Genomic DNA, 115,343 nt, shown 5'->3' on the forward strand with positions numbered 1-115,343 from the left:
GAATGGTTTGATTTCTATATTTATGCAGTTTTTGCCATGTATTTTCAGCATGCCCTTACTGCACCAGATATGAATTCCACCGCACAAGGCATTTACGTGTGGGGCGTGTTCGCAGCAAGTTTCTTTATGCGCCCAATTGGTAGCTGGTTATTTGGTCGAATTGCAGATAAACATGGTCGTAAACAATCTATGGTCATTTCGATTGCTTTAATGGCAATCAGTTCATTTCTGTTTGCATTACTTCCAACTTATGATCAAGTCGGCATGATTGCGCCGTTCTTACTATTATTAGTTCGACTGCTACAAGGTCTATCTGTCGGTGGTGAATACGGCGCTGTGGCAACCTACATGAGTGAAATTGCGCTTAAAGGGCATCGCGGTTTCTATGCTTCTTTTCAATATGTAACGCTTTCAGGAGGTCAATTACTTGCCAGTCTGGTTGGAGTGATATTGCTTGCATTCATGTCTGAACAACAACTGATGGATGGTGGCTGGCGAATTCCATTTGTGATTGGGGGTATTGCAGCGATTGTTTCCTTACTGGCTCGAAGCAAACTGGAAGAAACGCTTTCACACGAAGACAGTGAAAAGAAAGAATCTGGTTCTTTGCGTGAGCTATTTAAACATCACTGGAAAACTTTTCTACTGGTAGTAGGTTATACCTCAGCAGGTTCACTGACATTCTATGTTTTAACGGTTTATTCAAAAACTTACATTACCAGTTTAGGTATTGAAGGTAAGACCGTTGGCTACATGATGACCTGTGCTCTATTTGTTTATATGATTGCACAGCCTTTATTCGGTGCAATTTCCGACCGAATTGGTCGCCGTGCTTCCATGTTGGCATTTAGTGCTGGTAGTGCCATTTTAATCTATCCAGTGATGGTAATCGCTATGCGTCATTTTAGCTATTCACCTATTATTATCACACTGTTGCTTATCTTCCTCATGATGTTCCTGAGTTTTTACACCTCAATCAGTGGTTTGATTAAAGCAGAAATGTTTCCACCGCATGTTCGTGCATTAGGCGTAGGTTTTTCTTATGCTGTTGCAAATGCTATTTTTGGTGGTTCAGCTCCTGCAGTTGCTTTACAATTTAAACAAGCCGGTGTGGAAAATGAATTCTTTATTTATGTTATTATCATGCTAATTATCTGTTTCTTTTGTAGTTTTAAATTACCTAAAGAACCTGAATATTTACATCATGACAAATAATTGATTGAGTCCTTTGAAATATCCGCCCAATATGGCGGATATTTTTTGCCTACATTCTCACTTGAATATTCTCTCACTTGGTTTATACCTTTATATAGTGCAATTCAATATAAATAAGGATTGAGACCATATGAAAAAACTGGTGGTGTTCTCAGGTGCTGGTATGAGTGCAGAAAGTGGCATTCGCACTTTTCGGGACAGTGATGGGCTATGGGAAAATTATCGGATTGAGGACGTTGCTACGCCCGAAGCATGGCAACGCAACCCCGAACTGGTTCAACGCTTTTACAATGAACGACGCAAAAATATTTTAACTGCTGAGCCCAATCTTGCACATCAATACATTGCAAGACTAGAGCCCTTTTTTGATGTTCAAGTCATTACACAGAATATAGATGATTTGCATGAACGTGCAGGATCTAGTCATGTATTGCATTTACATGGCAATATTCGTTTAGCTAAAAGTTCTGGGCCAAACGCACAATTTACACAGGAGTTTTATCCGATTGAGGGTTGGGAACTCGACTTGAAACATGACCAATGCCCTCAAGGTTATCCGCTTCGTCCACATGTGGTCTGGTTTGGAGAAGCAGTGCCCGCTTATGAAGATGCAATTGATCTTATACAAGATGCAGATATTTTCATTGTCATTGGTTCAAGTTTAGCTGTTTATCCCGTGGCAGGTCTCATTCATGAAATTCCAGCACACTGCCAAGCTTTTTATATAGACCCGAAAGCCGATTACTCACGCGTACCGACTCAATACCAGCTCATTAAAAAAACAGCATCTGAGGGTATGGCACAACTTTTTCAGCAATTTACATAAGGCAACTCTTTATATAATTATATAAGGCAGCTTTTTACATTGTGATAACGTGAAATTTTAAAAGTACATAAGCAAAATTTCTTTTTTGATGCGTTCAAATTTTTATTTGTCTAATTTTAAAGCAACACAAATTAACATGATCGGCTACATCTTGAGCATTTTGCTGCATATTTAAACTTTTCTTGTTCATTTGATCAGCTTTTTTAAACACCCAATTAAGATAAAACTCCTAATCAATTGAAAAATATAAGATATTAAATAAATTTTTTACACAAGATATTTTTACACAAATTTACATTAAATATACGTAAAATTAACAGTTATTATTTTGGCATCCGTGTTTGAATCAACGCCTTATTTTTAGGCAACCAAATTTTTTGTTTGGACTGGTTGATTACTCGCGTAAATGCACATAAGGATAGGTCCCACACATGAATTCTATCAACCCAACCGTTATCACGTTTGTGTTCTATATCGTGGCAATGGTCTGTATTGGTCTCTACGCTTACCGAGCAACAAGAGACTTTTCAGATTATATTTTAGGTGGACGAAGCCTCGGTAGTTTCGTTACTGCGTTATCTGCTGGTGCATCGGACATGAGTGGCTGGTTGCTCATGGGTTTACCTGGCGCAATTTATTTGTCTGGGCTTTCAGAAGCCTGGATTGCAATTGGTCTGATTATCGGGGCATGGCTGAACTGGTTATTCGTTGCTGGCCGCTTACGTGTACATACCGAAGTTCAGTCAAACTCGTTGACCCTTCCAGATTATTTTACCAATCGTTTCAATGACACCAAAAAATTATTACGTGTCTCCTCTGCGCTGATCATATTGATTTTCTTCTCGATTTACTGTGCATCAGGCATGGTTGCGGGTGCGCGCTTATTCGAAACCATTTTTGGCATGGACTATCATACCGCGTTATGGGTAAGTGCAATTGCAACGATCAGCTACGTGTGTATTGGGGGTTTCCTCGCAATTAGCTGGACAGATACTTTTCAGGCAGGGATGATGTTTTTTGCCTTGATGCTGACTCCGATTTTCGCATATCTCGCCATTGGTGATGGTCAGCAACATGTGACTCAACTCATTCAGGAAGCACGTCCACATGCAATGAATATGCTGTCTGGAGTGAGTTTTATCGCGATTATTTCCGCAACTGCATGGGGCTTAGGCTATTTTGGTCAGCCGCATATTTTAGTGCGTTTTATGGCTGCGGACTCAGTAAAATCAATTCCAGCGGCTCGTCGCATCGGCATGTCTTGGATGATTCTATGCCTAGGTGGTGCTGTGGGCGCGGGTTTCTTCGGTATCGCATTTTTCCAGTTGCACCCTGAACTGGCAGGCAACGTCAGTAAAAACTCTGAACTCGTATTTATGGAATTGGCACAGATTCTATTTAATCCTTGGGTAGCAGGTATTATCATGGCTGGTATTTTATCGGCGGTGATGAGTACCCTAAGCTGTCAGTTACTGGTCTGTTCAAGTACACTCACTGAAGATTTTTACAAATCTTTTCTGCGTAAAAATGCCTCGCAAAAAGAATTGGTCTGGGTTGGTCGTTTGATGGTACTTGCCATTTCAGTGTTTGCGATTTGGTTAGCAAGTAATCCTGAAAGTAAGGTTCTGGGTCTAGTAGCGTATGCATGGGCAGGTTTTGGTGCGGCTTTTGGTCCATTAATTATTCTGTCCCTGTTCTGGAAACGCATGACCTTAAACGGCGCGTTGGCAGGTATGATCGTTGGTGCAGTCGTGGTCATTGGCTGGAAAAACCTGTTTGCTTCTACTGGTCTATATGAAATTGTTCCGGGCTTCGTTCTTGCAATGATCACCATCATTGTGGTGAGTTTATTAGGTAAACAACCGGGCAAAGAAGTCACTGAACGCTTTGAAGAAGCCGATCGCTTGTATCATGAAACAAAATAATCCATTAAAATTTAGTTTTTAAAATAAGGGACTTTAAGAAGTCCCTTTTTTTATCGTTCGCTTTGGTAATTTAATCTTGGAGGTATCTTTCACAACCTGCATGACAGGATAACTACGTGTTTCTTTGACGCCGGGAAGTTGCCATAACGTTTCACCTGCAAACTTGCGGTATTCTTCCATATTGGCACTACGGACTTTCATGAGAAAATCAAAGCCACCACTGGTCATGTGGCATTCTACAATCTCAGGATATTCCATCACAGCTTCGATAAATTCATTCAATCCATTTGAAGTGGTTTTATCCAGTAACACCTCCACAAAGACCAAAAAACTGGCATTGAGCTTTTCTGGGTTTAATTTTGCTTCATAACCAATGATAAATTCTTCTTTGGTCAGCTTTTGTACCCGTGCCATTACAGCCGTTGCAGAAAGATTCACTTCTTCAGCCAATTTTGTATTCGAAATTTTCCCATCTTCTTGAAGAATATCAAGAATTTTTAAATCTACACGATCTAATGCCATAAACACCCCTCAAAACAAAATATTTCACTAAAAAATACCCATATTATAGTGAGTTATTCGGTAATTATTTTGCAATGATAAATTATCTAAACCTATCTCACAATATTAGAGTGAGATCGTCACTGGAATTTGACATGAATATGATGGATACCGACCCAAAGATGGACACAGCGAAACCTCATTTCGGATATATCACTGAATTTAAAGAAAAAAGTGAACTGGAAGAGCGTATTAATACTGCATGGCGTCGTCCAGAACCTGAATCTGTAGAAACCCTACTTGAAGCCGCTGCAATTTCAGATGAACTTGACCATAAAATTTATGAATTAGCCTTTGATCTTGCCAATGGGTTACGTGAACGTAAGACTTCTTCGGGCAAAGCAGGCATTGTCCAAGGTTTATTACAAGAGTTTTCGCTTTCATCTCAGGAAGGTATTGCCCTCATGTGCCTTGCTGAGGCTTTACTACGCATTCCTGATGCAGCCACTCGTGATTTATTGATTCGTGACAAAATCAATCAGGGCAACTGGAAAGACCATTTAGGTCAAAGTAGTTTAATGTTTGTCAATGCAGCAGCATGGGGTTTGATGCTCACTGGCAAACTGATGGAAACACCAAAGCAAGGTAGTTTGTCTGGCTTACTGACTTCGATTTTGGCACGTAGTGGCCGCGGTATTATTCGTAAAGCCGTCGATGTTGCCATGCGTATGATGGGTGAGCAATTTGTCACAGGTGAAACGATTCAAGAAGCCTTGGACAATGCGAAATCACTAGAGGACAAAGGTTTTCGTTATTCATACGATATGCTAGGTGAAGCCGCACTGACCGATCATGATGCCGAGCGTTATTTTAATGATTATACACAAGCGATTCATGCGATTGGTCAAGCATCCAATGGTAAAGGCGTATATGACGGTCCGGGCATTTCGATCAAGCTCTCTGCCCTACATCCACGTTACCAGCGTTCGCAAATTGCCCGTGTCCACAACGAACTGTATGGTAAAGTCTTTGAACTGGCACAACTTGCCAAGAAATATGACATCGGCTTAAATATCGATGCTGAAGAAGCAGATCGTCTGGAAATTTCACTTGAATTACTAGAACGCCTTTGCTTTGAGCCTGAACTTGCAGGCTGGAAAGGGATTGGTTTTGTCATTCAAGCCTATCAAAAACGCTGCTTCTATGTAGTCGATTATGTCGTTGATCTGGCGAAACGTAGTCAAAAACGCCTAATGATTCGTTTGGTGAAAGGCGCATATTGGGACAGTGAAATTAAAAAAGCCCAAATTGATGGAATGGATGACTACCCTGTCTTTACCCGAAAAGTTCACACTGATTTGTCTTATATTGCCTGTGCGAAAAAGCTATTGGCAGCCCCTGAGCAGATCTATCCACAGTTTGCGACGCATAACGCGCAATCACTAGCCACCATTTACCAGTTGGCCGATCCAAGCAAATATTATGCAGGACAGTACGAATTTCAATGCTTGCATGGTATGGGTGAACCACTGTATGAACAAGTGGTTGGCGCGCGCAGTGATCATAAACTTGGCGTTCCATGTCGTATTTATGCCCCAGTCGGCAACCATGAAACGTTACTGGCGTATCTGGTGCGCCGTTTGCTTGAAAATGGAGCAAATACTTCATTTGTGAACCGTATTGCCGATCAAAATTTAAAAATTGAAGATCTGATTCAGTCACCGTTTAAAGAGATACACAGCATTGCCACACGTGAAGGTAAAGCGGGTTTAAAACATCCGGGGATTCGCCTTCCAATCGATTTGTATGGCACCTTGCGTCAAAATTCCAAAGGCTTTGATCTTGCCAATGATGCAACATTGGCTGAATTAAATGAAACAGCACAACAGCTTGAAAATAAAGTCTGGGAAAGTAAAGCCCTTGTTGCCCAAGCTGTTGATCAGATTGAAGTGAGTCCACAGGCCTTGCTCAATCCTGCAATTCATTCAGACATCGTCGGTTATGTTCAGGAAGCAACACTTGAACATGTTGAAGTTGCCTTGCATTCGGCTATTCAAGCACAACACACTTGGACAAATACTGCAAAACATCAACGTGCAGCTGCATTAAAACAAGCAGCTAACTTGATGGAATCACGCATGCAGGAGCTCATGATTTTATTGTGCCGTGAAGCAGGTAAAACCTATGCCAATGCGATTGCTGAAGTGCGTGAGGCAGTAGATTTTTTACGCTATTACGCGACTCAAATTGAAAGCCTGAATCCTACTATCCAAATTCAGTCTTTGGGTACCGTGTTGTGTATTAGTCCGTGGAATTTTCCGTTGGCCATTTTTACTGGTCAAATTGCAGCAGCTTTAGTGGCTGGAAACTGTGTGATTGCCAAACCTGCGGAGCAGACGCCATTGATTGCTGCACAAGCCGTGCAAATTTTGCATGAAGCTGGTATTCCTACTGATGTGCTACAACTGTTGCCGGGGCGCGGTGAAACTGTCGGTGCAAAACTCAGTGCTGATGATCGTATTCAGGGTATTATGTTTACGGGTTCAACTGAAGTTGCCAAGATTTTACAAAAAACCGTTGCTCAACGTGTTTCACCTACAGGACAGCCGATTCCACTGATTGCAGAAACTGGCGGTCAAAATGCCATGATTGTCGACTCATCTGCGTTGACTGAGCAAGTGGTCATTGATGTGGTGAATTCTGCTTTTGATAGTGCAGGTCAACGTTGCTCTGCACTGCGCATTTTATGTGTACAGGAAGACAATGCAAAAACGCTTGTGACCATGCTTAAGGGTGCCATGCAGCAATTGATCATGGGTAATCCATTTATCTTAAAAACAGATATTGGTCCAGTGATTGATTTAGAGGCAAAACAGACCATTGACCAGCATATTCAAAAAATGCGTAGCAAAGGCTACCCTGTTCATCAATTCATTTTAAACAATGACAGCTCAGATCAAACTGAATTCAAGCAAGGTACATTTGTTGCACCAACACTGATTGAACTTCCAAACCTTGATGATCTTGAGCGTGAAGTCTTTGGCCCAGTTTTGCATGTCATTACTTATAAACACGGCGAAGTAAAACAACTGCTTGAGCGTATTAATGCCAAAGGTTATGGCTTAACCATGGGCTTGCATACACGCATTGATGAAACCATCAATACCGTCGTGGAACATGCTGAAGTTGGAAACTTGTATATTAACCGAAATATCGTGGGTGCTGTGGTCGGTGTGCAACCTTTTGGTGGCGAAGGCTTATCTGGTACAGGACCAAAAGCAGGTGGCCCACTCTATCTTTACCGTCTCATGGCAGATTGTTCTGAAAAAGCCTTACAGGTTCCATTTGGAGTAAAAATAGAGAAAGTTTCTGAGCCATTACCACAACTCGCCTTATTCCGTGAATTTTTTGCATGGGTAAAACAGCACTACCCTGAGCATAAGTTTCCGAACGTGGTGCCAATGAATGTCGGTCATGCTTTTGAATTACAAGGGCCAACAGGTGAAAATAACGGTTATATGATGTTACCGCGCAAACGTGTCTTGGCTCTTGCGCAAAATGAACTGGATTTGATCCATCAAATGTTAGCAATTTTTGCAGTCAACAGTCAGGTTGCCTTACTTGAAGGTCATGCATTCTTGCAAAAGTTTGCACAGCAGCTTCCTAAAGCCGTTCGTCAATCAATCATTGAAGTTGGTCATGTCGAACATGGTGATTTTGATGCAGTGCTTCATCACGGTTCGATTGATGAATTGCACATATTACAAACTCAAATTGCCAATCGTAAAGGTGCAATTGTGGGCATTACCCATATGCAAAATTCAGAACAGGTTATTCCACTAGAACGTCTTGTGATTGAACATGCAATCAGTGTTAATACTGCTGCCGCAGGAGGTAATGCCAGTTTGATGACCATGTCTGAGTAAAAGTATGCCTCAGTAACTATGTCTACATCAATCAAATCTGTATAACGATATAAACGCCCTAGATGTTTAACATTTGGGGCGTTTTTAATTTCATTGAATCTATAAATTTACATGTACTGAATAAACTTCACATTCAGCTTCCACCTAAGTTTTCTCCCTCTCAATCTGTTTTTTTGCTACTATTTGCGCTTTGATTAGTCTTGTTATTTTTCCTCTTTATGTCTCAAACCTATCAGCAACAGCTTCAAGTTAAGATTGAACGAATCACACAACAATTTGCCGAATTTAATGCACCAGAACTTGAGGTGTTTGAATCTCCTGAGCAATATTACCGTATGCGCGCAGAATTTCGTCTTTGGCATACTGATGATGATTTGTTTTATGCCATGTTTGAACGTGCTGAAGATGGTAAACAAAAAGAAGTTGTTCGTGTGGATGAGTTTCCTATTGCAGATAAAAGCATTAATCAACTCATGCCACGCTTATTAGAAGAACTCAAAGCTCATCCAATTTTATCGCAGCGAATTTTTGAAGCGGATTTTTTAGCCACTTTAAGCGGTGAAATGCTGGTGACCCTCATTTACCATCGAAAACTGGATACTGAATGGGAAAATGCGGCTAAGGCTTTGGCTGAAAAACTCAATATTAAAATTATGGGTCGTAGTCGCGGTCAAAAAGTCATTATTGGCGAAGACTATGTGGTTGAACAACTCGATGTGCATGGTCGTACGTTTAAATACAAACAAATTGAAAGTAGCTTTACTCAGCCGAATGCACAAGTCTGCCAAAAAATGCTGACATGGGCATGCGATGTCATTCAAGATTCAGATCAGGACTTACTTGAGCTGTATTGTGGCAATGGTAACTTTACGCTGCCATTGTCTTTGCATTTTCGCCGTGTGCTTGCTACCGAGTTGGCAAAAAGTTCAGTCTATGCTGCGCAGTGGAATATTGAACAAAATCAGATTGATAATATCCAGATTGCACGACTTTCTGCCGAAGAGTTTACTCAGGCATATCAAGGTGAACGTGAATTTAGACGCTTACAAGAAGCCAATATTGACCTTCAAAGCTACGACTTCGATACCATTTTTGTAGATCCTCCCCGCGCAGGCATTGACGATGAAACGCTGAAACTTCTGGCTGGTTTTAAGCGTATTCTCTATATTTCCTGTAACCCAGATACGCTGTATGACAACCTAAAAACTTTAAGCCAGACGCACCGTATTCGCCGCTTTGCACTGTTTGATCAATTCCCATTTACTCATCATGTTGAATCTGGAGTATTGCTCGAATTAATTTAAACAAATTATTGCAATGTAACTTTTAGAATAGAGGGTTTTGAGATAACCCTTTATTCTTTATAAATATTTTAATATAAAAAGATGATATAAATCAAAGATCAAGCCCCTTAGACTGTCATAATTTCGTTAAATCCGAGTGTTATCATCGGAAAATTTAGAGTTCAATTGTTGCTTTTATCACTTTAGTTGACTTGTATTTTATTTTATTTTGGCTATATTTCGAGCTATGTTAGGTTGAATGTGAAGGCTCTATGAGTTTTTGGCAAAAGCTGTTTTCAGCAGATGAAATCAACAACGAGCATAAGAATCAAATTGCTTGTGTTGAAAATGATTGTTCTTGTAAGACAAATGAGCAGTTAGTCTCTGCTTTAGCAAAAGCAACTGACGAAGATATGATTAAAGGTATTAAGAAAGTACTAGTATCTCGTGGCTATAGTCGTAAAGAGTTGAATGAAATAAATCATCATCCTGTGCAGTAAAAAGAGCCGCCATTTTGGCGGTTTTTTTATGGTTTAATACATGTTTGTTGAGTCACCACAGCCAACATGGGTCCAAGTTTGTAACGCCGATCTCGCCGATTAATCTCTGGAAAATATAAACTTGAGATTGAACCATCTAAATACAATGCATTTTCTATATTCAAATCTGTTTTAAAGAAATCTGCAAACTGGTAAAAATTAACAGGATTGCGACTTATTGCAAAATATAACTTATTCTCTTTTATCCCTACGCCATTTCTAATTTTTAAAGAATTTGAGTTGGGTAGAAAGTGAGGATTAATTTGTCCATCAAATACTAACATCGGACCAGATTGAGTTGCATACTCTGCATTAAAATGCAGATTTTTATAGTTTTGAGTGCTCTTTATAACAGCTTGTTGAGAATTCCAAGCCAGAACACCATTCGGTTGCATAAAGAAGTTCCCAAAGCCCTGTTGTTGATTGACTGTGTTTAACTCTTTACCATTTTCAATATATAAACCGACGGGGGCATAATCTGGATGATACATGCCTGCATTCATGGCAAACATTAACGTTTCACAGCTTGTGAGCTGCTGTGTAATCTTCTCAAACTTCAAGAAAGGATGCCCTGTTTCATCCTGCCAAAATAATTTAAGTTTTGATAAATCTTTGATCTGAAACACATCTACTTTCGCCCCTGAAGCCATTTGTCTTGCCTGATAGCTGATAGTTTCATCTGCATACGATGAACACGCCACAAAACTCGATAGAACTGGAAAAATGAAGGCAATACTTATAAGGTTGTTGAACTTAAACATGCTTTAGATCGACCAATTTTATTCCTCATCATGAATGAGACTCAAACCACTAACAATGAACCTGAACTGATTATTGCACTTGATTGAAGCACTTTTATTAAATAATCGTTATAATCTGGTCATGATCATGCTAATACAATACAGTTGTGTAGATTGTTGGATCGGGTGAATATGCAACATTCAGTTAAACGATTTCCACTTGGTTCTCATCTTGTCGTGAAGCATATGGGCTATAGTCACCATGGGATTTATGCAGGTCGTGGACGGGTCATCCATTATTCTGGTTTTGCCCATCTTTTCAAAAAGAAACCCATTGAAATAACGTCCGTAGAAAAGTTTTCACATGGCAAACAAGTCCATGTTCGCTATTATCACCAGCCGAAATATAAAGGACGAGTCGTGGTCAGACGTATTCGCTCACGTATGCATGAAAATAACTATCACTTAATTATGAATAACTGCGAACATTTGTGTAGTTGGGCCATTACTGGCATCGAAAGTAGCCCGCAAGTGGTCAAAATGATGAATCGCCTCACTACATTAGGCTATATCAGCTCACTGATGAGTTATATGAATAGTTTTTATCTGACCATTGCTACGACATGTTTTGCCTTAGTCTTCTATATTAAGAAAAAATTACGAGACAAAGCCAAGATGAAAATGCCGACCTATTTATTGTATAAACAGCGGCATAAAGAATAGCTCGGAGGTAGATTTTAGATTTTTATTGCCACTGATATTCGACTTATAAAGTAGAAAACCAACTGCACCATAATCGCCATTAAAACACCAACCACAACCACAGACCAAAAATCAAAAGAGTTCCATCCAGTTGCCAGAGCAATAAAAAAAGTAGTTAATGAATATAAGCCTCTGACTGTTCCATGATACAACATGGCTACCGCTTCACTGCCCTGCATAATATGGGTGAAAATGGCCATGACAGAACCAATAATAGGAAATACGGCAAGTAATCCGCTCCATTGACTATTTAATACATACGCCAACGTGGTGACTGTAAGTGTAAATATTCCACCCGTCAGCATTCTTAGTGCTAAGTCATTAAATTGACGCGTTGGTAGGCTAATCGTGGATAATTTTGGCAAAATCAATGGTGTCAGTATTAAACCCAATATTGCGACAACACTCACCACATACAAATTTTGAGGTACAAAAGTAAGTAAAACTGATGTCACCATCCACACCAGAATTCCACCCAGAAATGACAGACTCCAGTGACAAGATCGACTGAGCCAGCAATATGTAATCCCAAAACTAAGTAATGACACAACACCGGAAATCCCTGCTGTCGCTGCATGTAAACCAAACTCAACACCTTGTTCACAGGCCATCAACACCACAATAGGACCCGCAACCACAGGCATACCACTTAAGATACCTGCGACTTTATTGCCCCAGCGTCGACCAGCCAGACTCACCAGAAGAATAAAAAAAGGAACAATCAATAATTTAGCAATAAGCATGTGATAACCATGAAAAAGCCTCTACAGATAGAGGCTAAATTGAACTTTAAAAAGAGATTTTCCGAAAAAACAAGGTATTGCGCTTATTACCCTGCGGGACCTTACGAAAAAATAAGGCGTTGCCTTATTTTTTCTCAAGTTTGAAGCTGTCTTTCAAATCCAAAATGCGGTTAAACACAGGTTTTTCAGGACGATGATCATATCGATCTGCAACAAAATAACCTTCACGTTCAAACTGGAAACGATCTTCTGGTTGAGCTTCGGCCAATGCCGGTTCAATATAAGCCTGAACCACTTTTAATGATTCAGGATTCAAATTTGCCAAGAAATCATCATCTGCATCTGGCGCAGCCTCAGTAAATAACCGTTCATAAATACGAACTTCCGCAGGAACACCTTTGCTTGCAGACACCCAATGAATCACGCCTTTTACTTTACGACCTTCTGGATTTTTACCCAAAGTTTCAGGATCAATTGAACATTTCAGTTCAATCACTTCACCATTGGCATCCTTAATCACTTCATCACACTTGATAACATAGGCATGGCGTAAACGCACTTCACCGTCAGGAACCAAACGTTTAAAGCCTTTTGGCGGTACTTCCTCAAAATCTTTACGGTCAATATAGATTTCACGGGTTAATGGAATCACACGTTCACCCATATCTACATTTGGATGACGGGCATGTTTCAAGTCCAATTCTTCTGGCAAATTGGTCAAGGTGACTTTAAGTGGATTGAGTACAGCCATACCACGTGCAGCGGTATTTTCCAAAGACTGTCGAATACAAAATTCGAGCATCGCTACATCGACAATACCATCGGTTTTAGACACGCCAACACGACGACTAAAATCACGCAAACCTTCAGGTGTGAAACCGCGACGGCGCATACCTACAACGGTTGGCATACGCGGATCATCCCAGCCATTGACATAGCCACCTTCAACCAAACGACGTAATTTTCGCTTAGAGGTAATGGTGTAATCAATATTTAAACGCGAAGATTCGTATTGGCGTGGCACATCTGGTGAATGTACTTTTTCAATGACCCAGTCATAAAACGGACGGTGATCCTGAAACTCCAATGTACAAAGTGAATGCGTTACCCCTTCTATCGCATCTGACAATGGATGTGCATAGTCGTACATTGGGTACATTTTCCATTTATCACCCGTTTGGTGATGCTCAGAATGTAAGACACGATACAAAATTGGGTCGCGCATGTGAACATTGTTACTGCTCATATCAATCTTGGCGCGCAGCACTGCTTCACCTTCTTTAAACTCACCATTACGCATTTTCTCAAAACGCTCGAGGTTTTCAGCAATGCTTGTATCACGATACGGTGAATTTTTACCTGGTTCTACAAAGTTACCGCGGTTAAGCTTAATTTCTTCAGGACTTTGCAAGTCCACATAAGCATCACCCTGTTCAATCAGTTGAACCGCCCATGCATAAAGTTGATCGAAATAACCTGATGCATAACGTGGCTCACCTTGCCATTCAAAGCCCAGCCACTTCACATCATTTTCGATACCATCAACATATTCTTGTTCTTCGGCATCTGGATTGGTATCGTCAAAACGCAGGTTACAATAGCCATCAAATTCTTCTGCAACACCAAAATTTAAGCAAATCGCTTTGACATGACCAATATGCAAATAACCATTCGGCTCAGGTGGAAAACGGGTCACGACGGTTTTGGTTTTACCACTGGCTAAATCATCAGTAATGACCTGACGCACAAAATCTAAGCCGGCCTGTTGTTCTTGCTGCGCAGAATCGACAGATGCATGAGTATTCGATGTCGGAGAATTGGGCACAGTTGAAACAACATCATTTGGCTTCATATAAATATTTCACTTCTTTACAGTTAAAATTTGACTGAATGAAACGTAATCTTCATTTTTTATCAAAGAAATTTACGTTTTTTACTTGCTATGTAGTTTACAGTTTGCTTATGCTTCTCTCAACCAAAAAACCCATGGCTTTCATGTCCATGATTAGGAGATTATGTAATGAGTTTTCCTCAAGTCGAATTAAACACCAACAAAGGTCGTATTGTTCTTGAGCTTAACACTGAAAAAGCGCCTAAAACAGTTGCTAACTTCTTGGAATATGTTCGTGATGGTTTCTATGATGGTGTTATTTTCCATCGTGTGATTGATGGTTTTATGATCCAAGGCGGCGGCATGGACGAAAACTTCAAAGAAAAAGCCACTCGTGATTCAATTGAAAACGAAGCAGACAATGGTCTAAGCAATGACGAAGGCACTATTGCAATGGCGCGTACTCAAGCACCGCATTCTGCATCTGCTCAATTTTTCATTAACGTAAAAAACAACTCTTTCCTGAACCATACAGGTAAAACTGCTCAAGGTTGGGGTTATGCCGTATTTGGTAAAGTTGTTGACGGTATGGATGTTGTAAGCGAAATTAAAAATGTTCGCACAGGCAACCGTGGTTATCACGCCGACGTTCCTTTAGAAAATGTTGTGATTGAATCTGCTAAAATTATTTCTGAATAATTTAAACGGAATCATTTGTGACTTATCTGTTTATCTCCGATTTACATTTGTCACCTGAACACCCTCGACTCATTCGGGGGTTTTTAGATTTATTGCAACATTATCAGCATAAAAACACTCACCTCTATATATTAGGCGATTGGTTTAACGCATGGATTGGTGACGACTATACCGCACCTTGGTTAGATGAAATTGTTGAGGCTTTAAAAAAATTTGATGCCGCAGGTAACCGCATCTATTTCCAAGTGGGAAATCGTGATTTTGCTTTAGGTCAAGATTTTTTAGAGCAGTTTCATGGAATTTTACTTCCAGAGATTTATACCATGGAAATTGCAGGTCGACATTATCGACTTGAACATGGCGATGCTTTATGTACCGACGATATTGCTTATCAACGATTTAAAAAGATTATTCGTAACCCTTATCTTGTTGCATTTTTAAAGAAAACTCCACTGAGTTTTAGACAAAAACTTGCCAATGGTTTTCGCAAAAAAAGCCGTGAAGACAAACATCAAAAATCTTATGAGATCATGGATGTGAATCATCAGGCTGTTATCAAAGCTTTAGAACATATGGATTATCTGATTCATGGACACACACATCGTCCTGCCATTCATCATGAACAAAATAAACTCAGAATTGTATTAGGTGACTGGCGCGAACAAAGCAGTGAAGCCATGATTTTAGAAGTAGATGAACACGGACAACAACAATTTATCAAATGGCAAATTGCTTAAATTGAGCCAATTGGATGAGATTTTTTTCATTCGCCCTTTTTATTTCTTCTTTAACGAGAAAAATAAAGACGTTGCAAACGCTAATAAGACAAATTTAATGAGTTCAGTTGATTTTTATTTAAAAATATTTCATCTCTTTTCAATACCCTTTATGATCATCAGCTATGTTGATAGCTTACACATCAGGTGAATGATCATGAACTTATTAGATACCGCAAAAAGTCGTTATACCACCAAAGCTTATGATCCAGCAAAAAAAATACCAAACGAACAATTTGAGCGTTTATTGGAAGTACTACGCTTAACGCCCTCTTCAGTCAACATTCAGCCTTGGCACTTTTTAATTGCTAAAAGTGATGAAGCCAAACAACGTATTGCTAAAGCCATGACTGGACGTTATGCCTACAATGCGCCAAAAGTCTTAGAGTCATCACACACGATTGTATTTTGCACTCGTATCGACGCAACGCCAGAACATCTTGAACAACTACTTGAGCAAGATGACTTAAATGGTCGTTTTAAAGATGAAAAAGCCAAACAAGGACAACGTGAAACTCGCGCAGGCTACGTCGATTTTTACCGTAATGAACAAAAAAACCTGTTTGGCTGGATGGAAAATCAAACCTTTATCGCGCTTGGTCAGTTACTCCTTGCAGCAGGATTAGAAGGCATCGATGCCACCCCTATGGGCGGTTTTGATGAAGATGTTCTAAATGAAGAATTTGCTTTAACCGAAAAAGGTTTTCGCGCCTCTGTCGTTGTTGCCTTAGGTTATCGAAGTGAAACCGATTTTAATGCTAAATTACCAAAATCACGTTTAAGTGATGACGTGATTTTTACTCAACTTTAATTTGAGTGAGTCATCATTAGACTTGGTGAAGCTTCATGATGACTCATTATTATTCAATACATGCACAATTAATTTAAATATTTTGTCAGCTTTTACATGGCTTGTGCCAAACACATAACACCTGCCACACCTAATACCAATCCTAGTAAGGTCATCCAGTTGGTTTTTTCTCTAAATAAAATCAATCCACTGAAAATTCCAAAGACTACAACTAAAATATTCATCCCTGCAAAAACGATTGCAGGCGAATCTTTCAGCAACATATGAGCCTTAACGTAGAGCGCAATATTCGTAAAATTTAAAACACCTAAAAGCAAACCCGCCATCATATTTTTGGTTAGCCATGCTTGTTTTAAAATAAAGCCCACATAAATAAATGAAAAAATAAATGACGCGATAAAGATCAAATTCAGAGTAACTGAAAACTGTAAACCTAAGCTACTGGTATATTTAAGTAAAATATCGACCAAAGCATAACCAAACCATACGCTGATTAAAGCCATGATTGATTTATAATATTGACTGGAATTTTGGGTTTTGCCTTTTGCCAAAACAATACTGAGAATTGCGGCTAAGCCTAAACCTATACCCACCATTTTAAGCGTATTAAAATTTTCATGAAAAATAAAATATGCAGCCAATAAAGACAGGATCACAGATAAACGCTGCGCAAGTTCTGTTTTTATAATCCCTGCAAATTGAAGTGATTTTGCTAAACACAAAAAAATACTGGGTAAAATCAGACCTAATATAAGAATTAACCACCACGGCGTATGCTGTAATGACAAATGAGCAAGATCAGGTTTAAACCAGAAAAAACACAGTAAACTGGCACTGACATAATTCCAGATAATCATCTGGACCGGCTCAAAACCTTTTTCTTTTAGCCATTTCAGTAAAATTGAAACAGAGACACTACATAATGCTGCAAAGATAATGAGTTGCATATTTTTCTCGCAGTTGCTTTTGTTTTTATGGATAAAAGAAAAGCCCAATGTATGGGCTTTTCCAAAATCTTATAAATAATGGATCAATTATTTATAACGATCGACCATCACTTCTAAAGAGATTGGACGAATTTTGTCAGCATTACCCGCTGTACCAAACGCTTCATAACGGTCAATACAAATTTGCTTCATTGCATCAACGGTTTTAGCAAAGTATTTACGTGGGTCAAACTCGGCTGGATTTTCCGCCATAAAGCGACGAATTGCACCTGTAGAAGCCAAACGTAAATCGGTATCAATATTGATCTTACGCACACCATGTTTAATTGCTTCAACCAACTGATCAACAGGTACGCCGTAAGTTTCGCCAATATTACCACCGTATTCATTAATGATTTTTAACCATTCCTGAGGTACAGAGCTTGAACCATGCATCACCAGATGTGTATTTGGCAATGCTGCATGAATTTCTTTAATACGGTCGATTGCTAAAATGTCACCTGTCGGTGGACGAGTAAACTTGTACGCACCGTGTGAAGTACCCACTGCAATTGCTAGAGCATCGACATTGGTGTCTGCAACGAATTGTTGAGCTTCTTCAACTGAAGTTAAAAGCTGAGAATGATCAAGTACACCTTCTGCACCGACACCATCTTCTTCGCCAGCCAAGCCAGTTTCAAGACTACCCAAACAGCCAATTTCACCTTCTACAGATACACCACACGCATGTGCCATTTGCACCACGCGACGAGTGACATCGACGTTGTAGTCGTAATCCATTGGTGTTTTACCATCTGAACCCAATGAACCGTCCATCATCACTGAGCTAAAGCCCAACTGAATTGAACGTTGGCAAACATCTGGGCTAGTCCCATGATCTTGATGCATCACCACGGGAATATGTGGCCATTCTTCAACCGCCGCTAAAATGAGATGGCGCAAGAAAGGTGCACCTGCATATTTACGAGCACCAGCCGAAGCCTGCACAATCACAGGTGAATTGGTGGCATCTGCGGCCAACATAATTGCGCGCATTTGTTCTAAGTTGTTTACGTTAAACGCTGGTACGCCATAGTTGTGTTCTGCGGCGTGATCCAAGAGCTGGCGCAGTGAAATAAGTGCCATAATATCCTCCCAGGTAGTGCGCATATTCTACCTTGTCATTTGTTTCAAATCAGCAACAAATCACAGGATTTCAAAAAAAATCCCTGCATCAGCAGGGACTTTTAACAAAAGCCTACATAACTCACTCTATAAGCTCGAATACGTTGTCTTATTTCTGTTCAACTGCAGTAGTTTCTTGCTCAGTTGCAGGTGTTGCTGCATCAGCTGGCGCATTGGCAACAGCATCAGGAATATCGGTATTTTTTTCATCCATCACTGGCTTGTCGAGCGCATCAATTGCAGCTTGCTGTTCTGGTGTCACTTTTTCTTCAACGGGTGCAGTTTGCCCCTCATGAGAAGCGGGTGCATCATTTTTTTTAGCACAGGCAGTGAAGGTTAAAGGAATCATGACCAATGCAGCCAAAGCAAGTTTTAATTTCATCACGTTTATCCTACAGTTTTACTGGATTTAGGCTAGTTTATTTCAACTTTGTGACATTTATGTGAATCTAAAATGAAAAAATAGGCCGATATGAATCGACCTATTTCAAATATATGACAGTAAATCTACGCGTGGTTAAGCACGTTCAAGTAATACTGCAACTGCCGGCAAAGTTTTGCCTTCAACAAACTCAAGGAAAGCCCCACCACCCGTTGAGATATAACCAATTTTGTCAGCCACTTCATATTTATCAATTGCCGCTAAAGTATCACCGCCACCTGCAATAGAGAATCCTTCAGATTCAGCAATCGCCAATGACAGTGTTTTAGTGCCTTCGCCAAACTGATCCACTTCAAATACACCCACTGGACCATTCCAAAGTATCGTTTTAGCTGTTTTTAAGATCTCAGCAAACGCTTTTGCAGTTTCAGGACCAACATCTAAAATCATGTCATTGTCAGCAATATCTTCAACTTTCTTGACCAGTGCTTTTGCTGTTGCTAATGAGCCCAAGAAATCAGCAAAGTCGATTTCTGCCGCATCTGCAACTACAACATCGGTTGGAAGTGGAACAGAAACTTTCGCTGCAATTGCTTTAGCCGTATCAATTAAATCATTTTCACACAGTGATTTGCCAACATTGAAACCCGCAGCAGCCAAGAATGTATTCGCAATCCCACCACCGACGATCAATTGACCGCAAATATCAGAAAGCGAAGTTAAAACATCCAGTTTCGTTGAAACCTTGGAACCTGCAACAATCGCGACCATTGGTTTTTCAGGAGTTTTTAGTGCACGACCTAAAGCATCTAACTCAGCCGCAAGCAATGGCCCTGCTGCTGCAACTTTGGCATAACGTGCTGCACCTTCAGTAGAGGCTTCTGCACGGTGTGCTGTACCAAATGCATCCATCACGAAAACATCGCAAAGTGCGGCATATTTTTGTGCCAATTCAGCGTTATTTTTCTTTTCGCCGTGATTAAAACGTACATTTTCAAGTAAAACTACTTGACCCGCTTCAACTTCAACACCATCCAGATAGTCTGTATATAGTTTTACTTCTTGACCCAATGCTTTGCTTAAGTAAGCTGCGACAGGTGCAAGTGATTGTTCTGGTTTTGGTTCACCTTCTACCGGACGACCTAAGTGAGAGAACACCATGACCGCAGCACCTTTTTCCAAAGCCGCCTGAATCGTCGGTAATGCAGCACGTAAACGTGCATCACTGGTTATTTCCCCATTTTTGACAGGCACGTTTAAATCTTCACGAATAAGGACACGTTTGCCTGCTAAATCTAGGTCAGTCATGCGCTGAAAATTCATGTATTGCTCTCTTTATTGATTTTAAAAACGCACCAATTTTAAATGATTACACTAAAAAAAGTTAGTTTTTTTGCAGAAAAGCTGTAGAAAGATAAACTTTTGATTATGATAGTTTCAGCAGTTTTACGATTAAGGCCTATGTCTATTCATCCCGATCCAAAAATTAATCGCCTGAACGTGTTGGGCGAGCCACTTGCAAGCTGTTGTTTTGATCCGATTACAGGTTATTTTCGTAATGGATTTTGCCATACCGCAGTGAATGATCTTGGTCAACATACAGTATGCGCTGAAATGACTTCGGAATTTTTAAGTTATTCACAAAAAGTCGGTAACGATCTGACGACACCACTTCCAGAAGTCGGCTTTCCCGGCGTGAAACCGGGTGATTATTGGTGTATTTGTGTGACGCGCTGGGTTGAAGCCTATCAGGCAGGTTTTGCACCGCCCATTAAGTTACAGGCATGCCATCAATCTGTTTTAAGCTATGTGCCTTTGGATGTCTTAATGGAATATGCCGTTTGATGAATCATTCTGAGATTATTTTGGCATCTAGCAGCCAAACACGTAAAGCATTGATGGATCGCTTAGGTCTGGCTTATCGTTGTATTTCCCCAGATATTGACGAATCGCCCAAAGCTGAAACCCATGCAGATGACCTCGCGCATCGTCTGTCTTTTGAAAAAGCTAAAGTGATTGCAGAACAGTATCCAGATGCAATTGTGATTGGCTCTGATCAAGTCGCTTGGCGACTCAATACACCGCATGATTTTATTGGTAAGCCATTAACCACTGAAAACGCCATCACACAATTGATGCAAAATTCAGCTCAAACACTATATTTTAGTACGGGGCTGAGTATTCAACATATGCAAAGTGGTTTTGAGCGCACCTTGGTTGAACATTATCAGGTTAAATTTCGCGAGCTATCTCTTGATGAAATTCAGCGTTATGTTGCCAAAGAACAGCCTCTACAATGTGCTGGAAGTTTTCGCTGCGAAGGGTTGGGCATTAGTTTATTCGAATCGATGTCTGGAAATGATCAGACCACACTGATGGGACTTCCTTTAATTCAGTTATGTTATGCTTTAAGGCAATTAAATATTGTGATTCCATAACATTAACTCACTGGAATGAATCATGAAAAAAATATTGTTAACCGCATCGTTTGCTGATGTTTCATCACACTTAGATCATTTTTTAAATGAATCATTTCATGATAAAGCAGTTGCGTTTATTCCCACTGCATCTTTAGTTGAAGACTATCGTGGCTACGTAGACAATGACAGGCTTGCATTTGAACAATTAGGTTTATCTATTAATGAGTTAGACGTTAGTACTTTAACTTTTCAATCAATTGCAACAATATTATCGAAAAGTGATTACTTATTTATCTCAGGTGGTAATACGTTTTATTTATTGCAAGAACTTAAACGTACAGGAACTGATCAGCTGATTTCTGAGTGGATTCATCAAGGTAAACCCTATATAGGAAGCTCAGCAGGCAGTATTGTTTTAGCACCCGATATTGCGTATATCCAGTTGATGGATGATGCAAAAAAAGCCCCACAGCTTGACAATACTCAAGGCTTGAATTTAATCGACTTTTATCCTTTACCTCATTTCAACAATGAGCCTTTTAGAGACATCGCTCATCAGATTTTTGCGAATTATCATTCACAATTAAACTTAAAACCAATCGACAATGATCAATTCATTCTCATAAGTGATCAATAAAGACATTAAAAATTTAATTGGTTTGCTGACTCAATCTGACATCGGCTTGTAACTTGATAACGATTATTGAACAATATGCAAAATATTATGGTTATTGTGTTATGTCTAAATCTCTTGATGTCTTAGGTGGAATTACCGCAGAGCAATTCTTAACGGAATATTGGCAGAAGAAACCGCTTCTGGTTCGGGCTGCCATGCCAGAAATTATCAATATTCTTGAACCCGACGATGTCAAAGAACTGGCTTTAGAAGAAACCGTTTCTGCACGTCTACTCAAACAAAAAGATAAAGATCCGAATCAATGGAGCGTTAAATCTTCACCCCTCACCAAAGGTGATTTCCAGAAGATGCCAAAACTCTGGACCTTACTGGTTCAGGCTGTTGATCATTATTCTCTTGATTTGGCAGAACTGTGGAAAAAGTTTCCTTTTATTCCGCAGTGGCGACGTGATGACATCATGGTGTCTTATGCACCTAAAGGTGGCTCTGTTGGTAAACATTTTGACTTTTATGATGTTTTTCTGGTGCAAGGCTATGGTCATCGCCGTTGGCAACTGGGTCAAATATGTGATGCATCCACTGAATTTGTGCCGAATCAGCCATTAAAACTTCTTCCAGAGATGGAAATTGAGTTCGATGAAGTCTTAGCGCCAGGCGATTTACTTTATGTTCCGCCGGGTTTGTCACATTACGGTGTTGCTGAAGATGATTGCCTAACCTTTTCCTTTGGCTTTCGTATGCCCAATATTGCCACCATGATGGATCGTGTTAGCGATAAATTTGCAGATAATAGTCTATTAAAAAACCCATTATTGGATATTGTTCGAGATCAAAGTTCTGCGATTGGAGAAATTACATCGAACGAACTGGCTTATCTCAAAACCAAAGTGCTTGATCAATTACAGCACTCTAGTGACTTTGAACATGCCCTCATGTCACTGATGTCTGAACCGAAATATCCGGACAATATTCCTGAAGCAGATGAACTTGAAGCAGACGACTTGATCGAGATTCTGGATACAGGATATGAATTGCGCTTAGAACCAGCATCGCGTCTGCTTTACACCGAACATGATGGTCAATTATTGTTTTGGGCCAATGGCGAAGAATGTTGTATTTCTGAAATCTTTGAAAAAATGCTGAAACAGCTTGCTGATGGTGAAAGATTGAATTTCGACCAAGCTTTTAATTCAGCAGATATCCTTGAAGATGTTGCGCAACTGCTCAATGATTCGGTTTTGATGCTACTTCCTCCTGAAGAAGAAACCGAATAAGTCATTTTTTGAGCTGGGAATTTAGAATAATTCTCAGCTCTAACAATTCACTACTTGAGCTAAAGTGGGCTTGTTGGCTAATTTAGATCACAATAAAAACAGGAATATTGTTTTAATGGCTAACATCACCCAAAGTATCCGACACAAATTTCTCAATACCTTTTTTTCGCGGCATTCCGTCTGGTTTTTGTGCATTATTATCGCAATCAGTATTACTTGGTTCCGCCTCTCTTATGCGCCTCATTATATTTATTACTTTATATCGGATACAGTCCTGAATGGACTCTGGTTAATTACAGTATTGCTCAGTCTGGTGGGGCTTTATGATGTTTTACAAAGTAAACACTCTATTCTAAGAAACTACCCAATCATGGGACATTTTCGGTTTTTCTTTGAAGATTTTCGCCCTGAAATCCGTCAGTACTTTATTGAATCTGATCAGGATGCCCTACCTTTCTCACGGATGCAGCGCAGTCTGGTCTATCAACGTGCCAAAAATGAAAATGCGGATAAACCTTTCGGTTCGCTGATTAATGTCTATCAAGATGATTATCGTTTTATGGTGCATTCGATTACACCATGCGAACCTGCCGACCCCAAAACTTTTCGGATCGAAATTGGTAATCAGCAATGCAGCCAGCCTTATAGTGCTTCGATCATGAATATTTCAGCCATGAGCTTTGGGAGTTTGAGTGCTAATGCCATTCGTGCACTGAATAAAGGCGCAAAAATGGGTCATTTTTATCATGACACGGGCGAAGGGAGTTTAAGTCCTTATCATCTGGAAAATGGCGGTGATATTGTCTGGGAAATTGCCAGTGGTTATTTTGGTTGTCGTACATTAGACGGAAAATTTGATCCTGAAAAATTTAAAAAACAAGCTGCACTTCCCCAGATCAAAATGATCGAAATCAAACTGTCTCAAGGAGCCAAACCGGGTCACGGCGGGATCTTACCGAAAAATAAAATTACCGAAGAAATTGCAGAAATTCGTGGTGTACCCCGTGACCGTGATTGTGTTTCGCCGCCTAAGCATTCTGCCTTTAACACCCCGATTGAAATGATGCATTTTATTCAGCAACTCCGTGAACTTTCAGGCGGTAAACCTGTGGGTTTTAAACTGTGTATTGGTCAACCGTGGCAATTTATGGGCATTGTTAAAGCCATGCTTGCAACCAAAATCATTCCAGATTTTATCGTTGTAGATGGCTCTGAAGGCGGTACAGGTGCGGCTCCCGTTGAATTTAGTGATTTTATTGGAACACCGCTACGCGAAGGCTTGCAATTTGTACATAACACCTTAATTGGCGCAGGTTTACGTGATCAAATTAAATTAGGAGCGAGCGGTAAAATTATCAGTGCTTTTGATATTGCCAGTACCTTTGCACTAGGTGCAGATTGGGTCAATTCTGCACGTGGATTTATGTTCGCTGTCGGGTGTATTCAAGCGCAAAGCTGCCATACCAATCAATGTCCTGTTGGGGTTGCGACGCAAGATAAAGACCGACAAAAAGCCATTGATGTCCCGACCAAAGCCGACCGAGTGTTTAATTTCCAAAAAAATACCTTACATGCGCTGTCAGAAATGATTGCAGCAGCAGGTTTACAGCATCCATCGGAAATTAAGGCGCATCATTTGGCACAACGCTTGAATGACCGTGAAATTAAAAACTATGCACAACTACACTTTTTCTTTAAAGGCGGTGAGCTTTTGAATTGCCATGAAAAAGATGAGGAAAACTTTTATTATCGGATGTGGAACATGGCCATGGCCGAACGATTTTAATGTTTAACTCATTAAATATTAGACTTCTTTCACAAGTCCCTTTTATGCCTCTCCCTATGGGAGAAAAATAAAAAGGGTTTAAACAATGATGAAAGAAGTCTATTTAATGATCCTAATTAACAACCCCAATTAAAAACCTAAGTCAATGAATCACTTGGGTTTTATTTTTCCGACCAGAAAATCACTTATTCATCACCGAGATCATCCAGAAAATCAACTGTGGGTACAAAGAATAAAGTTCCAGTCTGGGCTGTACTAAAGTCCAGTAACCGATCTAAATGACCTTCGGCATTGCCTTGGAACATATGCTCTAACATCTGACGTGTGGTACTAAACTTATTGGCATAACCAATAAAATAAGTACCATATTCACCCTTACTCGGATTTGAAAACGGCATATTGGCACGCATAATTTTTAATTCATTGCCGTCATCATCATAAGCTTTGCTGACATTATTATGTGCTGTACCGGGTTTTACATCATCTCCCAATTCAACATCATTAAATTTTTTGCGCCCAATGACTTTTTCCTGTTCTTCATCACTGAGGCTGCGCCATTTATCCATGTCATGGATATATTTTTGTACAAAAGCATAACTTCCCCCTGTAAATAGTGGGTCTTCTGTGCCAACAAGCGCATATTCAGCCGCAATCTCAGGTTCAGGATTTTCTGTACCATCGACAAAACCAATAATCGCACGACCATCAAAATAACGAAAACCGTGTACTTCATCGACAGGATGAGTTAAATCTTTCAGTTGTTCATGAATAATACTGGCAAGCTCATAACATAAAGCCTGTCGATCAGCACGAATATGAAAAAACAAATCTCCGGGCGTGGAAACAGCGGTATATTTTGGTCCTTTAATTTCTTTAAACGTGGTTAATTCGTGTGGTTTAGGCTGACCAACGAACAACATATCCCATGCATTGGAACTAAACCCCAACACTGGATTAAAATTATCATCGGGATATCGCGCTCTTAAACTACGCGTTAATGCTGAAAAATTCGCTGCAAAATCAATTACTTTTTCTTTTACACCATCTGTTAAAGAAAGCCCCAATACAATAAATAAAGCATTTTCACCGGGACGACTGGTAACAGGCTGAACTCGAGTCAATGTCATAAATCTTTGCCTTGTCTGAACATCTTATTCTGTTACTAATTTAACACATTGTATCTAAAAGTAACAAAGGCGAGTTTACATTTCCTGTTTTCAATCAACTTGTTGCATAAAATGTAGACAAAAAACGTACAATGCCTGCAACATTGTACGCTTAGTAAATATGATCACTTTATATAGGGTAATTATGGATGCGCATATTGTTTTTTGAGGTATTTTACAATTTTAGCCGATTCAAACAATTTAAGCCCAGTATTAGGATCGACTAAATAAGGAACCTGCATTCTTCCCTGCATGTCAGGCAGCATTTTTTCACGCTTTCCCCCTGCTAAGGGTACATATTTGCCCGGTTTCAAACGCAGTATGGCAGGTCCCTGATCTTGCCAGCGTTCTTTAGCGACATTGTGCAATACATAAGGGAGTTCTAACTCAGTCAAAACGCCGCGTACAAGGCGTGAATAAGGACTTGCCTCGAAACTCCATAATTCAAGTAACTGTTCTGGCGCAGCACGATGAATCACTTTTTTATTAATCCAGACACCGCGCGCCATATTCAGTAATGTTCCTGCAAATTCGGGCAAAGGCAATTTGGCATAATGACTATATTTGGCAGGCGTTTTTCCAGTTGATCCATAATATTTAAACAGATGATGAATAATTTGCTGAGACTCAAACAACTGATCTCCAGTATTTTCATCAATCAGAAAAGGAAACTGTAGTTTCCCTCCCTTCTCTTTGACAATTTGACGGTACTTCTGTCCACCTTTGGGACATGGATATATTTCAACATCAAGATTCAGTAAAGTTAATACTTCACGAACACGACGACAAAATGGTGATCCTTCAAACTCATACAATTTAAGTGGTTTTGCAGGCTGGATTGGAAATGCTGTACCACTGACACCACGCCCCGCTTCCGCAATACTTGAAGCCACTGATTGCAATACTTTTATTTGATGAATCACCATACCGCTATCCTACTGTTATTATAAATTTACGAGTTGTTCTTTCGCGACCACGATGCCGTTATTATCGGCATAAATAAAATCGCCAGACTGGAATGCCACACCACCAAAGTACAGATTTACATCCACTTCGCCTATGCCTTTACGATTACTTTTTTGTGGAATTGCAGCCAATGCATGTACACCCAGATCAAGTTCAGCAATTGCATCCACATCACGCACACAGCCATAAATCACCACACCATTCCAGTGATTTTGTACAGCCGACTCTGCAATCATATCGCCCATCAAGGCACAACGCATGGATGCACCGCCGTCTACGACCAGCACTTTGCCTGTTCCATCCGTTGCCAATAGCTCTTTAACTCGTGAATTATCTTCAAAACATTTTACAGTCACGATTTGACCGCCAAAGGTTTTACGTGCCCCATAACTTTTAAAAAAACGCCCATCCAGTGAAGGTGTCACCACCTGAATGTCTTTATCAGGGTTATCATCAAGTAAATCACAGGTTACGAAAGGCACTGTTGTCATATTTGTCTCCATCTAAGGCGTCGTTTGTATCTCTAAGTTATCATAAACTTTAAAATTTTCCATTTGTGTATTTGCAGCCACAATCATGCTATGTGCCACTTGCTCGGCGGTGACAGGTTTATACAAAAATGGTTTTTTAATGGTATCTTTAAGCAATAAAAATATTTTTTGTGCCGCAGCTTCAAGTGTTCGTTGCTCCTCACGCTCACCAATGAGCAACGAAGGATGAAAAATAGAAAGTTTGCTTAATGTCAGTGTTTTTAAATAATCTTCCAGTTGTCCTTTCACTCGATTGTAAAAAACAATAGAAGAAGAATTTGCCCCCAAAGCACTCACCAATAAAAGATGTGCGCCTTTATCCTGAAGTAAATCAGCAAAATGGGCATTAATTTCATAGTCAATTGCGTAAAAATTTTGTTTAGAACCCGCTTTTTTTATGGTTGAGCCCAAACAACTAAAGGCATGGCTGTAACCATTCACATCCTGATCATTGAGTAACAAAAAATCATCCAGTACAAATTGATTTACTTTAGAAAACTGATCGAATTCATCAACTTGGTGACGTACAATGACCGTCACAGCATCGAACTCAGGCGCTGCTTGTAATTGTTTTACCAAGGCCTTACCGACCAATCCAGTTGCACCAATGACAAGTGCCTTATGCTGTAGATTTTCCATATTTTAATTGCTCATGCTATTTTTGTTTTTAATTTAACGTGTTCTTTGCAATTTATCAGCATCAAAACCGTTGCAAAAACGTCTCAAGACTTGACTTCATCGCGTTGATTCATCAAAATATGCCACTTGTTTACGGGCTGGTGATAGTTTTAACTATAACCGGTGAAACTTCAGCCCGCCCAGACCAATCAAATTTCAAGGAGTGCAAGAGTGGCTAACTCTGCTCAGGCAAAAAAACGTGCGCGTCAAAACGTTAAAGCGCGTAAACACAACGCAAGCTTGCGTTCTATGGTTCGTACTTACATCAAACGTACTGTAAGTGCAATCGCATCTGGTGATTATGCTGTTGCTACAGAAGCTTATAAAAAAGCTGTTCCTGTTATCGACCGTATGGCTGATAAAGGCATCATCCACAAAAACAAAGCTGCTCGTCATAAGAGCCGTTTAAATGCTCAAGTTAAAGCACTTGCTTCTAACTAAGCAATAAATAAAAAAAGCCCTACTGGGCTTTTTTTATTGTCTTAAAATAATAATTCCTACACTCCATTTCTTTTTCGCTATGCGTGATAGCAGTCTGGATAAAGCCAAGGGTTTACTGATCTTTCTGGTGGTATTTGGTCATGTGCTTGAAAGGTTCATTGGCTGGACAACATCAAGTAGTGCATTACTTACATTTATTTATAGCTTTCACATGCCTGCATTTATCTTTATTTCAGGCTTACTGTTTAAAAATAAAAATCTTTTCGAAAAAGCTGTATTTTTTACCGTACTCGCAGTTGTCTTTCAATTCTTCTATTTTTGCTTTGAATCAGTATGGACAATCCATCAATACTGGCTCGGCTGGATCATCAAACCGTATTGGATACTCTGGTATTTATGGGGAATGGTGGCATGGAGTTTACTCACACCTTTACTCATGAAAACACATTATCCCTTATTGATCGCTGTTTGCTCCAGTTTAGCGATCGGATTATCGCCTTGGAATAATTATCTATTTTCCATGGGACGGATCTTTGTATTTTTACCTTTTTTTGTGGCTGGCGCATGCTATGGCAAATCCTTATTTGGCTACTTTCAAACGATACGCTATCCGTTATGTATAACCCTTATTAGTTTGATGGTAGTGCTTGCATTATTGGCTTGGTTACAACCCCATCATTATTGGCTTTATGGGAGTTTGTCATATCAACAACTACAGATTGACCCTGTTAAGGGGATGTTGCTGCGCCTACTCTTACTCTGCATAGCCAGTTGCGGCATTATTGCTTTAGTTAGTTATGCATCCAGACTACCCAATATTTTTCGTGGTTTAGGCGAAAATACGTTAGCCATTTATTTACTTCATGGTTTCTTGATTATTCTGTTAGCAAAACTGAGCATGTTACCGACACAAAATCCGATGCTGAGTGTCGCTTGGTGTTTATTCATCAGCACCCTACTATGTGCTATTTTAAAGGCGAAAGTTTTATCCAAAATCATTCAAGACACAGCAATGTACATCACTCAGTTATTAATTAAAGCTGGTCATTATTTCTATAAAAGTTTTCTATAGCCGCTGATTAGGCTGAATAAAATCACTGACATTTAACTGATGCACTCCACCACGCCAAATCCATTTCAGTTGGCTATTCATAAAGTCATCACCTTCAAACCAGACAAATAAGCCTTCCATCATCGCAGGCCAGTCTTCTTTATTAATCTGACTACGACCTGAAATCACCGCAACAATCGCTGCAATAATCGTGTCATGACTCACCGCCAGACTCAAGCCATTTTCAGCCTTTGGATGTGTGTTATAAATCAGTTCTAACACATCAAAAACGCCCGTAATTGGATGTTTCATTCCCGGCAAGGCGTTATTGACAAAACTATTGATAAACCCTAGCGCGCCTTGTTCACGAAAATAAGGTGCCGCCTGTTTGATATCCAATACAAAACTACCCGGCTCGACCAATAAGCCTTGCTCTACAATTTCAATTGTATGGGTATTACCACTAGGAGTAACCCGATCTGCTCCTTCAATCATTAAAGCCGCAGTATCAATACAGCGTTGAATTGGGCTTGAAATACAATGTTGAATCATTCGACCTGTATTTTCAATTAAGCAAGCTCCCCATTCCTGAGCCAATACACGACCTGGTTCGGTCAGTTGTAAATCATAACCTGCCAATCCTTGACCATTAACAATTTCACGGATTGAATGGCGTGTAAACAATGTCACAGGAACGTTGTCATCAGGCAATAAATCCATGGCCTGTAACATGCTGGGAGGTAATAGCTTAAGTGCCATATATCATCTTATATTGTCATTTTCATTACTTGCCCACTATAACATGCAGGTTAAAACTCTCAATCTGTAATCTGCGATTGCTTTAGCGCATTTAATGCTAAATCTTTTATTTGAGGTGTGGTAAACGCCAAAAAACCGGCGTTTAAGACCGTATCACGCTTATTATATTCAAAAGGCCGTCCGTTCAGAGTAATCAGCCCCCCACCGATGCTTTCCAGCAAACCCTGACCTGCACTGGTGTCCCATTCTGAAGTTGGATGAAATCTTGGATAAAGGTCAATCTCACCTTCAAGCATCATACAAAACTTGTAAGCACTACCCGCTTCGCGCCGAGTCACCACATAATTTTGCTGCTGAATACACTCGATGAATTGTTGGTACTTCGGATTTTTACTGTGATGACTTAAACCAATTTGCAACTCGTGAATGACTGGGCTTTGCATGGCTTGGTATCGCCACCATTGCCCATCATTAAACTGATATTTATAAGGCAGCTCGTTCACATAACCCAAATACACTTGCTGTTCACAAGGCACAACAATGACTGAAAACATGGTTTTACCATGTTCGATAAAACTTAAATTAATGGTAAATTCATCGCGTTCATGAATAAATTCTTTGGTTCCATCCAATGGATCAAGCATCCAGCAGCTTGACCATTGATGCCGACCAGCATTATCACTTTCTTCAGATAACACAGGAAATATAGGCTGAATTTGTGCTAAAGCTTTCATTAAAAAATGATTTACTTTTAAATCAGCCTGTGTAACAGGAGATTGATCACTTTTCTGATGAATATTAAATTCGCTTCCTGCGGTATAACTTTGGTATTCTTCAAAAAGAATTTGACTCGCTTGCTGCAACACAGGCAATAATTGTGTAATCAATGCATCCTGTGGCGCATGAGTTTTAATAAACATAGATTATCCTGTTATGCCAAATTGTAATACTTCAACTTTACCCATTGTCCTGTTTGATATGGACGGCACGCTACTCGACTTAAGTTTTGATGACTTTATCTGGAATCAGTGTTTGCCTGAACGCCATGCCAAAGTTCATCAATGCAGCTTGCAACAAAGCCACGAGACATTATCTGAGTTTTACCAACAGCACAAGCATACCTTATCTTGGTACTCATCGGACTACTGGACTGCAAAAGTCGGGGTTGATGTCTTAAAGTTACAGCAAGAATTTCAGCACAAAATTCAACCCAGACCGGGTTGCTTTGAACTTTTAGAACAACTTCAAGAACAAGGTTATCGGTGCTGGTTAGTGACCAATGCCGACCAACCAAGCCTAAAACTTAAACTTGAAAATGTTGCGCTTCGCCCTTATTTTGAAGTCATCGTCAGTAGCCAGCAATTAGGCTTTGCCAAAGAAGATATTGGCTTTTGGCAAGCCTTGCAGCAATTGCATGGATTTAATCCGACACAAGTCATTTTGGTCGATGACACTGCACAGGTACTTGAAGGTGCCAAACGGTTTGGAATTGAACAACTCATCACAATTACCCAGCCTTCGAGTTTAAAACCTGAGCGTGATCCATCTACACTAAACTACCCTGCAATTGCTAATTTAATCGAATTGCTTTCTTTTTTAGCTCAATTTTATGTTAAGGATGTTGATGTCAAAACAGCTTGAACACAATACCAATGACTCGATGCGCGTTGATAAATGGCTCTGGGCTGCACGTTTTTTTAAAACCCGCTCGATTGCCAAAGCAGCCATTGAAGGTGGTAAAGTCCATCATGACAATGAACGCGTTAAAGTCTCTAAAGAAATCCGTGTCGGGATGGAACTGACCATTATGCAAGGTTTTGAGAAAAAAACCGTGGTCATTAAAGCCCTTTCATCAACCCGTGGCCCTGCCCCTGTCGCCCAATTATTGTATGAAGAAACTGAGGTCAGTTTAGCGCGTAGGGAGTTGATTGCAGCTCAAAGAAAATTGCATAATCTAGCCCGACCTGATCATCGTCCCTCTAAAAAAGATCGTCGACAAATCAGTAAGTTTAAACAAGAAAATGATCAACAGTTTGACCAGTCATGGTCTTATCATGATGATTGATTGAATGGCTTTTTATACACGTCAGATCATGTCGTATTGACATCATCTTGACATGGAATATTAAAAATAAATCTGTCACTATACACAGGTGGAACGAGGTTAAAATTCGATACATCCACTTTGAATGATAGTGATATGACACAGTTTTGAGGTTGTGAGATGGATGATAATAAAAGTAAGGCATTAAACGCGGCCTTGAGTCAGATTGAAAAACAATTTGGTAAAAATACAGTGATGCGCTTAGGTGATAACACTGTGCAAGCAGTAGAAGCCGTGTCTACAGGTTCTCTAACACTGGATATCGCACTCGGTATTGGTGGTTTACCGAAAGGTCGTATCGTTGAAATTTATGGTCCTGAATCATCTGGTAAAACCACGATGACCCTACAAGCGATTGCTCAATGCCAAAAAGCCGGTGGAACCTGTGCGTTTATCGATGCTGAACATGCACTCGATCCACAGTATGCCCGTAAATTAGGCGTCGATATTGATAATCTGTTGGTATCACAACCCGACAATGGTGAACAGGCACTTGAGATTGCCGATATGCTGGTTCGTTCAGGTGCAATTGACCTGATTGTTGTCGACTCTGTTGCTGCATTAACGCCTCGTGCTGAAATTGAAGGTGAAATGGGCGACTCACACATGGGCTTGCAAGCACGTTTAATGAGTCAGGCACTGCGTAAAATTACAGGTAATGCCAAACGTTCAAACTGTATGGTGATCTTCATTAACCAGATTCGTATGAAGATTGGTGTGATGTTTGGTAGCCCAGAAACCACAACTGGCGGTAATGCACTCAAGTTCTATGCATCTGTGCGTCTGGATATTCGTCGTGTCGGTCAGGTCAAAGAAGGCGATGAAATTGTTGGTTCTGAAACCAAAGTCAAAGTTGTCAAAAACAAAATGGCACCTCCATTTAAAGAAGCACTTTTCCAGATTATGTATGGCAAAGGTACGAATCAATTGGGTGAAGTGGTCGATTTAGCAGTACAACAGGAAATCGTACAAAAAGCGGGTGCTTGGTACTCTTATCAAGGCAATAAAATCGGTCAGGGTAAAAATAACGTCATTCGTTATTTTGAAGAAAACCCTCAGATTGCTCAGGAAATTGAAAAACAGATTCGTGAACAATTACTCACCAGCACTCCAGTTGCCAACAGCACTGAAGATGATGAGGAAGAGCAACCAGACTTTTTAGAAAGCTAATTAAGCCGATCTCAAACGCCCTACGGGGCGTTTTTCATTTGGAATAAACTTATGTATTCACATTCAGATGATCTACCGAATAAAACACAGCTAACAGGCACACGTTTACGCTCTTATGCTTTTGCACTCCTGACACGTAAAGAATATGCAAAGGCAGAACTCATCGAAAAATTAAGCTTGTATGCACAAGATCATAATGAAGTTTTGGCACTGGTAGAGGAATTATCAGAACGCCAATATCAAAGTGATCAACGTGTAGCAGAAATGGTTTTATCAAGCCAAATACGTAAAGGAAAAGGCCCTAATCGAATTAAACAGGCACTTAAACACAAACAAGTCGATAGTAATCTAATTTCAGAAGATATTCAGGAAGTTGACTGGCTAGAACAGGCTTATCAGTTAAAACTTAAAAAATTTGGCAGTCAAATTGAAAAAGATCCAAAACAAAAAGCCAAACAGATTCGTTTTTTACAGTACCGTGGTTTTGACATGAATATTATTATGAAAGCGATTAGTCGAACGACTAAAGAAGAATGATGGGTGGCAACCCTACTAGCAAAACTCCGGCACATCGTAGATCTGCTACCGTTGCTACCTTCCGGTCCTGGCGGGGTTCACAGAGTACAATTGCGAAGCCACCAGCAGGGCTACCATTGCAAGAACAGAGTATAGAGATTTTTAGATGTGTTGCAAGTCCAAACGCATTTTTTCCTCCAGTTTTCGTTTCAATTGACTAAATCATCAACAAATTTAAAGATTTGAAAAATTTCTCATCGCTAAATTTTCAAGTTAAGCTTATTCATGAGTTCATTTATCGATGAAAAACTGGAGATATACAACCGAAGCTTGCTCAATCTATAAAAACCGAAATGCTAAAATATTGTAATTACTTATTGCAATTCTATGGCAGGGTGTTTTTAATGGCATTTGCTTTGAATTTGTTTTTTATGTTTGAATGAATAAAAAACAATGGCTTGACGTTATATTTAAAATTATGGATTGTGGCTTATGCTAAAAAAGCATTCTTTATTCGCGATTACCCTGCTCTGTGGCTCCTCTATTTATGCCAATGTACCTATTGAATCTCGTGGCTTAAGCCAATCCAATGCTGGATCACCAGCAACTGTAGATGATCAACCTGTCGCGACCAATCTCAACTGGCAATTGATGCAAAAAAACCAACAGCTTGAAAATGATATACGTGTGCTTCGTGGTCAATTAGAAGAGCAAGCTTATGCGATTGATCAACTAAAAAAAGATTTAGCCAACCGTTATACAGATTTAGATCAACGTCTGGAGCTACTCAATCAAAAAGTTGATCCTGATAGTGCAGCAACAGATGAAAATGCTTCTAGCGATACAAGTACAGCAACGCCAGCCATCAGCAACAATACACAGGCACCAGCCAATACCGAAACTCAACAAACCAGCACGACCACACCTGCGGTGGCTCAAACAACAAGTGCGCAGCCTGTGGTAAACTCAGCCCCTAATACCAATACAGCCCCAGCATCAACACAAAATAAAGATTCAGCAGAACTTGATAAAGCCGCTTATACCGTTGCGCTTGATGCGTATAAACAAGGCGGTGCTAAAAAAGCCATTGCACCCATGGAAAACTTTATAAAAAATCACCCCAATAGTATTTATACCCCTAATGCTTACTTTTGGTTAGCTGAATTTCATTTGGCTACAGATCCTGTCAATTATGTTGAAGCAAAAAAGAATTATCAGATCGTCGCAGATAAATATCCAACATCGAGTAAAGCACCGCGTTCTTTATATCAGCTGTACAGCATTGCAAAAGATGTAGATCACAAATCTACAGTAGCCACTCAATATAAAAATAAACTACTTACCAGCTACCCTCAATCTGAGGAAGCAGGTTTTGTTAAGAAATAAAATGTCAAAAACAAAAAAGACACATCTGAAATGTGTCTTTTTTATTTCATGAACACATAGAACTAACGAATAATTCCACGTTTTGAAGAGGCTACAGAATCAATCAATAATTGAACTTCTGCTACTTCAGGTAAAATTTCAGCGCGAATTTGATCTAATGCTTGTTCAGTCGTTAAACCTGATTTATAGATAATTTTAAAAGACTCGCGTAAGCCATTGATCACATTTTTTGACCAGCCTTTACGACGCATCCCTTCTACATTCATCCCAAATGCATGCGCTGGATTACCAGAAACCATGACATAAGCAGGAACATCTTTTAAAATTAAAGATGCGCCACCAATCATACTAAACGAATCAATTTTACAGAATTGGTGAATTCCTGAATTCCCTCCCACCACAACATAATCCCCAATATGAACATGCCCTGCGACACCCACATTATTGGCAAAAATATTGTTGTCACCTACCACACAGTCATGTGCAATATGCGTATTGACCATGAGTAAGTTATGACTGCCAATTTTAGTCAGACTTTGATCCTGAATAGTACCGCGATGTAAACTGCAATGCTCACGAATACGGTTATGATCGCCTATTTCAAGCCAGGTTTCCTCACCATTATATTTTAGGTCCTGACAAATTTCTCCAACACTGGCAAACTGAAAAATTTCATTATGTTCACCAATCCGTGTGAAGCCTCCAATCACAACATGTGAATGGAGTTGAGTCCCTGCACCAATGCTTACATTGGGTCCAATCACACAATAAGGTCCAATTTTAACATCGGAAGCAATGACTGCGGATGAGTCAATAATAGCGGTTGGATGAATGAAGTCGTTATTACTCATGCCTGCTCTGTTATCTGGTGCGAAATCATAATTTCTGCGGTCGTTGCTACAATGCCATCTACGGTAGCCGTACAATTATATTTGTAAATGCCACGTTTTTGCATCACTAACTCTGATTTTAAGACGAGTTGATCACCTGCAACAACTTGTTTTTTAAAACGTACTTTCTCTGCACCTGCAAAAAGGAACAAAGAACCTGCTTTCGGTTTTTCATTGTTCATGATAAAACCCAAAATACCTGAAACTTGTGCCAAGGCTTCTACAATTAGCACACCTGGCATAATCGGATATTCAGGAAAATGTCCTTGTAAAAACTCCTCGTTGATTGAAACATTTTTATAACCAACAATGGAGTTTTCAGTAACTTCAACCACACGGTCAACCAGTAAAAATGGATAACGATGTGGCAGATATTCACGGATCGTTTGAATATGCATTGGCAATTCAGGGATCGTAAACGCGGGAGTTTTTGACTCAGTCATCATATTTCTATTTACGCAATTTAAAGGTTGATTCAAGAGACTCAATTTGAGTCTGCATATGATCGAGTCGTTTGAGTAGTTGGGTCAATGGCACATCTGCTAATTGTCTAAAGCGAACAATCGTTCGTTTCCATTGATTATTTTCAAAAAGTCCAGTTCCTGAAGAATAGGTTCCTGCTTCAAAAATACTTTTTGTGACCATTGACATTCCTGTCAGGGTTACATTATCAGCAATATTAAGGTGACCTGCAATGCCACAAGCTCCACCAATGATACAGTTTTTGCCAATGCTCGCGCTACCCGCAATCCCTGTTTTGGCAGCAATTGCAGTATGTGCACCAATACGAACGTTATGCGCGATTTGCACAAGGTTATCAATAATGACGCCTTCTTCTAAAATTGTGTCATCCAGAGCGCCACGATCAATACTACAATTCGAGCCAATTCTGACATCATTGCCAATGTGGACTGACCCTAGTTGTGCAATGCGATGCCATTTCCCTTGATAAGGTGCAAAGCCAAAACCCTCACCACCCACAACGGTATTGGCGTGAATTCGAACCCGATTTTTGACTTTGGTTTCACCAGTTAAAGTTACATGGGATTCGATAAAGCAATCCTGACCAATCTCGACAAAATCACCTAAAATCGCATGCGCCAATATGACTGTATGATCACCCACTACGCAGTTTTCACCAATGACCACATAATGCCCAATATAAGCGGTATCAGAAATAATCGCGGATGGATGAATTTGTGCAGTACTTTCAATACCTGTTTCTTGCACTTTTTTTTCAAAGACATGGGTCAATTGAGCAAAAGCCAAATAAGGATTTTGCACGACGATAAAATTTTGATGCTGTGTCAATTGATCTTTTAATTCAGCAGAAACGATTAAGGCACCCGCCTGCGAATTTTGCGCAGCTTCAAGATATTTATCGCCATTCACGAATGAAATTTGGTTTGAGTTCGCTTGTTCGAGACTTGCAAGCCCAGTAAGAGAAAGGTTTTGGTCACCCAAAGGCTCACCCTGAACAAGGCGAGCCAGATCTTCTAAACGATAACTGCGTGCTTTCATTGATTATTTAATTGCATTAACCTTTTGAATCATTTTATCAGTTAAATCGTTCTTAGCGTCATAGGCAACTGCGGCATTTTTATTCAAAATGAAGTCTAAATTATTTTCTTGACGCAATTGTTCCGCAGCTTGTTTGACACGCGTCTCAAAAGTGTTATTCATGGTTTGCAATGTACCTTGCACACGTGTTTGCAAACCCTGTTGAGTCGAGTTAAATTCGCTCAGTTTTGTCTGATATTGCTGATTAAGTTTTTGTACATCAGCCTCTTTCATATTGCGACCTTCAGTTTCCGCTTTTTGACGCAAACTATCCAGCTCTTTACCCAACTGTTCGAGTTTGGTCGTGGTTGGTTTTACCGACTGATTTAAACTTGCATTTTGTTGCTTTAAATAGGTACTACTATCTACAACTTTTGCCAAATCAACAAAACCGACACCCGCTGCTTGAGTTAAGCCTGAAACCGATAAACCAATTCCTAATGTTATTGCTGCAAATTTATTCATTTTCTCTTCCTTATCCTGATATTTTCTAACAATTAGATAAAGACCGCACTAGAAAGTACGGCCAATTTCAAATTGAATTTCCTTGGTTTCATCACCATCTTTATCATTCAATGGGAATGCATAACTAAGTGACAGAGGACCAATCATGGTAATCCATGTAAAGCCAACACCCACACTATAACGAAGATTACTTAAATCAAAATTATAGTTATCTTTACAGTATTGTTTTGCATCTACAGGTGTTTTAGATCCATCTAAGTATAGGTTACCAGAGGCTGTTTTACATTGAGTATCAAATACTTGACCGCCTTCAGCAAATAATACTGGACGCACTTGACGTGTCCAATCACCTTTAAATGGCAATGGTAATGCAAGTTCAGCACCAAATTGTACAAGCGCATTACCACCCACTTCTTCTGGATCCCAGTCACGGGTTTTGCTCTCGTTATACGTTACACCCGGATATTTTGGTCCCAGTGTATTAACGTCATAACCACGCACTGAGCCATAACCACCTGCAAAGAAGTTTTTATAGAATGGTAAATCATTACCATAACCCAACTTACCGTAGCCGCGTAATATAAAGTCATGCCCAATTGGGAAATAGGCTTGTGCATCATAGGTTGCTTTTTGGTAATCGACATCACCACCCGGCAGACCTACTTCAAGATTTAAACGATGATAAGTACCAGAAGTAGGGAAAATTGGACGGTTAAGTGTATTATATGACCATCCTAGATTCAGGTTATAAGTAAAGAACTCACCTTCGAATGCATTATCAAAAGGTTTCATGGTGCCTTTACATTCGTATTCACCTGTCTCTGAATTTAGCTCGTAATCGCCATCACAGTATTGTCCCTGACCTGTTACCTTACCACCATTTTTAAGTAAGTAATCCCGTACATAGGTCGATACATAAGGACCTGTAGTCACTTTGGTATTATCTACACCAATAGACGCACTTATGTTTTGGTTTTCATCGATTGGATAACCAAAACTTAGACTACCACCAATACTGTCTGTAACATAGTTACTCACGTTATAGTCATCGTTCAGTTTGGTTTTACGATAGTACACGTTGTAACCACGGCTGACACCATCAATGGTAAAGTACGGGTCAGTTACACTCAGGTTATAGTAATCTTGCGTTTCAGAGCGTGATAAATCAATCGCAACACGGTTGCCCGTACCCAAGAAGTTGGTTTGGCTTAAACCTGCCTGAAAGGTGACACCACCACTTTGCGAATAACCTACTGCCAATGTGGTCGTACCAGAGTGTTGTTCTTCAACATTCACATTCAGGTCAACTTGATCTGGTGAGTTTGGTACACGCACCGGTTTTACATCGACAGTTTTAAAGAAACCTGTACGTTCTAAACGAACTTTAGATAAATCAATTTTTTCATTACTCGCCAATGCGCCTTCCATCTGACGCATTTCACGACGTAATACTTCATCTTCAGTTTTACTATTTCCAGAGAAATTAATGCGACGTACCGTTACTTGTTGCCCCGGATTGATATAGTAATTCATATCAACAGTACGGGTTTCATTATTAATTTGCGGCACAACATTGACATCCGCAAAGTAATAACCGGCATTTCCATATTTGCGTAGTAATAATTGCTTGACAGCATTTACTTTTTCTTGCGAATACGTATCGCCATCTTTATAAATTTTCAACGCCTGCAATTCTTCAGGTTTATAGAGTGCATCACCTAAAAACTTGCTTTCACCAAATTTAAATTGCTCACCTTCATCCACAGAAACTTCAATAAAGATATGCTTTTTATCTTCACTAATGTTGAGCTGTGAGTTATTGATGTTGAAGTTGATATAACCTTTGTTTAAATATAACGCTCGTAAAGCTTCCAGACTGGCTGCCATTTTTTCGCGTGCATAGCGGTCATTACGTGTAACAACCGATGCCCATCCAGATTCTTTCACTGCAAAAACTTGTTTAATATCGTCATCACTGAACACAGTGTTGCCAATAATATTAATATCAAAAACTTTTGCAGGCTTACCTTCGTAAAATTCGATATTCAAGTCAACACGGTTATTTGGACGTGCCGTAGTCGTAACTTTAATATCAGCATCGTAACGACCTTGCTGAGTATATTGTTGTTCAAGCTCAGTTTCTAAAGTCTGTAAAGACGATTTTTTTAACACTTCGCCCTCAGCAACGCCCATCTTCTTTAAGCCATCTTGCAAGGCTTCTTTCGGAATGAGTTTATTGCCTTTAAATTCAATTTTTGAAATAACAGGACGTTCTACAACTTTAAACACCAAAACATCATTTTGTTTATAAGTTTGAATATCATCAAAAAGACCAGTCGCATAAAGTGTACGAATGGCATCAGCAATGGTTGGATCGTCGACACGATCACCACTGTTTATCGGCAACATGGTATAAACATTTGCAGGAGTTAGGCGAACTAAACCTTCGACTTTAATATCTCGTGCAATGAAGTCATTCGCTGCATATGCTTGTTGTACTGCCGCCATAGCACTAACAAGTGCCAAAGGCATTAATAAATGTGTGTGCCGCATGCCAGATTTTTCCAGTAAGTTAATTTTTCCATCTAAACGTCATAAACGCATAAAATCATTAAAGAGAGCCAAGAGCATCATACTGCCGAGCAGTACCATACCAATTTTTAAGCCCATCATTTGTATTTGTTCGGAAACAGGTTTACCGCGAATTGCTTCAACAAAATAATAAACCAAATGTCCACCATCCAACATAGGGATAGGCAATAAATTTAAAATTCCAAGACTTACACTCATCAGTGCCATAAATGAGATAAAGGTTTGCCATCCCATCTCAGCACTTTGCCCTGCAACTTTTGCAATGGTAATAGGACCTGAAAGATTGTCCAGCCCAATCAAACCACGAAACATTTTTACAATCGAATTTAAAATCATGCCAGAAATTTGCGTGGTTTTATCCACCGCCATAACGAGCGCTTCGGCAGGATTATATTGAATAGTTTGTTTATATTCGGCAGGAATGTTGACTTTACCCGGGTTGCTTTGCACACCCAACATTCCAGTCGTATTCCCCATATTGTCACGTTTGCCTTGTGGCATAACCTGCAAATGAACCATTTGTCCATCACGAAGCACATCTATCTTGAGTAACTTTTCTGGTGACTTTTGCACTACATCCACGACATCAAACCAGTCTTTCATCTTGATGCCATTAATTGCCATGATTTGATCGCCAACTTTCATACCTTGGCGAACGGCTGCACCATCTTCACTTAACTGATGAATAACCGCAGGCATTTCAGGACGATACGGCAAGAAACCCAGTACGTCTAATGCAGACTGTGATTGATCTTTTAAAAAACTGTGAATTGGAAGATTCACAGTTTTTTCTGAACCATCTCGATCTACCAACATCTGAATCTGGCCTGTTTCACCCGCGCGGTCAACCAGAGCAAAATTAAGTTTTTCCCAAGTAGCAGTCTCACGACCATCAACTGCCAGAATTTTATCGCCAACTTTTAAATCGACCTGTGCAGCAGGCGTATTCGGTAAAACCTTACCAATACGTGTGTTTAATTGTTCTTGAGAAGGAATAAATAAAATCCAGAACAAAACCACCGCGAACAACAGATTGATCAATGGACCAGCCGCAACAATGGCGATTCTTTTCCATGGAGACTGACGATTAAAAGCATAAGGCAAATCAGCTTCAGCAACATTGCCCTCACGCTCATCCAGCATTTTTACATAACCACCCAGCGGTAAGGCAGATAGCTGATATTGAATGCCTGATTTTTTTGAAGTCCATTTGAGTAAAGTAGGACCAAAACCGATTGAATAAACCTGAACCTTTACACCCAACTTCCGTGCGACCCAATAATGACCAAACTCATGAATGGCAATCAACGGCCCAAGCAACAGAATTGCTGCAACAATGATAAAAAGAATATTCATGTTCAGCCTCCTGCGTTAGCCACAAACTGATGTGCTACATCACGAGCGAATCGGTCCGTATCTAAAATGGTTTCTATACTCTGTGCGCAACCATTTTGCACGTGATTGAGCGTATGCTCAACCACTTCCGGGATCATGGTAAATTTTATTTTCAAATTTAAAAATGCCTCGACCGCAACTTCATTGGCCGCATTTAAAATGGTCGGTGCAAGTCCACCATCCCGCATTGCCTGTCGTGCCAGACTTAGCGCTGGAAACTTCACAACATCTGGTTGCTGGAAATGAAGATTTGAATGCGTGAACAAATCAAGTGCTGGGACATGCGTCTCTAATCGCTCTGGCCATGCCAGCGCATGAGCAATTGGAGTACACATATCTGGATTTCCCATCTGTGCCAAAGTAGAACCATCAATATATTGAACCATGGAATGAATAATACTTTGTGGATGAATTACGACTGTAACAAAATGTTCAGATATTGAAAACAAATGGCAGGCTTCGATCAGCTCTAAGCCTTTATTCATTAAAGTAGCAGAATCAACCGAAATTTTTTGGCCCATGGACCAATTGGGATGCTTACAGGCCTGCTGTGGTGTCACAGCATGTAATTGTTCGAGTGAATGATTCAGAAATGGACCGCCAGAGGCAGTAAGTAAAATTTGCGAAACCCCTAGTTGCGGCTGACCATTACGTTCGATATTTAAATAATTTTGCGGTAGGCACTGGAAAATTGCATTATGTTCAGAGTCGACTGGAAGTAGCAACGCATTGTGATCACGTGCAGCCTGCATCATAATCTCACCAGACATGACCAATGCTTCTTTGTTGGCAAGTAAGACCCTCTTACCTGCTTTAATGGCAGCCAGTGTAGGTAAAAGTCCTGCTGCACCCACAATGGCAGCCATAACTACATCCACCTGTGGGCTTTGTGCCACTGAAATTAAACCGTGTTCACCAGCCAATATTTCAACATCATCTACAGTTAATGCATTTAATTCAGCTTGCAGTTCGTCAACTTTGGATTCAGGTACAACGGCAATTTTAGGCTGAAACTGTTTACATATTTGAGCAAGTTCTTTAATACGGCTATGCGCAGTTACTGCGAAAAGCGTATATAGATCAGGGTGACGTTCCAGTATTTTTAAAGTACTTTGCCCAATAGAACCTGTTACACCAAATACACAAACAGATTGAGTCATTTATAAGTCTACGCCAATAAGCTTTAATAAATACATACCTGCTGCAAAGATAGGAGCAGCGGCAAGTAATGAATCAATACGATCTAATACACCACCATGACCGGGCAAAATTCGACCAGAATCCTTAATCCCTGCGCGGCGTTTAATCATAGACTCAAACAAGTCTCCCAACACAGAAGCAAAGACTGTCAAGACGGAAAGAATGAGAAACATCATATGCTGTGCGAGTGTTAGATTCAGATAGTTCACTTGCACAACAACAATAATAATAATGGCCAATACCACGCCACCAATCAGACCTTCAACTGACTTATTTGGACTAACTGTCGGTGCAAGTTTATTTTGACCAAATTTACGCCCGACAAAGTAAGCACCTGAGTCTGCCCCCCATACCAACAGGAACAAATACATCAACCACCACGGAGAACTTTTCCAGACTTCAAAAATGGCCGTCACAGCCGCTGCCACCAATATTAAACCAATAATATATAGGGTTGCATTATACCATCCATCATAATCAGGATAAGCTTTCACCCAGAAGCTACTGACTAACCATGTCAAAATAGAGGCACACCAAAGTAAAATCGCGATTTCACTATAACAAAGTGCCAAAGCAGACAGTACCGCTACGGCTAAGCCATATGCCCATGCTTTAGGTTTAAATACAGCCGTCTCTCGCGGCATTAATTTAAACCATTCATAGCCAGCAACTCCAGCTGCTACAATCATTAGCCCAAACATTGGATAATATGAACTGGTTGCAAACATACAGGTCAGTACCACTGCGACCAGTACCAATGCGGTAATTATCCGCTCTAACATTTATTAATTCTCAATTTTCTCTTGGTGAATTTGTTCCGAGGTTTTACCAAAACGGCGTTCACGTCCTGCAAACACCTCTAATGCATGGTCAAACTCTGCAACAGAAAACTCTGGCCAAAGTGTTTCGGTAAAATAAAATTCGGCATAAGCAGCCTGCCAAAGCAGGAAATTAGACAAGCGATAATCACCACCTGTACGAATAAGCAAATCTACAGCAGGTAAATTGTTCAGACTAATCCGCTGATTAAACAACTGTGTATCAATCTGTTCAGCATTGAGTATTCCTGCTTGCACGTCTTTTGCAATTTGTTTTGCAGTATGTGCAATATCCCACATTCCACCATAACTAATTGCAATGGTCAGCGTCATGCTGTCAAAACTAGCAGTCTGCTGTTCGGCATGCAACATTAATTGTTGTAGCTGAGGAGATAAACGTGCTCTATCACCAATAAACTGAAGTGCGATATTGAATTTTTCCATGCGTGGAAGTTGCTCATGAATAGTCTCTTCGAGCAATTTCATTAACAAATCGACTTCATATTGGGGACGATTCCAGTTTTCGCTAGAAAATGCAAATACTGTTAGCGCCTGAACACCTTTATTGCGACAATGCTCCACAATAGGATCTAGACTATTTTTTCCTTCACGATGCCCATCTCCTTTTTGCATTTGATTTTTTTTAGCAAAACGGTTGTTGCCATCCATAATGATAGCAACATGTTTTGGAAGATGAAGCTCTTCAGAAGCAGTCATCAGGTTTAGACCTTCATCAATTCAGCTTCTTTAGCTGCCAGACGTTTATCGACTTCAGCCACATATTTGTCGGTAATTTTTTGAATATCATCACCTGCACGACGCTCATCATCTTCAGAAATTTCTTTATCTTTCAATAATGATTTAATATCACCTAATACATCACGGCGAATATTACGAATCGCAACTTTGGCATTTTCAGCTTCTGAACGTGCTACTTTTTGCATATCACGACGTGTTTCTTCGGTCAGTGCTGGTAAAGGTACACGAATTGCGTCAGCGGTAATTGGGTTTAAACCCAAATCACTTTCACGAATCGCTTTATCAATTGCAGACACCATTGTACGTTCAAACGGCTGTACAATTAGGGTACGTGAGTCTTCAACACCAACGTTTGCCACTTGATTTAAAGGCACATCAGAACCGTAGTAAGGAACCATGACACCATTTAAAATTGATGGATGAGCACGGCCTGTACGAACTTTGGCAAAACCTTGATCAAGAGATTCAAGGGTTTTTTGCATGCGTTGTTCGCTGTCTTGTTTGAGATCGTTAATCATATGATCTTCCTTACTTATTCATTCAAGGTGTAATTACTAAATTTAGTCGAGTAGTATAAAGAGCTTTCTAGGTTACGTACATTATTTCGTAACGTGAGTTCCTTCTTTTTCACCCATCACAACGGATAATAAAGCACCCGGCTTGTTCATATCAAAAACCTGTAGAGGCACGTTATGATCACGACATAGGCAAATAGCAGTCAAATCCATTACCCCTAACTTTTCATCCAATACTTGATCAAAAGTTAAATGATCATATTTTACTGCATCATCGTATTTGCTTGGATCTTTGTTGTACACACCATCGACTTTGGTGGCTTTCAAAATCAAATTCGCTTCAATTTCAATGCCACGCAAGCAAGCTGCTGTATCGGTGGTAAAAAATGGGTTACCTGTACCTGCAACAAAGACACACACTTCGCCTTGGCTCAGGTAACGAATCGCATCGCGGCTTGAATACGGATCCACCACTGTGCCAATCGACAGAGCTGACATTAAACGGGTTTTGATATTACGACGGACTAAAGCATCGCGCATTGCAAGACCATTCATCACCGTAGCCAACATGCCCATCTGGTCACCGGTTACACGCCCAACCAAACCATCTTTTTGTAATTGACTACCACGGTATAGGTTTCCACCACCCACCACGATGCCCACCTGAACACCTAAACCCACAAGATGAGCAATAGATAATGACATTTGATCAAGCACTTGTGCATCAATCCCCATCTCTTTATTGCCCGATAATGCCTCACCAGAAAGCTTAAGTAGAATGCGTGAGTAACGGGGGCTGTTAGAATCCGCCATGCTAAACTCCAAAATACAATGTGTTAAAAATAAATTTTGTTGGTTGCAACACAAATCATTTCGCTGATTTAATTTTAATCAACTTTGCAAATAAATCGTATTCGTCTGCATCTGTAATTTCGACTTCAAGTAAGTCACCCGCCTGAATTTTAGACTTATCAATGTCTTCTACAAAGACATTGCCATCAATTTCAGGTGCATCTGCATAAGAACGCGCCACAGCAACTGGATATTCATCTTCCAGACTGTCGACTAAAACCGTCATAGTCTGTCCAATACGCTGTTGTAATTTTGCCGCAGAAATGGCTTGTTGAACTTGCATAAAACGTTCATAACGCTCTTGCTTAATCTCTTCAGGCACATGATCTGGCAAGTCATTTGCTGTGGCACCTTCAACCGGCGAATAAGTAAAGCAACCCACTCGATCAAGCTGCGCTTCTTGCAACCAGTCTAAAAGAATTTGAAAGTCTTCTTCGGTTTCACCCGGGAAGCCAACCACGAAAGTTGAACGAATGACCAAATCAGGACATTTTTCACGCCAAGTTTTTAAGCGTTCAAGGGTATTTTCACTATGGGCTGGTCGCTTCATCAATTTTAAGATGCGCGGACTGGCGTGTTGAAAAGGAATATCTAAATAAGGCAGGATTTTACCTTGAGCCATCAAATCAATGACAGCATCGACATGCGGATATGGATAAACATAATGTAGACGCACCCAGATTCCCAATTGACCCAGTGCTTCACACATATCGTAAAACTTGGTTTTAACTGGCTGACCATTCCAGAAATCCAGTTTGTACTTGGTATCTACACCATACGCAGAGGTATCCTGAGAGATCACCAATACTTCTTTAACCCCTGCGCGCTTCAGCGCAGCCGCTTCTTCAAGCACTGATCCCACTGGACGTGAAACCAGATCACCACGCATGCTTGGAATAATGCAGAAAGTACAACGGTGGTTACAGCCTTCAGATATTTTTAGATAAGCATAATGTTTTGGTGTGAGACGAATGCCCTGCTCAGGAACTAAATCGACAAAAGGATTGTGTTTTGGCGGTGGCGGTACATATTCATGTACAGCTTCCATTACATCCTGATACGCTGCTGCACCAGTCACTTTTAAAACGTTCGGATGCATTTGACGAATTTTATCTTCGTCCTTACCTAAACACCCAGTCACAATAACGCGACCATTTTCATTCATGGCTTCGCCAATGGCATCTAGGGATTCTTGTACCGCAGATTCAATAAAACCGCAGGTATTGACTACAACCAGATCGGCACCGTCATAATCCGATGCAACCTGATAACCTTCAGTACGTAACTGAGTTAAAATTCGTTCAGAATCTACCAATGCCTTAGGACAACCTAAAGAGACAAAACCGACTTTGGGGGACTTCATGAATCTGCGCTCCACTTGAATCCGCGTATTGTATGACGTTTCTCGCAATAAAAACAGGTGGAATATGAACAGTTCGTTTAATGCACCAAAATACAACCAATATTTCTTACAAAAATCATAGTTGCACCATTATGATTCAATTTAAGCAAACAAAATGCATACTTTGTTTTTAAATCGATCAAATTTAATCATTTTTGCTCGTTTTTAATACAAGCGATGTATTAAGTTCATTTTCACATAAAGTTGGCGTACATCTTGCTTATGTTATGTCCCATTACAGGGAAAAACTGGATTAAATGTAAATGTCATTGCGCTATTATAAGACAGGAAACATTTTCTAATGGATCAAAGACCGACCATTGACTACCGACTACTGGTTGATAATTTAACCACAGCCATATTGTTGGTCGATAGCGACTTGAATATTTTTTATCTCAATTCTTCTTGCGAAGCGTTGTTTGATATTAGTTTGCTACGTGCATCAGGTTTGCCGGTGCTCAATCTATTACATTCGCCAAATGACAGTTTCAATACCCATGAAGCATTATTGAATACATTGAATTCTGGACAACACTACACACGGCGTGAAGCTGTGATTAGTGTCAACTTTAAAGAAATTCATGTCGATTATTCTGTTTCTGCTTTAAATACGGGTAAAAACTATCATCCACTGCTTTTAATAGAGCTTAATCCGATTGATCGGATGCTAAAAATTTCTAAAGAAGAAAATTTGATTCAGCAGCACCAAGTTGCGCGTCAGCTCATTCGCGGTGTTGCACATGAAGTCAAAAATCCTTTAGGCGGAATTCGTGGTGCTACACAACTATTAGCACGTAGTTTAAATGACCCCAAATACACAGAATTTACCGATATCATTATTAATGAAGTGGATCGTTTAAGAAATCTGGCAGATACCATGCTGGGCTCACGCCAACTGCCAAGTTATGAAGATGTCAATATTCATGAGCCTCTGGAGCGCGTACGTTCTCTTATCGTCAACCAAACCAAGAAAAAGATTAAAATTACACGGGACTATGATCTGTCATTGCCTGATGTAAAAGCTGACCGTGATCAACTGATTCAGGTCATGCTGAATATTAGTGTCAATGCGATTCAAGCCATGACCGAAAACAAAGAATTTTTTGTTGACCATGATCCAGAACTCATTTTAAGAACACGTATTCAGCGTCTGGTCACCATCAATGGTTTATTAAATAAATCGGCGGTTCGTATCGATATTGAAGATAACGGCCCCGGTGTACCACAAGACATTTTAGAGTCCGTTTTTTATCCGCTTGTGACAGGACGAGCTAAAGGAACAGGACTTGGCTTAAGTATTGCACAGAATATCATGCATCAACACAACGGAATGATTGAATGTCAATCCGTCGCGGGAAAAACCACATTTAGCTTATATTTACCTTGGGAGTCAGACCGTGTCGCGAAATAAAATATGGGTAATTGATGATGATCGCGCCATGCGATGGGTACTGGAAAAAACCTTCAAAGAAGAAGGTTTGGATGTGACCAGTTTTGAAGAAGCACAAACTGCACTGGATCAATTGGCTGAAGATGCGCCAGATGTCATTCTTACCGACATTCGTATGCCAGGAATTGACGGTCTGACCTTTTTGGGTAAAGTTAAAAATAACTATCCCGATTTGCCTGTAATTATTATGACAGCACATTCAGATCTGGAATCTGCTGTTTCAAGCTATCAAACTGGTGCTTTTGAATATTTACCAAAACCTTTTGATATTGATGAAGCTTTAGCTCTTGTTCATCGTGCAATTTTACATGTGAATAAGTTACAGCAACAAGAAGCAGCAAAAACCACTTCACCGGTTCAATCGACTGAAATTATTGGCGAATCACCTGCCATGCAGGAAGTATTTCGTGCAATTGGTCGACTTTCACAGTCACATATTACTGTACTGATTAATGGTGAGTCTGGTACAGGTAAAGAACTGGTTGCCCACGCCTTACACAAACATTCTCCACGCAGCAGTAAACCTTTTATTGCCTTAAATATGGCTGCCATTCCAAAAGATTTGATTGAAACAGAACTTTTTGGACATGAAAAAGGTGCGTTTACAGGTGCTAACACCCAGCGTCAGGGTCGTTTTGAGCAAGCCAACGGCGGTACGTTATTTTTAGATGAAATTGGTGACATGCCATTTGAAACTCAAACCCGCTTACTTCGTGTATTGGCTGATGGTGAGTTTTATCGTGTTGGTGGACACATCCCTGTAAAAGTCGATGTCCGCATTGTCGCGGCAACACATCAAGACTTGGAAAAATTGGTGAATGAAGGACGTTTCCGCGAAGACTTATATCATCGTTTAAATGTCATTCGTATTCACATTCCAAAACTTGCACATCGCAGCGAAGACATTCCAATGCTTGCGCAACACTTTTTGGCACGTGCAGGTAAAGAACTTGGCGTGAGCCCAAAAATTCTTCGACCTGAAACAACCGACTATATGCAACAATTGCCTTGGCCGGGGAATGTGCGCCAACTGGAAAATACTTGCCGCTGGCTCACCGTGATGATCACAGGACGGGATGTTTATCCAGAAGACTTACCTTCTGAATTAAAACAGATTCCAATTCAAAAATCAGGCGAGCAGGCAACCACACCAATGGGCGTCGATCGTATTTCTCTGCATCATTGGGACGAATTACTTGGTCAATGGGCCATTCAAAAACTAAAAAATGGCGAAATGAAGATTCTTGATATCGCCACTCCAATGTTTGAACGCACTCTGATTAATGCAGCCTTACAACAAACCCGTGGTCGCAAACGCCACGCAGCTGAACTTTTAGGTTGGGGTCGCAACACGCTTACCCGTAAATTAAAAGAACTTGGTATTGCTGCTGAAGATGATGCTGAAGAAGAAGCCGAAATCTAGGGTTGATGATTAAGTATAAACATTAAAGGGCAGTCACATTGACTGCCCTCTAATGTTGATCTAAACATTTAGGCAACTTGAGGATAGTGAATTGACTTACCTGCAACCAGCTCATTCACTGCATTGCTATTAAAATCAAGCTCTAAAATATGGTTTTCCGCAGAAATGCGATATTTTGAAATCAGGGGCTGCGCGCCATAGGCGGTTTCAATCACATATTCATCTGCAATATTTAAAATTCCTTCAAGATTCGTACTTGTAGAAGCGAAATCGTGATTAAACAAATCATAGATTTCTTGAAGATTATAAGTTTCACGTAGATGCTCAGGGTGTTTTCTCACCTCACCTTCAAGAAACAAAACGAGCTTATGCGCAAAAAAATAATAATTTGGTTTATGGCTATACTCGAGATTCATCTTGATCTACTCCTAAAAGGTTTATCATTCATTTTTATGTCACCATTTATTTTTAAAAATTTTAGCTTAATTTTTTCTTAAAGAATGCTATTGATCATACAAATTCTCACAATATGAAAAATCAATAAAATAAAACCAACTATTTAAGTTGGTTTTATTCCATGTAAAAACAAGAAGATATTTTTGCTTTTACATATTTTTAATAGGTTAGTTGCTCAATACTGGTTACAATTTCTTACTTATACATCTAACAGCTTATTTCAAATCATGAAAAATAATTTTAACAATATGGTGGTGTTAGGGAGTGCCAATGTCGATCACATTTTAAATGTTGATGATTTCCCTGCTTCAGGACAAACCGTTTCAGGAAAAAATTATAAAGTTGCGTTTGGTGGAAAAGGCGCAAATCAAGCAGTGGCTGCTGCGCGAAGTGGTGCAAATATTAGCTTCATTGGCTGCGTCGGAGATGATGATGCTGGTCATCATCTGAAAGTTCAGCTTGAAAAAGATGGTGTCCATATTCAGGCTGTTCAATCCATTAAAGATCAGAATACAGGGGTTGCTTTAATTTTTGTTAATCATCAGGCAGATAATTTTATTGGTATTCATGCGGGTGCAAATGCTGCCTTGAGTGTTGAATATGTGCAACAACATGCAAGCTTAATTCAAAGTGCTCAACTTTTATTGTTGCAACTTGAAACGCCCATAGACAGCATACTTACCGCAGCTCACCTTGCCCACAATGCAGGTGTAAAAATTATTTTAAATCCTGCACCCGCCCAAGCTTTGACATCAGAGCTTTTACAAAACGTTGATATCATTACCCCGAATAAAACTGAAGCAGAAATTTTAACAGGGCTAAAGATTAATCATCTGGATGATGTCCAACAAGCTGCACATGTTCTTCACAATTACGGTATTGAAACGGTTGTCATTACTTTGGGTGCACAAGGTGTCTGGCTGAGTGAGTCGGGTCAAGGACAATTGATCCCTGCCTTTAAGGTAGATGCAGTTGATACGATTGCCGCAGGTGATACATTTAACGGAGCATTTGCAACAGCATTACTGGAAGGTCAATCCAATCAAGAAGCAGCCCAGTTTGCCAATGCTGCGGCGGCAATTGCCGTGACCCGATACGGCGCTCAACCATCCATTCCTTATCGTGCTGAAATTAATGCTCTATTCAAAGAAAATTTAAACCTTTAAAACCTAGAAAACGCAGAATATTCTGCGTTTTTCCCTGTGACTTTAGTCATTTACCGCATCAGAAACTTCCTTGACCATTGCTTTCATGCCACCCAAACCATTGTTCATCAGATACCAGTTACTCGAATCCAGATACACAATATGACCGTTTTGTGCCGCTTTGGTTTTATTGACAATTGCATTATTTAAAACCTGTTGAGCACCATCTTTTTTCTCAGTAATAGCCGCTCCCCGATCAATTACAAAAATATAGTCAGGATTTTTTTGCGCAATAAACTCATGAGAAATTGCCATACCATGCAAACCCACTTTAATGGATGGATCGACTGGGGTAAAACCATATAAATCATGAATATTACCAAAGCGTGAGCCTGCGCCATAGGCTGCAATTTTACTATTATTCACCATAATGATCAGCGCTGTTTTACCTTGGGTCTTTTGCTTTAACGCTGCAATATCAGACTCTAATGTTTTGAGTTCATTCTCAGCCTCAGCTTTTTTTCCGACCATTTCCGCTACATTTAAAGTTTGCTGTTTAAAGGAATTAAATTGATCGTTGTAATCCACATCTACAAAATAAGTCGGTGCAATGGTTTTAAGTTCATTCACTACATTTTCCATACGTCCACTCATGAGAATCAACTCAGGCTGACTGGCTGCAACACGCTCCAGATTTGGGTCTTTAACTGTCCCTACATCCCTATATTTCGCATCATTAAAAGTCCGCAAAACTTGGGGCAATGGTGTGCCTTTTGGCAAAGCAACCACTTTGTCATCCGCACCCAGCTCATGAATGGTATTTAACGCATTGGTATCTAGAACTGCAATCCGCGAAATATTTGCTGGTATACTAATATCACCTGCTTTGCTTGTAAATTTTAAGGTTTCACTATTTGCATTTGTGGTGATATTTGCCTGATCTGTTTGTGCAGGTGTATTAGAATTACTGCAACCTATTAGTGCGAGGGTACACAAGGTTGTAATCAGCGTTTTTTTAAGCAGCATAGCCATCTCCTAACTAATAAAATAAAGACCTAATTTGTGTTGATTCACCTCTTGAATCGGAATACGAAAATCGAAGATTTCCTGCAAAATTTGTTCATTCATGATCTGCTGTGGCGAACCGACATAAGCAAGTTGTCCATCTTTCATGGCAATAATTTGATCGGCATATACCGAAGCAAAATTGATATCGTGAATCACCACAATGATGGATTTTCCATGATGCGTCGCCAAATCTTTTAAAACACGCATGATTTGTGCAGAGTGCTTCATGTCCAGATTATTCAGAGGTTCATCCAGCAAGATATAATCTGTGTCCTGCGCTAAAACCATTGCAATGTAAGCGCGTTGCCGTTGACCGCCCGAAAGCTCACTCAACTGACGATGACGCAACTCGTCCAGATCCATATAACGAATGGATTGATCAATCATGTGATGATCTTCAGCATTGAGTCGTCCTTGCGAATAAGGAAAACGCCCAAAAGCCACCAGATCTTCAATACTTAAACGCAGTTCGGTGTGATTAGACTGTTTTAAGATCGCCATTTTCTTGGCAATTTCATTACTTTTCATGGCATGTATATCTTGCCCATCCAGAAAAATCTGCCCAGCATCAGGCTGAGTTAAGCGACTCATCATGCCAAGCACTGTACTTTTTCCAGCACCATTCGGCCCAATAAATGCCGTAAATTGACCTTTGGTAATATTTAAGGACACATCACCAACCACTTCTTGACCGTGATAACTTTTAGATAAACCTTTTAGCTCAATTGCCACTTTTTATTTTCCTTCAACAAAATCCAGAAGAAATAAATTCCGCCAACAAAATTAATGATGACACTCAGCGTAGTTTTGTTATTCAGCACATGCAGCACGACAAACTGACCGATCATGAGTGATAAAATACTGACCAAAATAACGCCGACTAACAACATAGCGTGACGATGCGTTTTAAATAATTCCAGCGTAATATTGAGAACCAATAACCCCAAGAACATCATTGGACCCGCCAAAGCAGTTGCTGATGCCAATGCAATCACCACTAAAATTAAAAGTGTGCGACTGGTCTTGTCATAGTCCAAACCCAGATTAAGCGCATGTTCACGCCCCAAAGCCATCACATCCAACCGATGATGATTTTTAAAGGTATAGATCAGGATCGGAACAATCGTAATTAAAGCCAAAATAACAATTTCGATTTTGACAATATTGAAGCTTGCAAAACCTGCATAGGCAGCAATTTGGAATTCATCAGGATCCAACAAAACCTGAAAAAAAGTGGTCATACTGTCAAATAAAGTGGCGCAGATGAGTCCGACCAATAACAAAAAATAGATATTTTGCTCGGCGACTTTTTTAAAAATAAAGCGATACAACAGCAGCGCAAAACCCAACATGAGTGCCAAACTCACCACATAATCCATAATGAAATTCATGGAAAGTAGAGCGCTCGCACCAAAGAAATAAATAATCAGTGTTTTGGAAAGTTCATATAATTTATCTAGACCCAAAGCCTGCGGTGTGACCACTCGATTATTAACAATGCAATGGAAAATCAGTGTTGAAACCCCAACTGCAACTCCAGCAACCACAATGGCAGCAACGGTTTTTAACCGTAAATTGAGCGCAAACTGCCAGCCCGCACCTAAGCCCCAAGTCAAATACAATGCAATCGAGAAAAACGTAAGTATCAATAGTAAACATAGTTTAGTGCGATTATGCATAGCGATATCTCCGTAGCAAAAGCCACAAGAAAATTACGCTACCCAACACACCCATGATCAGGCTGACAGATACTTCATAAGGGAAAATCACCACGCGACCAAACACATCACAGAGCAATACTAAAATCGCGCCGAGCATCGCAGTATGTGACAAAGTTTTACGGATATTATCTCCTAGATACATACTCACCAGATTAGGGACGATTAAGCCCAAAAATGGAATAGCCCCCACTGTCACTATGACCACGCCTGTGATGACTGAGACAAGAGCCAAACCTGCAAACATGGTTTGTTTATAATTGAGTCCCAGATTTGTGGCAAAGTCCTCGCCCAAACCTGCCAGCACGAAACGATTTGCAAATAAATAAATGAGAACCAAGACAGGCACACTCAGATAAATAAGTTCATATTGACCATTTAAAATCGTGGAAAAATCACCTTGCAACCAACCCGCTAAACTTTGCAGCAAATCCATTTGCAATGCGATAAATGTGGTGAATGCCGAAATAATACTGCCAAAAATCATTCCCACTAAAGGCACAAATACTGTATCTCGATGTTTTAAAGTTGCCAGAATACTCATAAAGATCATGGCACCGATTAAAGTCACCACGATCGCAAAGCCTGTCTTCATAAAGATAGAAGCGCTTGGCAATAAAATAATGGAAACCAGCACCCCCAGCCTTGCGCAATCATAAAGACCGGCTGTCGTCGGCGAAACAAAGCGATTGCGACTTAGAGACTGCATAATTAGGCCGCAGACACTTAGGCCTGCACCTGCCACAACTATTGCCATTAAACGTGGTAAACGACTTGTCCAGAATAATTGCCAATCATGCGCATGACCTGCTAAAAAGCCAGATAAGGTCATATCACCCACCCCTACAAAGAGTGAAATAAATGCCAATGGAATTAACAGGAGAAAAAGATAGCGTCGCTTAACCATGTCGACCAAATAAAAAATTCATATCAAACTTAAATAAAACTTAAAACATGAAAATTAAACTATCACAGATGAGAAAAATTATCATTAACACAAACATTAATTATAAAAACACAATTCAAATTAATTATTATTTTTCAAATATTTATAATAATTTTATTAAAATTTTGTTTTGTTTAGGTTTGTAAATAAAAATGCAACGAGCATATTTAAAGTCACCCTTACTTTAAAAATACTCGTTGCACGATCAAAGTCATCACCCTAATGCCTTTAATTTATAAAATGATTTTATCTCGGATACGGAAGAAATATTTACTCCATTTTTTCCAATTTTCTTTATTTTAGGAATAATTTTTCTCTGTATTCAATTTTTATAAAATATTTTCCTGAATTTCAGGATTTTAGTAATAGAGAATAGATTTTATAAGTGTCTTTATCGAAAATTCTACCCGTTTTTAAAACATAGAAATTTAACGATTACCCATCTGAAAATAAGTCAATTTTAGGTGATTTTCTTAATTTATTGATTTAATGAAAATTGAATAGCTTAGAGATATTTACTGCAAATCAAACAAAGTTGTGGTTTAATACATTCAGTTTGAGATGAGCCTCATACAGTATATGACTTGATTCATATACGACTAGCCCCGCAATGCGGGGCTTTTTATTATTTAATGTTTAATAAATCTTTTTCCAAAATTATTTTAAACTATTTATATCTTATCTTTATAGAAAAAGGGCCGATTACCCGACCCTTATCTTTACTCATTTAAACTTAATAATCAATCAATTAAGTCAACTGAGCCGCAGCAATTTTCTTGGTATCTACAGTGTTTGCAGCATCGGTATATTCACCCATCTTATCGAAGTTCAAATATTTATAGATGTCAGCAGACATGCTGTCGATTTGAGCAGCATACTGTTGATATTCTTCTGGGCTTGGAAGTTTACCCAATACAGCAGCAACAGAAGCAAGCTCAGCAGAAGCTAAGTAAACATTTGCACCCTGACCTAAACGGTTCGGGAAGTTACGCGTAGAAGTCGATACACAAGTGGTATTCGGTGCTACACGTGCTTGGTTACCCATGCAAAGTGAACAACCCGGCATTTCTGTACGTGCGCCAGCTTTACCATAGATGTTATATAGACCTTCTTCCATCAACTGGTGTTCATCCATACGTGTTGGAGGAGCCAACCATAGACGAGTTGAAAGTGAACCACCCGGCACTTTGTCTAGAAGCTGACCCGCTGCACGGAAGTGACCAATGTTAGTCATACAAGAACCAATGAATACTTCATCAATCTTGTCGCCTTGAACTTCAGAAAGAAGTTTTGCATCATCTGGATCATTCGGGCAGCAAAGAACAGGTTCTTTGATGTCAGCAAGATCAATTTCATAGACTTTGGTGTATTCAGCATCAGCATCAGCTTGAAGAAGTGATGGATTAGCCAACCATTTTTCCATGTTTTCGATACGGCGCGCCATAGTACGTGCATCGCCATAACCTTGTGAAATCATCCATTTCAACATGGTAATGTTAGAACGCAAGTATTCAGCAACTTTCTCTTCAGAAAGTGTGATCGCACAGCCCGCAGCAGAACGCTCAGCAGATGCATCAGACAATTCAAATGCTTGCTCAACAGTGAGGTCAGTTTCCATTTCAGTCAAGTCGATCTCTAGGATACGACCAGAGAAAATGTTTTTCTTCCCTTTTTTCTCTACAGTAAGATCGCCTTCCTTAATTGCATAGTAAGGAATCGCATGGACTAGGTCACGTAAAGTGATACCAGGCTGCATTTTACCTTTGAACTTCACAAGGACAGATTCAGGCATATCGAGTGGCATTACACCTGTTGCAGCAGCAAACGCAACAAGACCAGAACCCGCTGGGAATGAAATACCAATTGGGAAACGAGTATGCGAGTCACCACCAGTACCAACAGTATCAGGCAACAACATACGGTTTAACCAAGAGTGAATAATACCATCACCTGGACGAAGCGACACACCACCACGGTTCATAATGAAGTCTGGTAGTGAGTGTTGCATTTGTACGTCGACTGGCTTTGGATAAGCCGCTGTGTGACAGAATGACTGCATTACAAGATCAGCTGAGAAGCCTAAGCATGCCAAGTCTTTCAACTCATCACGTGTCATTGGGCCAGTGGTATCTTGAGAACCGACAGTTGTCATTTTTGGTTCGCAATAAGTACCCGGACGAATACCTTGACCTTCTGCTAGACCACAAGCACGACCTACCATTTTTTGAGCTAGAGTAAAACCTTTACCCGTGTCAGCAGGTTGTACTGGTGTACGGAACAATTCAGAAGCTGGAAGACCTAAAGCTTCACGCGCTTTAGTGGTCAAACCACGACCAATGATCAGGTTAATACGACCACCTGCACGTACTTCATCAAGAAGAACTGGCGTTTTAAGTTCAGATTCAGCGATTTGCTCACCGTTTTTGAACGCGGTTACTTTAGCAGCAGCATGATCAATTTTCAGTGTGATTTCGTCGCCCATGTTCATATCAGAAACATCGATTTCAACAGGAAGTGCGCCTGCATCTTCCATGGTGTTGAAGAAAATTGGCGCAATTTTTGAACCTAAGCAGTAACCACCGTCTTTTTTGTTCGGAATGTGCGCAATTTCGTCACCAAAGAACCAAAGCACAGAGTTCGTTGCCGACTTACGAGAAGAACCTGTACCCACAACGTCACCGACATAAGCAACTTGGTTGCCTTTTGCGATAAGGTCTTTAATTTGATTAAGTGGCCCAACTTCACCCGGTTTTTCTGGGTTAATACCATCACGCTCGTTTTTCAACATTGCATTGGCATGTAATGGAATGTCTGGACGGCTCCAAGCGTCTTGTGCTGGAGACAAGTCATCAGTGTTGGTTTCACCTGTTACTTTGAACACGGTTAACTTGATTTCTTCAGGAACGTCTTTACGGCTAGTGAACCATTCAGCGTCTGCCCAAGATTGTAAAACAGCTTTTGCATTGGCATTGCCCGCTTTTGCTTTATCAGCAACGTCATGGAACGCATCAAATACAAGAAGTGTTTTTTTCAATGCTTCAGCAGCCAAACCACCAAGTTCAGCACTATCAAGCAAATCAACTAAAGGAGCGACGTTATAACCACCAAGCATGGTGCCAAGTAAGTAAACTGCACGTTCTTTAGAAACTAATGGAGATGTCGCTTCACCTTTTGCAACAGCTGACAAGAAAGCAGCTTTTACATAAGCAGCTTGGTCAACACCCGCTGGAACGCGGTTTTCAAGCAAGTCCACAAGAAATGCTTCTTCGCCTGCTGGTGGATTTTTTAGCAATTCAACCAGATCAGCAGTTTGCGCATCATCAAGTGGCTTCGGTGGGACTCCGAGTGCGGCACGTTCTTCAACGTGTTGGCGGTAAGCTTCTAGCACAGTGTTATTCCTCTTTTTTAAAAAATTATTTACAAATTCCTGCTTAGCAAAGCTTTGTAAATAATATGGACAGTAAAATTTTACTAAATATCAAGTTAAAAGTTAATGCAAGTACCGTATTTCTTCGTGATTCTCATTATTTTATAGCGAAATAGTACTTGACACTTACAGCTGTAAAATCATTGAAAATACTGCGTTAAGCTCAAAATTTGTCTTGCCTGTATGAGAACCAATAAAAAAGGCAACCCATGTTGCCTGATATTATGGATAAAACATATAGCACCTTAGTGGACGGTGCTACTTTGTAAATATTGATTGAGTGCTTCTTGACTTCCTTCGAACTTGATTTGAACTTCATCCTCATGCAACATCGCATGGTCTGCACTGGCAAATGAAATACTGACTTCATAAAGTCGGGCTTTTTCATCAATCACTTCATTGATATAGACTTTATCACCCACACTCAAAACGTAGCGACTACCACCAATGACTGCTACACCTTTAGTATCTTCGAGCAACAAATCTGCATTATGCAAATATGCAACAACTTTCATGTCTGCGCTCCCATCGTATAATTATTAGTCAAATCATTATTGATTAATTTTTTAATTTTAGCTATATATGACCTTCAAAATACTTTAAGAGTTTGTAACTTAGGTGGTGCTCTGAAAAATTACTTGAATAAGAACAATAATGTGATGATGTATAATTATTTTTAGAGCTAAATGATGTAAAGTCGTTTGAAGTAAAATTAAAGGTTAAAATTGAAACTCAAGAGAAGCTGAACTTAATCCATTTCGATTGTTTTTGATTTACCAAACTCAATATTTCTAAAATCTGCGTATTGTCCACTATTAATAAGAAAGAAAGTAAATAAAGATGTAGTAAGCATAATTACAACTTCCATAGAGGGAATCATAAGTAACAATGAACCATAAAAAATGAAGAATAAAAATAAACAATATTTTAAATCTTTAAAATAGAGTGTAATAAAGCCACCAAAAATCAATGAAGTGATCAAAATATTAGCTATTTTATTGATTCCAAAATGATTTAATACAATTAAGCTTAAACAAAGACTCACTAGGGATAATAAAAATACGAAGATATTTTTTAAGCTGAACATGCTTTGGATTCCTAGTAGGTAAAATAATTATCTCTCCTCTGCCCCCCAGAGGAGAGATATTCACACATCAATTGATAGTTTGAGATTCTTTTCTATTATTCAGACGATTTATATTAATCAAGATATCTTTATTATTATTTCAAGATCTCTTATTTAATATTCAGCTTTCTATTTAATAGTGAAGAGGCCTTTTTGATGTGCTGAGAGGAGTATAGGTTGAATAACTTTCAAAAGAATACGCTTTTGGCTTACACGTTTGTGAGAAATAGCTTACATTTGATCATTTATTAAACAATATTAACAATACATTAATTTATTATTCCATATATTTATCAAGTAATTAGCATAGATGATGATTAAATTTCAAACTGATCTACGTAACAAAAGACAACATGCCATTAACATTAAATTCTTAGTATTATCATTATTTTAAATTAGTGCTTTAACACTAAAAGCTCTAAATATGCTCCAGACAAAACTGTCAATTTTTTAATTTTTAACCACTCACGATCGTTTTTATTGACTTCACTAGCCTGCTGACGTAGAACTGATCCCATCTTTTTTTGCATCGATCCCACCATGGCAAAACGTAAATATAGTAAAGAACTTTTTAATGTTAGGCGTATTCATCGACAATGGTGGGTAGTCCGTTCAACTTCAGATTTGACTCAGATCGAAAAAGTTGAAGCAACCAGTACTCGTAGTCAAGCGAATCAGTATGCAGATGATTACACTGAAAAACACTATGTTGATCTTTATTTAAAACAACAGCTTGAAAGTAAAAACTCATTTGAATGACGTTTTCATGAGTTGGAAAAAGCTGGTTTAATCCTTAACGTTTTAATTTTCAGCGATTAGAACATGCCCTATTTCTAAATTATCAGATAGTTTATTTGAATAACTTAAACAAGATAGAGTTGTATTCAACAATCGATGTCTGATTTATTAAAAATAGGATTTGTTTTAAGATAAGTCCAGATTTTAATGTCTGGCAATATGACGCATGTGAATTGCATCTTATTAGAACATTTTTTAAAAATTCATTGACTAAATTATTAGCATCACCAGATTCATGAGTAAAAAGCATGGAACATATTGAAGCCTTTAAGGCTCTTTTCTTAGGTCTTATTGAAGGTCTAACTGAATTTCTCCCTATTTCTAGTACTGGCCATCTGATCCTTTTCGGACACATAATTGACTTCCATTCTGACAGTGGACGTGTTTTTGAAGTCGTTATTCAATTAGGTGCTATTTTAGCGGTATGCTGGTTATATCGACAAAAAATTGTGGATCTCATCAAAGGTTTTTTTAGTGGTGATGCCGAAGCTCGCCACTTCTGTATTAGTGTACTCATCGCTTTTTTCCCTGCGGTGATTATTGGTGTGTTGGCAGTCGATTTTATTAAGTCTGTTTTATTTAGCCCGCTTGTAGTTGCCATTGCCTTAATTATTGGGGGCTTAATTATTTTCTGGGTTGAGTCAATCAAATTTGAACATAAAACCACTGAAGCCACTCAAATTACTTATAAACAAGCATTGCTGGTAGGACTAGCACAATGTGTTGCAATGATTCCCGGCACGTCACGCTCTGGTGCAACTATTGTCGGTGGCATGTTTGCAGGACTTTCACGTAAGGCTGCGACAGAATTTTCTTTTTTTCTGGCGATGCCAACCATGTTAGGCGCTGCAACTTTTGATTTAGTTCGTAATGCAAGCATTCTGACAGCAGATAACATGACGAATATTGCATTGGGTTTTATCACTGCATTCATCGCTGCGCTGGTGGTCGTCAAAGCATTGGTTCGTTTTGTAGAAAAACATACTTTACGTGTGTTTGCTTGGTATCGAATTATTTTAGGTATTATTATCATTTTTGTTATGCTTTAAGCAGCAGAGTGAAAAAAGCTCAGTTATCCATGAATAACTGAGCTTTTTTTTATTTTGCAGGATGATCCTGTCTAAATAGTTGCCATTCTTCAATTACACGACCATCTGGCAATATACAATTACTGTAGCTATTACCATTTGCATCTTTTTTCATGTCCAGTTTGCCGCCTTGTTGAATACAATATTCACTTGCTGGATTTGGCATACCAATCTTTTTAGGTGGCTGTTGGGTGGTACTACATGCCAATAACAGCAGCATCATTGCACCACCACCTAAAATTAAAAATATTTTTTTCTTCATCATGACATCCTGTTAGAGCACTTTTAACAATATTATTATCTGAAATAAATAGCATCAACACTGTTAAGTTTTAGTTAATTCATTACAATCATTTTCACTACAATATGCTGTGATTCATCATTTTCATCAAAAGTTTGCTTACGAATAAGCTCCTTATATTTCACCCTAAAATCTCGCCCATTCAATGTTACGACAGATGGAATGTGATCAAAATAAGTGCTACCTGCTTCCAAACTTTCTTCATGGAGTGCTGTACCCAACTGATAATCATCACCTTTTAGGACAACATATTTTACCGTTGTTTTCATTATGTTCGTCATACTGTTTAAGCTATTAATTGTATTTTTTACTGCTTTTTCACACTTGACTAGTCTTATAAACAATGAATAAACAAAACAGTTTTTGTTCAATTTGTTCTTATTGATAACATATAATTTTTGATCTTGACTCAAAAACTGAGCACAACTCACTGGTGCTAAACCTCAAAGCGTCAAGCACTTGATTTGAATAATCTTTCTTACATCGTATAAATATACAAAATGAACAATCATCATGATCTAGCATGAATTGATTAAAATTAAAAACAGTATTATATTAATTTAAAAATATATAATATTCAGCAGCTTAGAAAAACTTTTATTTTCATACTCTCCGCACAATTAAATTTATTCTACTTTCAATTGGTAATCATCCTGAGTAATCTTTATTTTCAGCTTTCTATATTTACGTTTATTGGGATCTAGAGCTGATTCTAAAACTTCATTTTTAAATTTTGAGTCATTCATTAATTCTGTATAAATTTTATACCCGATTAAAATTTTACTCGGTTTTTCTTTATGATCTTTAAAGTTATCGATAAGTTGATTTAAATCATCAAGACCAGATGGATTCGTTTTTTTCATAGCAACACATCACTTTTGATCGATAGTTGTAACTTAGCATTCAATTTTTACAAATATATGAATTTTGAATTAGTCATATGCTTTAACACCCTATTTTTTAAATAAAATATAAAAAAACCTGCATCTTGGGGAAGATGCAGGCTGTAAAACGCACAACTTAATCATTCTTAACTAAAAATGAAACTTTAAAACTATCCATAAAAACTGTTGAAATAAAAACTTTAACAATAAAATGAGAATCAAATCGTGATGCTTATATTGTTATTGACGTCATTATATCTTTTCCATACAGACCAGTCTACATAAATTTTAAAAAGTCACAGCTAAGTGAACTAATTATCAGATAGCTTGAATTTCATCATAATATTTCCGCACTTCTCCAAGCTTACTGATATATGTAAACAAAATTAATTTTAAAACCACGTGACATACACATGATATTTAAGTAAAAATCAAAGTAATATCTATTAAAGTCATGTTAGAACAAAGTTTATCTTTTATGATACTTGCCTTTTCTTAGCTTAAATTTTAGTCACAAAATAGTCATCTATAAATTGAACAGGAATCTGAAAATGATAAAAGCGATTGGATTGTTGGCAGTTTTTTCAAGTTTATTATGCGGTTGCGCATCTGCTCCTGAAAAAACGCAAGATGCAGATCAACTTGCTACAGCAGGTTTGTTACTATGCAAAGCGAATGAACAATGTCCCATTATGGCAGCTTCATGGCGTTCTAATGATAAATCACAACTCAGAATTGATGTGCGTTTAAATAGTAGTTATCTTTATTATGATATTAAAAAAATCACTTTTATTATAGATGGTAAGCCTTTAAGTTACACACCAACGCAACCTACAGAACTTCAGTCTATCAGTCGCTTAACACCTAAACGCTCATCGAATCATATCATTGTTCCTAACAGTTTTTTAGCTTCATTTAAAAATGCCAAACGTATTGATGTCCAAATTCATACAGATCACGGCATAATTAAACGAGCAATGTATATAGATGGGAAAGCATCTTCCGCTTATCAAAATTTTATTAATGTCTACAATGCTTCATAAATTTACAGCTTATGCTTTGATCATAAAAAAACTCACCGAAATGGTGAGTTTTTTAACAGACTAAGTAGGCTGACTTATGGTTCTATCGGCGCAAATGGCGCAACTACATCAGCATTTTGCGCACGATTGCGTAAGAAATGATCCATCAATACAATCGCAAGCATCGCTTCTGCAATTGGCGTTGCACGCACCCCCACACACGGATCATGACGGCCTTTAGTCAGTACATCTGTATTTTCACGATCCAGATTAATAGTTTTACCCGGTGTGGTAATACTTGCTGTTGGTTTGAGTGCAATCGCCACACGAATGGTTTGTCCGCTGGAGATCCCGCCCAAGATACCACCTGCATGATTAGCAAGAAAACCCGATGTTGTCAGTTCATCACGGCTTTCATGACCAAACTGACCTGCGACTGCAAAACCATCACCAATTTCAACACCTTTCACCGCATTAATGCTCATCATGGCATGGGCAATATCAGCATCCAGACGATCAAATACTGGCTCGCCCCAACCCACTGGAACTTTTTCTGCTAAAATTTCAAGTTTTGCACCACAACTTGTGCCTTGTTCACGCAAAGACGTGACTAAAGCTTCAAAGCGAGGAACTGCATCAACATCTCCACAAAAGAAAGGATTATTGGGGACTTCATTCCAGTCCAGTTTCTCTGCAATTTCATTGCCAATTTGGGTGACATGTCCACGAATCACGATCCCAAACTTTTCAGCCAGATATTTTTTTGCAATTGCACCCGCAGCAACGCGCATGGCTGTTTCACGCGCACTTGAACGTCCACCACCGCGATAATCACGGAAACCATACTTTTGCGTATAAGTATAATCAGCATGACCCGGACGGAAAGTCTGTGCAATATTGCCATAATCCTTCGATTTCTGATCGGTATTGCGAATCAGTAAACCAATTGAAGTGCCTGTGGTTTTACCTTCAAAAACACCTGAAATAATTTCAACTTCATCGGGTTCTTTGCGTTGCGTTGCAAACTTGGATGTTCCGGGTTTACGTCGATCCAAATCTTTTTGCAAATCTTCAGCACAAAGCTCTAAACCGGGTGGAACACCATCTACAATCGCCATTAAGCCGATACCATGTGACTCACCACAGGTGGTTACGCGAAAGAGTTGTCCAATACTATTCCCTGCCATATTTACAACTCCTTTAAGCTTCTAAAGATTCTTGAAATAAACGCTGATAACGGCGACATTGCTCTGCGGTTAAAGCAAAAATACCTGAACCACCTTTTTTAAAGCTCAGCCAGTGGAAATCAATAGTGTTGAAATTTTGACGCATCGCCCATTCAGAATTCCCGACTTCAATGATAATTAAACCATCTTCAGTTAAGTAATCTGCCGCCTGAGCCAACATTTTACGAACCAAATCCAGCCCATCCTGACCTGCTGCCAAAGCAAGTTCTGGTTCATGCAAAAATTCTTCAGGTAAATCCGCCATGTCTTCTGCATCGACATAAGGCGGATTACTCACGATTAAATCGTATTGGTTTTCGGCAGGAATTTTTGAAAAAAGGTCAGATTCCAATAGCGCGACATGATATTGCTTATCATGATGTTCTGTATTAATCGCTGCAACTTCAAGCGCATCTTTGGAAATATCAGTCGCGTCTACTTCTGATTCAGGAAATGCATAAGCTAAAGCAATCGCAATACAACCTGATCCTGTGCACATATCCAAAATACGGTGCGGCGTTTTAGGATGTGAGTTTTCAGGTAAATTATTTAATGCCTCATGCATATTGCCATGTTCATCTAGGCAATATGGCGCAAAACGTTGTTCGATTAATTCGGCAATGGGTGAACGTGGAATCAATACACGCTCATCCACATAAAATGGTTTGTTGGCGAAATAAGCTAAATTAAGCAAATAAGAAGTTGGAATGCGTTCATTGACACGGCGTTCCAGCAGACTTAAAAATTCAGCTTTTTCGCTCGGCAGTAGTTTTGCGTCCAGAATCTCAGCATCTGCCGCCCATTCCAGAGACAATGTTTGTAAAACCAGTGCTGAACTTTCTGCAAAATAGTCTTCAGTCCCCTGACCTAAATGAGCATCATATTGACGTAGTGCAGTCACTCCAAAACGAATAAAATCACGAATTGTCGTTAAGTTTTCTGCTGCTTCCTGTAATTGTTCAGGTTGAATAGTCGGTCGCTCCACTCAGGGGTCTCCAAAAGGTAATGATGCAAAACGGCTTATGATACCTTGTTTTGTGTTGCTTTTTAATGCCTAAAGCTAATGGCTTCAATTTTAATGAATTTGACTTTATAATATGATCTGATCCAAAATTTTTAATGATCTTTAATAGCTTAATAAAATCATTAACTTAGAGTAAGTATTAATTTCTTTGGCCAAGTAAAAGGTTGCACTATTAACCTATTGTTATCATTACATTTATTATTTTTATTGTATAGTTTGCTATCGCATAGGTAGTTTAGAAATACTTGAAGTCTGCGATGTTTGACTACCAGTCGTTTGCTATCGCATAGGTAGTTTAGAAATAATAAAAGCAATTATGGATTTAGCTCTATTTGTTTGCTATCGCATAGGTAGTTTAGAAATCATATTCATACAGTATTGCGCGATAAGAATGGTTTGCTATCGCATAGGTAGTTTAGAAATTCACGTAAACGTCTTGCGTACTTTTCAGGTGGTTTGCTATCGCATAGGTAGTTTAGAAAGTAAATTGAGGTGGCGTGATGAAATTTAAAAAGTTTGCTATCGCATAGGTAGTTTAGAAACTATACCTCAGAAATTCCGGGGCAAGTTAAAGGTTTGCTATCGCATAGGTAGTTTAGAAATTTATCATCAATAAAGAATGAACCAACCTTGAGTTTGCTATCGCATAGGTAGTTTAGAAAAGATACGCTTTACGTTGCTGGGGGCTTATGCTGTTTGCTATCGCATAGGTAGTTTAGAAAGTTCGCATTTTCGCCAGTTTTAATAGAAATAGGTTTGCTATCGCATAGGTAGTTTAGAAATTTCTGCACTTAACGCTATATCACGCTACGAAGTTTGCTATCGCACAGGTAGTTTAGAAAGCGACGCTGCACCGACGATGCGCTCCCATTCTGTTTGCTATCGCACAGGTAGTTTAGAAACATTTATTGCTCTCAAGTTTGTGATTAATTTTGTTTGCTATCGCACAGGTAGTTTAGAAATAAATGGACGCACTCCTGACATTTTCGGAAAAGTTTGCTATCGCACAGGTAGTTTAGAAAAACAGGGAACGATCTTGCCTTACGTTTCTCAGGTTTGCTATCGCACAGGTAGTTTAGAAAATATCCACCAGATTACATACACCGTTGTAGTGGTTTTCTATCGCATAGATGGTTTATTTATTTTCGAGATTCCAAGCATTTTGTTTTTAATTGCTGCATCGCCAAAGGATCCATTGGTGCAGTCATCATGGCTCGATAGACCCGACATTCCTGTGTTTCTTCAGCTGTTTGAGGTTTGACGTTCAATGTATGACATCCCATTAGTCCCAAACAGAACATACATCCTAAAATAAATTTGACGAACATTTGATTTTCTATAACTTAGCATTGACCTGTATTCCCCAATTTTAGACACCCAAAAAAATAAATAGCAGCCTTTTACTGTATAGATCTTTTAAAATTAGGTTATTTCCATAACATCTTCTGCCAATATATAAGCATTGTAAAATGATGAGCTTATTAAAATGACCCATACAAATATTAAACCTGTAGAACTCGAAAAAGCCTATCGTTTACTCAATCACGGCCCAACTGTTCTGGTTTCAGCTCAAAATGGCAAAGATGTGGATGTCATGGCAGCCGCGTGGGCATGTGCGCTGGAATTTAGCCCTGCCAAAGTGACTGTGGTTTTAGATAAAAGTACCAAAACTCGACAAATCATTGAACAAAATGGTTATTTCGCTTTACAAGTTCCTTGCTTTGCACAAATCGATATGACTTATCAATTAGGTAGTATCAGTCAGTTTGAGGAGCCTGATAAATTAAAAATTTGTGGAACCGAATTATTTTACCCAGATGATTCTGGCGTACCTCTGGTTGAAGGCTGTATCGCTTGGTTGATCTGTAAAGTGATTCCTGAACCCCACAATCAACAAGCGCATGATTTATTTATTGGTTCTGTGATCGGTGCATGGGCAGATTCACGGGTATTTCGTGATGGACATTGGCATTTTTCAAATGTCGATAACAGTTTGAAAAGTTTACATTATATTGCAGGCGGAACATTTTACACGATTGGCGATGAAGTCAAGACCAGTCTATAAACTCTATATAATTCCAGATAAAAGACCAACGAGCGACTTCAATCAAGAAACAGCGCGTTGGTCTTTGCTATTCAGCTTTTATGAAATCATTCACGATTTATATAAAGTCATTTTAGTTGGCACAAAGCCGTTGCATTTTTTCAATTTCTTGTTGTTTAAGAATACCCCGCTGAATCTTGCCACTCACGGTTTTAGGCAAAGCCTCTACAAACTCGATTTCTTTAGGATAAGCATGCTTAGATAAACGCCCACGTACATACATTTGCAGTTTTTCTTTGAGTTTTTCAGTCGCTGGGTATTGGGTTTTGAGAACCACAAATGCCTTTACAATTTCAGTTCGAGTAGGGTCTGGTTTCCCAATTACCGCAGATTCCAAAACCTCCTCACATTCAAGCAAAGTGCTTTCAACATCAAAAGGGCCTACACGATAGCCTGACGTTGTAATGACATCGTCTGCACGACCAACAAAATCAATGCCACCATGTTCGTTTAATTGCACGGTATCACCCGTAAGATAGTATTTTCCCACAAAGGATTTTCTGTTATTTCCACCATAACCTTTAAACCAAAGTAAAGGTGATGCATCACTATCGATGGCTAATATTCCGATTCCGCCTTGAGCAAGTTCCTGAAAATTTTCATCCAATACCACAAAGCGATGCCCCGGTATTGCAAAACCAGCAGAACCAATTTTAATCACATGCGCCAAAGCATGATGATTGCCAATCACCATACCCAATTCAGTTTGGCCATATTGATCATAAATATTGACATCCAGATCATGCTTAAACCAGTGAATCACTTCTGGAGTTAAAGGCTCTCCCGCGCTACTTACCACTCTTAGATGTTGTTTAATACTTTCATCAAACTTTTCTTTAAAACCATAAAACATGCGAAATGCAGTCGGAGAACCTGTCAGATTATTAACCTGATATTTCTTCAGCAGTTCAATTGCCCGATCGACACTAAATGCTTGTTCATCCATCAAAATACAATGACCTAAACTTAAAGGCCCCGTAATGCCGTAATAAAGCCCATAAGCCCAACCGGGATCTGCGAGATTCCAAAATGAATCCTGTTCACGCAAATCCACCGCATGGGTCATATATCCTTTAAACGCCAGAATTGCTTTGAGTGGCACAGGTACAGATTTAGCTAAACCCGTTGTACCTGAAGTAAACATCATTAAAAAATCATCATCAAAGTGACGATATTCAACTGGGCAATCTGCATCAAATGTATGAATGACACTCCAAAAATCACCCTGACCAAGATGATCATTGCTAGTTTTTACCATCAAGATTTGCTGAATATCCAAATCGTTAAGTTTAGGTTGTTGTTCGGTATTGCTGACCACCAGTTTGGTTTGTGCAGTTTGTAAACGATGCTCAATGGCTTTGGATTCAAATGCGGTAAAAAGTGGCTGGTAAATTGCACCAATACGCCAAGTGGCTAAAATCGTGATGAGTAATTCTGGCGTTCGAGGTAATAAACCCGCAATGCAATCACCTGCCTGAAGATGAACCGACTTAAAGTAATTGGCTAATTTTCCAGAATGTTCAGCAAGTTGATCAAATGTATATTGTTGCTGTTCTCCATTCTTGCCTTCCCAGATTAAAGCCACTTTGTCATGACCTACATATCTACCACAACATTCTTCATAAGCATTGATTTGATTTTTATGCCCTTGAAGTTGCTCTTGAATAATTTGATTTAAATCAAATTCTGCATAGGCTTGTGTCAGTGTCTTCATCCCGAAAACCTCTTTTATTCCGTTTTTCATATATAGGACCAATAAAATTTGATCTATATTCCCGATCCATTTTTATTATCGTAAAACATCACATGATGCTTTTAGTATGGGTGATCAAATCCAACTTAACCCGCTTTCTTCATTTTTTCAATTTCCAAATCCCTCAATCTGGCTGAGGGATTCTGCATATTGACCTCAATGATGATGATCTTATTTTGGAGCCATACGAATCGCACCATCCAGTCGAATCACCTCACCATTCAGATAAGCATTCTCTATAATATGTACAGCCAATCGTGCAAACTCATCAGGCTTACCCAAACGTGAAGGATAAGGCACCATTTGACCCAGTGAATCCTGAACATTTTGCGGTAAAGCCTTGAGCATCGGTGTTTCCATAATACCGGGGGCAATCGTCACCACACGAATAGCATGACGACCTAACTCACGTGCAATGGGCAAAGTCATCGCCACAACTGCACCTTTGGAGGCCGCATATGCCGCCTGACCAATTTGCCCATCAAAGGCAGCCACCGATGCTGTATTGATAATCACACCACGGTCTTCATCTTCAAGTGTTGCGGCATTATGTGTCATCGCTTCTGCTGCAAAACGCAGCATGTTAAAAGTCCCTGTCACATTGATATTCAAGACTTTATTGAACAATGCCAGATCGTGAATACCCTCTTTACCCACCACTTTTGCAGATGGGCCAACTCCTGCACAGTTAATCAAGCCATGAATTGCGCCATGTTTGTCTAATGTCTGCTTAAAAAACTGTGCAACCTCAATTTCATTGGTCACATCCAATGCAACAAAATCCGCTGCTTCCCCTAATTTTTCAGCCTGAGCCTGCCCAGTATTGACATTCATATCAACTAAGGTGATACGAGCACCTCGTTCAACCAAACATTCAGCCGTTGCTGCACCTAATCCCGATGCGCCCCCTGTAATAATGAAGTGTTTTCCTTGAATTTTCATTGCTAATTTCCACGTGATTTAATTTAATCTGACATAAGTCCCAGAGTAAAAGCTCAACTTTTACAGTACAATTTCAAAAAACTTCAAATGTTCTGCGGTTTTTGGACATTTTGATCATTTAAAAGATTTTAATTCTTAATGTTAGGTCATACATGCAACGGATTGCACAATCAAATATTTCATCTTCAAACAAGGGAACCATTTCCATTGCATTGGTCAATGAAGCTTTGAGTGTGGCTCATAGTCGTGGCTTGAATATTGAAAAAATTGTTCAACAGGCAGGTATTTCATATGAGCTTTTGAATTTTCCAAAAGCCAGAATCCCAGTTTCAGCTTATGCTCAGCTTTGGATAGAACTTGCCAATCACATGGATGATGAATTTTTTGGCATGGATTCACATCCAATGCGACGTGGCAGCTATCAATTACTGGCAAAACTGGTTATGCATGCCGAAACCATTGAAAAAGCATTGATTGATATTTTAAAGTTTTTTTCTATTCTTCTGAATGATATACGCGCAGAGCTTAGACTCGAACAAAATCTGGCATATCTGATCATCCACGATCAAGCTCATACCAAACGGATGTTTAGCTACGCGACTTTTTTAATGCTAATTCATGGTTTATTGTGCTGGTTGGCAGATCAACGCATTGCGATTGATAAAATCAGTTTAAAATGTAGTAAACCTGCTTATCCGCAAGATTATTATGTCCGTTTTTGTGAAAATATCGAATTTGATGCAGCATCGAATCGCGTGGAATTCAATGCAGATTATTTACAGATTAAAATTAAAAAAGACAAGAAATCGCTGCATGAATTTCTAAAACAAACCCCACAAAATCTATTGGTACGCTACAAAAATGAAAATGCGCTAAGCCTGATGATTCGTAGACATCTTATGCAACACCATCCCGCGCTTTGGCCTGAATTGAAAGAACTTTCGCAGCAGTTAAATATGTCCGAAGCAACTATTCAACGACGTTTAAAAGCTGAAAATATCAGTTATCAACAACTTAAAAATGACATCCGTTGTGATATTGCGATTGAACGTCTAACTAAAACTCAAGATAGTATTCAGGACATCAGTGATGCTTTAAATTTTCATGATCCGAGTGCGTTTTACCGTGCTTTTAAAAAATGGACGGGGGTCAATCCAAGTGCTTATCGATCGAAGTCTTCAAACTAAAAACAATTTATCGTTTTTTATGCTTTCCATTGCCCCAAACTAATCCGATCATTTCCACCATAATCTTTTCGGGTTTGAACCTGAATAAAACCGCGCTTTTGCAACAATTGACGAACCGCGTCTCCTTGATCATAACCATGCTCAAGCACTAACCATGCATCAATATTCATCCATTTCGGTGCTTGGTCTATAATCAGCTCCAGATCAGCAAGCCCCTGATGCTCTGCGACTAACGCGCGACGAGGCTCTGTTCCCAGATTGACCATGTGTTCATCATCTGCATCAATGTATGGAGGATTGGACACAATTAAATCAAACCTTTGTGCAGGAATGGCCTCAAACCAAGCACTGCAAACAAATTGAACCTGAGTCAAACCATGCTTTTGTGCATTATTTTGTGCAACTTCAAGCGTTGGAAAATAAATATCGGTTGCCAAAACTTTCCAGTCAGGACGCTCTTTGGCCAAAGATAAAGCAATTGCACCTGTTCCTGTGCCTAAATCCACCATTGAAGTTTGAAACGGTAAATCTAAAGATAAAACCGTTTCAATTAAAATTTCTGTATCGGGTCTCGGCACTAAAGTATCTGAGGTGACAGTCAGATCCAGACTCCAAAATGGTTGCGAACCCGTAATATAAGCCAGCGGCTCACCTTTGGATAATCGCATCAAACCATCTAAAAAAGCTTGTTCTTGTTCATGCGTCAAAACTTGCATTTGACGCATTTTTAATTCAAGCGAATTCAGATTGAGGACATGTTCAAGCAACCACGTAGCTTCCTGACGCTCATAACTGTCAGACTCACCGCGCAGGTTTAAAGCTTGCCCAATCTTCATTAGCCGCCATTCTCTTGGGCTAGCATTGCCAACTGATCCGCTTGATATTCACGATGTAGACTGTCCAGTAATTCAGTCAAATCACCTTCCATAATTGCGTCTAACTTATATAAGGTTAAATTAATGCGGTGATCTGTCATTCGACCTTGAGGATAGTTATAAGTACGAATACGCTCTGAGCGGTCGCCCGATCCAACCAAGTCACGACGCATTTCAGAAGTCGCTGTTTCCTGTGCCGCGCGCTTGGCATTTTCCAGACGTGAAACCAACAGCGCCATCGCTTTGGCTTTGTTTTTATGCTGCGAACGTTCTTCCTGACACTCCACCACCACACCTGTTGGGATATGAGTAATACGCACCGCAGAATCTGTTTTGTTAATGTGCTGACCGCCTGCACCAGACGCTCGATAAGTATCAATACGTAAATCGGCAGGGTTAATCTCAACCGTCGTATCTACATCAACTTCGGGCAAAATCGCAACTGTACAAGCAGAAGTATGTACTCGTCCTTGTGATTCCGTTGCAGGTACGCGTTGTACTCGATGTGCACCACTTTCAAATTTTAGACGACCGTAGACACCATCACCATCCACACGGCAAATCACTTCTTTATAGCCACCGTGTTCGCCTTCATTTTCAGATAAGACTTCTATACGCCAGCCCTGAGACTCCGCATATTTACTATACATACGGAATAAATCACCTGAGAAAATTGCCGCTTCATCACCACCTGTTCCCGCGCGAACTTCCAGATAAGCAGAATTGGCATCATTCGGATCTTTGGGAATCATTAAAATATTGAGATCAGCTTCAAGCTGTTCAATTAAGGCACGGTTTTCCTTAATTTCTTCTTGGGCCATATCCTTAAAATCGGGATCATTCAACATCTCTTCGGCAGTCACAATATCCTGTTCAGCCTGACGATATTTACCCCAGACTTCAACCATTTCAGATAAATCACTATGTTCACGTGACAGTTTACGAAAACGCTTATTATCAGAAATGACTTCAGCATCTGCCAATAATGCAGTCAACTCTTCATAACGATCACAAAGTTGATCCAGTCGTAAACGTAATGACTCTTTCATAAGTGGAAACATCTCAAGATAAAAGGATCACATCTCCACCCTACATTTGCTGTGCAGCATGTATTTGCTAAAGAAGAAGTGATCAGTCAAAGCTAAAATTGCGCATAGTTTACCGATTATGGGCATCAAAGAACATAGATAAGCTCAGATTTGAGCGTATGAGCATGATCTTTAAGCTCTGAATTTTCTTAATTTCTACATATTTGAGCCATTTTTATGCATCGCAGTTGCTTTATTAGACAGTTTTAATAGAAAGCATACAAAACACACCCAAACTGTAAAGATAAGCACCGCAATCTCCATATTTTGCATGAATCCTTTTGTTACATTTGCTGCAACGAAATAGATAAAGTCCTGTTGTCGGGACATGGAGATTTAAAATGAAAGCAAACAACTTATTATTGAGTGGTGTATTGGCTATTTCTTCAATGTTTGCAATCAACGCTCATGCAGACAATACCACACGAGTTGCAGCAACTTCAGCATTAGGTAGTGTCGTAGGTACTGCGCTGGGGAACCAAATGGGTGGTAACACAGGCGCTATGATTGGTTCTGCAATTGGTGGTGCTGGTGGTGCCGCAGTGGCCAGTAATAAACGTAACCGTACCGAATCAGCCATTGGTGGTGGCTTGGGTGGTGTAGGTGGTTATACTGTAGGTAAAAATATGGGCGGCACAAGTGGCGGATATATTGGTTCAGCACTGGGCGCAGCAGGTGGTTCAGCTTTAGGTAATAAAATTGCCAAAGATCGTGCCGAAGAAAAACGTTATAGTAACTCACGTAAGTGGAATCGTCACTCACGCTATTACCGTAGCCACCGTTAATTTTTTATTAACGCCTATAACTTAAAAGTTTAGATTCATATTTGAATCACAAACAAAGCACCAGAATTGGTGCTTTGTTTTTTATATTTACAAATAAAATCATAAATCGAAGAAAAACGATATACAGCCCCATTCATAAATCGTAAAATATCGATATATAGTTTTGAGCACTGCTTATGTCGACTTTAAAAGATACCCGATTTTCTATTCTTGAACTTGCTCCCATTCGAAATGACAAAACGGTTCAATTTTCATTACAGCATGCTTTGGAATTAGCTCAACACGCCGAAAAACTTGGGTACGAACGCCTATGGTTAGCAGAACATCATAATATGGATGGTATTGCCAGTTCTGCGACTTCGGTTTTAATTGGTTATATCGCTGCAAATACACAGTCGATACGTTTAGGTTCTGGCGGTATCATGTTGCCCAATCATGCACCTTTAGTGGTTGCAGAACAGTTTGGTACACTGGCCACACTATATCCGAACCGTATCGAATTGGGTCTAGGTCGTGCACCCGGCACCGATCAAATGACCATGCGCGCCTTGCGTCGTGGTCGTCAGGAAACTGAAGATCAATTTCCACAAGATGTGCTTGAGATTTTAAAATATTTTAAAGACCCTGAACCAAATCAGAAAATTGTAGCGACACCGGGACATGGCACACATGTTCCAGTCTGGTTGTTGGGTTCAAGTCTATTTAGTGCGCAATTGGCTGCTCGCTTAGGCCTTCCCTATTCCTTTGCCTCACATTTTGCACCGCGTATGTTGTCTCAGGCAGTACAACTCTACCGAGAAAATTTTCAAGCTTCAGAATATCTGGAGCGACCTTATGTTTCAATCGGCGTTCCTACCGTTGTGGCAAAAACTGATGATGAAGCAGCCTACTTAGCCACCAGTGCCTATCAGCGTGTCTTAGGTTTAATGCGTGGGCAAAGTTTAAAACTCAAACCACCGATTGATTCAATGGAAAATATCTGGACGCCAGCTGAACGTATTTCAGTCAATAACTTCTATGCATTGGCACAAATTGGTTCACCTGAAACTGTGAAAGCAGGTCTACAAGATTTGTTAGATCATGTTGAAGTCGATGAGTTTATTTTCACGTGTGATATTTATGACACTGAAAAGCGACTCGAAAACTTTAGTTTATTGATGGATATAAAAAATAGTTAAAACATTCAGATTTAAAAGAGGAAATAAATATCTTATATTTATTTCCTTTCATGCGATTAAGGCTAATTTACATCATCGACAATAGACTTCTTTCACCCATCCCTTCTATTTCAAGCCTATAGGAGAAAAATAAAGAGGGTTTAAACAATGATGAAAGAAATCTAATATTGTCTGTAAATTGCTTAACCAATACGACGTTTCAAGCCTGCCATCTGTAAGATACGTGTTGAAATTTCCTCAATCGACATTTCAGTGACGTTTAAATACGGAATACCTTCTGAAATATAAATTCCTTCAATTGCTCGTAATTCCATCTGACATTGGCTAAAGCTTGCATAACGACTATTGGCTTTACGTTCATTACGAATTGCAACCAAACGCTCCGCATCAATCATTAAACCAAACAGCTTATTTTTATGTTCTTTCAATACCTTAGGCAAACGATTATCATCCAGATCTTCTTCGGTTAATGGATAGTTTGCTACACGAATTCCAAACTGTAACGACAAATAAATTGAAGTCGGAGTTTTACCCGAACGTGATACCCCAATCAAAATAATATCGGCTTTATCATAATGGCGAGTACGTGCACCATCATCATTGTCCAATGCAAAATGGACAGCATCAATACGAGCTTTATAATATTCAGAATCTGTTACCGCATGAGTCTGTCCGACTAAAGTTGTCGGTGGTATTCCAAGTTCCTGTTCAAGCTTACTAATCAAACCTTCAAAAACATCCAGATTCACAGCTTTGGCAGTATTAATAATTTCACGCACATTTGGATCGACCAAAGTATCAAACACCAGCGGTAAACTTTGGTCTTTAGACTGGCAACTATTAATCTCTGCAACCACATTCATGGCAGCTTCTTCACTGGTGATATACGGAATAATATGAATGTCAAAATCAACATTCGGAAACTGCGCTAATAAAGAATGTCCGAGGGTTTCTGCCGTAATCGCGGTTCCATCCGAAATAAAAAAAACACTCCGCTTAATTTGTTTACCATCTGACATGAAAAATCTCCTCAAACATTTGTCTTAGTGCTATATAATCTTTATAGTAATCTGATCTTACATGACTGTCGCTTAGAGTAAAATCCAAAACCTAAGCACATCGATATCTTTTCTTCTTGCCAAGATAGTCATTAATACTGGAAAAGTGGAGTGAAAACTTTGGAAGCGCGCGTAATCGGTCTGGAAAAATTAGGGAAACACGACGTTGAACTCGTGGGTGGGAAAAACTCCTCTCTTGGTGAAATGATCAGCCATTTATCCAATGCTGGTGTGTCTGTACCGGGTGGCTTTGCCACAACTGCTGCTGCTTATCGTGAGTTCCTTGAACAAAGCGGTTTAAACGCAAAAATTCAAGCGGAACTCAATCAATTAAATGTCGATGATGTAAATGCACTTGCTGAAACTGGTGCCAAAATCCGTCAATGGATTGTAGATACGCCTCTCATTCCAGCCTTAGAAAAAGAAGTCCGTGACGCATTCAATGCACTTTCCAACGGCAACCCAGATATCGCGGTTGCCGTTCGTTCATCTGCGACCGCTGAAGATTTGCCAGATGCGTCTTTCGCAGGTCAACAAGAAACTTTTCTGAATATTCGTGGTATTGACAACATCCTGATCGCAATTAAGGAAGTGTTTGCTTCTTTATATAATGACCGTGCGATCGCTTACCGTGTGCACCAAGGTTTTGCACACGATATTGTTGCCCTTTCAGCAGGTATCCAGCGCATGGTTCGCTCTGAAACGGGTGCAGCAGGCGTAATGTTTACACTGGACACTGAATCAGGCTTCCGTGATGTGGTATTTATTACTGCGTCTTATGGTTTGGGTGAAATGGTGGTTCAAGGTGCAGTTAACCCTGACGAATTTTATCTGTCTAAACCGTTGCTAAAAAATGGCAGACATTCTGTACTACGCCGTAACCTTGGTTCTAAACACCAAAAAATGATTTATGGCGAAGAAGGTTCTGCGGGTAAATCAGTGGTGGTGGTAGACGTTGAAAAACCAGACCGTCAACAATTTGCTTTAAATGACCATGAGCTACAAGAGCTTGCCAAACAAGCCATGATTATTGAAGACCATTACGGTGCGCCAATGGACATCGAATGGGCTAAAGATGGCGATGATGGCCAAATTTACATTGTTCAGGCACGTCCTGAAACTGTTAAAAGCCGTCAAAGTGTTGGCACCATGGAACGTTATTTACTTAAACAACGTGGTACAGTCTTGTGTGAAGGTCGTTCAATTGGTCAACGCATCGGTTCTGGTAAAGTACGCGTGGTGACCTCCATTAAAGAAATGGACAAAGTTCAGGAAGGTGATGTTCTTGTTTCAGACATGACTGATCCAGACTGGGAACCTGTCATGAAACGTGCCGCTGCGATTGTGACCAACCGTGGTGGTCGTACTTGTCACGCTGCTATTATTGCCCGTGAATTGGGTGTACCAGCCATTGTAGGTACAGGTAATGCGACAGAAGTATTAACTGACGGGCAAGAAGTGACTGTTTCTTGTGCTGAAGGTGATACAGGCTTTATTTATGAAGGTGCGCTGGATTTTGAAATTCAACGTAACTCCATTGAGTCAATGCCAAAACTTCCGTTCAAAATTATGATGAACGTTGGTAATCCTGACCGTGCATTTGACTTTGCTCAAATTCCAAACGGTGGTATTGGTCTGGCACGTCTTGAGTTCATTATTAACCGTATGATCGGTGTGCATCCAAAAGCCTTGCTCAATATTGAAAGCTTACCGCGTGAAACCCGTGCAGCAGTGATGGCACGTACTGCGGGCTATTCATCTCCTGTTGAATTTTATGTCGAAAAATTGGTTGAAGGGATTGCAACACTTGCAGCGGCATTTGCTGAAAAACCAGTGATTGTGCGTATGTCAGACTTTAAGTCTAACGAATATGCCAACCTTATTGGCGGTAAGTTATACGAGCCAGAAGAAGAAAACCCGATGTTGGGTTTCCGTGGTGCGAGCCGTTATGTCTCAGATAACTTCCGTGACTGTTTCGAGCTTGAATGCCGTGCCTTGAAAAAAGCACGTGACGAAATGGGCTTGACCAATATTCAAATCATGATTCCTTTTGTACGTACAGTAGCAGAAGCAAAACGTGTCATTGAATTATTGGCTCAGAATGGTTTAAAACGTGGCGAAAATGGTCTGAAAGTGATCATGATGTGTGAATTACCAACCAATGCATTATTGGCTGAACAATTCCTTGAACATTTTGATGGTTTCTCTATTGGTTCAAATGATTTGACTCAGTTGACATTGGGTCTGGATCGTGACTCTGGTATTGTCTCTCACCTATTTGATGAACGTGATCCAGCAGTGAAAGCTCTGCTTTCAATGGCGATTCATGCATGTCGTAAAGCAGGTAAATACATTGGTATTTGTGGTCAGGGTCCATCAGATCATCCAGATCTTGCCAAGTGGCTGATGGAGCAAGGTATTGAAACTGTCTCGTTAAATCCAGATTCAGTTTTGGAAACATGGTTCTTCCTTGCAGAAGACAAAGATAAGCAAGCGTAACTTAATTTTATAAAAAAGACCCTCGCGTGGGGTCTTTTTCATCTTTAAGCTGTTGAGATTTAAAACTTATGCAAATTTACTTAGCAAGAAATAACCAACAAGCTGGTCCATACACACTTGATCAATTGAACCAGATGCTCGCTAGCCAGCAAGTGCTTCTTACTGACTTGGCATGGCACGAAGGCATGACTGAATGGAAAGCATTGGGGGAATTAACTCAAGGTAAACTTGTATACCAGCCTCAGAATTATTCAAGTAACGCTAGCGTTTTTGACACGCCGACCAGTTCCCATAATGATGTCATCCGCAGTGTAGAAGTTCAACACACATCTAAAGAAACACCTGCGCCTGTTAGCAAACGAATTTCAGCAAAACTGATTGATCTGACTTTACTCATTCTACCTCAGATTATTGTGACCTTACTGTTTTTGCCGCATGACCTGTTACAGCAAACTACGAGTTTTAGTGTAGATGAGCAAATCAAAATTGCTGAAGCCATGCGTGACAATATGCCAGCATGGGTCCCTATTGCTTTATTAGTCTACACACTCGGTCTATTATTTTTACAAAACTTTTTTATTGCGCGTTCGGGTCAATCGATTGGTAAAAAAGCATTTCACTTACAGATTGTAGATGTAACGACCAATCAACTCCCGGGCCAATTTAGAGGCTTTTTTGTACGTTCCTTTCTATTTATTATCATTTCTCAACTCATTAGTGTATTTCCATTATTAGTGATCGTATTTATTGCAGACCTTGTTTTATTTTTATCCAAAGGAAACAACAGTTTGCATGATAGACTCGCCAAGACGAAAGTCATCAATCTTAAAAAATAACATCAGGAGTGACTATTCACTCCTTTATTTAAAACAACTTACTGAAAAGAAATAAAAAAAATTATAGATTCAAGATTAAAACCAACTGAAAAAATCAGGTTTAATACCCAATATTTAACTCAACATTGAAGTAGCTTACTTTAACGATATCAGGCATAATGCCCTACAACATAGCTGTATCGCATGATTGAGAAATATGTTCTGAAACAAGGATTATTCTTCTCCATCATGCGACACTTTTATCGCTATCCCCAATTTACTTAGGGAATGGGACTCTTCACCGAGGTTGTAAAATGAGACAAACAATTTTAGCTGTGTTGTCTTTAACGACGATTACTGCACTTTTAACCGGGTGTGGTGGTGATATGGTACTTCTAAACTCTAAAGGTCCAGTTGCAGAAGGTCAAAGTAACCTGATGATGACTGCGATCTACTTAATGCTATTGGTTGTAATTCCTTCAATCATTATGGCGTTATGGTTTGGTTGGAAATATCGCGCGTCAAATAAAGATGCAGACTATAAACCTACTTGGGCACACTCTACTGCAATTGAAATTGTAGTTTGGGGTATCCCTGTCATTATTATTGGTATTTTAGCTTGGTTAACTTGGTGGGGTTCCCACAAGTACGACCCTTACCGTCCATTAGATTCAGATAAAGCACCATTAACTATTCAAGTTATCGCTGAACAGTTTAAATGGATCTTTATTTATCCTGAACAAAATATTGCGACAGTAAATGAAGTACGTTTCCCAGAGAAAACACCTTTAAGCTTTAAAATTACATCTAACTTTACAATGAACTCTTTCTTCATTCCTGCGTTAGGTGGCCAAATTTATGCAATGGCGGGTATGCAAACCCATCTGCATTTATTAGCGAATGAAACTGGCGAATATCGTGGTTTCTCGTCTAACTACTCAGGCTATGGTTTCTCACAAATGCGTTTTAAAGCGTATAGTGTAACAGAAGCTGAATTTGCTCAATGGGTAGAAGCGGTTAAAGCTGGTAATGGTACAAGCATTAATGCTGAAGCTATTCAGAAGAGCGCACTTGATCAAGCCGAGCTTGCAACATTAAAAGATGGCGATCGTTCTAAACATCAAATCGAAGCTTTGGTACATCGTGCACAGGCAGCTGGTGATGCAGAAGCTTTAGCGAAAGCCGAAGCCATGAAACCGTTCCCAAATAAGCCACATCCTGTGACTTACTATTCTTCAGTTGAACCAAAACTGTTTGAAACTGTCATTAACAGATACATGAGCAACTATCACGGTACAGACCATTCAGCAACTGCTGCACAAGGTTCTGAAGCTCATGATGCTAATGCACATGCAACTGCTTCTGTAGAGGAATAAGCCATGTTGTTATTAGGTAAACTCGGATGGGACTCTATCCCTAAAGAGCCAATTGTACTAGTGACAATGGTCTTAATGGCTATTGGTGCAATTGCTGTTCTAGGTGGTATCACTTATTTCAAAAAATGGGGATATCTCTGGAAAGAATGGTTTACATCTGTAGACCATAAAAAAATTGGTATTATGTACATCCTTGTATCTGTGGTCATGCTATTGCGTGGTTTTGCAGATGCGATCATGATGCGTCTTCAACTGTTCCTAGCAAAAGGTGGCGGTGAAGGTTATCTACATCCTGACCATTATGACCAGATCTTTACCGCGCATGGCGTGATCATGATCTTCTTCGTAGCAATGGGTCTGGTTGTTGGTATGATGAACATTTCTGTACCTCTACAAATTGGTGCACGTGATGTTGCATTCCCATTACTTAACTCATTAAGTTTCTGGTTATTTGCTGGTGCTGCTGGCCTAATGATGGCTTCGCTGGTACTCGGTGAGTTTGCTGCTACAGGTTGGATGGCATATCCTCCACTTTCTGGAATTCAGTATTCTCCAGGTGTTGGCGTTGACTACTATATCTGGGCACTTCAGGTTTCTGGTCTTGGTACGCTTTTATCTGGTGTGAACTTCTTTGTGACCATCATCAAAATGCGTGCACCTGGCATGAAACTGATGGACATGCCAATTTTCACTTGGACTTCATTGTGTACAGCGGTGTTAATTATTGCGTCATTCCCTGTATTGACTGCAACCATTGCAATGCTTACCCTTGACCGTTATTTCGGCTTCCATTTCTTCACAAATGAGCTTGGCGGTAGTCCAATGCTATATGTGAACTTGATTTGGACTTGGGGTCACCCAGAAGTATATATCTTGGTATTACCAGCCTTTGGTTTGTACTCAGAGATTGTTGCGACATTCTCTCGCAAAGCATTGTTCGGCTACAAATCAATGGTATATGCAACGATTGCCATTACTGTATTGGCATTTGTGGTATGGCTTCACCACTTCTTTACCATGGGTGCTGGCGCGAACGTCAATGCGTTCTTCGGTATCATGACCATGATTATTGCGATCCCAACAGGGGTTAAAATTTTCTCTTGGTTATTTACCATGTACAAAGGTCGTATTACTTTCGAAACTCCAATGCTCTGGACACTAGGCTTCCTTGTGACGTTTGGTATTGGTGGTTTGACTGGCGTATTGATGGCGGTTCCACCTGCTGACTTCCTTGTACATAACTCATTGTTCCTCATTGCACACTTCCATAACGTGATTATCGGTGGTGTTGTATTTGGTATGTTTGCCGGTATCATTTTCTATTGGCCAAAAATGTTTGGCTGGAAGTTAAATGAAGCTTGGGGTAAAGCAGCATTCTGGTTCTGGTTCTTTGGTTTCTATTTTGCATTCATGCCACTTTATATCCTTGGCTTCATGGGTATGACACGTCGTTTGAATACATATGACAATCCAGAGTGGGATCCGTACTTAGCAATTGCATTATTTGGTGCTGTGCTGGTTGCAATTGGTATCGCATGTTTCTTGATGCAAATCATTGTAGGTTTCTTACAACGTCATCAAAACATGGACCACACAGGCGATCCATGGGACAGTCGTACAATTGAATGGTCGACGTCATCTCCTGCTCCATTTTATAACTTTGCTCAAGTTCCTGAAGCAAATGGTGTTGACCGTTTCTGGACAGACAAAGAAAATGGTGTTGCCTATGCACGTCCTGCTCAGTATGAAGACATTCATATGCCAACTGACCGTGCTGCTGGTTTTGTTATTGCGATGTTCATTACCTTAATGGGCTTTGCACTAATCTGGCATATTTGGTGGTTAGTTGCAGTGTCTTTCATTGCAGCAATCATTAGCTTCATTCGTAGTTCATTCACTAAAGAAGTGGATTACTATGTGCCTGCTGCTGAAGTTGAGCGCATTGAAAATGAACGCTATGCATTACTTGAAAAACATTTGAAGAAGGACTAAGGATATGGCTGAAGTACTTCATCACGACAACCATGGCCACGACGGTCATCATGAACATGATGATACCGACTTAACGGTCTTTGGTTTCTGGACATACTTGATGAGTGACTTGATTTTATTCGGTACACTCTTCATCGCGTTCGCTGTTTTGAGCAGCCATGTTCCGCCAGGTACACCAAGTGCACACGAGCTTTTTAGTGAGTCTTTAGGTTTTGTTTTAACTGAAACCTTTGCTCTCTTAATCTCGTCTGTGACTTTTGGTTTTGCTGTTCTTGCTTCATATAAAAAGAATGTCAATCAAGTGATTATGTGGCTTTTAGTTACATTTATCTTTGGTGCATCATTCATTGGTATGGAACTTTATGAATTTCATCATTTAGTTCACGAAGGTCATGGCCCAAGCACAAGTGCGTTTTTATCTGCGTTCTTTACCTTAGTTGGTACGCATGGTATCCACGTGACATCTGGTTTGGTGTGGATGATTGTGTTGATGTATCAAATCAAAACTCAAGGTTTGACACTTCCAAATACACGTCGTCTCGCTTGTCTAAGCTTGTTCTGGCACTTCCTTGACATCGTATGGATCTGTGTATTCAGCGTCGTTTACTTAATGGGAGTTCTCTAATGAGTAGTCACGATCATAATGCTGCTGGTGCATCTCACGGTAACGTTAAACAATATACCATTGGTTTTATCCTTTCAGTTCTGCTCACCATCATTCCTTTCGGAATGGTAATGGCTGGCGGATTTTCTCGTGGTCTATTAATGACTGTGATTGGTATTACAGCCGTTGCTCAGGTACTTGTACAACTTGTGTTTTTCTTACACATGAATACATCATCTGAACAACGCTGGAATTTAATTGCTTTTGTTTATACGATTCTATGTATTGCTGTTCTCTTGATTGGCTCTGTATGGATCATGAACTACTTACACTTCAATATGATGATCTAAACTGGTTGTCATGTTGAAAAAATATTTATTCCTGACCAAGCCAGGAATTCTCTTCGGTAATTTCATTACCACTCTGGGCGGCTTTTTCTTAGCCGCTCAGGGACATGTAGATTTCCTCTTACTCATCCTCACTCTTTTAGGTACAACGTTTGTTGTTGCCTCAGGTTGTGTTGTCAATAATGTTATTGACCAAGACATCGACCAAAAAATGCAGCGAACTCAAAATCGTGCTTTAGTCAAAAAAACCATTTCTCCATCTGTTGCTCTTACTTACGCGACTGTACTTGGCGTCATTGGTTTTAGCATTTTATGGTTCGGAGTGAATGCCTATTCGTTTTTATTTGCAGTGATTGGTTTTGTTGTTTATGTAGTTTTTTACAGCCTTTGGTCTAAAAGAACCACAATTCATCAAACTGTCATTGGTAGTATTTCTGGTGCAAGTCCGCCAGTGATTGGTTATGTTGCTGTAACCAATGAATTTGATATTGCTGCCTTACTTATCTTCCTAGCTTATGGTTTATGGCAAATGCCCCACTCTTGGGCAATTGCAATCTACCGCTTTGATGATTATAAAAATGCAGGGATTCCTATTTTGCCCGTAGCACGCTCTATCTACAGAACCAAAGTGGAATGTGTCATTTATATTGTGCTTTTTGCAGCAGTTCTAAATGGGCTATATTGTTTCGGCTATACCAACATCTTTTTTCTGATTACTTTTAATGCACTGACTGCTTATTGGCTCTATTTGTCAATTATTGGCTTCAAAGCAGAAAATGATCAGCTCTGGGCTAAACGCTTTTTTCTTTACTCTGTGATTTTAATCACGATACTTAGTCTAAGCTTTAGTTTTACTTACTCTTCACCTGCCCCACATCTTCCTCTCTTTTAACAGAGAGGAGTGTTTGCGTTTAGTTCCCACGTTGTTTCGCAGTAAAAACTATTTGTTTTTATATATATTATTCTCTATAATTCAGCCTTCGCAATTTATGCGACATAACTTATTATAAGTTATGACTCCTTGCTTCTAACCATTATGTTAGGGGCTGTCTAAACCGTAAGGAGCTGACAATGCGTCATTACGAAATCGTACTTTTAGTACATCCAGATCAAAGCGATCAAGTAGTTGGTATGGTTGAACGCTATATCTCTCAGATCAAAGAAGCTGATGGTCAAATTCACCGTTTAGAAGATTGGGGCCGTCGTCAATTGGCTTACCCAATTAACAAGATTCACAAAGCACATTACATTCTTATGAATGTTGAATGTGGTCAAACGACGCTTGATGAATTAGAAGAATTGTTCCGTTATAACGATGCAATTATTCGTAACATCATTATCCGTCGCGATCACGCCATCACTGAAGAATCGTTACTTGCAAAAAGTGCTGAAGAAAAACGTGCGCGTAAAGCTCAACGTGAAGAAGCACAGCAATCACACGAATCTGCTGAAGAAGCTTAAGGAGAACATCAATGGCACGTTTTTACCGTCGTCGCAAGTTCTGCCGCTTTACAGCTGAGAATGTTGCTTACATCGACTATAAAGATATCGATACCTTAAAACAGTATATTACTGAAAATGGTAAGATTGTTCCTAGCCGTATCACGGGTACTAAAGCTCGTTATCAGCGTCAATTAGCACTTGCAATTAAACAAGCTCGTTACTTGGCATTGATTCAGTACACTGATAACCATAAGTGAGGTGAGCTGTGGACATTATCTTATTACAACGCATTAAGAACCTAGGTAAACTTGGTGACAAAGTATCAGTTAAAGCTGGTTTTGGTCGCAACTACTTGATCCCACAGGGTAAAGCTGTTGCTGCTACTGAAGCTAACACTGCTGCTTTTGAAACTCGTCGCGCTGAACTTGAAAAGCAAGAAGCTGAAGTATTAGCTGCTGCTCAATCACGTGCTGACCAATTGAACGAAGTTAATATCGTGATCACTGCAAAAGCGGGTGATGAAGGTAAACTTTTCGGTTCTATCGGTACTCGTGACATCGCGGACGCATTGACGAATGCTGGTCTTACTGTTGACCGTGCAGAAGTTCGTTTACCAAATGGTGCGCTTCGTCACACGGGTGAATTCAACATCGCAATTCAATTGCATCATGATGTTGTTGCAGAAGTTCTCGTTACAATCGTATCTGAGTAATTTTTGTAAGAAAAAAGAGCATGCTTTTGCATGCTCTTTTTTTATCTCTAAAATTTTAGTTTACTATTATTTCTTTACGACTAATCTACTTATTCTGTTAGATACTTAGCGACATTTGGACTAAGATAGTTGCTGAGTGAAGTACGTACGTACTCAAAATATTAAGTTTCACTATATTCGTTATTTATTATCAAGGTTATCTATGTCTCAGGCTAATGCCACAATTCCTGCAAATACGTTTAATGCTGATAAAAAAACTACTGAAAGCAGTCAACTCAAGGAATTTCGCACGCCCCCGCATAATTTGGCAATTGAACAAGCCGTTCTTGCAGCATTAATGACGGTTGCTGAGTCATTTGAACAAGTTGGTGATTTGCTCAAAGAAAGCGATTTTTATGCCACTCGACATAAATACATTTTCCGTGCGATTGAAAAACTGGCACAGGAAAACTCACCTTATGATGCCGTATTGGTAAATGATTGGTTATTAAAACAAAATTTGCTAGATGCTGTCGGGGGTGAAGAATACCTCATGCAACTGATGGCGGACTCCCCTTCAAGTTTTTATAATTTAGAAACCTATGCAGGTAAAATTAAAGAATTCTCAACACTACGCAGTATGATTAAAGTCAGTAGTGATATTCTTCAAAATGCATACGACACTAAAGGTCGTCCAGTCAGTGAAATTCTGGATTTGGCTGAAACCAATATTTTTTCTTTGGCAGAACAGCACAATAACAATAAGAAAGATGCAGGTCCAAAATCGATTAGTTCGGTCACTGCCGATGTCATTAGCAAACTGGATGAATTGTCTAAACTTGATGGCAATATTACAGGACTTTCCACTGGATTTTTAGAACTTGATAACAAAACCTATGGTATGCAGGCGGGCGATCTGATTATTGTCGCAGCACGTCCTTCTATGGGTAAAACTACATTTGCCATGAATCTGGTTGAAAGTGTGTTATTTAATAGCAATTTACCGGCACTGGTTTATTCCATGGAAATGCCTGCGGACTCCATTGCCATGCGTCTTATTTCATCCTATGGCAAAGTGCATCAAGGACATTTGCGTTCAGGAAAACTCGATGGCGATGAATGGTCGAAAGTGACAGGGACTATTTTACAGCTTCAGGAAAAGCATCTTTATATTGATGATTCTTCTGCATTGCCACCAACTGAAGTACGTTCACGCGCAAGACGTATTGCCAAAATGCATGATGGAAAAATCGGTTGCATAATGGTCGACTATTTACAATTGATGAAAGTGCCGGGTATGGGCGATAACCGTGTTGGTGAGATTTCAGAAATTTCACGTAGCTTAAAAGCACTGGCGAAAGAAATGATGTGTCCAGTCATTGCTCTATCTCAGTTGAACCGAAGTCTGGAAAACCGTCCTAACAAACGTCCCGTCATGTCTGACTTACGTGAATCTGGTGCGATTGAGCAGGATGCCGACTTGATCATGTTTATTTATCGTGACGAAGTCTACAATAAAGAATCTAAAGAAGCAGGCACTGCGGAAATTATTATTGGTAAGCAACGTAACGGCCCGATTGGTACAGTACGTTTGGCATTTGAAGGTCAGTACACACGTTTTAGTAACCTCTCACCTGAATATTATAGTCAGTATGATGATGAGGAATAAATTAGAATTCAGACCATGATATTGAGGGGTTACTTGAGTAGCCCCTTAAATTTTGAATCGCAATTTAAATGAATTTGTAACCCAAAGGAGAAACAAGGGTGCGCCAAGCAACAGTTTATATTGACAGTTCAGCATTGCAATATAATTTAAACCGTGTCAAACAACTTGCACCACACTCGAAAATTGTGAGTATGGTCAAAGCCAATGCTTATGGACATGGAGTCAAAGACTGTTTAGCAGCCTTAAATAACACAGATGCTTTTGGTGTCGCTACATTGGAAGAAGCACTTGAGCTTCGTTCACACGGTGCCAAACATCCAATTACCCTGATTGAAGGGATTTTTAATGCCAATGAAATGGATGCTGTTTTAAAACATCAACTTGAATGTGTGATACATCATCATCAGCAAGTCGAATGGCTATTAAACTACAAAGATGAATATATTCAACAAGGCTTGAAAGTCTGGATCAAGTTAAACAGCGGAATGAACCGTTTAGGGTTTAAAATTGATGACATTATTGATGTTATTACTCGTTTAAAACGTGAAGGTCTGCACTGTGTATTGGTCATGCACTTTGCCAATGCTGATGTTCCAGCTCACCCTATGAATCAGCAACAGATTCAACAACTACTCAAGATTAAAGATATGTGCGCACCAATTGAGGTGTCATGTTGTAATTCAGCAGCGATCTTTAATTGGCCAGAACTGCATTTTGATTATGTACGTCCCGGCATCATGCTTTACGGCGCAACTCCATTTGCAGACAAAAATATTCATGAACTGGACCTAAAACCAGTGATGACCTTTACTGCACGGATTATTGCGCTTAATTCTATTCAAGCAGGTGAGTCTGTGGGTTATGGTTCATTATTTACTGCTGAAGAAAATATAGATATTGCCATTGTATCCATTGGCTATGGCGACGGCTATCCACGCGCTTATACTACACAAAACTATGTGGCAATAGATGGCAAGCTGAGACGTGTGATTGGACGAGTCAGCATGGATATGATCGCCATTGATGTAACAGGCTTAAATGCAGCACTGGATCAAGAAGTAGAACTGTGGGGGCAACATCGTTTGGTAGATGACGTTGCCCAAGCAAATGGAACGATTGGATATGAGTTACTCTGTCGTTTAAGCAATCGACCAATTCGACGTAAAATTGAAATTTAATATATTCAAACTCCTGTTTAGGCAGGAGTTTCTGCTTCAGTATCTTTTAAAATAAGCAAAAAATGTTCTAAAGATTCACCCTCCAGTAAATAAGGGTCAAAACGCGCGCTTCCCATTTCAGCAAAGAATGCTTTAACTTCACTACGTTTTCGCACAAATTTCATCGACCAATCTTTAAAATTCATGTGCTCGATATCTTTTTGTTGAAGAACCTTAAGGTTTTCGTGGCGAGCATCCTTACGAATGGATTCAAGCAAATCTAATATTTGTGTTTTTTCACCCTCGAGACACTGGAAAAAGTAACGGTCTGCGTAATACAGCACCCCTTGAATTTCGTGCACATAATTAAAGTGCATGGCACGCGTCAGAATCTCTCGCAAATCAACCATTAACTGTTCATTTGAAGAAGTTGCTTCACTGGCATAACAAATTTGGTAGATCATGGTGTTACCTCGATTATTTTATTATGCCAGTGTGTCGACGTTATTCCAGATACTCGTTGGACGGTTTTGGAATTTCGTGTAAACCTGCGCGTAATATTTCGGACCACTGCTTACTAATTTTTTGAAAATAAGCATCATCTTGTGTGACACGTTTGCCTTTCGGCATTTCCAAACTATCTACGTGATAAACCAATACATCTAAAGGTAAACCGACAGAGACATTTGAACGTAGGGTTGAATCAAAAGAAAGTAAACTGCAACGCAGTGCCTCATCCAAGGGCATATGATATGACAATGCCCGATCTAAAATAGGTTTGCCATATTTACTTTCACCAATTTGAAAATATGGCGTGTCTTTGGTTGCGCAAATAAAATTTCCTTGTGGATAAATATTATAGAGCTGCTGTTCACTATTACCGATCTGTCCGCCCACTAAAAGACTACAATAGTAGTTACTTTGCTCTAGTGTATCCTCAGTAATATCTTCAATCACTGCGCGTAAAGTACGCCCTACCAGTTGAGCAACCTCAAACATGGTACTGACCGTATATAAGTTAGGTTGTTCTTGCAGCTCAAGCTGATTCCTTAGATGCCCAATAACTGCCTGCGTGGTGGCTAAATTTCCAGCAGTTTGTATAGCTATAAATCGGTCATTCGGTTTTCCAAACGTATAAAGTTTTCTAAACACCGAAATTTGATCTACACCTGCATTGGTACGGGTATCACTGATAAAGACCAATCCATCATTTAAACGTAAAGCACAACAATAGGTCATCGTATTCATTCCACTCAACAGGCCAATACTTGAACTGTTGATACCATTTTTTCTACCCCACCTCTTTCACGCATTCCACGAACTGGCGCAACATCAAAGTAATCGCGTCCAATCGCAATATAAATATGTGAAGAAGGCCTAAATAATTGATTACTTACATCGAAAGAATACCATTGTTTACCTAAAAAAACCTCTGCCCATGCATGACTAGCCAGATGAGGTGCATTTGAATCGTATAAATAGCCTGAAACATAGCGGGCTGGTAAATTTAAAGCACGACACATGGCAATCATAATATGTGCATGATCCTGACACACTCCAGAACCCGTATGAAATGCATCCCTTGCTGTAAATTGCACCGTGGTTGAAAATGGTGCATAGCCCACCTTTATTAAAATCTGTTCAGCCAAAGTTCTCAAACTTTCCAAACTTGGATATTTCACATGCTGATGAACAAAATCTAGCATTTCAGCATCACACTGCGTAGCCAGCGTGGGCTGTAGAAATAAACTGATTGGTACATCTGGTTGGTGCGCACCTGCATCATTTTCATATAACTCAACTACGCCTTGAGCCATAATAGTCAAATGCTGATAATCAAATCGCTGTGATGAAGTAATCCACACATTATTAAATACATCTGTTTTAATTACTCGTTCACCTGGGACACTAATATCCCAGTAATGAACATGTTGATGGGCTGAACTTTGAGGAATCATCTTGATATATTGAATGCTATTACAAGCACGTTCACTATATGCATAATGCGTTTGATGATTCACCATCAGCTTCATACAGGTGCCTCAAACATCAATTGCAGTTGATCGTGAAAATGATAAAAAGAAATCAAGTTAGGTTCTAGCTTGAACTGAAGCCAAGCATCTTCCAAGCTTACCCAGCCATAATTTCTAAGCGCATGAATAATGCCATCCAATTGTGCCATTGCTGCGGTTGGATCTTGCTTAAAGCGCAAAACTGAATCCAGTAATTCTATTTTTTGTCCCAAGCTAAAGAACAATAGAATATCTCGATCAGTTTCAGCTTCCAGAATTTCATTACATTCTTGCACGATATCGCAGATATAGCCCGGCTGCTCACTGGCATTTTTAATCAGCACATTCAGTTCAGAATAGGCTTTGGCAGCTAAAACAGAACGTAACTCATAAATATTATCGCGCGCGTAACTAAATTGTTTGGCAAATGAATAAGGTTGTTCTGGATCAAGTGCCAATTCATTTAATGACGCCGCATCATAAGCAGGCAAACAAAATGCATGGCTAAATTCAATCGCGTCCTGATCCTGAGTAAATGGAACACGACTACAAAAGAAATTAACACGCATTAAATAGCGTCCTAACCAATAAATATGTTGTGCATTTGAACAAAGTAAAATCATAGTTCCGTCCTTGTCCTGAAATTAGGAATGAAGTGCTTCTACAACCCATGTATCTTTAATACCGCCACCTTGTGATGAGTTCACCACGAGTGAACCTGCTTTCATTGCGACCCGAGTTAAACCACCCGGTACAATTTCCGTCCGATATGGCGAAGCCAGAACAAATGGACGTAAATCGATATGTCGCTCGGCAATACCATCTTGAGTCATCGTCGGTGCAACAGACAATTCAAGCGTAGGTTGAGCAATATATAAATGTGGATGTGCCAAAACTTTCTTTCTAAAATCGTCAATTTCAGCCTGAGTTGCCTGAGGACCAATAAGCATGCCATAACCACCCGAACCTTGAGCTTCTTTCACAACAAGCTGTTCGATGTTACGGATCACATAATCCAGCTCTTCATCACGGCGGCACTGATAAGTCGGTACATTTTTAAGAATCGGTGTTTCGTTCAAATAATATTTAATCATATCATCGACATACGGATAAATTGATTTATCATCCGCAACACCTGTTCCCGGTGCATTTGCAATCACAACATTATGCTGTAAATACGCAGACATCAAACCTGCAACACCCAATGTACTGTCAGGTCTAAAAGTAAGAGGATCAAGAAATGCATCATCAACTCGACGATAAATCACATCGACACGTTGACGACCACGTATGGTTTTTACATAGACATGATCATTTTCAACAAATAAATCACGGCTACTGACCAAAGGCACACCCATTTCACGTGCTAAAAAAGCATGTTCATAGTATGCGCTATTAAAACGACCTGGCGTTAAAACCACAATAAATGGATTATCTACATAAGCATTTTCTTCTAAAATGGCTCTGAGTATTGTTGGATATTGTTCAATTTCTTGTAACGGACTAGCTGCGCACAGCTCAGGCATGAGTTCTTTACTAATTTTACGACTCTCAATCATATAAGACACCCCAGAAGGCGTTCTTAAATTATCTTCGAGCACAAAGAAATCACCTTTACCATCACGAATGATATCAATCCCACTGATTTGAGAATAAATTTTTCCTTTTAAATCGTGATTAAGCATATGCGGCTGGAACGCCTCATGCGTCATGATCTGCATTTGCGGAATAATTTCTTCTTTTAATATATGTTGATCATGATAGATATCGTGCAAAAATAAATTTAAAGCTTTAACGCGCTGCGCACAACCTTGAGAAATTTTCTCCCATTGCTTTTTTTCGATTACTCTCGGAATTAAATCGTAAGGAATAGTACGTTGTGTACCTTCATCGTCTCCATACACCGTAAAGGTAATACCTTCATATAAAAAATGTTGTTTTGCCTGTAGATTAAGCTGCTTAAGCTCGTCTAAACTATGAACCGATAACCACTGCTCTATTTTTTTAGAAACTTCTCCGCTCGACGTTACATCATCCGTCATTTCATTAAAAAACTTCGATTTAAGTTGCTCAAAAAGATTGGTGCTTACACTTAATTGGTCAACAAACGAAGATTGGCTATTCAATAAGACTCCTGTTGCTTTGTCTTTCATATATTGCTCACCTGCGCCTCTCATCTCTTTATCTTCTTCTAACATATTGACCTGCCTTTTTTCTTGTTGGCTTCAGATTATACCTAGCAAATAAGATGCCACTTATGACAAATTCTTTCTTTATTTATCGGAAAATCAACGATCTCATTCAACAGTGTTCTTGTAGTAAGATGTATCGAGATATAGCAATCTTTTTGTTACATTCTTGCCAAAAGGCTTCAGTTTTCTTATTGTGTAACTATTCAAATTTCATTTTTTATCTGATTCACTGCTTATGTCTTTACAAGAAAAAGAAACCTCAAACAGTCTCTATCGTCAGTGGCAAATTCTTTCACGGCTTTCCACAGGTAAATGGCTGGGAACACGCGAACTACAGGAAATGCTGGTACGCGAAGGCGTTGACATTAGTTTACGAACCATTCAAAGAGATTTAAACCAGATTGCACAACGCTTCCCCATTGAAAGTAATAAAACCGTTCCGCAAGGCTGGCGTTGGCGTTCAGATGCTCCGATTCAAAGTTTACCGCACATGACCAGCTCACAAGCGGTCACCTTTATGATGGTAGAAGAACATTTAAAACATCTGCTTCCTCCAAGTTTAATTGAGGAAATGAACCCATGGTTTGATCTGGCACGACGTAGTCTTTCCACTCAAAACAACGTGCGCCAATGGATTAATCGTGTACGCATTGTGCCTGCCAGCCAACCGCTCATCCCACCGCTTGTCGATAAACAGGCGCAACAAGCAGTTTATGAAGGTTTACTTCAAGATAAACAAATTGAATGTGTTTATCGTCCGCGTAATATTCATGCTGAAGAAAAATCTTATGTGCTCAACCCTCTCGCACTGGTACAAAAAGGTGCGATTATTTATTTAATATGTACTCGGCATGATAAAAGTGATGTGCAAACTTTTGCTTTGCACCGTTTTAAATCAGCAAATGTATTAAATTCGCGCGCTCTGCACCCTGTTAACTTCGATATTGATCAATATATCGATTCAGGCGCACTCGGCTTTCGTGTAGATTACAGTAAACCGACAGAAATGATCGATCTTAAGCTCACTATGACCGAAAATACTGCACAGACGTTCTATGAAAGCCAACTCAGTAAAAATCAAATTATCCAACATATTGATGAAAATATCGTAGAAATTACCGCTAGTGTTCCCTTCACTTCCCAGCTGGTTTGGTGGTTACGTAGTTTTGGCAAAAAAATTCTGCATATTGAACCCATTGAAGTTCATCATGCTGTAAGAGAAATTGATGCTGAATCTACATAAATAAAAAAGAGAGCAATTTTGCTCTCTCAATATTTTTATTTGCTTTGTTCTAAACGCAATTTATTATTTTTTGTAGAGAAGAATAATGATCTCTATTTTCCCAAGCCCCGATACCAGAGAAAATAGCGATCAATCTGAATAAATGCTTTGGTGTCAACATAAGCATGCTAAATCAAAGCTATTATAACGAATCGATTTCTTTGTCATTTGGTTTACCTCTATGTTTTGAATGTAAACTCACTATAGACAATTTAGAAAATTCTGAGAAATAACAAAATCAGCAACGTAATCACATTTAATTTCTTAAGATTTTTTTATATATCATTTTACATAAAATAAAAAAGCCCAGTGGAGGCTGGACTTTCATAGGGTGAGATTTTATCTAAACTACATTAAGCAATTTTTTTGGTTTGGTTGTTTTTCCGAATCGTAATCATCACCAATTGAACTGCGGCAGGTGTAACTCCCGGAATGCGATTGGCTTGTGCCAAAGTTTCAGGGCGTACGGCTTTCAACTTTTGAGTAATCTCACGCGATAAACCTGAAACCACGTCATAATCAAAGTCTGCTGGGATTTTAGTTTCCTCAAGACGCTTTAACTGAGCCACATCTTCATGCTGACGGTTAATATATCCCTCATATTTCACCGCAATCTCAATCTGCTCACCTACAAATTGTGATACTTGTGAATCGGTTAATTCTGCAATTTGACTAAAATTCACATTCGGGCGTTTAAGTAAATCAATCGCACTCGATTCTTTACTTAAGTCTGCACCCGTCATTTCAACAAACTTTTTACCCATCGGATTATTAGGTGCTGCCCAAAGATGTGACAAACGCGCAGTTTCAGCTTCTACAGCTTCCATTTTTTCACAATAGGCTGCCCAGCGTGTATCATCAACCAGTCCAAGCTCTCGACCCATTGGGGTTAAACGCTGATCTGCATTGTCTTCACGCAGCATCAAACGATATTCTGCACGTGAGGTAAACATGCGATACGGTTCTTTGGTTCCTAAAGTAATCAGATCATCCACCAAAACTCCCATATAGGCTTGATCACGTTTTGGTGTCCATTGTTCTTGATCCCACGCACGACGTGCTGCATTTAAACCTGCAAGTAAACCTTGCGCACCTGCTTCCTCATAACCTGTTGTACCATTGATCTGGCCTGCAAAGTACAGATTATTGATTGCTTTGGTTTCGAGGGTAAACTTCAATGCTTGCGGATTAAAATAATCGTACTCAATGGCATAGCCCGGGCGCAAAATATGCGCGTTTTCCATACCACGAATTGAACGAACTAAATTAAACTGCACATCAAACGGTAAAGAGGTTGAAATTCCGTTTGGATAAAGCTCATGGGTATCCAAACCCTCAGGCTCTAAAAACACCTGATGTGAATCTTTATCTGCAAAACGATGGATTTTATCTTCAATCGATGGACAATAACGTGGCCCAACCCCTTCAATCACCCCCGTGTACATGGGTGAACGATCCAAGCCAGCACGAATAATGTCATGGGTTTTTTCATTGGTATGGGTAATATAGCAATTGACTTGTTCTGGATGCATCGAAACATCGCCCATAAATGACATCACTGGTGATGGAAAATCACCCGGTTGCGGAATCATCACAGAAAAATCAACTGAACGTGCATCAATACGGGGTGGCGTACCTGTCTTTAAACGTCCAACAGGTAAATTTAATTCGCGTAAACGATGTGCTAAAGCAATAGATGGCGGATCACCTGCTCGACCACCACTGGATTTTTCTAGTCCGATATGAATCACACCGCCCAAGAAAGTCCCTGTCGTTAAGACCACTGTTTTGGTCTCAAAACGAACACCCATTTGCGTGACCACGCCTTTTACAGTATCACCCTCAACAATGAGGTCATCTGCGGCTTGCTGGAAAATATCTAAGTTTTGTTGATTTTCTAATGTATAACGAATCGCTGCTTTATAACGTACACGATCCGCCTGCGCACGTGTCGCACGAACAGCAGCGCCCTTACGTGAGTTTAAAATACGAAATTGAATACCACCTTTATCGGCAGCCAATGCCATTGCTCCACCAAGCGCATCTATTTCACGTACCAGATGTGATTTACCGATACCACCGATGGCTGGGTTACAACTCATTTGTCCCAATGTTTCAATGTTATGCGTCAAAAGTAAGGTCTGTCGCCCCATACGCGCAGCAGCAAGGGCCGCTTCGGTACCTGCGTGACCACCACCAATAACAATAACATCATAAACTTTAGGGTAATGCATGGCTGAAAAACACCAAGAAAAAAGGACGAAAAATTATAGCAAAAAACTGGGTATTAACATGTTTTTTTTACAAAAATAAAGACACAAAATTTACAGCAATATACAAGATGTGACATTTTATATAAGTATTTCTGCATAAAACGAATTAACTTTTTAAAAACCGACTCTTAGAATAAGACTGTGTGAATGCTTTATAGACAGTTAAAACCTAAAATCAACTTTAAAAAAGGTATTGAAATGAAAAACATCATGTTAAAAACAATCACTGTTTCTGCTTTAATCATTGGTGGTATGACGCTAGCAAACGCTGAAGAAGCAACCGTAAGCAAAGCAGAAACCAATGCACAAATTAAAGCTTGTGCCAAGAAAAAAGAAGGTGACTGGGCAACTTATGGTTATAAAGGTGTCACATTTAATGGTGTATGCCAAACCAATGCAGATGGTAAACTTCAGTTTAAAGCTCCTGCACCTTAATAAATTAACATCGTTATAAAATAAAAAATACAGACTCATGTCTGTATTTTTTTGAGTAATTATTGGCATGATAAAAATTAAAAATTCTATTTAAAGCTTTTTAAAATTTAATTACTATCAAATACATATATGGATATATAAAACAAAAAAGGATAAGAGATGGACTCTGGAATTATTACAGTTTTTTTACCCCTCGCACTTGCAATTATTATGGCAGGTTTAGGTTTAGAGTTACGCCTGCAAGATTTTGCTCGCGTTGCTAAACACCCGAAAGCCGTACTTGTCGCACTCTTTTGCCAATTGGTAATCTTGGTCGGCATTGCATTTTTAATCTGTAAATTCTTCGCACTTCCCCCTGTTTTAGCTGTAGGTGTCATGCTTTTAGCGGCTTCACCGGGAGGACCCACTGCAAATTTATTTAGCTATTTGTATAAAGGCGATATTGCGCTGAATATCACTTTAACCGCCATTAATTCCGTAATTGCGGCATTTACCCTCCCCCTTATCGTAAATTTCGCGATTCAACACTTTATGAATGATGGTCAGCAGATTGGTCTTCAGTTTTCTAAAGTCATTCAAGTTTTCTTAATTATTATTGTTCCCGTGACTTTGGGTATGTTAATCCGACATTTCTTACCGACTGTTGCTGACAAATTACATAAACCGGTTCGAAGCTTTGCCGTGATCTTTCTGGTTCTCATTATTATAGGTGCTGTTGCAAAAGAACGTCACAATATTCTTGAATATATTACTCAAGTCGGTCTAGCAACCTCATTATTCTGTATCTGTAGTTTACTGATTGGCTATTTTGTACCACGATTTTTTGGAATTAATAGCACTCAGGCACGCGCCTGTGCCTTTGAAATTGGGATTCATAATAGCACTTTAGCCATGACCATCGCCCTCACCATCATGGCAAGTAGTGCAATGGCAATGCCAGCCGCAGTCTACTCTATCTTTATGTATATATTTGCGGCATTGTTTGGAACCTTACTAAATCGTTATGATGCTGAGCGCTCCAAAGCAGAGTTACTAATAGAAAATGATTAACATAGATACTTTCGGTTCACCGAGCGATGAATCGAAATTATTGCTCGATGAATCCTTTTATCCGTTACAATAGTGGTTTATATCAATTTTAGGTTTTATATCCGTGAAGTGGTTACAAATACACATTACTGTCGATCAAGCGCAAGTTGATTTTACTGAAACACTATTGATGTCTTTAGGTGCCGTCAGTGTAACTTTAGATGATGCTGAAGATCAGGCATTGCTTGAACCGCTTCCCGGTGAAACTCCACTGTGGAACAAAGTCATTGTGACTGGTATTTATCAGGAAGATGAACAAGAAGCAATCGATGTGGAAAAACTTGAAGACTTTTTAAAAGAGCAACTTCCTGATGCACCGATTCGCCATGAACAACTTGAAGATCAAGTCTGGGAACGCGCATGGATGGATTATTATGAACCTATTCAAATTTCTGAAAAATTCTGGATTGTTCCCGAATGGCTGGAAGCACCAGAAGCCGATGCAGTCAACATCAAACTGGATCCAGGACTAGCTTTTGGTACAGGGAATCATGCCAGTACTTTTCTTTGCTTACAGTGGCTAGGTCAGACCGATCTTAAAGATAAAATCGTGATTGACTATGGCTGTGGTTCAGGCATTTTAGGTGTTGCTGCCCTCTTGCTAGGTGCTAGAAAAGTTTATGCGACAGATATTGATCCTCAGGCTGTTTTAGCAACTAAGCAAAATGCTGAATTAAACGGCGTTCAAGATCGTCTTTTTGTCGGATTGCCTGAAGAATTTAATGCTGAATTTAAATCACAAAAAGCCGATGTATTGGTTGCCAATATTTTAGCTGCGCCATTAATGGCACTTGCGCCAGAGTTCGCAACTTTACTCAAGACTGAGGGCGAGTTCGCACTTGCAGGTGTGATTGAAGAGCAAGTTGCTGATGTTACTGGTGTTTATTCTGAATTTTTTGATATAGTAGCCATTGAGAAACGCGAAGAAAACTGGTGTCGTATATCAGGGAAGCGTCAATAACAATTAAACGTAGATTTAAATACTATGAGCGAAAAACAAACCCGCTGCCCGAAATGTTTGACCCTATACAAAGTCTCTATGACTCAGTTGACTGTCGCTCAGGGTATGGTTTGTTGTCCTAAATGTGATTTAAATTTTAATGCATTGTCTAATTTATTTAGCAATGACGAGCCCGTAAATGTAAGCAGTACACAGTCTTCTTTATTGGCAAGCACCAATGTTCAGTACAATGAACATAATCTATTAGATATTTTTAATCGTAGAATTGAAAACTCTAATATCGACTTACTTACTTATCTCAACAACCTAAATTATTTCCAGCACGATGCTGTCAATAATTTTCCACAATTAAATTTGGCAGAAATTAATAAAGAGGCTGTCTATACATCAGGCAATTCAGTTCGACATAGCTGGACATATTATTTTATTTGGGGAATCCTCAATACTCTGCTGTTATTGATTTTTATTTTCCAGATTTTATGGTTTAACCCTAAAATGATGCACAGTAGCCCTGTTTTAAGCTCTCTGTTTAATCATGCTTGTAGTGTCGTGAGTTGTAAAAAGCTGGAAGAAAAATATACCTTTCTCACCATCAATAAAGTCAAGGTGACTGCAATTGAGCGTGATAAGACTCAATTTTCTGGCATATTGCTGAATTACCATGACAGCAGCCTAGAGCTTCCGCGATTAAAGTTGACTCTTAAAAACAAGTATGAAAATAAAGAAATTATTTTAATGCCACAAGATTACTTGGTAAAAAGTTTAAGTGGTATCCAGCGTATTCCGAAAGATAGCCCTTATAAGTTTGAATTTAGCATCAATCAATCCCGAAAAAGCTTTGATGACTATACTTTAGAAATAGTCCAGCCCTAAACACTAAAAAAAACATAAAAAAAATGAAAAAAATTGCAGTTAATTTGCTCATTTTTTCTTAGACAATGGTATCATACGCGCCACGAAAGCTTGACCCTACAACATCTTCGGATTTATCCACAACAATTACTGTCGTCATGTGTGCTTTATCTAGTGATAGTGCATTGCGTGGCTTTTTTGTTTTTGAATCTAGGTTGTAACAAATATTAAACTATTGTTACGCTTATTTTTCGCACAATATACAGAGTTGTGGCAAGCTGTTGTTTCCATGTTTTAGAACCTCTGTTTTAGGATCTAAAACGGGGTTCATTATTTAGACCACATTTACATACTGCTTTACCCAAGCGGTATATGATTTTCGGATTAACTCGCATGAATAGCAAATCTCCTATTTTTACTGCACAATCTGATGTTGCTCTTCGCATCCATGTGGATCGCGCAGTTCGCCATTATTTTGCACAATTGCAAGGTGAGCAACCATCACAAGTTTATGACATGGTGCTAGCAGAAATGGAGAAACCTCTTTTATCTGTCGTTTTAGAATATACCCGTGGTAATCAAACTCGTGCTGCGGAGATTCTAGGGCTAAACCGTGGTACTTTACGCAAAAAGTTAAAAGCTCACGGCTTAATGAGTGAATAAATGATAAAATGCTCACGTCCTGTGGGCATTTTTTATGCCTATTTGTTTTAATCTGTAAACTAAAACCGTTGATTTAATCATGACTATTAAACGTGCTTTAATTTCTGTTTCTGACAAAACAGGAATTGTGGAATTTGCTCAAAATCTTGCAGCTTTAGGGGTAGAAATTCTCTCTACTGGCGGTACATATAAGTTGCTTAAAGACAACAACATTGCTGTCGTAGAAGTTTCTGAACATACAGGCTTTCCTGAAATGATGGATGGTCGCGTGAAAACCTTACATCCTAAAATTCATGGTGGTATTTTGGCTCGTCGTGGTTTAGACGAAGCTGTGATGCAAGAACATCATATTGATCCGATCGATTTGGTGGTCGTCAACTTATATCCTTTTGCGGCAACCGTTGCAAAACCAAACTGCTCTTTGGCTGATGCGATTGAAAATATTGATATCGGTGGGCCAACCATGGTGCGCGCAGCAGCGAAAAACCATGCATCTGTAGGTATTGTCGTCAATGCGAGTGACTACGATACGATTATTGATGAACTTAAAACCTCTGCGGCACTTTCTTATGCAACACGTTTTGACTTGGCAGTAAAAGCCTTTGAACATACAGCTCAATATGATGGCATGATTGCCTCTTATTTGGGTGCGCGTGTAGGCAAAGCGGAAGGCGAAGCAGATTTATTCCCACGTACCTTTAATACTCAATTGGTGAAAGCTCAAGACTTACGTTACGGCGAAAACCCACATCAGTCTGCTGCATTCTATGTTGATCCTGCTGCCAAAGAAGCATCTGTTTCAACTGCAAAACAGCTTCAAGGCAAAGAACTGTCTTATAACAATATTGCGGATACCGATGCAGCGCTTGAATGTGTAAAATCATTCGCTAAACCTGCTTGTGTAATCGTCAAGCATGCGAATCCGTGTGGTGTTGCAGTGTCATTAGATGGCATTAAAGCAGCTTATGATCTTGCTTATGCAACAGATACAGAATCTGCTTTTGGTGGCATCATTGCATTTAACCGTGAGTTAGATGTCGAAACTGCGCAAGCCATTGTGGATCGTCAATTTGTTGAAGTGATTATTGCGCCAAGTATTGCAGACGGCGTACTTGAAGTGACTGGTGCGAAAAAGAATGTCCGTGTGATGGTGTGCGGCGAACTACCTGCCATTGATGAACGTACTCCACAATTAGACTATAAACGCGTGAATGGTGGTTTATTGGTACAAGATCAGGATTTAGGCATGATTAAAGCCGCTGATCTGAAAGTTGTGACTGAACGTGCGCCAACCGAACAAGAAATTGATGATTTGATTTTTGCTTGGAAAGTCGCAAAGTACGTGAAATCAAATGCGATTGTTTATGCAAAAAATCGTCAAACCATTGGTGTAGGTGCAGGACAAATGAGTCGTGTTAACTCAGCACGTATTGCTGCAATTAAAGCAGAACATGCTGGACTGGTGGTTGAAGGTGCGGTTATGGCATCTGATGCTTTCTTCCCATTCCGTGATGGGATTGATAATGCAGCCAAAGCAGGCATTAAATGTATCATCCAGCCGGGCGGTTCGATGCGTGATGAAGAAGTGATTGCAGCAGCCAATGAACATGGTATTGCCATGGTCTTTACTGGTATGCGTCATTTCCGTCATTAATTTGACTGATTTTAAAGTATAAGAAATTTATTTTAGCTTTAAGCTGATCGCCCTCTTCTTTTGAAGAGGGTCTTCTACATCAAGAATCGTGTAAAAGTCAGGATCAGCTTATGGATTCATGGAGTATGAACCCAATGAATATTCTTGTTTTAGGTAGTGGTGGTCGTGAACACGCACTTGCTTGGAAAATTGCGCAAGATGCTAAAGTCAGCAAAGTTTTTGTGGCTCCAGGTAATGCAGGTACAGCCACAGAAGATAAATGCGAAAATGTTCAAATCGACATCTTAAATAATCCAGAAATTATCAATTTTGCCAAAAACAATCATGTTGATTTGATTATTGTAGGACCAGAAGCACCATTGGTGAATGGTGTTGTTGATGCAGCGCGTTTGGCAGGTTTAAAAATCTGGGGACCAACTCAGTATGCAGCACAACTTGAAGGTTCAAAAGCATTTGCCAAAGACTTTCTGAAAAAGCACAACATTCCAACTGCTTTTTATGACGTATTTACTGAAGTTGAACCAGCAAAAGACTATATCAAAAAGCATGGTGCACCGATTGTCATCAAGGCAGATGGTCTTGCAGCAGGTAAAGGTGTGATTGTTGCGATGAGCAATGACGAAGCATATGCTGCGATTGATGACATGTTGGCTGGAAACAAATTCGGTGATGCAGGTTCGCGTGTAGTGATTGAACAATTTCTTGCAGGTGAAGAAGCTTCATTTATTTGCATGATTGATGGTCAAAACATTTTACCAATGGCGACTTCGCAAGATCACAAACGTATTTTTGAAGGTGATCAAGGGCCAAATACAGGGGGTATGGGGGCTTACTCTCCTGCTCCTGTGGTGACTTCAGATGTATTTGATCGTGTGATGGCTGAAATCATGCGCCCAACGGTTGAAGGTATGGCACGTGATGGTCACATCTATACAGGTTTCCTGTACGCGGGTTTAATGATTGATGATGAAGGTCAACCACGTGTGATTGAATTTAACTGTCGTTTTGGCGACCCTGAAACTCAACCGATCATGATGCGTTTAAAATCATCTTTGGTTGATCTGGTTGAAGCTGGCATTGCAGGCCAACTTCCTGCCCAAGCAGAATGGGATGAACGTAAATCGATTGGTGTGGTACTTGCTGCTGAAGGTTATCCTGAAACAGTTCGTAAAGGCGATGTGATTTCAGGTTTAGGTCAATCTCCGGAAGGTACAAAAATTTTCCACGCCGGAACTGCCATGAAAGATGATGGTCATGTTGTCACCGCAGGGGGGCGCGTTCTTTGTGTCACTGCTTTAGGTGACAGTGTTCTTGAAGCTCAAGTCAATGCGTTAGAAGTCTGTGGTCAGGTGACTTTTGCTGGTATGCAATATCGCAATGACATCGGTTATCGGGCGATTGCACGCGAACAAGCCAAGTAATTCTTTTCTTTTTATAATTCTTCTTTTTGGCTCTCTTTAATTCATTAAGGAGAGCTTTTTAATATAACATTTCCTTGCATTAAATTTACTCAATATTCTGCAATTTCATCACTATTCATATACTTTAACTTAATAAACATATCAGAAATTGTGCGTGAATTCCCCTTTTTCTTTTTGACATATATTAAGATATCTTTATACTCACTTTTTTTGATTTAAAAACATTTTTTGTGCTTAAATTTCAAGCACAGTCAACCCCTTATTTGGCTTACTCTTTTATTTTGATTGAGCCTGAAGATTGATCAGGAACTTAAAGCAATGAAAAAACTGTTAAGTGTTTTTTTAAGTATTGCAGTCGTTGTTTTAGCAGCATGCTCTAAACAACCTGAAGAGAACAAAGCTACGGCATCCGCAGATGTTTTGCATAAAATTACGCTTGCCTCTAGCGGTTCAGATACAGATATTTGGCGTTTTATTGCAAAAATGCCAGAAACTCAAAAAGCCGGTATTGAACTTGATGTAAAAAACTTCACCGACTATGTTTCAATGAATACAGCGGTTGCCAATAAAGAAATTGATGTCAACGCTTTTCAGTCTTACGCTTATCTGGTTGCATTTAACGCAGGCAATAAAGATAAAATTGCTCCACTTGCAACCACTTATCTTGAGCCTATGGGTATTTACTCAGACAAAATCAAGAAGATTGAAGAATTTGCAAATGGTGCAACTATTGCTGTTCCAAATGATCCAGCCAATGAAGCACGTGCACTATTACTTTTACAAACTGCTGGTTTAATCAAACTTAAACCTGATTTTGATGTTGCAAAAGGTTCTCCAGCCGACATTATCGAAAATCCAAAGAAATTGGTCATTAAAGAAGTACCAATGGCAACTTCTGTCCGTGTAAAAAGCGAAGTTGATGCGATTGTACTGGGCAATGTTTTGGCAATGGAAGGCGGTCTAAACGTACTGAAAGATTCAGTTTTCCATGAGCCAGTAGATCAATCGACCAAAATGAATGTTAACGTTTTGGCCGTTGCTGAAGGCCGTCAGAATGATCCTGAGTTATTAAAGCTTAAAGAGTTGTATCACTCAGAGCCAGTAAAGCAATTTATTCAGGAAAAGTTTCAAGGTACAAAAGTTGATGTGAATGAACCAATCAACTACCTTACTGGCGAAAAACAGTAATATAATACCTCTCACTCAAACAGGCACACACTGTTGCCTGTTTTTCTTTTTTTAGCACTCAAGATCACATGATTGAATTTAAGAATATCTCCAAGTTCTATACACAAAATGGGCAAACCATTCCAGCACTGGATCAGATTAATCTGACTATTCCTGCTGGCAGTATTTTCGGAATTATCGGCTATAGTGGCGCAGGAAAAAGTACACTGGTACGGCTGATTAATTTACTGGAACGTCCTAGTGAAGGTCAGGTCATCGTGAATCAAAAAGAGATGACCAGCTTGAGTGCTAAAGATCTACGCGTAGAACGTACTCATATTGGGATGATTTTCCAGCACTTTAATTTATTGCAAACCAAAACTGTGGCAGAAAATATTGAAATGCCGCTGGTTTTACTCGGCATTGATAAAGCCAAACGTCAAGCTCGTTTAGAAGAATTACTTGATTTTATTGATTTAAAACATAAAAGAAATGCATATCCCGATGAGTTATCTGGTGGACAAAAACAACGTGTCGGCATTGCACGTGCTCTTGCCAATCACCCTAAGATTTTACTGTGTGATGAAGCAACCTCAGCACTTGATCCACAAACCACCAAATCGGTTTTAGATTTATTGAAAAAAATTAATGATGATCAAGGGATTACCATTGTCATCGTCACTCATGAAATGGATGTGATTGAACGTATCTGTGATGAGGTCGCGGTTATGGAAGCAGGTAAAGTCATTGAGCATGGCAAAACTGTAGAAATTTTTAGCCACCCACAGCATCCGACCACTAAAACCTTTATTCAAACGGTTTTTCAACAGCAACTCCCCCGAAAAATTCTGGATAATTTGCAGAATCAAGGCATGGAAACGATCTATCGTTTACAATTTTTGGGGCAATCAGCGCATCAACCTGTGATTCAAACGGTTATTCGCGAATTTGATATTGATTTCAATATACTTTTTTCCAACATGACTGAAATTAAAGGAACTGTTATTGGGCAAATGTTTGTACAAATTTTAGGACGTGTTGAAACAGTTGCTCAAGCAGTTGATTATATGAAAAAACATGAGGTTCTGATTAGTCAAGCGGAGAATGAACGATGAAAGATTTAATTGTTCATTGGTTGACGGTATTGGTCGAACCTTTCTGGACAAGCCCACTGGGTATGGATCAATTTGTTGATGCCATGCAAGAAACCTTCCAGATGGTGATTCTGTCCTTTATCTTTGGTGGAATCTGGGGACTTATACAGGGAGTAACCTTAGTCCTAACACGTGACAAAGGTATTCTGCCAAATAAAGCAATTTATCATGGCTTAAATCCAATCATTAACGCGTTGCGTTCACTGCCCTTTTTCATCCTTGCGATTGCTGTGATTCCATTGACCAAATGGATCGTCGGAAGTTCAATTGGTACTTGGGCTGCTATTGTTCCATTAACCATATATATTGGGCCATACATGGGACGTTTAATTGAAACATCATTGCTTGAAGTAAATGATGGAATTATCGAATCTGCACAGGCAATGGGTGCTACCCCTTGGCAAATCGTGGTGAAATTTATTTTACCTGAAGCACGCAGTTCACTTATATTAAATATGACCACAGCGACTATTAGCCTCATTGGTGCCACTGCGATGGCAGGGGCTGTAGGGGCTGGTGGTATTGGTGATCTTGCCTACTCCTACGGCTATCAACGTTTTGATAGTAGCGTGATGCTATTAACCGTTCTGGTGCTACTGGTACTTGTTCAACTGGTACAAATGCTGGGCAACTGGTTATCCCAACTACGTTAATACTTTTGAATCAATCAATTTTTTAATCAATTAAAGGAGCACATTGCTCCTTTTTTATTCACTATAAATCTTAGAGCTTATATGATTTTCACTCTATGTTAAGACGACTTAAAAGTATTGGGACATAAAACGATTCAGATGCAAGACAAAGTTGGTGTTAAAGATCTGCTATGATCAATAAAATTACGTGCGGTTTTCATCATCTTCATTGGCTCATTGTGTAGGATAAAAAAATGCGTTATCAGGTTCACTTTATTGACGTTCAGAATGATCTTAAAAACTATATATGGTTGCTTGAAGATACTGAAACGCATGAAATCGTAGTGATTGACCCAACAGAGGCCTCACTAGTACTCCAATATTGTGAACAGCATCAACTCAAACTTGCGCAAATCTGGTTAACACATTGGCACAAAGACCATATTGGTGGTGTGCCTGCCCTTTTAAGCCATTGTGCTGTGCCTGTATATGGACCACGTGAAGAATTAAGTAAAATTCCATTTATTACCCATGCTTTACAACATGAAGATCATTTTAAATTTAATCAATTAAACATCGAGGTTATTGCTACACCAGGGCACACTTTAGGGCATATTGTTTATTTTATTGATCAAATTGATAGTCTATTCTGTGGAGACACATTGTTTTCCATGGGATGTGGTCGCCTATTTGAAGGTAGCTTTGAACAAATGTATCACTCATTGAATCGACTCGCTGCATTACCTCCGCGCACCAAAGTCTACTGCACACATGAATATACTCAGGCAAATGCTGAGTTTGCACTTAGCATTGAACCAGAAAACCTTGCTCTACAAAATCGCGCCACTGAAGTGCAGCATTTACGTGCGCAACAACGCACTACTCTTCCGAGCAGCATACAATTAGAACTTGAAACCAACCCTTTTTTACGGGCTGACAGTGTCGATGAGTTCGCAAGAATTCGTACTTTAAAAGATAATTTTTAGAGCAATATTTTACTTAACTGAAGCCTCCTAAACGCTGGAGGCTAACGGTTGAATCACTTAAAAGCAATATAGAATTAAAGCGTTATTTGATATCTTTATATTTGAAATATTTGGATACATAGTTATCATGAGAAAGCACCATAACAAGTGAATGCAATAAATTATATTAAATTCATATAGATAAATAATATTTATATTTTTTTAAAGCTAAGTAGTATGCTTTAAACCTTTAAAAAATTTTCATCTTTGGTCATGTTTTGGAAATATTTTATACAATTTAAAATTAATATACAGTTTGCCTCTTTAAAAATTTAACTCATACCCTTATTAATAATCTATTGGTTGAACAGATGGAGATTTTTAAAATGAGAAAAGTGGTCAAAGCAAAGAATTTAATTGCATTTCGTATTTGGTTAGAAAAATTAGGCTATTCAGTAAAAAATCTTGCTGATGGAAAAGGCTTTACCTTTAGTTTTAAGAAAGAATATGGATTGGTGACTTGTGATTTATCAGGCAATAACCTTGCTATACAGTTAGGCGAAGAGTTTGAAGATCATCTAAAAGCTTAAGCTTAAAGATATCTTTGTAATTCCTGATACACCGACTCCCGTTTTATTTAAAAAAATAATAAGGTAACAAAAAATATTATTAAATAGCATCTTATAAGATGCTATTTTTATGATTACAACGACTTACAACAATATTGAAATTGTACAACCCACTGTTAGCAGATTTTTTGCTATTGATATATTGTATTGAGAAGTATTCTCATTGATTCTCTCAGAAAAATGCTGTATAAAAAAACTTCAACAATTATAAATAAGGTGGGGTCATGAAATCAGTTGAAGTAGTCCTTGTCTCCTCAACCGTCTTTACGCTAATGATCATGGTGTATTTATTTGGTCAATTAGCCTATAGATAAGTTCATCGTTTCATAAAAAAGATATTTCTGAAAAGATCTGGATTAAAATTCAGATCTTTTTTAGTTTTTATTTGATGTTATGTCATTTTAGTCGCTGAAATAACTGCATTGAAGTCATACGCGTTGCTGCATCCAACTTTTTAAGTGGCAATAAAAAAACCTGCATATGCAGGTTTTTTCAATATGGTGGGGGCGAAGAGACTCGAACTCTTACACCTCGCGGCGCTGGAACCTAAATCCAGTGCGTCTACCAATTTCGCCACGCCCCCAAAACTTGGGATCTTTCAATCTATATAAACTTGGCAGAGGATCAAGGACTCGAACCTTGACGAACGGTTTTGGAGACCGTCATGCTACCATTACACCAATCCTCTACTGCATATCAGGTAAAACCTAATTTTACATGATGCATAAGCAAGAAAATTTCTTACTTAATATGGTGGGGGCGAAGAGACTCGAACTCTTACACCTTGCGGCGCTGGAACCTAAATCCAGTGCGTCTACCAATTTCGCCACGCCCCCGATGGCTGTGTATATTATAGAGAAGGTGGGATTGTGACAAGTAGTTTTTATTAAAAAAGCGATTGGTTGATTAAATAAAAAACAAATCAAATGCTTATGTTTATTATCTCGTCATTCTATACTGTGAAGTGCGTTTTTAACCTGCTCAATATCTGAAAAACGAGAGATCTTGCGTTTTTGCAATAGCCCATCAAGCAAAGCTACGAAAGACTCAAGCTGATGATTGGGTTGAATTTGAAGCTGTTGGCAATGCAGTACTGCCCATTGCTGATAAGTTTGCGCTTCTAAACGCTGCTGACTAAGCCATTCATACAAGATGATGCCCAAGGCATATAAATCACTTTGAATACTTTTGCATTCGCCATGAAATAATTCGGGAGCCATATAGCGTGGTGTTGCCTGTATACTTTGCTGATCCTGTATGCCTTGTTGATAGTCTGAAGAGATCTGTTGAGAGTGTTCAAAATCAATTAAATGTAGTTGCTGCTGATACATCACAAAATGTTCAGGCTTTAAATCGCCATGCATATAACCTGTTTGATGCAACAAAGCCAATACATCCAACATTTTTTCGATTTTATCTTTGATTTGACTCAGACTTAATCCACTCACCTGCTCCTTTAAGAAATAATCTGCATGTGGAACAACAAGAACCTGAGGAATAATCGATTCTGAGTTAATTTTTCCAATTTCAATGATCTGCATAGGCAATATAAACTGGGCAGTTGTATTCAAGTTTCGATAAAAACTTAATTCATTGAAAAAACCTGTGCTGCTGGTTGGATCAGCGTGTAATAACTGCGCTTTAAGCCAATATTTTTGCTGATCGAGATGACCCGTATAAAGTCGTCGACCTAGCCCAAATTGCTTCGGTTTGGTGTGTAAAGTTAACTGTCCGAATCTTTGTATCATGAAAGCATTAATACTTTTTTGGCAAATGTTGATTATTTTGAAAATTTAACATTTCAAGACAGTGCTGAATTGTTTTGCCAATACGCCCATGAATCTCAATAGATGAAATCTTCGGCCATGTCGCTCGCTCACCTTCAAGCTGTAAGTGTTTGAAAATTTTTGGATTTGGATTTTTTAGCATATACACGTAATTACGTAAGTCAAAGCGACCAATAATATTTACGTCACCATAATAGCGTTGATCCACAATACCGTAGCCATGATCAAGTAAACGGCGTACTGGAGGGACTGCACCTAAACGTTCACGGGTAAAGTCCATCATTCCCATCGCAACGAATTTGCCCTGACGCCTGATTATGCGCTGCGGCCAACTTAAAACATCTTTACGGTAACGAGATTGATCATTTTGCATAAATGGCACGATGTGCGGATTGACCTGACTGGCAATGGTATAGTTTAAATTGTACAACCTTGCCATTTTTTCTTGTGGAAAATCACTACGCACACTGCCATCTACCCATTTTGCATTGGCCATATAAGGAGTGTGTACACCATCATAGCGTTTACTGGTCAAACTTATAGGAGAAAACAGTATAGGTACCGCACAGGATGCCAGCACTGCACTCCATACCAATAAATTAGGTGCGGTGTATCCATTCATAATGCGTGGGCTAATTGAAGCATCATAAGGTGCAACTGCAATATTGCAATGTACACCAGACTTTTTATACGCTTCTGCAAAAGTTAAATCACCTAAGTGTTCTATCAGGAAGTTTTTTAGATAAGTTACATCAGCAAAACCACTCTCTCCTTTTAACAATTCGCGGAAACTTCTGAAATGAAAAGCCTGCTTGAAAAATTTTTCGCCTTTTAAAATTTCTGGAAGGTCGGCAATGTGTGAGGTTCCAATCAATGCAGCCATAATCGCGCCAGCACTTGAACCAGATAAAACTTTTGGCATAAGGTCCTGTTCAAGCAAGGCCTTACACACCCCTGTATGAAATAAACCTAAGGTTGCTCCACCTGAAAACATAATGGCAGGCTGACCATAGGCTTTTTGGCAATTTTCAAAAAACTGAATTTTTTGTTTAATACTGAGGGTTTGACAGGTACTCGCCGCAATAAACATTAAACACTTGCTTACCTCATCAACATAATCCTCGATTAACTGTTTCGTCCCCAAATAACTCACGGTAAACAACATAGGATGACCGATATTGGCAATGTCGTGAGTTAAACCTTCCTGTAACAGGTAAAGTGCATCCAAAACACGGTTTTGTGTTCGATATTTTTGTAAAAGATTAAATCGATAGGAAAGCACTTCAGCATTGAAATAAGGTGAACTATGGTCATATTTCCATTCTTGTGCGCCTGTTTCTTCATCTAATTTCAGCGCAATAAATTGCCATTCATCATAAGATTCAGCATTTTTTAACTGATGTTCCAGCTTTTTTATACGATGTAGCTGAGCTAAGTTGATATCCTGTTTAAGTTTCTCAAACATACTTGCTAAACTCTGCTTCGGGATCGATTTCTTCAATATGCAATATTAAGTTGAACAAGGTCAATGCTTCAAATGTTCGTATAAGGAACAAATAGGACTTATTTTGAAAGATACTGAAAGAGCCTGTATGATCGTTGCTGTTATCATCATGCTGGAACAAACATGGCACATTTTGAATTACCTGACGACGTGATCCAAACCCTTTCAACCGTCTTACAACAACTTCATCAGACTTTGCCAGCCGTTCATCAGCAGCCCGATTTCAATGCCCCTGCATTTAAATGGCAAGACCAACAACTTAAAGCGATTTATGCACCCAAAAAAGTCTATCTGGATGATTTACTCGGCATAGAAACTCAAAAACAGAAAATTATTCAAAATACCTTACAGTTTTTAGAAGGCTTACCCGCAAATGATTTACTTTTAACGGGCTCGCGCGGTACAGGAAAATCCTCTGTGGTAAGAGCCTTACTCACTCAATATGCCGATCACGGTCTACGCTTGATAGAAATTGAACGAGATGATTTATCTGATTTGCCACTGATTCAAAAGATCATTGAAAACCGTAGTGAAAAGTTTATCGTTTATTGTGATGATTTGGCATTTAATGCAGAAGATGAAAACTATCGGAGTTTGAAAAGCGTATTAGATGGTTCACTGCAATCGGGTTCCAGTAATTTTATTATTTATGCGACCAGTAATCGTCGTCATTTATTGCCCGAATTTATGCATGAAAATACGCCAGTAACTAAAGTTGATGTTCCACAGTACACTGAGCTACATCCGCAAGAAGCGATTGAGGAAAAAATTTCTTTATCTGATCGTTTTGGTTTATGGCTATCTTTCTATCCAATGAATCAGGTGTTATATGTTGAAATCGTTGAACATTACATTAAAAAAGCAGGGTTAACATTCAATGATGAAGTACGTGCTGAAAGCTTACGTTGGTGTCAATTGCGTGGACAACGCTCAGGACGCGCCGCTTATCAATTTTCAAAACACTGGATTGGCGCTCAACTTTTAGCACAAAAATTGTCAGACAATAAATAACAAGAATGTCCTCTACTGACTTAAATCTGACTCAATAAGGACTATAGCCTGTGGATGAGCTTTATACACTAAGGTGTATAACTTATAACTAAACAGGCTATTTTTTTATGAATATTTTTTCTCTCCCTAAATTATCGCCTCGTGCAGAATTATTCGCCAAAACATTGCACCATCTTGCTCCCTTGATCAATCAGTCTAATAGTTTTTCACGTCAAATCTTTCAACAAGATGCAATCATTCAACCATATGTGGATCATCCTTTTTATTCATGTTCCCGTTATGGCTTCAACTTTCCAAATCTGATTGCGCCCTGCCATTATTTGAATATTTCAGCGACTTTCGGCATGACGGGTTTACTCTGTTACGATTCTCCACTATTGCATCAGCACTCGCCACGCCAGCACGCCAATGTTTTTATTAGTACAGGCTTAAATAATGAACCACTACTTCAGCATTATGGATTAGTGGGTGATGAAGTCATTCAAACGCCTGATAAGATTCTGTTTGGTCGTGAGTTACTCATTGAAGGTAATTATCCGGAGTTTCAAATTAAAGGTCATTACGATCATATCGAATTTCAATTACAAATCAAT

Annotated in this window: 113 protein-coding genes, 3 tRNA genes, 1 other RNA gene and 1 CRISPR repeat array (2 of these 118 only partly in view); of the genes, 59 read left to right on the plus strand and 58 right to left on the minus strand. The window is 39.4% G+C overall.

All coding sequences use genetic code 11. The annotated features are described in order from the left end of the window. The 3 genes from E0D95_RS03375 to putP all read left to right on the plus strand — a co-directional run. On the plus strand, nt 1-1,215 hold the 3' portion of the coding sequence (locus tag E0D95_RS03375) for an MFS transporter (RefSeq protein ID WP_130802553.1). 87 nt of this gene lie to the left of the window's left edge; the window shows 1,215 of its 1,302 coding nt (coding positions 88-1,302); its start codon lies beyond the left edge, outside the window; its stop codon occupies nt 1,213-1,215. 130 nt (nt 1,216-1,345) lie between these two features. Continuing rightward, complete coding sequence (locus E0D95_RS03380) at nt 1,346-2,041, plus strand: SIR2 family NAD-dependent protein deacylase (RefSeq protein WP_130802554.1); 696 nt, start codon at nt 1,346-1,348, stop codon at nt 2,039-2,041. Nucleotides 2,042-2,472: 431 nt separating this feature from the next. Beyond that, nucleotides 2,473-3,966, plus strand: a complete 1,494-nt coding sequence (putP, locus tag E0D95_RS03385; RefSeq protein WP_130802555.1) for a sodium/proline symporter PutP — start codon at nt 2,473-2,475, stop codon at nt 3,964-3,966. Nucleotides 3,967-3,999: 33 nt separating this feature from the next. Here putP and E0D95_RS03390 read toward each other — a convergent pair whose 3' ends face one another. Continuing rightward, complete coding sequence (locus tag E0D95_RS03390; RefSeq protein WP_130802556.1) at nt 4,000-4,488, minus strand: Lrp/AsnC ligand binding domain-containing protein; 489 nt, start codon at nt 4,486-4,488, stop codon at nt 4,000-4,002. A gap of 134 nt (nt 4,489-4,622) precedes the next feature. Here E0D95_RS03390 and putA point away from each other — a divergent pair, with 134 nt between their 5' ends. From putA to E0D95_RS03405, 3 genes are all read left to right on the plus strand, one after another. After that, nucleotides 4,623-8,393, plus strand: a complete 3,771-nt coding sequence (gene putA / locus E0D95_RS03395; RefSeq protein ID WP_130802557.1) for a trifunctional transcriptional regulator/proline dehydrogenase/L-glutamate gamma-semialdehyde dehydrogenase — start codon at nt 4,623-4,625, stop codon at nt 8,391-8,393. 218 nt (nt 8,394-8,611) lie between these two features. Beyond that, nucleotides 8,612-9,697 (plus strand): tRNA (uridine(54)-C5)-methyltransferase TrmA, encoded by a 1,086-nt coding sequence (trmA, locus tag E0D95_RS03400; protein WP_130802558.1) that lies wholly within the window; start codon nt 8,612-8,614, stop codon nt 9,695-9,697. Between the two features lie 251 nt (nt 9,698-9,948). Beyond that, nucleotides 9,949-10,176, plus strand: coding sequence for a hypothetical protein (locus E0D95_RS03405; protein WP_130802559.1), 228 nt, complete (start codon nt 9,949-9,951; stop codon nt 10,174-10,176). Between the two features lie 26 nt (nt 10,177-10,202). Here the strand turns inward: E0D95_RS03405 and E0D95_RS03410 are convergent, their stop codons facing one another. Beyond that, the gene (locus E0D95_RS03410; RefSeq protein WP_130802560.1) at nt 10,203-10,976 is read right to left on the minus strand and encodes a phosphodiester glycosidase family protein; all 774 of its coding nucleotides are present in this window, start codon (nt 10,974-10,976) and stop codon (nt 10,203-10,205) included. A 171-nt stretch (nt 10,977-11,147) separates the two neighbouring features. On the opposite strand from E0D95_RS03410, the gene E0D95_RS03415 reads away from it, so the two are divergent. After that, nucleotides 11,148-11,678 (plus strand): lecithin retinol acyltransferase family protein, encoded by a 531-nt coding sequence (locus E0D95_RS03415; protein WP_130802561.1) that lies wholly within the window; start codon nt 11,148-11,150, stop codon nt 11,676-11,678. Nucleotides 11,679-11,692: 14 nt separating this feature from the next. Here E0D95_RS03415 and E0D95_RS03420 read toward each other — a convergent pair whose 3' ends face one another. Both E0D95_RS03420 and E0D95_RS03425 read right to left on the minus strand, forming a co-directional pair. Next, a complete protein-coding gene (locus E0D95_RS03420; RefSeq protein WP_130802562.1) occupies nt 11,693-12,460 on the minus strand; it encodes a hypothetical protein in 768 nt (255 codons plus the stop codon). Between the two features lie 124 nt (nt 12,461-12,584). Beyond that, nucleotides 12,585-14,312: a glutamine--tRNA ligase/YqeY domain fusion protein gene (locus E0D95_RS03425; RefSeq protein WP_130802563.1), complete on the minus strand. Its 1,728-nt coding sequence runs from the start codon at nt 14,310-14,312 to the stop codon at nt 12,585-12,587. Between the two features lie 168 nt (nt 14,313-14,480). Between E0D95_RS03425 and E0D95_RS03430 the strand changes: the two genes are divergently transcribed. The 3 genes from E0D95_RS03430 (at nt 14,481) to nfsB (ending at nt 16,577) form a co-directional block, all read left to right on the plus strand. Next, nucleotides 14,481-14,990, plus strand: a complete 510-nt coding sequence (locus E0D95_RS03430; protein ID WP_130802564.1) for a peptidylprolyl isomerase — start codon at nt 14,481-14,483, stop codon at nt 14,988-14,990. Nucleotides 14,991-15,007: 17 nt separating this feature from the next. After that, on the plus strand, nt 15,008-15,727 hold the full coding sequence (locus E0D95_RS03435; RefSeq protein WP_130802565.1) for a UDP-2,3-diacylglucosamine diphosphatase: 720 nt from the start codon (nt 15,008-15,010) through the stop codon (nt 15,725-15,727). A gap of 196 nt (nt 15,728-15,923) precedes the next feature. Then, nucleotides 15,924-16,577: an oxygen-insensitive NAD(P)H nitroreductase gene (gene nfsB / locus E0D95_RS03440; protein WP_130802566.1), complete on the plus strand. Its 654-nt coding sequence runs from the start codon at nt 15,924-15,926 to the stop codon at nt 16,575-16,577. A 92-nt stretch (nt 16,578-16,669) separates the two neighbouring features. On the opposite strand, the gene E0D95_RS03445 is transcribed toward nfsB, so the two are convergent. From E0D95_RS03445 to E0D95_RS03460, 4 genes are all read right to left on the minus strand, one after another. Next, on the minus strand, nt 16,670-17,524 hold the full coding sequence (locus tag E0D95_RS03445; RefSeq protein ID WP_130802567.1) for an EamA family transporter: 855 nt from the start codon (nt 17,522-17,524) through the stop codon (nt 16,670-16,672). A gap of 87 nt (nt 17,525-17,611) precedes the next feature. Next, the gene (gene fba / locus E0D95_RS03450) at nt 17,612-18,649 is read right to left on the minus strand and encodes a class II fructose-bisphosphate aldolase (protein ID WP_130802568.1); all 1,038 of its coding nucleotides are present in this window, start codon (nt 18,647-18,649) and stop codon (nt 17,612-17,614) included. Nucleotides 18,650-18,797: 148 nt separating this feature from the next. Beyond that, complete coding sequence (locus tag E0D95_RS03455) at nt 18,798-19,070, minus strand: hypothetical protein (protein ID WP_130802569.1); 273 nt, start codon at nt 19,068-19,070, stop codon at nt 18,798-18,800. 135 nt (nt 19,071-19,205) lie between these two features. Continuing rightward, the gene (locus E0D95_RS03460) at nt 19,206-20,393 is read right to left on the minus strand and encodes a phosphoglycerate kinase (protein WP_130802570.1); all 1,188 of its coding nucleotides are present in this window, start codon (nt 20,391-20,393) and stop codon (nt 19,206-19,208) included. 138 nt (nt 20,394-20,531) lie between these two features. Between E0D95_RS03460 and E0D95_RS03465 the strand changes: the two genes are divergently transcribed. The 5 genes from E0D95_RS03465 to E0D95_RS03485 all read left to right on the plus strand — a co-directional run bounded on the left by E0D95_RS03465 (nt 20,532) and on the right by E0D95_RS03485 (nt 25,187). Beyond that, complete coding sequence (locus E0D95_RS03465; RefSeq protein WP_130802571.1) at nt 20,532-20,915, plus strand: DUF2237 family protein; 384 nt, start codon at nt 20,532-20,534, stop codon at nt 20,913-20,915. Next, nucleotides 20,912-21,508, plus strand: a complete 597-nt coding sequence (locus E0D95_RS03470; RefSeq protein ID WP_171478528.1) for a Maf family protein — start codon at nt 20,912-20,914, stop codon at nt 21,506-21,508. Before E0D95_RS03465 ends, E0D95_RS03470 begins: the two co-directional genes overlap by 4 nt. A gap of 22 nt (nt 21,509-21,530) precedes the next feature. Continuing rightward, on the plus strand, nt 21,531-22,127 hold the full coding sequence (locus E0D95_RS03475) for a Type 1 glutamine amidotransferase-like domain-containing protein (RefSeq protein WP_130802573.1): 597 nt from the start codon (nt 21,531-21,533) through the stop codon (nt 22,125-22,127). Between the two features lie 101 nt (nt 22,128-22,228). Beyond that, on the plus strand, nt 22,229-23,401 hold the full coding sequence (locus tag E0D95_RS03480) for a ribosomal protein uL16 3-hydroxylase (protein ID WP_130802574.1): 1,173 nt from the start codon (nt 22,229-22,231) through the stop codon (nt 23,399-23,401). Nucleotides 23,402-23,516: 115 nt separating this feature from the next. Further along, nucleotides 23,517-25,187 (plus strand): FMN-binding glutamate synthase family protein, encoded by a 1,671-nt coding sequence (locus tag E0D95_RS03485; RefSeq protein ID WP_130802575.1) that lies wholly within the window; start codon nt 23,517-23,519, stop codon nt 25,185-25,187. A gap of 185 nt (nt 25,188-25,372) precedes the next feature. On the opposite strand, the gene E0D95_RS03490 is transcribed toward E0D95_RS03485, so the two are convergent. From E0D95_RS03490 to E0D95_RS03505, 4 genes are all read right to left on the minus strand, one after another. Next, nucleotides 25,373-26,314 (minus strand): Dyp-type peroxidase, encoded by a 942-nt coding sequence (locus E0D95_RS03490; RefSeq protein ID WP_130802576.1) that lies wholly within the window; start codon nt 26,312-26,314, stop codon nt 25,373-25,375. 182 nt (nt 26,315-26,496) lie between these two features. Then, a complete protein-coding gene (locus E0D95_RS03495; RefSeq protein ID WP_130802577.1) occupies nt 26,497-27,279 on the minus strand; it encodes a glutathione S-transferase N-terminal domain-containing protein in 783 nt (260 codons plus the stop codon). Nucleotides 27,280-27,297: 18 nt separating this feature from the next. After that, entirely contained in the window at nt 27,298-27,810 is a 513-nt protein-coding gene (gene rraA / locus E0D95_RS03500; RefSeq protein ID WP_130802578.1) for a ribonuclease E activity regulator RraA, read from the minus strand. A 12-nt stretch (nt 27,811-27,822) separates the two neighbouring features. Next, complete coding sequence (locus tag E0D95_RS03505) at nt 27,823-28,488, minus strand: Rossmann-fold NAD(P)-binding domain-containing protein (protein ID WP_130802579.1); 666 nt, start codon at nt 28,486-28,488, stop codon at nt 27,823-27,825. 210 nt (nt 28,489-28,698) lie between these two features. On the opposite strand from E0D95_RS03505, the gene rpsT reads away from it, so the two are divergent. After that, nucleotides 28,699-28,968, plus strand: coding sequence for a 30S ribosomal protein S20 (gene rpsT, locus E0D95_RS03510; RefSeq protein ID WP_004987979.1), 270 nt, complete (start codon nt 28,699-28,701; stop codon nt 28,966-28,968). A 79-nt stretch (nt 28,969-29,047) separates the two neighbouring features. After that, nucleotides 29,048-30,040 carry an acyltransferase family protein gene (locus E0D95_RS03515; protein WP_130802580.1) on the plus strand — a complete coding sequence of 331 codons (993 nt, stop codon included), beginning with the start codon at nt 29,048-29,050 and terminating at the stop codon, nt 30,038-30,040. Here E0D95_RS03515 and E0D95_RS03520 read toward each other — a convergent pair. Beyond that, complete coding sequence (locus E0D95_RS03520) at nt 30,035-30,778, minus strand: histidine phosphatase family protein (RefSeq protein ID WP_130802581.1); 744 nt, start codon at nt 30,776-30,778, stop codon at nt 30,035-30,037. The two genes, E0D95_RS03515 and E0D95_RS03520, sit on opposite strands and share 6 nt — an antisense overlap. Nucleotides 30,779-30,837: 59 nt before the next feature. Next, nucleotides 30,838-31,698: a 3'(2'),5'-bisphosphate nucleotidase CysQ family protein gene (locus E0D95_RS03525; RefSeq protein ID WP_130802582.1), complete on the minus strand. Its 861-nt coding sequence runs from the start codon at nt 31,696-31,698 to the stop codon at nt 30,838-30,840. A gap of 13 nt (nt 31,699-31,711) precedes the next feature. On the opposite strand from E0D95_RS03525, the gene E0D95_RS03530 reads away from it, so the two are divergent. From E0D95_RS03530 to E0D95_RS03545, 4 genes are all read left to right on the plus strand, one after another. Further along, on the plus strand, nt 31,712-32,419 hold the full coding sequence (locus E0D95_RS03530) for an HAD-IA family hydrolase (protein WP_130802583.1): 708 nt from the start codon (nt 31,712-31,714) through the stop codon (nt 32,417-32,419). Further along, on the plus strand, nt 32,403-32,843 hold the full coding sequence (locus tag E0D95_RS03535) for an RNA-binding S4 domain-containing protein (RefSeq protein WP_130802584.1): 441 nt from the start codon (nt 32,403-32,405) through the stop codon (nt 32,841-32,843). Before E0D95_RS03530 ends, E0D95_RS03535 begins: the two co-directional genes overlap by 17 nt. A gap of 159 nt (nt 32,844-33,002) precedes the next feature. After that, entirely contained in the window at nt 33,003-34,052 is a 1,050-nt protein-coding gene (gene recA / locus E0D95_RS03540; RefSeq protein WP_130802585.1) for a recombinase RecA, read from the plus strand. A 51-nt stretch (nt 34,053-34,103) separates the two neighbouring features. After that, a complete protein-coding gene (locus tag E0D95_RS03545) occupies nt 34,104-34,589 on the plus strand; it encodes a regulatory protein RecX (RefSeq protein ID WP_130802586.1) in 486 nt (161 codons plus the stop codon). A gap of 10 nt (nt 34,590-34,599) precedes the next feature. On the opposite strand, the gene ffs is transcribed toward E0D95_RS03545, so the two are convergent. After that, nucleotides 34,600-34,696: signal recognition particle sRNA small type (gene ffs / locus E0D95_RS03550), an RNA gene on the minus strand. A 364-nt stretch (nt 34,697-35,060) separates the two neighbouring features. Here ffs and E0D95_RS03555 point away from each other — a divergent pair. Continuing rightward, nucleotides 35,061-35,954 carry a YbgF trimerization domain-containing protein gene (locus E0D95_RS03555; RefSeq protein WP_130802587.1) on the plus strand — a complete coding sequence of 298 codons (894 nt, stop codon included), beginning with the start codon at nt 35,061-35,063 and terminating at the stop codon, nt 35,952-35,954. 62 nt (nt 35,955-36,016) lie between these two features. Here E0D95_RS03555 and lpxA read toward each other — a convergent pair whose 3' ends face one another. The 12 genes from lpxA to rimO form a co-directional block, all read right to left on the minus strand. Next, nucleotides 36,017-36,805: an acyl-ACP--UDP-N-acetylglucosamine O-acyltransferase gene (lpxA, locus tag E0D95_RS03560; protein WP_130802588.1), complete on the minus strand. Its 789-nt coding sequence runs from the start codon at nt 36,803-36,805 to the stop codon at nt 36,017-36,019. Beyond that, nucleotides 36,802-37,287 (minus strand): 3-hydroxyacyl-ACP dehydratase FabZ, encoded by a 486-nt coding sequence (gene fabZ / locus E0D95_RS03565; RefSeq protein WP_130802589.1) that lies wholly within the window; start codon nt 37,285-37,287, stop codon nt 36,802-36,804. Before fabZ ends, lpxA begins: the two co-directional genes overlap by 4 nt. Before the next feature lie 7 nt (nt 37,288-37,294). Beyond that, nucleotides 37,295-38,365: a UDP-3-O-(3-hydroxymyristoyl)glucosamine N-acyltransferase gene (gene lpxD, locus E0D95_RS03570; protein WP_130802590.1), complete on the minus strand. Its 1,071-nt coding sequence runs from the start codon at nt 38,363-38,365 to the stop codon at nt 37,295-37,297. Between the two features lie 3 nt (nt 38,366-38,368). Continuing rightward, on the minus strand, nt 38,369-38,869 hold the full coding sequence (locus E0D95_RS03575) for an OmpH/Skp family outer membrane protein (protein WP_130802591.1): 501 nt from the start codon (nt 38,867-38,869) through the stop codon (nt 38,369-38,371). Nucleotides 38,870-38,917: 48 nt separating this feature from the next. After that, nucleotides 38,918-41,422: an outer membrane protein assembly factor BamA gene (bamA, locus tag E0D95_RS03580; RefSeq protein WP_130802592.1), complete on the minus strand. Its 2,505-nt coding sequence runs from the start codon at nt 41,420-41,422 to the stop codon at nt 38,918-38,920. Nucleotides 41,423-41,461: 39 nt separating this feature from the next. Then, nucleotides 41,462-42,817, minus strand: coding sequence for an RIP metalloprotease RseP (rseP, locus tag E0D95_RS03585; RefSeq protein ID WP_130802593.1), 1,356 nt, complete (start codon nt 42,815-42,817; stop codon nt 41,462-41,464). 2 nt (nt 42,818-42,819) lie between these two features. Beyond that, a complete protein-coding gene (gene ispC, locus E0D95_RS03590) occupies nt 42,820-44,016 on the minus strand; it encodes a 1-deoxy-D-xylulose-5-phosphate reductoisomerase (protein WP_130802594.1) in 1,197 nt (398 codons plus the stop codon). Then, on the minus strand, nt 44,017-44,838 hold the full coding sequence (locus E0D95_RS03595) for a phosphatidate cytidylyltransferase (protein WP_130802595.1): 822 nt from the start codon (nt 44,836-44,838) through the stop codon (nt 44,017-44,019). A 3-nt stretch (nt 44,839-44,841) separates the two neighbouring features. After that, a complete protein-coding gene (gene uppS / locus E0D95_RS03600; RefSeq protein ID WP_130802596.1) occupies nt 44,842-45,591 on the minus strand; it encodes a polyprenyl diphosphate synthase in 750 nt (249 codons plus the stop codon). Between the two features lie 5 nt (nt 45,592-45,596). Beyond that, entirely contained in the window at nt 45,597-46,151 is a 555-nt protein-coding gene (frr, locus tag E0D95_RS03605) for a ribosome recycling factor (protein ID WP_130802597.1), read from the minus strand. A gap of 81 nt (nt 46,152-46,232) precedes the next feature. Then, nucleotides 46,233-46,961 carry a UMP kinase gene (gene pyrH / locus E0D95_RS03610; RefSeq protein WP_130802598.1) on the minus strand — a complete coding sequence of 243 codons (729 nt, stop codon included), beginning with the start codon at nt 46,959-46,961 and terminating at the stop codon, nt 46,233-46,235. Nucleotides 46,962-47,016: 55 nt separating this feature from the next. Next, the gene (gene rimO, locus E0D95_RS03615) at nt 47,017-48,363 is read right to left on the minus strand and encodes a 30S ribosomal protein S12 methylthiotransferase RimO (RefSeq protein ID WP_130802599.1); all 1,347 of its coding nucleotides are present in this window, start codon (nt 48,361-48,363) and stop codon (nt 47,017-47,019) included. A 340-nt stretch (nt 48,364-48,703) separates the two neighbouring features. Between rimO and glnL the strand changes: the two genes are divergently transcribed. Next, nucleotides 48,704-49,813: a nitrogen regulation protein NR(II) gene (gene glnL / locus E0D95_RS03620; RefSeq protein WP_130802600.1), complete on the plus strand. Its 1,110-nt coding sequence runs from the start codon at nt 48,704-48,706 to the stop codon at nt 49,811-49,813. Continuing rightward, the gene (gene glnG / locus E0D95_RS03625) at nt 49,800-51,275 is read left to right on the plus strand and encodes a nitrogen regulation protein NR(I) (RefSeq protein ID WP_130802601.1); all 1,476 of its coding nucleotides are present in this window, start codon (nt 49,800-49,802) and stop codon (nt 51,273-51,275) included. The genes glnL and glnG overlap by 14 nt, the downstream gene beginning before the upstream one ends. Nucleotides 51,276-51,343: 68 nt before the next feature. Here the strand turns inward: glnG and E0D95_RS03630 are convergent, their stop codons facing one another. Next, on the minus strand, nt 51,344-51,691 hold the full coding sequence (locus E0D95_RS03630) for a hypothetical protein (protein ID WP_130802602.1): 348 nt from the start codon (nt 51,689-51,691) through the stop codon (nt 51,344-51,346). Between the two features lie 267 nt (nt 51,692-51,958). On the opposite strand from E0D95_RS03630, the gene rbsK reads away from it, so the two are divergent. Next, nucleotides 51,959-52,897 (plus strand): ribokinase, encoded by a 939-nt coding sequence (rbsK, locus tag E0D95_RS03635; RefSeq protein WP_130802603.1) that lies wholly within the window; start codon nt 51,959-51,961, stop codon nt 52,895-52,897. Nucleotides 52,898-52,939: 42 nt separating this feature from the next. Here rbsK and E0D95_RS03640 read toward each other — a convergent pair whose 3' ends face one another. From E0D95_RS03640 to E0D95_RS15905, 8 genes are all read right to left on the minus strand, one after another. Next, nucleotides 52,940-53,902 (minus strand): siderophore ABC transporter substrate-binding protein, encoded by a 963-nt coding sequence (locus tag E0D95_RS03640; RefSeq protein ID WP_130802604.1) that lies wholly within the window; start codon nt 53,900-53,902, stop codon nt 52,940-52,942. Between the two features lie 9 nt (nt 53,903-53,911). Continuing rightward, nucleotides 53,912-54,676, minus strand: a complete 765-nt coding sequence (locus E0D95_RS03645; protein ID WP_130802605.1) for an iron ABC transporter ATP-binding protein — start codon at nt 54,674-54,676, stop codon at nt 53,912-53,914. After that, the gene (locus E0D95_RS03650; protein WP_130802606.1) at nt 54,661-55,623 is read right to left on the minus strand and encodes an iron chelate uptake ABC transporter family permease subunit; all 963 of its coding nucleotides are present in this window, start codon (nt 55,621-55,623) and stop codon (nt 54,661-54,663) included. Before E0D95_RS03650 ends, E0D95_RS03645 begins: the two co-directional genes overlap by 16 nt. Further along, nucleotides 55,616-56,569 carry an ABC transporter permease gene (locus E0D95_RS03655; RefSeq protein WP_130804828.1) on the minus strand — a complete coding sequence of 318 codons (954 nt, stop codon included), beginning with the start codon at nt 56,567-56,569 and terminating at the stop codon, nt 55,616-55,618. The genes E0D95_RS03650 and E0D95_RS03655 overlap by 8 nt, the downstream gene beginning before the upstream one ends. A 787-nt stretch (nt 56,570-57,356) precedes the next feature. Further along, nucleotides 57,357-59,996, minus strand: coding sequence for a bifunctional aconitate hydratase 2/2-methylisocitrate dehydratase (locus E0D95_RS03660; RefSeq protein ID WP_130802607.1), 2,640 nt, complete (start codon nt 59,994-59,996; stop codon nt 57,357-57,359). Nucleotides 59,997-60,280: 284 nt separating this feature from the next. Further along, nucleotides 60,281-60,550 carry a hypothetical protein gene (locus tag E0D95_RS03665; RefSeq protein WP_130802608.1) on the minus strand — a complete coding sequence of 90 codons (270 nt, stop codon included), beginning with the start codon at nt 60,548-60,550 and terminating at the stop codon, nt 60,281-60,283. A gap of 233 nt (nt 60,551-60,783) precedes the next feature. After that, nucleotides 60,784-61,122, minus strand: coding sequence for a hypothetical protein (locus E0D95_RS03670; protein ID WP_130802609.1), 339 nt, complete (start codon nt 61,120-61,122; stop codon nt 60,784-60,786). A gap of 434 nt (nt 61,123-61,556) precedes the next feature. After that, the gene (locus tag E0D95_RS15905; protein ID WP_284690726.1) at nt 61,557-61,691 is read right to left on the minus strand and encodes a hypothetical protein; all 135 of its coding nucleotides are present in this window, start codon (nt 61,689-61,691) and stop codon (nt 61,557-61,559) included. A gap of 10 nt (nt 61,692-61,701) precedes the next feature. On the opposite strand from E0D95_RS15905, the gene E0D95_RS03675 reads away from it, so the two are divergent. Both E0D95_RS03675 and E0D95_RS03680 read left to right on the plus strand, forming a co-directional pair. Continuing rightward, complete coding sequence (locus tag E0D95_RS03675) at nt 61,702-61,920, plus strand: hypothetical protein (protein ID WP_130802610.1); 219 nt, start codon at nt 61,702-61,704, stop codon at nt 61,918-61,920. A 287-nt stretch (nt 61,921-62,207) separates the two neighbouring features. Then, entirely contained in the window at nt 62,208-63,008 is an 801-nt protein-coding gene (locus E0D95_RS03680) for an undecaprenyl-diphosphate phosphatase (RefSeq protein WP_130802611.1), read from the plus strand. Between the two features lie 49 nt (nt 63,009-63,057). On the opposite strand, the gene E0D95_RS03685 is transcribed toward E0D95_RS03680, so the two are convergent. From E0D95_RS03685 to E0D95_RS03695, 3 genes are all read right to left on the minus strand, one after another. After that, nucleotides 63,058-63,309, minus strand: coding sequence for a putative hemolysin (locus E0D95_RS03685; protein ID WP_130802612.1), 252 nt, complete (start codon nt 63,307-63,309; stop codon nt 63,058-63,060). 74 nt (nt 63,310-63,383) lie between these two features. After that, on the minus strand, nt 63,384-63,617 hold the full coding sequence (locus tag E0D95_RS03690; RefSeq protein WP_130802613.1) for a hypothetical protein: 234 nt from the start codon (nt 63,615-63,617) through the stop codon (nt 63,384-63,386). Nucleotides 63,618-63,974: 357 nt separating this feature from the next. Continuing rightward, complete coding sequence (locus E0D95_RS03695) at nt 63,975-64,211, minus strand: hypothetical protein (RefSeq protein WP_130802614.1); 237 nt, start codon at nt 64,209-64,211, stop codon at nt 63,975-63,977. A gap of 572 nt (nt 64,212-64,783) precedes the next feature. On the opposite strand from E0D95_RS03695, the gene E0D95_RS03700 reads away from it, so the two are divergent. After that, nucleotides 64,784-65,275 (plus strand): hypothetical protein, encoded by a 492-nt coding sequence (locus E0D95_RS03700; RefSeq protein WP_130802615.1) that lies wholly within the window; start codon nt 64,784-64,786, stop codon nt 65,273-65,275. A gap of 74 nt (nt 65,276-65,349) precedes the next feature. Here the strand turns inward: E0D95_RS03700 and aroC are convergent, their stop codons facing one another. The 3 genes from aroC to E0D95_RS15985 all read right to left on the minus strand — a co-directional run bounded on the left by aroC (nt 65,350) and on the right by E0D95_RS15985 (nt 68,772). Next, nucleotides 65,350-66,441: a chorismate synthase gene (gene aroC / locus E0D95_RS03705; RefSeq protein ID WP_130802616.1), complete on the minus strand. Its 1,092-nt coding sequence runs from the start codon at nt 66,439-66,441 to the stop codon at nt 65,350-65,352. Nucleotides 66,442-66,454: 13 nt separating this feature from the next. Beyond that, nucleotides 66,455-67,465, minus strand: coding sequence for a 50S ribosomal protein L3 N(5)-glutamine methyltransferase (gene prmB, locus E0D95_RS03710; protein WP_130802617.1), 1,011 nt, complete (start codon nt 67,463-67,465; stop codon nt 66,455-66,457). A gap of 253 nt (nt 67,466-67,718) precedes the next feature. Then, a CRISPR array of direct repeats spans nt 67,719-68,586; the repeat unit is 28 nt; unit sequence GTTTGCTATCGCATAGGTAGTTTAGAAA. Between the two features lie 57 nt (nt 68,587-68,643). Next, nucleotides 68,644-68,772 carry a hypothetical protein gene (locus E0D95_RS15985; protein WP_431830733.1) on the minus strand — a complete coding sequence of 43 codons (129 nt, stop codon included), beginning with the start codon at nt 68,770-68,772 and terminating at the stop codon, nt 68,644-68,646. Nucleotides 68,773-68,990: 218 nt separating this feature from the next. On the opposite strand from E0D95_RS15985, the gene E0D95_RS03715 reads away from it, so the two are divergent. After that, a complete protein-coding gene (locus tag E0D95_RS03715) occupies nt 68,991-69,569 on the plus strand; it encodes a flavin reductase family protein (RefSeq protein ID WP_130802618.1) in 579 nt (192 codons plus the stop codon). A gap of 112 nt (nt 69,570-69,681) precedes the next feature. On the opposite strand, the gene E0D95_RS03720 is transcribed toward E0D95_RS03715, so the two are convergent. Further along, nucleotides 69,682-71,352, minus strand: coding sequence for an AMP-binding protein (locus E0D95_RS03720; protein WP_431830734.1), 1,671 nt, complete (start codon nt 71,350-71,352; stop codon nt 69,682-69,684). Between the two features lie 180 nt (nt 71,353-71,532). Continuing rightward, a complete protein-coding gene (locus tag E0D95_RS03725) occupies nt 71,533-72,303 on the minus strand; it encodes a 3-hydroxyacyl-CoA dehydrogenase (protein WP_130802620.1) in 771 nt (256 codons plus the stop codon). A gap of 152 nt (nt 72,304-72,455) precedes the next feature. On the opposite strand from E0D95_RS03725, the gene E0D95_RS03730 reads away from it, so the two are divergent. Beyond that, nucleotides 72,456-73,490: an AraC family transcriptional regulator gene (locus E0D95_RS03730; protein WP_130802621.1), complete on the plus strand. Its 1,035-nt coding sequence runs from the start codon at nt 72,456-72,458 to the stop codon at nt 73,488-73,490. A 17-nt stretch (nt 73,491-73,507) separates the two neighbouring features. Here the strand turns inward: E0D95_RS03730 and prmC are convergent, their stop codons facing one another. Then, nucleotides 73,508-74,326, minus strand: coding sequence for a peptide chain release factor N(5)-glutamine methyltransferase (gene prmC, locus E0D95_RS03735; RefSeq protein ID WP_130802622.1), 819 nt, complete (start codon nt 74,324-74,326; stop codon nt 73,508-73,510). Further along, nucleotides 74,326-75,414, minus strand: coding sequence for a peptide chain release factor 1 (gene prfA, locus E0D95_RS03740; RefSeq protein WP_130802623.1), 1,089 nt, complete (start codon nt 75,412-75,414; stop codon nt 74,326-74,328). The genes prmC and prfA overlap by 1 nt, the downstream gene beginning before the upstream one ends. 380 nt (nt 75,415-75,794) lie before the next feature. Here prfA and E0D95_RS03745 point away from each other — a divergent pair, with 380 nt between their 5' ends. Further along, complete coding sequence (locus E0D95_RS03745; RefSeq protein WP_130802624.1) at nt 75,795-76,238, plus strand: glycine zipper domain-containing protein; 444 nt, start codon at nt 75,795-75,797, stop codon at nt 76,236-76,238. 176 nt (nt 76,239-76,414) lie between these two features. Continuing rightward, a complete protein-coding gene (locus tag E0D95_RS03750) occupies nt 76,415-77,416 on the plus strand; it encodes an LLM class flavin-dependent oxidoreductase (protein WP_130802625.1) in 1,002 nt (333 codons plus the stop codon). 182 nt (nt 77,417-77,598) lie between these two features. Here E0D95_RS03750 and ppsR read toward each other — a convergent pair whose 3' ends face one another. Further along, the gene (gene ppsR, locus E0D95_RS03755; RefSeq protein ID WP_130802626.1) at nt 77,599-78,435 is read right to left on the minus strand and encodes a posphoenolpyruvate synthetase regulatory kinase/phosphorylase PpsR; all 837 of its coding nucleotides are present in this window, start codon (nt 78,433-78,435) and stop codon (nt 77,599-77,601) included. Between the two features lie 150 nt (nt 78,436-78,585). Here ppsR and ppsA point away from each other — a divergent pair, with 150 nt between their 5' ends. The 12 genes from ppsA to alr all read left to right on the plus strand — a co-directional run bounded on the left by ppsA (nt 78,586) and on the right by alr (nt 91,088). After that, nucleotides 78,586-80,973: a phosphoenolpyruvate synthase gene (gene ppsA / locus E0D95_RS03760; protein WP_171478529.1), complete on the plus strand. Its 2,388-nt coding sequence runs from the start codon at nt 78,586-78,588 to the stop codon at nt 80,971-80,973. 68 nt (nt 80,974-81,041) lie between these two features. Continuing rightward, nucleotides 81,042-81,809 (plus strand): RDD family protein, encoded by a 768-nt coding sequence (locus E0D95_RS03765; protein ID WP_130802627.1) that lies wholly within the window; start codon nt 81,042-81,044, stop codon nt 81,807-81,809. Between the two features lie 293 nt (nt 81,810-82,102). Continuing rightward, nucleotides 82,103-83,164: a ubiquinol oxidase subunit II gene (gene cyoA, locus E0D95_RS03770; protein WP_130802628.1), complete on the plus strand. Its 1,062-nt coding sequence runs from the start codon at nt 82,103-82,105 to the stop codon at nt 83,162-83,164. Between the two features lie 3 nt (nt 83,165-83,167). Next, nucleotides 83,168-85,156, plus strand: coding sequence for a cytochrome o ubiquinol oxidase subunit I (gene cyoB, locus E0D95_RS03775; protein WP_130802629.1), 1,989 nt, complete (start codon nt 83,168-83,170; stop codon nt 85,154-85,156). Between the two features lie 4 nt (nt 85,157-85,160). Next, nucleotides 85,161-85,781, plus strand: a complete 621-nt coding sequence (gene cyoC, locus E0D95_RS03780; RefSeq protein WP_130802630.1) for a cytochrome o ubiquinol oxidase subunit III — start codon at nt 85,161-85,163, stop codon at nt 85,779-85,781. Further along, entirely contained in the window at nt 85,781-86,110 is a 330-nt protein-coding gene (locus E0D95_RS03785) for a cytochrome o ubiquinol oxidase subunit IV (RefSeq protein ID WP_130802631.1), read from the plus strand. The genes cyoC and E0D95_RS03785 overlap by 1 nt, the downstream gene beginning before the upstream one ends. Nucleotides 86,111-86,120: 10 nt before the next feature. Continuing rightward, entirely contained in the window at nt 86,121-86,999 is an 879-nt protein-coding gene (gene cyoE / locus E0D95_RS03790) for a heme o synthase (protein ID WP_130802632.1), read from the plus strand. A 179-nt stretch (nt 87,000-87,178) separates the two neighbouring features. Next, nucleotides 87,179-87,568, plus strand: coding sequence for a 30S ribosomal protein S6 (gene rpsF, locus E0D95_RS03795; RefSeq protein ID WP_130802633.1), 390 nt, complete (start codon nt 87,179-87,181; stop codon nt 87,566-87,568). Nucleotides 87,569-87,579: 11 nt separating this feature from the next. Further along, on the plus strand, nt 87,580-87,807 hold the full coding sequence (gene rpsR, locus E0D95_RS03800; protein WP_130802634.1) for a 30S ribosomal protein S18: 228 nt from the start codon (nt 87,580-87,582) through the stop codon (nt 87,805-87,807). An 8-nt stretch (nt 87,808-87,815) separates the two neighbouring features. Further along, nucleotides 87,816-88,262: a 50S ribosomal protein L9 gene (gene rplI / locus E0D95_RS03805; protein WP_130802635.1), complete on the plus strand. Its 447-nt coding sequence runs from the start codon at nt 87,816-87,818 to the stop codon at nt 88,260-88,262. Nucleotides 88,263-88,464: 202 nt separating this feature from the next. After that, a complete protein-coding gene (dnaB, locus tag E0D95_RS03810; protein ID WP_130802636.1) occupies nt 88,465-89,910 on the plus strand; it encodes a replicative DNA helicase in 1,446 nt (481 codons plus the stop codon). 98 nt (nt 89,911-90,008) lie between these two features. Continuing rightward, the gene (gene alr / locus E0D95_RS03815; RefSeq protein WP_130802637.1) at nt 90,009-91,088 is read left to right on the plus strand and encodes an alanine racemase; all 1,080 of its coding nucleotides are present in this window, start codon (nt 90,009-90,011) and stop codon (nt 91,086-91,088) included. Between the two features lie 17 nt (nt 91,089-91,105). On the opposite strand, the gene E0D95_RS03820 is transcribed toward alr, so the two are convergent. Genes E0D95_RS03820 through E0D95_RS03840 form a run of 5 tightly spaced genes read right to left on the minus strand, consistent with a single transcriptional unit; the run spans nt 91,106 to nt 95,232 of the window. Continuing rightward, on the minus strand, nt 91,106-91,531 hold the full coding sequence (locus E0D95_RS03820) for a BLUF domain-containing protein (RefSeq protein ID WP_130802638.1): 426 nt from the start codon (nt 91,529-91,531) through the stop codon (nt 91,106-91,108). Nucleotides 91,532-91,571: 40 nt separating this feature from the next. Next, nucleotides 91,572-92,306 carry a proteasome-type protease gene (locus tag E0D95_RS03825; RefSeq protein WP_130802639.1) on the minus strand — a complete coding sequence of 245 codons (735 nt, stop codon included), beginning with the start codon at nt 92,304-92,306 and terminating at the stop codon, nt 91,572-91,574. A 14-nt stretch (nt 92,307-92,320) separates the two neighbouring features. After that, nucleotides 92,321-93,100, minus strand: a complete 780-nt coding sequence (locus E0D95_RS03830; RefSeq protein ID WP_130802640.1) for a transglutaminase family protein — start codon at nt 93,098-93,100, stop codon at nt 92,321-92,323. Further along, a complete protein-coding gene (locus E0D95_RS03835) occupies nt 93,097-93,702 on the minus strand; it encodes an alpha-E domain-containing protein (protein ID WP_130802641.1) in 606 nt (201 codons plus the stop codon). Before E0D95_RS03835 ends, E0D95_RS03830 begins: the two co-directional genes overlap by 4 nt. A 21-nt stretch (nt 93,703-93,723) precedes the next feature. Next, nucleotides 93,724-95,232, minus strand: coding sequence for a circularly permuted type 2 ATP-grasp protein (locus E0D95_RS03840; protein WP_431830753.1), 1,509 nt, complete (start codon nt 95,230-95,232; stop codon nt 93,724-93,726). A gap of 274 nt (nt 95,233-95,506) precedes the next feature. On the opposite strand from E0D95_RS03840, the gene E0D95_RS15750 reads away from it, so the two are divergent. Next, nucleotides 95,507-96,514, plus strand: a complete 1,008-nt coding sequence (locus tag E0D95_RS15750) for a helix-turn-helix transcriptional regulator (RefSeq protein ID WP_130802643.1) — start codon at nt 95,507-95,509, stop codon at nt 96,512-96,514. 392 nt (nt 96,515-96,906) lie between these two features. Here E0D95_RS15750 and mnmG read toward each other — a convergent pair whose 3' ends face one another. Beyond that, complete coding sequence (mnmG, locus tag E0D95_RS03850) at nt 96,907-98,787, minus strand: tRNA uridine-5-carboxymethylaminomethyl(34) synthesis enzyme MnmG (RefSeq protein WP_130802644.1); 1,881 nt, start codon at nt 98,785-98,787, stop codon at nt 96,907-96,909. Between the two features lie 237 nt (nt 98,788-99,024). Here mnmG and E0D95_RS03855 point away from each other — a divergent pair, with 237 nt between their 5' ends. The 12 genes from E0D95_RS03855 to E0D95_RS03910 all read left to right on the plus strand — a co-directional run bounded on the left by E0D95_RS03855 (nt 99,025) and on the right by E0D95_RS03910 (nt 110,409). After that, nucleotides 99,025-99,261, plus strand: coding sequence for a hypothetical protein (locus tag E0D95_RS03855; RefSeq protein ID WP_130802645.1), 237 nt, complete (start codon nt 99,025-99,027; stop codon nt 99,259-99,261). A 159-nt stretch (nt 99,262-99,420) separates the two neighbouring features. Then, complete coding sequence (locus E0D95_RS03860; protein WP_130802646.1) at nt 99,421-100,311, plus strand: bile acid:sodium symporter family protein; 891 nt, start codon at nt 99,421-99,423, stop codon at nt 100,309-100,311. Between the two features lie 103 nt (nt 100,312-100,414). Beyond that, complete coding sequence (prmA, locus tag E0D95_RS03865) at nt 100,415-101,311, plus strand: 50S ribosomal protein L11 methyltransferase (protein ID WP_130802647.1); 897 nt, start codon at nt 100,415-100,417, stop codon at nt 101,309-101,311. A 24-nt stretch (nt 101,312-101,335) separates the two neighbouring features. Beyond that, on the plus strand, nt 101,336-102,184 hold the full coding sequence (locus E0D95_RS03870) for an MJ0042-type zinc finger domain-containing protein (protein ID WP_130802648.1): 849 nt from the start codon (nt 101,336-101,338) through the stop codon (nt 102,182-102,184). Between the two features lie 372 nt (nt 102,185-102,556). After that, on the plus strand, nt 102,557-102,826 hold the full coding sequence (gene fis, locus E0D95_RS03875; RefSeq protein WP_001086304.1) for a DNA-binding transcriptional regulator Fis: 270 nt from the start codon (nt 102,557-102,559) through the stop codon (nt 102,824-102,826). Nucleotides 102,827-102,905: 79 nt separating this feature from the next. Beyond that, nucleotides 102,906-104,480, plus strand: a complete 1,575-nt coding sequence (gene purH / locus E0D95_RS03880; RefSeq protein ID WP_130802649.1) for a bifunctional phosphoribosylaminoimidazolecarboxamide formyltransferase/IMP cyclohydrolase — start codon at nt 102,906-102,908, stop codon at nt 104,478-104,480. Nucleotides 104,481-104,614: 134 nt separating this feature from the next. Continuing rightward, nucleotides 104,615-105,901 carry a phosphoribosylamine--glycine ligase gene (gene purD, locus E0D95_RS03885; RefSeq protein WP_130804830.1) on the plus strand — a complete coding sequence of 429 codons (1,287 nt, stop codon included), beginning with the start codon at nt 104,615-104,617 and terminating at the stop codon, nt 105,899-105,901. 318 nt (nt 105,902-106,219) lie between these two features. Further along, complete coding sequence (locus E0D95_RS03890) at nt 106,220-107,089, plus strand: MetQ/NlpA family ABC transporter substrate-binding protein (RefSeq protein WP_130802650.1); 870 nt, start codon at nt 106,220-106,222, stop codon at nt 107,087-107,089. A 68-nt stretch (nt 107,090-107,157) separates the two neighbouring features. Continuing rightward, nucleotides 107,158-108,183, plus strand: coding sequence for a methionine ABC transporter ATP-binding protein (locus E0D95_RS03895; RefSeq protein ID WP_130802651.1), 1,026 nt, complete (start codon nt 107,158-107,160; stop codon nt 108,181-108,183). Further along, nucleotides 108,180-108,875, plus strand: a complete 696-nt coding sequence (locus E0D95_RS03900; protein WP_130802652.1) for a methionine ABC transporter permease — start codon at nt 108,180-108,182, stop codon at nt 108,873-108,875. Before E0D95_RS03895 ends, E0D95_RS03900 begins: the two co-directional genes overlap by 4 nt. Nucleotides 108,876-109,108: 233 nt before the next feature. Beyond that, the gene (gene gloB / locus E0D95_RS03905; protein ID WP_130802653.1) at nt 109,109-109,840 is read left to right on the plus strand and encodes a hydroxyacylglutathione hydrolase; all 732 of its coding nucleotides are present in this window, start codon (nt 109,109-109,111) and stop codon (nt 109,838-109,840) included. Between the two features lie 365 nt (nt 109,841-110,205). Next, nucleotides 110,206-110,409, plus strand: coding sequence for a hypothetical protein (locus E0D95_RS03910; protein ID WP_130802654.1), 204 nt, complete (start codon nt 110,206-110,208; stop codon nt 110,407-110,409). Between the two features lie 537 nt (nt 110,410-110,946). Here E0D95_RS03910 and E0D95_RS03915 read toward each other — a convergent pair. The 5 genes from E0D95_RS03915 to E0D95_RS03935 all read right to left on the minus strand — a co-directional run bounded on the left by E0D95_RS03915 (nt 110,947) and on the right by E0D95_RS03935 (nt 113,700). Beyond that, a tRNA-Leu gene (locus E0D95_RS03915) sits at nt 110,947-111,031 on the minus strand. 31 nt (nt 111,032-111,062) lie between these two features. Beyond that, nucleotides 111,063-111,136: transfer RNA gene (locus E0D95_RS03920), tRNA-Trp, on the minus strand. A gap of 63 nt (nt 111,137-111,199) precedes the next feature. Then, nucleotides 111,200-111,284: transfer RNA gene (locus E0D95_RS03925), tRNA-Leu, on the minus strand. 111 nt (nt 111,285-111,395) lie between these two features. Then, entirely contained in the window at nt 111,396-112,196 is an 801-nt protein-coding gene (locus tag E0D95_RS03930) for a protein kinase domain-containing protein (RefSeq protein ID WP_130802655.1), read from the minus strand. 7 nt (nt 112,197-112,203) lie between these two features. Further along, nucleotides 112,204-113,700 carry a DUF3336 domain-containing protein gene (locus E0D95_RS03935; RefSeq protein ID WP_130802656.1) on the minus strand — a complete coding sequence of 499 codons (1,497 nt, stop codon included), beginning with the start codon at nt 113,698-113,700 and terminating at the stop codon, nt 112,204-112,206. A gap of 162 nt (nt 113,701-113,862) precedes the next feature. On the opposite strand from E0D95_RS03935, the gene E0D95_RS03940 reads away from it, so the two are divergent. Further along, nucleotides 113,863-114,750: an ATP-binding protein gene (locus tag E0D95_RS03940; protein WP_130802657.1), complete on the plus strand. Its 888-nt coding sequence runs from the start codon at nt 113,863-113,865 to the stop codon at nt 114,748-114,750. Between the two features lie 107 nt (nt 114,751-114,857). After that, a protein-coding gene (locus tag E0D95_RS03945; protein WP_130802658.1) for a DUF6670 family protein crosses the window boundary here: on the plus strand, nt 114,858-115,343 show its beginning. It continues 669 nt past the right edge of the window; the window shows 486 of its 1,155 coding nt (coding positions 1-486); its start codon is at nt 114,858-114,860; its stop codon lies off the right edge, out of view.

It is taken from the genome of Acinetobacter ihumii, from assembly GCF_900625095.1.
Lineage (GTDB): Bacteria > Pseudomonadota > Gammaproteobacteria > Pseudomonadales > Moraxellaceae > Acinetobacter > Acinetobacter ihumii.

What these genes read in the sequence shown, in the direction of transcription:
- E0D95_RS03495 (WP_130802577.1), bottom strand. Translation starts at nt 27,279, where the DNA reads ATGGTGATTCATCAAATAAAAGTATTGCAATCAGTGGCTTCAAGTATT.
- E0D95_RS03670 (WP_130802609.1), bottom strand. Translation starts at nt 61,122, where the DNA reads ATGTTCAGCTTAAAAAATATCTTCGTATTTTTATTATCCCTAGTGAGT.
- aroC (WP_130802616.1), bottom strand. Translation starts at nt 66,441, where the DNA reads ATGGCAGGGAATAGTATTGGACAACTCTTTCGCGTAACCACCTGTGGT.
- E0D95_RS15905 (WP_284690726.1), bottom strand. Translation starts at nt 61,691, where the DNA reads ATGCAAAAAAAGATGGGATCAGTTCTACGTCAGCAGGCTAGTGAAGTC.
- E0D95_RS03700 (WP_130802615.1), top strand. Translation starts at nt 64,784, where the DNA reads ATGATAAAAGCGATTGGATTGTTGGCAGTTTTTTCAAGTTTATTATGC.
- E0D95_RS03830 (WP_130802640.1), bottom strand. Translation starts at nt 93,100, where the DNA reads ATGAAGCTGATGGTGAATCATCAAACGCATTATGCATATAGTGAACGT.
- E0D95_RS03555 (WP_130802587.1), top strand. Translation starts at nt 35,061, where the DNA reads ATGCTAAAAAAGCATTCTTTATTCGCGATTACCCTGCTCTGTGGCTCC.
- purD (WP_130804830.1), top strand. Translation starts at nt 104,615, where the DNA reads ATGAATATTCTTGTTTTAGGTAGTGGTGGTCGTGAACACGCACTTGCT.
- E0D95_RS03420 (WP_130802562.1), bottom strand. Translation starts at nt 12,460, where the DNA reads ATGCTTATTGCTAAATTATTGATTGTTCCTTTTTTTATTCTTCTGGTG.
- E0D95_RS03480 (WP_130802574.1), top strand. Translation starts at nt 22,229, where the DNA reads ATGTCTAAATCTCTTGATGTCTTAGGTGGAATTACCGCAGAGCAATTC.
- E0D95_RS03860 (WP_130802646.1), top strand. Translation starts at nt 99,421, where the DNA reads ATGGACTCTGGAATTATTACAGTTTTTTTACCCCTCGCACTTGCAATT.
- cyoE (WP_130802632.1), top strand. Translation starts at nt 86,121, where the DNA reads ATGTTGAAAAAATATTTATTCCTGACCAAGCCAGGAATTCTCTTCGGT.
- E0D95_RS03940 (WP_130802657.1), top strand. Translation starts at nt 113,863, where the DNA reads ATGGCACATTTTGAATTACCTGACGACGTGATCCAAACCCTTTCAACC.
- E0D95_RS03870 (WP_130802648.1), top strand. Translation starts at nt 101,336, where the DNA reads ATGAGCGAAAAACAAACCCGCTGCCCGAAATGTTTGACCCTATACAAA.
- E0D95_RS03515 (WP_130802580.1), top strand. Translation starts at nt 29,048, where the DNA reads ATGCGTGATAGCAGTCTGGATAAAGCCAAGGGTTTACTGATCTTTCTG.
- ispC (WP_130802594.1), bottom strand. Translation starts at nt 44,016, where the DNA reads ATGACTCAATCTGTTTGTGTATTTGGTGTAACAGGTTCTATTGGGCAA.
- glnL (WP_130802600.1), top strand. Translation starts at nt 48,704, where the DNA reads ATGGATCAAAGACCGACCATTGACTACCGACTACTGGTTGATAATTTA.
- E0D95_RS03935 (WP_130802656.1), bottom strand. Translation starts at nt 113,700, where the DNA reads ATGTTTGAGAAACTTAAACAGGATATCAACTTAGCTCAGCTACATCGT.
- fabZ (WP_130802589.1), bottom strand. Translation starts at nt 37,287, where the DNA reads ATGACTGAGTCAAAAACTCCCGCGTTTACGATCCCTGAATTGCCAATG.
- E0D95_RS03895 (WP_130802651.1), top strand. Translation starts at nt 107,158, where the DNA reads ATGATTGAATTTAAGAATATCTCCAAGTTCTATACACAAAATGGGCAA.
- E0D95_RS03725 (WP_130802620.1), bottom strand. Translation starts at nt 72,303, where the DNA reads ATGAAAATTCAAGGAAAACACTTCATTATTACAGGGGGCGCATCGGGA.
- nfsB (WP_130802566.1), top strand. Translation starts at nt 15,924, where the DNA reads ATGAACTTATTAGATACCGCAAAAAGTCGTTATACCACCAAAGCTTAT.
- E0D95_RS03490 (WP_130802576.1), bottom strand. Translation starts at nt 26,314, where the DNA reads ATGACATTGACTCGAGTTCAGCCTGTTACCAGTCGTCCCGGTGAAAAT.
- E0D95_RS03680 (WP_130802611.1), top strand. Translation starts at nt 62,208, where the DNA reads ATGGAACATATTGAAGCCTTTAAGGCTCTTTTCTTAGGTCTTATTGAA.
- E0D95_RS03460 (WP_130802570.1), bottom strand. Translation starts at nt 20,393, where the DNA reads ATGAATTTTCAGCGCATGACTGACCTAGATTTAGCAGGCAAACGTGTC.
- rpsF (WP_130802633.1), top strand. Translation starts at nt 87,179, where the DNA reads ATGCGTCATTACGAAATCGTACTTTTAGTACATCCAGATCAAAGCGAT.
- E0D95_RS03840 (WP_431830753.1), bottom strand. Translation starts at nt 95,232, where the DNA reads ATGAAAGACAAAGCAACAGGAGTCTTATTGAATAGCCAATCTTCGTTT.
- E0D95_RS03765 (WP_130802627.1), top strand. Translation starts at nt 81,042, where the DNA reads ATGCAAATTTACTTAGCAAGAAATAACCAACAAGCTGGTCCATACACA.
- E0D95_RS03675 (WP_130802610.1), top strand. Translation starts at nt 61,702, where the DNA reads ATGGCAAAACGTAAATATAGTAAAGAACTTTTTAATGTTAGGCGTATT.
- E0D95_RS03535 (WP_130802584.1), top strand. Translation starts at nt 32,403, where the DNA reads ATGTCAAAACAGCTTGAACACAATACCAATGACTCGATGCGCGTTGAT.
- E0D95_RS03730 (WP_130802621.1), top strand. Translation starts at nt 72,456, where the DNA reads ATGCAACGGATTGCACAATCAAATATTTCATCTTCAAACAAGGGAACC.
- bamA (WP_130802592.1), bottom strand. Translation starts at nt 41,422, where the DNA reads ATGCGGCACACACATTTATTAATGCCTTTGGCACTTGTTAGTGCTATG.
- E0D95_RS03695 (WP_130802614.1), bottom strand. Translation starts at nt 64,211, where the DNA reads ATGAAAAAAACGAATCCATCTGGTCTTGATGATTTAAATCAACTTATC.
- E0D95_RS03910 (WP_130802654.1), top strand. Translation starts at nt 110,206, where the DNA reads ATGAGAAAAGTGGTCAAAGCAAAGAATTTAATTGCATTTCGTATTTGG.
- dnaB (WP_130802636.1), top strand. Translation starts at nt 88,465, where the DNA reads ATGTCTCAGGCTAATGCCACAATTCCTGCAAATACGTTTAATGCTGAT.
- E0D95_RS03825 (WP_130802639.1), bottom strand. Translation starts at nt 92,306, where the DNA reads ATGACCTATTGTTGTGCTTTACGTTTAAATGATGGATTGGTCTTTATC.
- E0D95_RS03475 (WP_130802573.1), top strand. Translation starts at nt 21,531, where the DNA reads ATGAAAAAAATATTGTTAACCGCATCGTTTGCTGATGTTTCATCACAC.
- E0D95_RS03835 (WP_130802641.1), bottom strand. Translation starts at nt 93,702, where the DNA reads ATGATTTTACTTTGTTCAAATGCACAACATATTTATTGGTTAGGACGC.
- rraA (WP_130802578.1), bottom strand. Translation starts at nt 27,810, where the DNA reads ATGACAACAGTGCCTTTCGTAACCTGTGATTTACTTGATGATAACCCT.
- lpxA (WP_130802588.1), bottom strand. Translation starts at nt 36,805, where the DNA reads ATGAGTAATAACGACTTCATTCATCCAACCGCTATTATTGACTCATCC.
- E0D95_RS03520 (WP_130802581.1), bottom strand. Translation starts at nt 30,778, where the DNA reads ATGGCACTTAAGCTATTACCTCCCAGCATGTTACAGGCCATGGATTTA.
- fba (WP_130802568.1), bottom strand. Translation starts at nt 18,649, where the DNA reads ATGGCACTTATTTCACTGCGCCAGCTCTTGGATCACGCCGCAGAACAC.
- E0D95_RS03655 (WP_130804828.1), bottom strand. Translation starts at nt 56,569, where the DNA reads ATGGTTAAGCGACGCTATCTTTTTCTCCTGTTAATTCCATTGGCATTT.
- E0D95_RS03665 (WP_130802608.1), bottom strand. Translation starts at nt 60,550, where the DNA reads ATGAAAGTTGTTGCATATTTGCATAATGCAGATTTGTTGCTCGAAGAT.
- E0D95_RS03720 (WP_431830734.1), bottom strand. Translation starts at nt 71,352, where the DNA reads ATGAAAAACGGAATAAAAGAGGTTTTCGGGATGAAGACACTGACACAA.
- E0D95_RS03855 (WP_130802645.1), top strand. Translation starts at nt 99,025, where the DNA reads ATGAAAAACATCATGTTAAAAACAATCACTGTTTCTGCTTTAATCATT.
- trmA (WP_130802558.1), top strand. Translation starts at nt 8,612, where the DNA reads ATGTCTCAAACCTATCAGCAACAGCTTCAAGTTAAGATTGAACGAATC.
- E0D95_RS03410 (WP_130802560.1), bottom strand. Translation starts at nt 10,976, where the DNA reads ATGTTTAAGTTCAACAACCTTATAAGTATTGCCTTCATTTTTCCAGTT.
- cyoA (WP_130802628.1), top strand. Translation starts at nt 82,103, where the DNA reads ATGAGACAAACAATTTTAGCTGTGTTGTCTTTAACGACGATTACTGCA.
- E0D95_RS03505 (WP_130802579.1), bottom strand. Translation starts at nt 28,488, where the DNA reads ATGGAAAATCTACAGCATAAGGCACTTGTCATTGGTGCAACTGGATTG.
- frr (WP_130802597.1), bottom strand. Translation starts at nt 46,151, where the DNA reads ATGATTAACGATCTCAAACAAGACAGCGAACAACGCATGCAAAAAACC.
- E0D95_RS03690 (WP_130802613.1), bottom strand. Translation starts at nt 63,617, where the DNA reads ATGAAAACAACGGTAAAATATGTTGTCCTAAAAGGTGATGATTATCAG.
- ppsR (WP_130802626.1), bottom strand. Translation starts at nt 78,435, where the DNA reads ATGTCAGATGGTAAACAAATTAAGCGGAGTGTTTTTTTTATTTCGGAT.
- rimO (WP_130802599.1), bottom strand. Translation starts at nt 48,363, where the DNA reads ATGAAGTCCCCCAAAGTCGGTTTTGTCTCTTTAGGTTGTCCTAAGGCA.
- E0D95_RS03405 (WP_130802559.1), top strand. Translation starts at nt 9,949, where the DNA reads ATGAGTTTTTGGCAAAAGCTGTTTTCAGCAGATGAAATCAACAACGAG.
- putA (WP_130802557.1), top strand. Translation starts at nt 4,623, where the DNA reads ATGAATATGATGGATACCGACCCAAAGATGGACACAGCGAAACCTCAT.
- E0D95_RS03525 (WP_130802582.1), bottom strand. Translation starts at nt 31,698, where the DNA reads ATGTTTATTAAAACTCATGCGCCACAGGATGCATTGATTACACAATTA.
- mnmG (WP_130802644.1), bottom strand. Translation starts at nt 98,787, where the DNA reads ATGCATTACCCTAAAGTTTATGATGTTATTGTTATTGGTGGTGGTCAC.
- E0D95_RS03380 (WP_130802554.1), top strand. Translation starts at nt 1,346, where the DNA reads ATGAAAAAACTGGTGGTGTTCTCAGGTGCTGGTATGAGTGCAGAAAGT.
- E0D95_RS03425 (WP_130802563.1), bottom strand. Translation starts at nt 14,312, where the DNA reads ATGAAGCCAAATGATGTTGTTTCAACTGTGCCCAATTCTCCGACATCG.
- cyoB (WP_130802629.1), top strand. Translation starts at nt 83,168, where the DNA reads ATGTTGTTATTAGGTAAACTCGGATGGGACTCTATCCCTAAAGAGCCA.
- E0D95_RS03630 (WP_130802602.1), bottom strand. Translation starts at nt 51,691, where the DNA reads ATGAATCTCGAGTATAGCCATAAACCAAATTATTATTTTTTTGCGCAT.
- rseP (WP_130802593.1), bottom strand. Translation starts at nt 42,817, where the DNA reads ATGAATATTCTTTTTATCATTGTTGCAGCAATTCTGTTGCTTGGGCCG.
- E0D95_RS03930 (WP_130802655.1), bottom strand. Translation starts at nt 112,196, where the DNA reads ATGATACAAAGATTCGGACAGTTAACTTTACACACCAAACCGAAGCAA.
- E0D95_RS03445 (WP_130802567.1), bottom strand. Translation starts at nt 17,524, where the DNA reads ATGCAACTCATTATCTTTGCAGCATTATGTAGTGTCTCTGTTTCAATT.
- purH (WP_130802649.1), top strand. Translation starts at nt 102,906, where the DNA reads ATGACTATTAAACGTGCTTTAATTTCTGTTTCTGACAAAACAGGAATT.
- E0D95_RS03455 (WP_130802569.1), bottom strand. Translation starts at nt 19,070, where the DNA reads ATGAAATTAAAACTTGCTTTGGCTGCATTGGTCATGATTCCTTTAACC.
- prmC (WP_130802622.1), bottom strand. Translation starts at nt 74,326, where the DNA reads ATGAAGATTGGGCAAGCTTTAAACCTGCGCGGTGAGTCTGACAGTTAT.
- recA (WP_130802585.1), top strand. Translation starts at nt 33,003, where the DNA reads ATGGATGATAATAAAAGTAAGGCATTAAACGCGGCCTTGAGTCAGATT.
- rpsR (WP_130802634.1), top strand. Translation starts at nt 87,580, where the DNA reads ATGGCACGTTTTTACCGTCGTCGCAAGTTCTGCCGCTTTACAGCTGAG.
- E0D95_RS03530 (WP_130802583.1), top strand. Translation starts at nt 31,712, where the DNA reads ATGCCAAATTGTAATACTTCAACTTTACCCATTGTCCTGTTTGATATG.
- fis (WP_001086304.1), top strand. Translation starts at nt 102,557, where the DNA reads ATGAATAGCAAATCTCCTATTTTTACTGCACAATCTGATGTTGCTCTT.
- E0D95_RS03650 (WP_130802606.1), bottom strand. Translation starts at nt 55,623, where the DNA reads ATGCATAATCGCACTAAACTATGTTTACTATTGATACTTACGTTTTTC.
- uppS (WP_130802596.1), bottom strand. Translation starts at nt 45,591, where the DNA reads ATGACTGCTTCTGAAGAGCTTCATCTTCCAAAACATGTTGCTATCATT.
- E0D95_RS03745 (WP_130802624.1), top strand. Translation starts at nt 75,795, where the DNA reads ATGAAAGCAAACAACTTATTATTGAGTGGTGTATTGGCTATTTCTTCA.
- lpxD (WP_130802590.1), bottom strand. Translation starts at nt 38,365, where the DNA reads ATGAAAGCACGCAGTTATCGTTTAGAAGATCTGGCTCGCCTTGTTCAG.
- putP (WP_130802555.1), top strand. Translation starts at nt 2,473, where the DNA reads ATGAATTCTATCAACCCAACCGTTATCACGTTTGTGTTCTATATCGTG.
- rbsK (WP_130802603.1), top strand. Translation starts at nt 51,959, where the DNA reads ATGAAAAATAATTTTAACAATATGGTGGTGTTAGGGAGTGCCAATGTC.
- cyoC (WP_130802630.1), top strand. Translation starts at nt 85,161, where the DNA reads ATGGCTGAAGTACTTCATCACGACAACCATGGCCACGACGGTCATCAT.
- E0D95_RS03485 (WP_130802575.1), top strand. Translation starts at nt 23,517, where the DNA reads ATGGCTAACATCACCCAAAGTATCCGACACAAATTTCTCAATACCTTT.
- E0D95_RS03465 (WP_130802571.1), top strand. Translation starts at nt 20,532, where the DNA reads ATGTCTATTCATCCCGATCCAAAAATTAATCGCCTGAACGTGTTGGGC.
- E0D95_RS03715 (WP_130802618.1), top strand. Translation starts at nt 68,991, where the DNA reads ATGACCCATACAAATATTAAACCTGTAGAACTCGAAAAAGCCTATCGT.
- E0D95_RS03900 (WP_130802652.1), top strand. Translation starts at nt 108,180, where the DNA reads ATGAAAGATTTAATTGTTCATTGGTTGACGGTATTGGTCGAACCTTTC.
- gloB (WP_130802653.1), top strand. Translation starts at nt 109,109, where the DNA reads ATGCGTTATCAGGTTCACTTTATTGACGTTCAGAATGATCTTAAAAAC.
- E0D95_RS03545 (WP_130802586.1), top strand. Translation starts at nt 34,104, where the DNA reads ATGTATTCACATTCAGATGATCTACCGAATAAAACACAGCTAACAGGC.
- E0D95_RS03575 (WP_130802591.1), bottom strand. Translation starts at nt 38,869, where the DNA reads ATGAATAAATTTGCAGCAATAACATTAGGAATTGGTTTATCGGTTTCA.
- E0D95_RS03820 (WP_130802638.1), bottom strand. Translation starts at nt 91,531, where the DNA reads ATGATCTACCAAATTTGTTATGCCAGTGAAGCAACTTCTTCAAATGAA.
- E0D95_RS03890 (WP_130802650.1), top strand. Translation starts at nt 106,220, where the DNA reads ATGAAAAAACTGTTAAGTGTTTTTTTAAGTATTGCAGTCGTTGTTTTA.
- E0D95_RS03430 (WP_130802564.1), top strand. Translation starts at nt 14,481, where the DNA reads ATGAGTTTTCCTCAAGTCGAATTAAACACCAACAAAGGTCGTATTGTT.
- E0D95_RS03390 (WP_130802556.1), bottom strand. Translation starts at nt 4,488, where the DNA reads ATGGCATTAGATCGTGTAGATTTAAAAATTCTTGATATTCTTCAAGAA.
- E0D95_RS15750 (WP_130802643.1), top strand. Translation starts at nt 95,507, where the DNA reads ATGTCTTTACAAGAAAAAGAAACCTCAAACAGTCTCTATCGTCAGTGG.
- prfA (WP_130802623.1), bottom strand. Translation starts at nt 75,414, where the DNA reads ATGAAAGAGTCATTACGTTTACGACTGGATCAACTTTGTGATCGTTAT.
- E0D95_RS03415 (WP_130802561.1), top strand. Translation starts at nt 11,148, where the DNA reads ATGCAACATTCAGTTAAACGATTTCCACTTGGTTCTCATCTTGTCGTG.
- E0D95_RS03640 (WP_130802604.1), bottom strand. Translation starts at nt 53,902, where the DNA reads ATGCTGCTTAAAAAAACGCTGATTACAACCTTGTGTACCCTCGCACTA.
- pyrH (WP_130802598.1), bottom strand. Translation starts at nt 46,961, where the DNA reads ATGGCGGATTCTAACAGCCCCCGTTACTCACGCATTCTACTTAAGCTT.
- E0D95_RS03595 (WP_130802595.1), bottom strand. Translation starts at nt 44,838, where the DNA reads ATGTTAGAGCGGATAATTACCGCATTGGTACTGGTCGCAGTGGTACTG.
- E0D95_RS03685 (WP_130802612.1), bottom strand. Translation starts at nt 63,309, where the DNA reads ATGAAGAAAAAAATATTTTTAATTTTAGGTGGTGGTGCAATGATGCTG.
- E0D95_RS03750 (WP_130802625.1), top strand. Translation starts at nt 76,415, where the DNA reads ATGTCGACTTTAAAAGATACCCGATTTTCTATTCTTGAACTTGCTCCC.
- E0D95_RS03785 (WP_130802631.1), top strand. Translation starts at nt 85,781, where the DNA reads ATGAGTAGTCACGATCATAATGCTGCTGGTGCATCTCACGGTAACGTT.